Annotated in this window: 97 protein-coding genes, 3 pseudogenes and 1 riboswitch; of the genes and pseudogenes, 21 read left to right on the top strand and 79 right to left on the bottom strand. The window is 39.1% G+C overall.

Translation table 11 applies throughout. From position 1 onward, the window contains the following. Positions 1 to 76: 76 nt before the first annotated feature. Positions 77 to 1627 carry a cardiolipin synthase gene (gene cls, locus HMPREF3112_RS03905; protein ID WP_305366749.1) on the bottom strand — a complete coding sequence of 517 codons (1551 nt, stop codon included), beginning with the start codon at positions 1625 to 1627 and terminating at the stop codon, positions 77 to 79. Between the two features lie 592 nt (positions 1628 to 2219). Here cls and HMPREF3112_RS03900 point away from each other — a divergent pair. Then, on the top strand, positions 2220 to 3770 hold the full coding sequence (locus HMPREF3112_RS03900) for a BCCT family transporter (protein ID WP_002885312.1): 1551 nt from the start codon (positions 2220 to 2222) through the stop codon (positions 3768 to 3770). Positions 3771 to 3984: 214 nt separating this feature from the next. Continuing rightward, positions 3985 to 4341 (top strand): potassium channel family protein, encoded by a 357-nt coding sequence (locus tag HMPREF3112_RS03895; protein WP_261787309.1) that lies wholly within the window; start codon positions 3985 to 3987, stop codon positions 4339 to 4341. A 12-nt stretch (positions 4342 to 4353) separates the two neighbouring features. Here HMPREF3112_RS03895 and HMPREF3112_RS03890 read toward each other — a convergent pair whose 3' ends face one another. The 3 genes from HMPREF3112_RS03890 to HMPREF3112_RS03880 all read right to left on the bottom strand — a co-directional run bounded on the left by HMPREF3112_RS03890 (position 4354) and on the right by HMPREF3112_RS03880 (position 7457). Next, positions 4354 to 4593 (bottom strand): protein rep, encoded by a 240-nt coding sequence (locus tag HMPREF3112_RS03890; protein WP_002885362.1) that lies wholly within the window; start codon positions 4591 to 4593, stop codon positions 4354 to 4356. Positions 4594 to 4905: 312 nt separating this feature from the next. Beyond that, positions 4906 to 6690, bottom strand: a complete 1785-nt coding sequence (uvrC, locus tag HMPREF3112_RS03885) for an excinuclease ABC subunit UvrC (RefSeq protein WP_037600702.1) — start codon at positions 6688 to 6690, stop codon at positions 4906 to 4908. Between the two features lie 71 nt (positions 6691 to 6761). Then, positions 6762 to 7457, bottom strand: coding sequence for a pyrimidine 5'-nucleotidase PynA (locus tag HMPREF3112_RS03880; protein ID WP_060933716.1), 696 nt, complete (start codon positions 7455 to 7457; stop codon positions 6762 to 6764). Between the two features lie 275 nt (positions 7458 to 7732). Between HMPREF3112_RS03880 and sdaAB the strand changes: the two genes are divergently transcribed. Both sdaAB and sdaAA read left to right on the top strand, forming a co-directional pair. After that, complete coding sequence (gene sdaAB, locus HMPREF3112_RS03875; RefSeq protein WP_002885347.1) at positions 7733 to 8404, top strand: L-serine ammonia-lyase, iron-sulfur-dependent subunit beta; 672 nt, start codon at positions 7733 to 7735, stop codon at positions 8402 to 8404. 12 nt (positions 8405 to 8416) lie between these two features. Further along, positions 8417 to 9286: an L-serine ammonia-lyase, iron-sulfur-dependent, subunit alpha gene (gene sdaAA, locus HMPREF3112_RS03870; protein ID WP_021147208.1), complete on the top strand. Its 870-nt coding sequence runs from the start codon at positions 8417 to 8419 to the stop codon at positions 9284 to 9286. A gap of 83 nt (positions 9287 to 9369) precedes the next feature. Here sdaAA and HMPREF3112_RS03865 read toward each other — a convergent pair whose 3' ends face one another. The 3 genes from HMPREF3112_RS03865 to HMPREF3112_RS03855 form a co-directional block, all read right to left on the bottom strand. Further along, the gene (locus tag HMPREF3112_RS03865) at positions 9370 to 13281 is read right to left on the bottom strand and encodes a GH32 C-terminal domain-containing protein (protein ID WP_070438219.1); all 3912 of its coding nucleotides are present in this window, start codon (positions 13279 to 13281) and stop codon (positions 9370 to 9372) included. Between the two features lie 254 nt (positions 13282 to 13535). Continuing rightward, the gene (locus HMPREF3112_RS03860; RefSeq protein ID WP_070438216.1) at positions 13536 to 14456 is read right to left on the bottom strand and encodes a DMT family transporter; all 921 of its coding nucleotides are present in this window, start codon (positions 14454 to 14456) and stop codon (positions 13536 to 13538) included. A 124-nt stretch (positions 14457 to 14580) separates the two neighbouring features. Continuing rightward, entirely contained in the window at positions 14581 to 15102 is a 522-nt protein-coding gene (locus HMPREF3112_RS03855; protein WP_256262652.1) for an RDD family protein, read from the bottom strand. A gap of 217 nt (positions 15103 to 15319) precedes the next feature. On the opposite strand from HMPREF3112_RS03855, the gene HMPREF3112_RS03850 reads away from it, so the two are divergent. Next, positions 15320 to 16228 (top strand): helix-turn-helix domain-containing protein, encoded by a 909-nt coding sequence (locus HMPREF3112_RS03850; RefSeq protein ID WP_070438211.1) that lies wholly within the window; start codon positions 15320 to 15322, stop codon positions 16226 to 16228. Between the two features lie 87 nt (positions 16229 to 16315). Here the strand turns inward: HMPREF3112_RS03850 and HMPREF3112_RS10925 are convergent. Further along, positions 16316 to 16414: pseudogene (locus tag HMPREF3112_RS10925) on the bottom strand (XRE family transcriptional regulator); the annotation flags it as partial. A gap of 177 nt (positions 16415 to 16591) precedes the next feature. Beyond that, on the bottom strand, positions 16592 to 17104 hold the full coding sequence (locus tag HMPREF3112_RS03845; RefSeq protein WP_021143975.1) for an NAD(P)H-dependent oxidoreductase: 513 nt from the start codon (positions 17102 to 17104) through the stop codon (positions 16592 to 16594). Positions 17105 to 17136: 32 nt separating this feature from the next. Between HMPREF3112_RS03845 and HMPREF3112_RS10920 the strand changes: the two are divergent. After that, a pseudogene (locus HMPREF3112_RS10920) lies at positions 17137 to 17333 on the top strand (transposase); the annotation flags it as partial. 424 nt (positions 17334 to 17757) lie between these two features. On the opposite strand, the gene HMPREF3112_RS03835 reads toward HMPREF3112_RS10920, so the two are convergent. From HMPREF3112_RS03835 to HMPREF3112_RS03705, 27 genes are all read right to left on the bottom strand, one after another. Further along, the gene (locus HMPREF3112_RS03835; protein WP_070438208.1) at positions 17758 to 24327 is read right to left on the bottom strand and encodes a S8 family peptidase; all 6570 of its coding nucleotides are present in this window, start codon (positions 24325 to 24327) and stop codon (positions 17758 to 17760) included. A gap of 670 nt (positions 24328 to 24997) precedes the next feature. After that, a complete protein-coding gene (locus HMPREF3112_RS03830) occupies positions 24998 to 25459 on the bottom strand; it encodes a GNAT family N-acetyltransferase (protein WP_064520816.1) in 462 nt (153 codons plus the stop codon). Between the two features lie 38 nt (positions 25460 to 25497). Then, positions 25498 to 26283 carry an ABC transporter permease gene (locus tag HMPREF3112_RS03825; protein WP_070438205.1) on the bottom strand — a complete coding sequence of 262 codons (786 nt, stop codon included), beginning with the start codon at positions 26281 to 26283 and terminating at the stop codon, positions 25498 to 25500. 1 nt (position 26284) lies between these two features. Continuing rightward, positions 26285 to 27103: an ABC transporter permease gene (locus HMPREF3112_RS03820; RefSeq protein ID WP_070438203.1), complete on the bottom strand. Its 819-nt coding sequence runs from the start codon at positions 27101 to 27103 to the stop codon at positions 26285 to 26287. A gap of 1 nt (position 27104) precedes the next feature. Continuing rightward, the gene (locus HMPREF3112_RS03815; protein ID WP_070438198.1) at positions 27105 to 28097 is read right to left on the bottom strand and encodes an ABC transporter ATP-binding protein; all 993 of its coding nucleotides are present in this window, start codon (positions 28095 to 28097) and stop codon (positions 27105 to 27107) included. 418 nt (positions 28098 to 28515) lie between these two features. Further along, entirely contained in the window at positions 28516 to 28758 is a 243-nt protein-coding gene (locus tag HMPREF3112_RS03810) for a hypothetical protein (RefSeq protein WP_060971937.1), read from the bottom strand. Positions 28759 to 28875: 117 nt separating this feature from the next. Continuing rightward, positions 28876 to 29145 (bottom strand): hypothetical protein, encoded by a 270-nt coding sequence (locus HMPREF3112_RS03805; protein WP_060971938.1) that lies wholly within the window; start codon positions 29143 to 29145, stop codon positions 28876 to 28878. Between the two features lie 210 nt (positions 29146 to 29355). After that, the gene (locus HMPREF3112_RS03800) at positions 29356 to 30363 is read right to left on the bottom strand and encodes a helix-turn-helix transcriptional regulator (protein WP_070438196.1); all 1008 of its coding nucleotides are present in this window, start codon (positions 30361 to 30363) and stop codon (positions 29356 to 29358) included. A gap of 232 nt (positions 30364 to 30595) precedes the next feature. Beyond that, positions 30596 to 32680 carry a DUF262 domain-containing protein gene (locus HMPREF3112_RS03795; protein WP_064520812.1) on the bottom strand — a complete coding sequence of 695 codons (2085 nt, stop codon included), beginning with the start codon at positions 32678 to 32680 and terminating at the stop codon, positions 30596 to 30598. A 2-nt stretch (positions 32681 to 32682) separates the two neighbouring features. Further along, positions 32683 to 34221 carry a DUF262 domain-containing protein gene (locus HMPREF3112_RS03790; protein ID WP_070438193.1) on the bottom strand — a complete coding sequence of 513 codons (1539 nt, stop codon included), beginning with the start codon at positions 34219 to 34221 and terminating at the stop codon, positions 32683 to 32685. Positions 34222 to 34403: 182 nt separating this feature from the next. Further along, positions 34404 to 35006 (bottom strand): response regulator transcription factor, encoded by a 603-nt coding sequence (locus HMPREF3112_RS03785; protein WP_003094426.1) that lies wholly within the window; start codon positions 35004 to 35006, stop codon positions 34404 to 34406. Next, positions 35003 to 36097 (bottom strand): sensor histidine kinase, encoded by a 1095-nt coding sequence (locus tag HMPREF3112_RS03780; protein WP_060971943.1) that lies wholly within the window; start codon positions 36095 to 36097, stop codon positions 35003 to 35005. Before HMPREF3112_RS03780 ends, HMPREF3112_RS03785 begins: the two co-directional genes overlap by 4 nt. Further along, the gene (locus HMPREF3112_RS03775) at positions 36090 to 36827 is read right to left on the bottom strand and encodes an ABC transporter permease (protein WP_070438190.1); all 738 of its coding nucleotides are present in this window, start codon (positions 36825 to 36827) and stop codon (positions 36090 to 36092) included. The genes HMPREF3112_RS03780 and HMPREF3112_RS03775 overlap by 8 nt, the downstream gene beginning before the upstream one ends. Continuing rightward, positions 36824 to 37705 carry an ABC transporter ATP-binding protein gene (locus HMPREF3112_RS03770; protein WP_070438187.1) on the bottom strand — a complete coding sequence of 294 codons (882 nt, stop codon included), beginning with the start codon at positions 37703 to 37705 and terminating at the stop codon, positions 36824 to 36826. The genes HMPREF3112_RS03775 and HMPREF3112_RS03770 overlap by 4 nt, the downstream gene beginning before the upstream one ends. Next, the gene (locus HMPREF3112_RS03765) at positions 37698 to 37877 is read right to left on the bottom strand and encodes a hypothetical protein (RefSeq protein WP_049528118.1); all 180 of its coding nucleotides are present in this window, start codon (positions 37875 to 37877) and stop codon (positions 37698 to 37700) included. Before HMPREF3112_RS03765 ends, HMPREF3112_RS03770 begins: the two co-directional genes overlap by 8 nt. A 10-nt stretch (positions 37878 to 37887) precedes the next feature. Beyond that, the gene (locus tag HMPREF3112_RS03760) at positions 37888 to 38097 is read right to left on the bottom strand and encodes a hypothetical protein (RefSeq protein ID WP_014632978.1); all 210 of its coding nucleotides are present in this window, start codon (positions 38095 to 38097) and stop codon (positions 37888 to 37890) included. 428 nt (positions 38098 to 38525) lie between these two features. Beyond that, the gene (locus tag HMPREF3112_RS03755) at positions 38526 to 39464 is read right to left on the bottom strand and encodes a bile acid:sodium symporter family protein (protein WP_037602152.1); all 939 of its coding nucleotides are present in this window, start codon (positions 39462 to 39464) and stop codon (positions 38526 to 38528) included. 143 nt (positions 39465 to 39607) lie between these two features. Continuing rightward, positions 39608 to 40057: a cytidine deaminase family protein gene (locus HMPREF3112_RS03750; RefSeq protein ID WP_070438184.1), complete on the bottom strand. Its 450-nt coding sequence runs from the start codon at positions 40055 to 40057 to the stop codon at positions 39608 to 39610. 10 nt (positions 40058 to 40067) lie between these two features. Continuing rightward, complete coding sequence (locus tag HMPREF3112_RS03745; protein ID WP_070438181.1) at positions 40068 to 40805, bottom strand: ABC transporter permease; 738 nt, start codon at positions 40803 to 40805, stop codon at positions 40068 to 40070. Then, positions 40802 to 41683 (bottom strand): ABC transporter ATP-binding protein, encoded by an 882-nt coding sequence (locus tag HMPREF3112_RS03740; protein WP_070438178.1) that lies wholly within the window; start codon positions 41681 to 41683, stop codon positions 40802 to 40804. Before HMPREF3112_RS03740 ends, HMPREF3112_RS03745 begins: the two co-directional genes overlap by 4 nt. A 70-nt stretch (positions 41684 to 41753) precedes the next feature. Continuing rightward, entirely contained in the window at positions 41754 to 42431 is a 678-nt protein-coding gene (locus HMPREF3112_RS03735) for a hypothetical protein (RefSeq protein ID WP_070438175.1), read from the bottom strand. 136 nt (positions 42432 to 42567) lie between these two features. Continuing rightward, complete coding sequence (locus HMPREF3112_RS03730) at positions 42568 to 43233, bottom strand: hypothetical protein (protein WP_070438172.1); 666 nt, start codon at positions 43231 to 43233, stop codon at positions 42568 to 42570. A 12-nt stretch (positions 43234 to 43245) separates the two neighbouring features. Beyond that, complete coding sequence (locus HMPREF3112_RS03725; RefSeq protein ID WP_002885314.1) at positions 43246 to 43740, bottom strand: YkgJ family cysteine cluster protein; 495 nt, start codon at positions 43738 to 43740, stop codon at positions 43246 to 43248. An 84-nt stretch (positions 43741 to 43824) separates the two neighbouring features. Further along, complete coding sequence (locus tag HMPREF3112_RS03720) at positions 43825 to 45825, bottom strand: ABC transporter permease (protein ID WP_070438169.1); 2001 nt, start codon at positions 45823 to 45825, stop codon at positions 43825 to 43827. A gap of 1 nt (position 45826) precedes the next feature. Continuing rightward, positions 45827 to 46585 carry an ABC transporter ATP-binding protein gene (locus HMPREF3112_RS03715; protein ID WP_070438166.1) on the bottom strand — a complete coding sequence of 253 codons (759 nt, stop codon included), beginning with the start codon at positions 46583 to 46585 and terminating at the stop codon, positions 45827 to 45829. A 144-nt stretch (positions 46586 to 46729) separates the two neighbouring features. Further along, positions 46730 to 47704: a sensor histidine kinase gene (locus HMPREF3112_RS03710; RefSeq protein ID WP_141738649.1), complete on the bottom strand. Its 975-nt coding sequence runs from the start codon at positions 47702 to 47704 to the stop codon at positions 46730 to 46732. Then, on the bottom strand, positions 47694 to 48374 hold the full coding sequence (locus HMPREF3112_RS03705) for a response regulator transcription factor (RefSeq protein ID WP_048675379.1): 681 nt from the start codon (positions 48372 to 48374) through the stop codon (positions 47694 to 47696). Before HMPREF3112_RS03705 ends, HMPREF3112_RS03710 begins: the two co-directional genes overlap by 11 nt. A 206-nt stretch (positions 48375 to 48580) precedes the next feature. Beyond that, positions 48581 to 48676, top strand: a riboswitch (purine riboswitch). 148 nt (positions 48677 to 48824) lie between these two features. On the opposite strand from HMPREF3112_RS03705, the gene HMPREF3112_RS03700 reads away from it, so the two are divergent. Together HMPREF3112_RS03700 and HMPREF3112_RS10915 are read left to right on the top strand one after the other, a co-directional pair. Further along, a complete protein-coding gene (locus HMPREF3112_RS03700; RefSeq protein ID WP_004182304.1) occupies positions 48825 to 49406 on the top strand; it encodes a xanthine phosphoribosyltransferase in 582 nt (193 codons plus the stop codon). Next, positions 49406 to 50674 (top strand): annotated as a pseudogene (locus HMPREF3112_RS10915) (nucleobase:cation symporter-2 family protein). The gene HMPREF3112_RS03700 and the pseudogene HMPREF3112_RS10915 overlap by 1 nt, the downstream one beginning before the upstream one ends. Before the next feature lie 120 nt (positions 50675 to 50794). Here the strand turns inward: HMPREF3112_RS10915 and HMPREF3112_RS03685 are convergent. Then, a complete protein-coding gene (locus HMPREF3112_RS03685) occupies positions 50795 to 52363 on the bottom strand; it encodes an ATP-binding cassette domain-containing protein (RefSeq protein ID WP_070438161.1) in 1569 nt (522 codons plus the stop codon). Between the two features lie 128 nt (positions 52364 to 52491). On the opposite strand from HMPREF3112_RS03685, the gene HMPREF3112_RS03680 reads away from it, so the two are divergent. Together HMPREF3112_RS03680 and HMPREF3112_RS03675 are read left to right on the top strand one after the other, a co-directional pair. Next, positions 52492 to 53325: a helix-turn-helix domain-containing protein gene (locus HMPREF3112_RS03680; protein WP_070438158.1), complete on the top strand. Its 834-nt coding sequence runs from the start codon at positions 52492 to 52494 to the stop codon at positions 53323 to 53325. A gap of 63 nt (positions 53326 to 53388) precedes the next feature. Then, positions 53389 to 54738: an MATE family efflux transporter gene (locus HMPREF3112_RS03675; protein WP_070438155.1), complete on the top strand. Its 1350-nt coding sequence runs from the start codon at positions 53389 to 53391 to the stop codon at positions 54736 to 54738. Positions 54739 to 55625: 887 nt separating this feature from the next. On the opposite strand, the gene msrB is transcribed toward HMPREF3112_RS03675, so the two are convergent. From msrB to manA, 3 genes are all read right to left on the bottom strand, one after another. Next, positions 55626 to 56576, bottom strand: a complete 951-nt coding sequence (msrB, locus tag HMPREF3112_RS03665) for a peptide-methionine (R)-S-oxide reductase MsrB (protein ID WP_070438152.1) — start codon at positions 56574 to 56576, stop codon at positions 55626 to 55628. Positions 56577 to 56708: 132 nt separating this feature from the next. Then, complete coding sequence (gene brnQ / locus HMPREF3112_RS03660; RefSeq protein ID WP_070438149.1) at positions 56709 to 58037, bottom strand: branched-chain amino acid transport system II carrier protein; 1329 nt, start codon at positions 58035 to 58037, stop codon at positions 56709 to 56711. Positions 58038 to 58252: 215 nt separating this feature from the next. After that, entirely contained in the window at positions 58253 to 59194 is a 942-nt protein-coding gene (gene manA / locus HMPREF3112_RS03655; protein WP_021143948.1) for a mannose-6-phosphate isomerase, class I, read from the bottom strand. 377 nt (positions 59195 to 59571) lie between these two features. On the opposite strand from manA, the gene HMPREF3112_RS03650 reads away from it, so the two are divergent. The 3 genes from HMPREF3112_RS03650 (at position 59572) to HMPREF3112_RS03640 (ending at position 60917) form a co-directional block, all read left to right on the top strand. Next, positions 59572 to 60024 (top strand): DUF3290 family protein, encoded by a 453-nt coding sequence (locus HMPREF3112_RS03650; RefSeq protein ID WP_070438146.1) that lies wholly within the window; start codon positions 59572 to 59574, stop codon positions 60022 to 60024. Beyond that, positions 60021 to 60653: a DUF421 domain-containing protein gene (locus tag HMPREF3112_RS03645; RefSeq protein WP_070438143.1), complete on the top strand. Its 633-nt coding sequence runs from the start codon at positions 60021 to 60023 to the stop codon at positions 60651 to 60653. Before HMPREF3112_RS03650 ends, HMPREF3112_RS03645 begins: the two co-directional genes overlap by 4 nt. Before the next feature lie 66 nt (positions 60654 to 60719). Then, entirely contained in the window at positions 60720 to 60917 is a 198-nt protein-coding gene (locus HMPREF3112_RS03640; protein ID WP_008534959.1) for a CsbD family protein, read from the top strand. Positions 60918 to 60988: 71 nt separating this feature from the next. Here the strand turns inward: HMPREF3112_RS03640 and HMPREF3112_RS03635 are convergent, their stop codons facing one another. The 3 genes from HMPREF3112_RS03635 to HMPREF3112_RS03625 all read right to left on the bottom strand — a co-directional run bounded on the left by HMPREF3112_RS03635 (position 60989) and on the right by HMPREF3112_RS03625 (position 65451). Continuing rightward, complete coding sequence (locus HMPREF3112_RS03635; protein ID WP_070438140.1) at positions 60989 to 63427, bottom strand: carbohydrate-binding domain-containing protein; 2439 nt, start codon at positions 63425 to 63427, stop codon at positions 60989 to 60991. A gap of 121 nt (positions 63428 to 63548) precedes the next feature. Beyond that, entirely contained in the window at positions 63549 to 63992 is a 444-nt protein-coding gene (locus tag HMPREF3112_RS03630; RefSeq protein WP_070438137.1) for an ASCH domain-containing protein, read from the bottom strand. Positions 63993 to 64065: 73 nt separating this feature from the next. Beyond that, positions 64066 to 65451 carry an amino acid permease gene (locus HMPREF3112_RS03625; protein WP_002891257.1) on the bottom strand — a complete coding sequence of 462 codons (1386 nt, stop codon included), beginning with the start codon at positions 65449 to 65451 and terminating at the stop codon, positions 64066 to 64068. Positions 65452 to 65776: 325 nt separating this feature from the next. On the opposite strand from HMPREF3112_RS03625, the gene HMPREF3112_RS03620 reads away from it, so the two are divergent. From HMPREF3112_RS03620 to HMPREF3112_RS03610, 3 genes are all read left to right on the top strand, one after another. Further along, positions 65777 to 68926 (top strand): KxYKxGKxW signal peptide domain-containing protein, encoded by a 3150-nt coding sequence (locus HMPREF3112_RS03620; RefSeq protein ID WP_070438134.1) that lies wholly within the window; start codon positions 65777 to 65779, stop codon positions 68924 to 68926. Between the two features lie 267 nt (positions 68927 to 69193). After that, positions 69194 to 71650 carry a KxYKxGKxW signal peptide domain-containing protein gene (locus HMPREF3112_RS03615; RefSeq protein WP_004182290.1) on the top strand — a complete coding sequence of 819 codons (2457 nt, stop codon included), beginning with the start codon at positions 69194 to 69196 and terminating at the stop codon, positions 71648 to 71650. 596 nt (positions 71651 to 72246) lie between these two features. After that, the gene (locus HMPREF3112_RS03610; protein ID WP_004182289.1) at positions 72247 to 73392 is read left to right on the top strand and encodes a hypothetical protein; all 1146 of its coding nucleotides are present in this window, start codon (positions 72247 to 72249) and stop codon (positions 73390 to 73392) included. A 69-nt stretch (positions 73393 to 73461) separates the two neighbouring features. Here HMPREF3112_RS03610 and HMPREF3112_RS03605 read toward each other — a convergent pair whose 3' ends face one another. The 5 genes from HMPREF3112_RS03605 to HMPREF3112_RS03585 all read right to left on the bottom strand — a co-directional run bounded on the left by HMPREF3112_RS03605 (position 73462) and on the right by HMPREF3112_RS03585 (position 77573). Next, positions 73462 to 74226, bottom strand: a complete 765-nt coding sequence (locus HMPREF3112_RS03605; protein ID WP_013990376.1) for an amino acid ABC transporter ATP-binding protein — start codon at positions 74224 to 74226, stop codon at positions 73462 to 73464. Positions 74227 to 74237: 11 nt separating this feature from the next. Beyond that, positions 74238 to 74924 carry an amino acid ABC transporter permease gene (locus HMPREF3112_RS03600; protein WP_004182287.1) on the bottom strand — a complete coding sequence of 229 codons (687 nt, stop codon included), beginning with the start codon at positions 74922 to 74924 and terminating at the stop codon, positions 74238 to 74240. Positions 74925 to 74927: 3 nt separating this feature from the next. After that, positions 74928 to 75620 (bottom strand): amino acid ABC transporter permease, encoded by a 693-nt coding sequence (locus HMPREF3112_RS03595; protein WP_070438131.1) that lies wholly within the window; start codon positions 75618 to 75620, stop codon positions 74928 to 74930. Between the two features lie 69 nt (positions 75621 to 75689). Further along, positions 75690 to 76556, bottom strand: coding sequence for a transporter substrate-binding domain-containing protein (locus tag HMPREF3112_RS03590; protein WP_070438128.1), 867 nt, complete (start codon positions 76554 to 76556; stop codon positions 75690 to 75692). Between the two features lie 18 nt (positions 76557 to 76574). Beyond that, positions 76575 to 77573: a uroporphyrinogen decarboxylase family protein gene (locus HMPREF3112_RS03585; protein ID WP_049546144.1), complete on the bottom strand. Its 999-nt coding sequence runs from the start codon at positions 77571 to 77573 to the stop codon at positions 76575 to 76577. A gap of 381 nt (positions 77574 to 77954) precedes the next feature. On the opposite strand from HMPREF3112_RS03585, the gene HMPREF3112_RS03580 reads away from it, so the two are divergent. Continuing rightward, complete coding sequence (locus HMPREF3112_RS03580) at positions 77955 to 78437, top strand: glutathione peroxidase (RefSeq protein WP_049546145.1); 483 nt, start codon at positions 77955 to 77957, stop codon at positions 78435 to 78437. A gap of 107 nt (positions 78438 to 78544) precedes the next feature. Here the strand turns inward: HMPREF3112_RS03580 and HMPREF3112_RS03575 are convergent, their stop codons facing one another. From HMPREF3112_RS03575 to HMPREF3112_RS03470, 22 genes are all read right to left on the bottom strand, one after another. After that, positions 78545 to 78805, bottom strand: a complete 261-nt coding sequence (locus tag HMPREF3112_RS03575; RefSeq protein ID WP_002885327.1) for a SemiSWEET family transporter — start codon at positions 78803 to 78805, stop codon at positions 78545 to 78547. Between the two features lie 295 nt (positions 78806 to 79100). Then, complete coding sequence (locus HMPREF3112_RS03570; protein WP_070438125.1) at positions 79101 to 80246, bottom strand: FtsX-like permease family protein; 1146 nt, start codon at positions 80244 to 80246, stop codon at positions 79101 to 79103. Positions 80247 to 80249: 3 nt separating this feature from the next. Beyond that, positions 80250 to 80930 carry an ABC transporter ATP-binding protein gene (locus tag HMPREF3112_RS03565; protein ID WP_070438122.1) on the bottom strand — a complete coding sequence of 227 codons (681 nt, stop codon included), beginning with the start codon at positions 80928 to 80930 and terminating at the stop codon, positions 80250 to 80252. Further along, entirely contained in the window at positions 80927 to 81502 is a 576-nt protein-coding gene (locus HMPREF3112_RS03560) for a TetR/AcrR family transcriptional regulator (protein WP_070438119.1), read from the bottom strand. Before HMPREF3112_RS03560 ends, HMPREF3112_RS03565 begins: the two co-directional genes overlap by 4 nt. Before the next feature lie 151 nt (positions 81503 to 81653). After that, positions 81654 to 82577, bottom strand: coding sequence for an aldo/keto reductase (locus HMPREF3112_RS03555; protein ID WP_070438117.1), 924 nt, complete (start codon positions 82575 to 82577; stop codon positions 81654 to 81656). A 206-nt stretch (positions 82578 to 82783) separates the two neighbouring features. Further along, positions 82784 to 83386, bottom strand: coding sequence for a nitroreductase family protein (locus tag HMPREF3112_RS03550; RefSeq protein ID WP_070438114.1), 603 nt, complete (start codon positions 83384 to 83386; stop codon positions 82784 to 82786). Positions 83387 to 83515: 129 nt separating this feature from the next. After that, a complete protein-coding gene (locus HMPREF3112_RS03545; RefSeq protein WP_070438111.1) occupies positions 83516 to 84376 on the bottom strand; it encodes a VOC family protein in 861 nt (286 codons plus the stop codon). A gap of 135 nt (positions 84377 to 84511) precedes the next feature. After that, entirely contained in the window at positions 84512 to 84961 is a 450-nt protein-coding gene (locus HMPREF3112_RS03540; protein WP_070438381.1) for an Rrf2 family transcriptional regulator, read from the bottom strand. 180 nt (positions 84962 to 85141) lie between these two features. Then, entirely contained in the window at positions 85142 to 86005 is an 864-nt protein-coding gene (locus HMPREF3112_RS03535) for an alpha/beta hydrolase (RefSeq protein WP_070438109.1), read from the bottom strand. Continuing rightward, complete coding sequence (locus tag HMPREF3112_RS03530; protein ID WP_070438106.1) at positions 85992 to 87284, bottom strand: PTS sugar transporter subunit IIC; 1293 nt, start codon at positions 87282 to 87284, stop codon at positions 85992 to 85994. Before HMPREF3112_RS03530 ends, HMPREF3112_RS03535 begins: the two co-directional genes overlap by 14 nt. A gap of 187 nt (positions 87285 to 87471) precedes the next feature. Then, entirely contained in the window at positions 87472 to 88104 is a 633-nt protein-coding gene (locus tag HMPREF3112_RS03525; protein WP_048675313.1) for a nitroreductase family protein, read from the bottom strand. A 90-nt stretch (positions 88105 to 88194) separates the two neighbouring features. Continuing rightward, positions 88195 to 88881 (bottom strand): YoaK family protein, encoded by a 687-nt coding sequence (locus HMPREF3112_RS03520; protein WP_070438103.1) that lies wholly within the window; start codon positions 88879 to 88881, stop codon positions 88195 to 88197. A gap of 143 nt (positions 88882 to 89024) precedes the next feature. Continuing rightward, a complete protein-coding gene (locus HMPREF3112_RS03515) occupies positions 89025 to 89279 on the bottom strand; it encodes a type II toxin-antitoxin system RelE family toxin (RefSeq protein ID WP_049554070.1) in 255 nt (84 codons plus the stop codon). Further along, positions 89269 to 89484, bottom strand: a complete 216-nt coding sequence (gene relB, locus HMPREF3112_RS03510; RefSeq protein WP_070438100.1) for a type II toxin-antitoxin system RelB family antitoxin — start codon at positions 89482 to 89484, stop codon at positions 89269 to 89271. The genes HMPREF3112_RS03515 and relB overlap by 11 nt, the downstream gene beginning before the upstream one ends. 133 nt (positions 89485 to 89617) lie before the next feature. Next, positions 89618 to 90460 (bottom strand): aldo/keto reductase, encoded by an 843-nt coding sequence (locus HMPREF3112_RS03505; protein WP_070438097.1) that lies wholly within the window; start codon positions 90458 to 90460, stop codon positions 89618 to 89620. A 132-nt stretch (positions 90461 to 90592) separates the two neighbouring features. Then, positions 90593 to 91594, bottom strand: coding sequence for a UDP-glucose 4-epimerase GalE (gene galE / locus HMPREF3112_RS03500; protein WP_070438094.1), 1002 nt, complete (start codon positions 91592 to 91594; stop codon positions 90593 to 90595). Between the two features lie 129 nt (positions 91595 to 91723). Then, entirely contained in the window at positions 91724 to 93334 is a 1611-nt protein-coding gene (dexB, locus tag HMPREF3112_RS03495) for a glucan 1,6-alpha-glucosidase DexB (RefSeq protein WP_070438091.1), read from the bottom strand. Positions 93335 to 93566: 232 nt separating this feature from the next. Next, positions 93567 to 94871 (bottom strand): sensor histidine kinase, encoded by a 1305-nt coding sequence (locus tag HMPREF3112_RS03490; protein WP_070438088.1) that lies wholly within the window; start codon positions 94869 to 94871, stop codon positions 93567 to 93569. Continuing rightward, on the bottom strand, positions 94868 to 95521 hold the full coding sequence (locus HMPREF3112_RS03485; protein ID WP_048790036.1) for a response regulator transcription factor: 654 nt from the start codon (positions 95519 to 95521) through the stop codon (positions 94868 to 94870). Before HMPREF3112_RS03485 ends, HMPREF3112_RS03490 begins: the two co-directional genes overlap by 4 nt. A gap of 71 nt (positions 95522 to 95592) precedes the next feature. Continuing rightward, positions 95593 to 96969 carry an ABC transporter permease gene (locus tag HMPREF3112_RS03480; RefSeq protein ID WP_048790035.1) on the bottom strand — a complete coding sequence of 459 codons (1377 nt, stop codon included), beginning with the start codon at positions 96967 to 96969 and terminating at the stop codon, positions 95593 to 95595. Between the two features lie 13 nt (positions 96970 to 96982). Continuing rightward, entirely contained in the window at positions 96983 to 97615 is a 633-nt protein-coding gene (locus HMPREF3112_RS03475) for an ABC transporter ATP-binding protein (protein WP_048790034.1), read from the bottom strand. A 15-nt stretch (positions 97616 to 97630) separates the two neighbouring features. Next, entirely contained in the window at positions 97631 to 98890 is a 1260-nt protein-coding gene (locus tag HMPREF3112_RS03470; RefSeq protein WP_070438085.1) for an ABC transporter permease, read from the bottom strand. Positions 98891 to 99111: 221 nt separating this feature from the next. Here HMPREF3112_RS03470 and HMPREF3112_RS03465 point away from each other — a divergent pair, with 221 nt between their 5' ends. Continuing rightward, the gene (locus tag HMPREF3112_RS03465; protein ID WP_048675286.1) at positions 99112 to 100596 is read left to right on the top strand and encodes a DUF1846 domain-containing protein; all 1485 of its coding nucleotides are present in this window, start codon (positions 99112 to 99114) and stop codon (positions 100594 to 100596) included. A gap of 221 nt (positions 100597 to 100817) precedes the next feature. Here the strand turns inward: HMPREF3112_RS03465 and HMPREF3112_RS03460 are convergent, their stop codons facing one another. The 6 genes from HMPREF3112_RS03460 to dhaK all read right to left on the bottom strand — a co-directional run bounded on the left by HMPREF3112_RS03460 (position 100818) and on the right by dhaK (position 105680). Continuing rightward, on the bottom strand, positions 100818 to 101162 hold the full coding sequence (locus tag HMPREF3112_RS03460) for a hypothetical protein (RefSeq protein ID WP_002885337.1): 345 nt from the start codon (positions 101160 to 101162) through the stop codon (positions 100818 to 100820). Positions 101163 to 101464: 302 nt separating this feature from the next. Continuing rightward, positions 101465 to 102556: a glycerol dehydrogenase gene (locus HMPREF3112_RS03455; RefSeq protein ID WP_048675284.1), complete on the bottom strand. Its 1092-nt coding sequence runs from the start codon at positions 102554 to 102556 to the stop codon at positions 101465 to 101467. Positions 102557 to 102708: 152 nt separating this feature from the next. Then, the gene (locus HMPREF3112_RS03450; protein WP_048675281.1) at positions 102709 to 103692 is read right to left on the bottom strand and encodes a Gfo/Idh/MocA family protein; all 984 of its coding nucleotides are present in this window, start codon (positions 103690 to 103692) and stop codon (positions 102709 to 102711) included. A 13-nt stretch (positions 103693 to 103705) separates the two neighbouring features. Next, positions 103706 to 104080 carry a dihydroxyacetone kinase phosphoryl donor subunit DhaM gene (gene dhaM, locus HMPREF3112_RS03445; RefSeq protein ID WP_048675279.1) on the bottom strand — a complete coding sequence of 125 codons (375 nt, stop codon included), beginning with the start codon at positions 104078 to 104080 and terminating at the stop codon, positions 103706 to 103708. Positions 104081 to 104083: 3 nt separating this feature from the next. Beyond that, on the bottom strand, positions 104084 to 104659 hold the full coding sequence (gene dhaL, locus HMPREF3112_RS03440) for a dihydroxyacetone kinase subunit DhaL (RefSeq protein ID WP_048675277.1): 576 nt from the start codon (positions 104657 to 104659) through the stop codon (positions 104084 to 104086). A 31-nt stretch (positions 104660 to 104690) separates the two neighbouring features. Then, the gene (gene dhaK, locus HMPREF3112_RS03435; protein WP_048675273.1) at positions 104691 to 105680 is read right to left on the bottom strand and encodes a dihydroxyacetone kinase subunit DhaK; all 990 of its coding nucleotides are present in this window, start codon (positions 105678 to 105680) and stop codon (positions 104691 to 104693) included. A gap of 324 nt (positions 105681 to 106004) precedes the next feature. Between dhaK and HMPREF3112_RS03430 the strand changes: the two genes are divergently transcribed. Both HMPREF3112_RS03430 and HMPREF3112_RS03425 read left to right on the top strand, forming a co-directional pair. Continuing rightward, positions 106005 to 107270: a threonine/serine exporter family protein gene (locus HMPREF3112_RS03430; RefSeq protein ID WP_048675270.1), complete on the top strand. Its 1266-nt coding sequence runs from the start codon at positions 106005 to 106007 to the stop codon at positions 107268 to 107270. Positions 107271 to 107636: 366 nt separating this feature from the next. After that, the gene (locus HMPREF3112_RS03425) at positions 107637 to 111134 is read left to right on the top strand and encodes a KxYKxGKxW signal peptide domain-containing protein (RefSeq protein WP_070438082.1); all 3498 of its coding nucleotides are present in this window, start codon (positions 107637 to 107639) and stop codon (positions 111132 to 111134) included. A 234-nt stretch (positions 111135 to 111368) separates the two neighbouring features. Here HMPREF3112_RS03425 and HMPREF3112_RS03420 read toward each other — a convergent pair whose 3' ends face one another. From HMPREF3112_RS03420 to HMPREF3112_RS03410, 3 genes are all read right to left on the bottom strand, one after another. After that, positions 111369 to 111689, bottom strand: a complete 321-nt coding sequence (locus tag HMPREF3112_RS03420; RefSeq protein WP_013990329.1) for a hypothetical protein — start codon at positions 111687 to 111689, stop codon at positions 111369 to 111371. A gap of 133 nt (positions 111690 to 111822) precedes the next feature. Next, positions 111823 to 113838 (bottom strand): M13 family metallopeptidase, encoded by a 2016-nt coding sequence (locus HMPREF3112_RS03415; protein ID WP_070438079.1) that lies wholly within the window; start codon positions 113836 to 113838, stop codon positions 111823 to 111825. Between the two features lie 247 nt (positions 113839 to 114085). Beyond that, positions 114086 to 114415, bottom strand: a complete 330-nt coding sequence (locus tag HMPREF3112_RS03410) for a bacteriocin immunity family protein (RefSeq protein ID WP_038676384.1) — start codon at positions 114413 to 114415, stop codon at positions 114086 to 114088. 331 nt (positions 114416 to 114746) lie between these two features. On the opposite strand from HMPREF3112_RS03410, the gene HMPREF3112_RS11605 reads away from it, so the two are divergent. Next, positions 114747 to 115343: LD-carboxypeptidase (locus HMPREF3112_RS11605; RefSeq protein ID WP_256262650.1), on the top strand; the 597-nt coding region annotated here is incomplete at its 3' end.

Genomic DNA, 115343 nt, shown 5'->3' with positions numbered 1-115343 from the left:
TTCTCCTTCGACTTCATTATCTTTATTTTAAACTATAAAAAAAGAGGGCTCAACCCTCTTATAACAAGTCTTGTCACTACATCAATGGCGCAACTAATCTGGTCAATAAGCCCAAGCACTTCTGGTGAAATGGTCGATTTTTAACATCAGTCATGCTGACTCGATGACACTTGGCCATTGTCGCTTGGAAATCTTCCTCAATACCAACCACTGATGACGTCCTGTAAAGATAGGTCGCACACTCAAAGTGGTGATAAAGACTGCGGTAATCCAAATTAATCGTTCCGACAGCAGCCCTACTATTGTCACTCACAAATACCTTTGCATGAACAAATCCAGGAGTGTACTCATAGATTTTTACGCCGGATGCCAAAAGTGTTGGGTAGTAAGTCTTAGCGAGGTAGTAAGCTGACTTTTTATCAGGAATACCAGGCATGATGATACTGACGTCTACCCCACGCTCGGCCGCAAATTTCAAAGCATGTAGTAACTCACCATCTAAAATAAGATAAGGCGTCATGATGTGAACAAAATCACGCGCATGGTTAAGGATGTCAATATAGACATTCTCACCAACTTTATCCTTGTCCAATGGAATATCCCCATAAGGAACAACAAAGCCAGGGGTATCAAAGGCCTTATGTTCAACCATATACGGCGTAACATCTAAGGTTTCGTTAGAATAGGTCCACATCTGAAGAAAGAGGACTAAAAACGTATCAACCGCTGGCCCCTCCACCATGAGTGCAGTGTCTTTCCAATGACCGAAACGCTCAATCTTGTTGATATACTCGTCAGCGAGATTAACGCCACCTGTGAAAGCAACCTTACCATCAATCAGCAAGATTTTTCTATGGTCACGGTAATTGTAATAGGTTGACAAGAAGGGTGTTACCGAGGCAAAAACTCGAGACTGAATGCCTATATTTTGCAAGCGTTTCTTATAGTCGAAACTTAAGGTTGAAAATTCATTCATACCGTCATACAGGACTCTAACTTCCACCCCTTCTTGAACCTTTTGTTTCAAGATTGCTAGGATTTCACCCCACATTTCACCTTCACCAATGATGAAATATTCCAAGAAAATGTACTTCTCTGCTTTAAGGAGCTGTTTCTTCATTTCCTCAAACTTGGCTTCACCACTTGGGAAATAGGTCGTCTTCGTGTGACGATAAACTGGAAAAGAACCGTTCACATTTTCAAGATATTGGACCAAGTTATAGTTGCTGGTGTGACGTTGTTTAAGCTCTTCAAGAGCCTCCTCATCCTGTTTTAAAATACCAGAACTGCGGTCAATATTGCTCTGAATAGCACGCTTCATCCCTGTGTAACCTATATCAAGTTTCGTATAAGCCAAGAGCAAGGTTCCGATAATTGGAAAAGGCAATACAATCAGGAGCCAAGTATTGACGGCTGTTGATTCCATATCACTTTGAAAGAGATAAATAATGGCCAGAATACGAAGGACTACTTCTGTAACTTGCAGGTGTATCCTATATTGATGCAACCAGAGGTAAGACAGGGCCACAACAACAAGCTGCAGTAAGATGATTAAGAAGATAATCGTAGCACGACTAAAGATTCCACGAAGAAAGCCACGACGACTCTTATCATAAAGACGTTCAATTTTAGCTTCGTTTTTGATAGCATGACTCCTTTCCCTTTTTAATTAATCTTATTATAACCAAATTTGTAAAATTAAGCTAGACAGAAAAAGCCATCTAGGCTAGTCTCAGATAAACACCACATTTATCTGAAAGGAACTAACATATAGGACGAAATGGATTACCGAAACAAATGGATTTTACGAATGTTTCTCAAAATTATGAGGCTGGGACAAAAGTCCTAGCCTCTCAATTTGTCTTTGGATTGTCGAGAAAGACGCAGTGGTTGAGTGGGCTCTACTACGCTGATTTCATCAGCTTTTACTGCCCTACTCAACTGTGCGGAGGTGGGACGACGAAATCGAATTCTAACGAATTACCGATTTCTGTCCCACTCTCAAGAAATAGAATTCCTAGGAAATCATTGAATTATCAATCACCCTACCAAGTTTTTCTGAGTTACTTGAAAAGTCTAACTTAATTTGACAATTTAGGTTCTTAAACGTCTCTAGTTAATCAACTAAAAATTATAACTAGCTGGGTGTTATCTAATCTCCCCTCATTTTTAAGTTATTATCATTTTTGATATAATGGTAGAGAATGAAAGGAGATTTTATGTCAACTAAAAATTTAACGCCGGTCTTAAAAACCTCTTTTGTGCTACTGGCTATCCTGGTCCTTCTTGGTATTGTTATGCCTGACGGCTACCAAGTTTGGTCAGAACAACTAAGGGAAGTTATTTCAGATAAACTTGGCTGGTTTTACTTATTACTGGTCACGTCAATCGTTCTACTTTGTGGCTTTTTCCTGGTTAGTCCCGTTGGGCAAATCAAACTGGGGGAACCCAATTCGGTGCCTGAACACTCTACTATCTCTTGGATTGCCATGATATTTTCTGCTGGAATGGGAATCGGCCTTGTCTTCTACGGTGCCGCAGAGCCCTTATCCCATTATGCCATTTCAACGGTACGAGCTACCCCAGGGTCGCAGGAAGCCTTAGCCGATGCTTTCCGTTACACTTTCTTTCACTGGGGCATCCATGCCTGGGCAATATATGCTTTAATCGCCCTGGCCCTTGCCTACTTTGGTTTCCGAAAAAAAGAGAAATATCTTTTATCGGTTACCTTAAAGCCCTTGTTTGGTAAAAAAACAAACGGTAGCCTTGGTAAGATCGTAGATACGATTACAGTGGTCGCTACTGTTATCGGGGTGGCAACCACTCTTGGTTTTGGGGCAGCCCAAATCAATGGGGGACTCAACTACCTCTTTGGTATTCCAAACAATGCCCTTGTGCAAGTTATTATCATAATTATCACAACCATCCTCTTTACCATTTCAGCCCTTTCTGGTCTTGGAAAAGGGGTAAAAATCTTATCAAACACCAATCTTATTTTAGCGGTTGGACTACTCGCCATCACCATAATCATCGGTCCCACAGTCCAGATTTTTAATACCTTGACCGATAGTATCGGACTGTATATTTCCAATTTCTTCCGTATGAGTTTCAGTGCTGGTTCCTTTGGTCAATACAATCGTGACTGGATCAATACTTGGACGATTTTCTATTGGGCTTGGTGGATTTCTTGGTCACCATTCGTGGGAGTTTTTATTGCCAGAATTTCTAAAGGACGTAGTATCAGACAATTTCTATCCATCGTCTTATTAGCACCGACTGTATTAAGCTTTTTATGGTTTTCTACCTTTGGAACACTTTCAACGCATGTTCAATCACTTGGAAATGTAGATTTAACACAGTTTCCAAGTGAGCAGACCTTGTTTGCAACCTTCAGTCAACTGCCATTTGGTTTTATTGCCTCCGTTGTTGCCATCATCTTGATCATTACCTTCTTTATCACGTCAGCAGACTCTGCGACCTATGTGCTAGCTATGCTCTCTGATGATGGGAATCTCAAACCAAAGAATAACCTTAAAATCTTCTGGGGCGTACTCCTTGCGACTATTGCCATCGTCTTACTTCTTTCAGGGGGCTTAGTAGCCTTGCAAAATACGCTGATTATCGTAGCCTTTCCATTTTCACTCATCATGGTACTGATCATGGTTTCCCTAGTCATTGAATTGCTACACGAAAAAGACAAGATGGGACTGTCAATCACACCGACACGATACCCTAAAAAAGATCAACCCTTCAAATCTTATGAAGAATAAATAACCCAATTTGTAAAATTAAGCTAGACAGAAAAAGCCTATGTTAGGCTCAGATAAACACCACATTTGTCTGAAAGGAACTAACATAAATGACCTATACTCATCTTACCACAAACGAGCTTGTAACGATAGAGGCTTACTATCAAGAAAACATAATAAAAATTAATATAAAAAGTGTCTAAAATACATATTTAAACACTTTTTGTATGCTATAATTTTCATTAACACTATAACAAAGGAGAACCAAATGAAACGTTTAAATACTCTATTTCATATTATAAAAGTTACAGGATTTAATCAATTTTTGATAAGTTTTGTAAGTTTTATTTTTATTTCAGGAGGAATACTTTTATTAGTTGAACCTCAAATAAGTAATTACTGGGATGGACTATGGTATGCTTTTGTCACATCAACAACAGTAGGTTACGGAGATATACTAGCTACTACTCTAATCGGACGTATTACTAGCGTCTTTTTAACTGTATATGGACTTATTTTTTTTGGATGCTTATCAGCCGTAATTGTCAATTACTACAGCAAATTAAATACACCTAATAATAAAACTGACTAACATATTTCTTAGTTACTGTAAAAAATAATTCTTTCTCTGCCAATTCCAAACGGCTACAATTTCCTGACCTCGCGATACTTCTTGACTATCCTCTCCAGTCTGAACAAGATTACCATCTTCGACATCATCTAAGTCTAATTCTTTCTTGATAGTCTTGAAGAGTTTGCCAAATCCAATCTGTCGTTTCCGATAAAGTCCCTCAAACAAATCACCCGTTATCCGTTCTTTCGTCTCTTCAGACAAGACAATCACTTGTTTGTCATTCTCTTTCTCGACATCAAATGGATTTTACTAATATTTCTCAAAATTATGAGGCTGGGACAAAAGTCCTAGCCTCTTTATTGTTTTTGGATTGTCGAGCAAGACGCAGTGGTTGAGTGGGCTCTACTACGCTGATTTCATCAGCTTTTACTGCCCTACTCAACTGTGCGGAGGTGGGACGACGAAATCGAATTCTAACGAATTACCGATTTCTGTCCCACTCTCAAGAAATAGAATTCCTAGGAAATCATTGAATTATCAATCACCCTACCAAGTTTTTCTGAGTTACTTGAAAAGTCTAACTTAATTGTTATCATTTAATTTATCTAACAGAGCCTCTGCTACTTTTTCAGGGATTCCAAGAGCTTGAATGTCTTCGGCACTGGCTTTTTGGATAGCTGTCATAGACTTGAAGTGTTTGAGAAGTTTTTGTTTGCGCTTAGGTCCTAACCCCTCCACGCCATCAAGTTTAGAACTGAAACTATTCTTACTACGGACTTGACGATGGAAGGTGATGGCAAAGCGGTGTACTTCATCCTGAATACGGTGAAGGAGGAAAAATTCCTCGGATTGACGTGGCAAATCAATGACTCGCAAAGGATCTCCAAAAAGCAATTCATTGGTTTGGTGCTTGTCATTTTTCTGAAGACCTGCAACTGGGATAGATAGATTGAGTTCCTTGCGAAGCACATCCTTGGCTACATTGACCTGACCTTGACCACCATCCATGATAATGAGGTCTGGTGGCGTTAGACCATCACGTTTGACACGACTATAGCGACGACGAATGACCTCACGCATACTGGCATAATCGTCAGGGCCTTCAACAGTCTTAATCTTGTATTTGCGGTACTCTTTTTTATTAGGTTTACCATTTTCAAAGACAACCATGGCAGAGACAGGGCTAGTTCCCATGATATTAGAGTTATCGAAAGACTCGATACGGACCGGTGTCGGAATCCCCATGAGTTTGCCTAGATTTTCAATAGCTCCTTGGGTCTTAGCCAAGTCTTTTTCGAGGAGATCAAATTTTTGGGTCAAACTGACGCGGGCATTTTTCGTCGCCAGATTAACCAACTGCTTCTTCTCTCCACGTTGAGGTTTAAAGACCTTGACCTCATCTCCAACTAGAGCCTCAACAGACTCTTGATCAATGTCTCCTGGAATGAAAATCTCCTTAGGCTTGAGATGACGACTATCCAGATAAAACTGACCCATATAGGTTAGGAAATCTTCCTCAGCATCATTATAATAAGGGAACATATTGACATCACGCTGAATGAGTTTCCCTTGGCGAACAAAGAAAACCTGAACACACATCCACCCCTTATCCACGTAGTAACCGAAGATATCACGGTCCTGCATGTCTTGACGGATAACCCTTTGCTTGGTCCTAAGCGTCGAAACCGCCTCAATCAAATCGCGATACTCCGCAGCACGCTCAAACTCCATCTGGTCAGACATATCCTTCATCTTGGCCTTAAGCTGATTAACGATTTTATCATCATGACCGTTTAGGAAATTCTTGACATCTTCAACCAAACCTTGCCAATAGTCCTCAGTGGTGTGACAGATGGTGTGGGCATTACATTGGCCAATATGGTAATAGAAACAGACCTTATTGGCCGGATTTTTACATTTCTTAAAGGGGAAAATACGGTCCAAAAGCTTCTTGATTTCATTGGCCGCACCAGAGTCTGGGTAAGGACCAAAATAGAGACCGCCATCCTTCTTAACCTGGCGGGTAATCAAGAGCCTTGGATAGAGCTCCTTAGTAATCTTGATAAATGGATAAGACTTGTCATCCTTGAGGCGGATGTTGAATTTAGGCATATTCTCTTGGATAAGATTAATTTCCAAAAGCAGGGCCTCAATATTGGACTCGGTTACGATAAATTCAAAGTCTGCAATCTCAGATACCAAAAGCTCCGTCTTAGTATCATGACTTCCACGAAAATAGCTACGCACACGATTTTTTAGATTTTTAGCCTTACCGACATAGATAATATTGCCGAATTTGTCCTTGTGGAGATAGCACCCCGGGTTGTTTGGGAGCAATTCCAGCTTATGTTTAATCAGATTATTCATGCTTTCATTGTAGCAAAAAAAGAGCTGAAAAGCTCTTAATAGTCATGGGTAAATACAATTTGAAAAGAGGTCTATTTGCTCAAAATCGTCAAAATTTCTTGGTAGTTTTTGACTTGATAGGTTGGAACAGCTGGAGTCTCATTAACCAAACCTTTTGGATTAAACCAAATGCTGTCAATTCCTGCATTATTACCACCTTGAATATCAGCAGTTAGACTATCACCAATCATGAGGGCCGAATCGGGATGAAAGTCATTCACCTGATCCGCAATTTTTTCAAAAAAGTCCGTAGACGGTTTGTGGGCACCCACTTCATCTGAAATGAAAATATCGTCGAAGAAAGGCAAGATGCTTGAGGCTTGCAGACGACCACGTTGGATGTAGCTAACACCATTAGTTGCTGCATAAATCTTGTGACCGCGATTTTTAACGTTCGATAAGAAAGCATGGGCCTGAGGCAACTCCTGCCCCTGTTGGCTCAAGAAATGCTGGTAACGGCCAGCTAAGTGTCTGCCATCAACCTCCTGTCCAAAATGCTCAAAAAGACGAGAAAAGCGAGTGCGAAGCAATTCCGGCTTAGTGATTAAACCATGATTGAGATCTTCCCACATGGAACGATTCATGGGGATATAGTGATCCTTGTAAACTTTAAGATCTCGTGAAGCCACCCCAGCTTCTTCAAGAAGGTAGGTCAAAGCCAAATCTTCAGCACGGTCAAAATCTAGGAGGGTGTGGTCAAGGTCGAAAAGTAAATGCGTGTAGGTCATGGTATATCCTTTCTAACTGGAAATCTTTAGGCTCTATTTTACCACAATCCAGCTATATATAAACAAAGAAACACAAAAGGGCGACCCGCAGGCCACCCTCTCAGATTTATGAAAAATAAGTATTGCTTACTTAATAGACTGCTATTATATCCATTGAACCTTAAAGAAAGCTTAAAGTAGCTTATTTTTTTGATTCTATAGATTTTTACTTAAACAGCGAATCTCTTTAATTCGTGGTATACTGAAAATACAAGATTAATCAAACGAGGCGTGTTATGAAAAATTTAAAATTTCAATCCGTTTTTGACATCATCGGACCTGTCATGGTCGGGCCTTCCTCTAGTCATACTGCAGGAGCTGTTCGTATTGGCAAGATTGTTTCTGCCATCTTTGGTGAGACACCGACTGAGGTAGAATTTCAACTTTTTAATTCCTTTGCCAAAACCTATCGAGGTCACGGGACTGATGTGGCTCTAGTAGCTGGTATTTTAGGTATGGAAACGGACGACCCTGACATCCCACGCGCTCTGGATATCGCATACGAAAAAGGCATTAAGGTCTACTGGAAAATTAACAAGGATAGTAATGCGCCACACCCCAATACGACTCGTATCACCTTAAAAAATGCTACAAAAACCATTTCTGCCACAGGCGTTTCTATCGGTGGAGGAAATATCCAAGTAACTGAACTCAATGGTTTTGCGGTCAATCTCAAGATGAATACACCGACTCTCATCATTGTCCACCAAGACGTTCCAGGAATGATTGCCCTTGTCACAGATATTTTGTCGCGTTATGGCATCAATATCGCCCAAATGACTGTTACTCGGGAAAACGCCGGTGAAAAGGCCATTATGATTATCGAAATTGACTCGCACCAGTGTGATGAGGCCGTCACTGAAATCGCTAGAATTCCTCATCTACATAATGTCAACTTTTTCAGCTAAGAGGGGGATTGCATGTTTTACACTATTGAAGAATTAGTTCAACAAGCTGACCGAGATTACCAAGGTAATATCGCCAAACTCATGATTGCTACAGAGACAGAGCTAACTGGACGGGAACGTCCTGAAATCCTAGCTCTGATGGCTCGAAATCTTGAAGTGATGAAGGAGTCTGTTCAGGCTGGTTTGTCTCCTGAGAAATCACCAACTGGCTTAACCGGGGGAGACGCTGCCAAACTGGATGCCTATATCAAAAATGGAAAGACCTTGGCTGATTCTGCCGTCTTAGGTGCTGCTAGAAATGCCATGGCAGTCAATGAATCTAACGCCAAGATGGGCTTGGTTTGTGCCACACCAACTGCTGGATCAGCTGGTTGTCTACCTGCTGTTCTTACAACTGCTATCGAAAAACTGGGCTTAACCGAATCACAACAATTGGATTTTCTCTTTACTGCTGGTGCATTTGGCTTAGTCATCGCAAATAATGCCTCGATATCTGGTGCCGAGGGAGGCTGCCAAGCTGAAGTCGGTTCCGCCTCTGCTATGGCTGCTGCCGCTATTACAATGGCTGCTGGTGGAACACCTTTCCAAGCCAGCCAGGCCATCTGCTTTGTGCTTAAGAATATGTTGGGACTCATTTGCGACCCTGTAGCCGGATTGGTTGAGGTCCCATGTGTCAAACGTAATGCTATGGGGGCAAGCTTTGCCCTAGTAGCTGCTGACATGGCCTTGGCAGGCATCACATCAGCCATTCCAGTCGACCAGGTCGTTGATGCTATGTATCAGGTTGGTTCAGCTATGCCAACTGCCTTCCGTGAAACTGCTGAAGGTGGCTTAGCAGCAACTCCAAAAGGAAAGGCACTAGCAAAAGAAATTTTTGGGTAATTTTTAGTAAAAAACAAAAAAACTTAGAAGCTTTCATACTTCTAAGTTTTTTCTTCTTACATAGCCTTTTCAACGTTTTGATTTTAGCTGAATAGCCATTTTGTCAAAAAGTGCCATGTTTCTTTGGCAATACTTGCAAGGAAGGTTGAGAGACTAAATGCGTTGAATTTTTTGAGGAGGTTCTCAACTAGTGGTGTGACAGTCTTAGGTGTTTCCACTGGAGCCTTACTTTCTTCTTGCTTACCAGTATTATCCTGAGATGAAGCTGGCACTGTGTTTGTACTGTCGTGACTATTATTTTGCCCAGTTGGTTCAGGCTCTGGAGCAATCTCAGGCTGATGCTCAGGTTCATCTGTTTTATTTTCCGAATTTGGCTCTGGACTAGGTTCTGGCTGAGGATCAGGTTTGATTGGTTCGTCAGTGGTGTCACTACTTGTGTTTGTCAGTTTTTCAGTAACGAAGAAGTTTTGGAATTCTACTGAACCATCCCAAAGACCGACACCTACATGGGCTTGATTGAAGTAATTATCCACAGCATCAAATTGATGATGGAGCACTTCCTTGCCATCGACATAGACTGTCATGGTGTCCTTGCCCTTTTCAACCTTGACGTGGTGGTATTGACCGTCATTGATAGCCTTATCCAAATGAGCTTCAGCGATGGTTTCACCACCAAAACGGAAGAGACGAACAGTATCATTGTCAGCAAATTGGACAGAGTAGGCACGACCTGGTTCTTCACGTTCCGCAGCTACAAAGAGGTTGACCAAACCATGTTGGTATTTGACATCGATATCATAGTCAAATTGCTTGAAGCCATTACTTTCATAGGCCATGAAGAAGTCATTGGCACTGACATTGCTATCGTAAAGGGTATCGTCATCAATATACCAATCACCAGTGACAGCCTTCAAACCTTTAAGGTTGGTTGCAAAATTGTTGAGCGTAATGTCAATATTAAAGGTCTTAGTCAATGATGGGTTTTCAACTGAAGTTGCTGTGACAGTGAGATGACCTTTGTGAAGGGCTTTGAGAGAAAGTTTATTGTCATGCTCAGTATAGGACACCAAACTTGGATCACTAACTGTCCATGTCACATCTTGCTCTTCAGAAGCCGGTGCCAGGTAAACTTGCAAGTCCTTACTTTGACCAACTTCAAGAGCCAAATGACCCGCAGCCGTGGTGTTCATAGCAACAGCCTTAGTAACTTCCTTCTTGTCAGTCCAAGTACTCTTAATTGGGTAGATAGCAATATTTGCTTTGGCTGGACCACCTTCAACCAAGACACTAGCGCCAACAGCTCTTGGGCTTGGGAAAATCTGATTAGCACCGGCTACCGTATTTCCCTTAGCAAAGACTTCTACACTAGCACGGTCCACATAAAGATGCAAGTCAATAGAACCATCTTCATTGCGAGTCACTTGTTGGCTATTAACCTTAGCAAAGGCATCTGAAAGGATAGTACCAGATTGGCTACGGTCAATTGATAAAGTTTCCTTAGTTAAATCGTAAATGACCTTAGTAGCTTGACCATCACCAACGCGAAGATTAAATCCAACTGCTGTCGTGTCCTTACTTGGTACAAAGTGGGAAACCACTTCATAAGTGTCACCTTTAAAATCTTTAAGCAACTCGTTATCAGAAGCTACTATGACATTTTCAAAATACTGGGCATTTTCTGTGTCACGAAGGCTTTCGTAGGCCTTAACTGGAGTTTGGGTTAAGATGTAACGGTCGCCCGATTTGATCAATCCAAGGTCAAGGTTAAGGTTAAAAGTACCATTAAATTTTTGACCAACAGTATCTGCAACCAGATTGCAATAATCTTCCCAAGTGTTCATCCAGTTAATTTCAGTCAATTGTGGGATGTTTGGATGGTCAGCTGTTCCAAAATCATGAACATAATAAGTCATGGCAGCATAGGAATCCTTACCAAAATTCAGGATTTCGTCATGGTCTTGGTAAACCTCATCAGCTACAAAGGCCCATTTGCCATCCACTTGTTTAAAATCACCAACCTTGTAAGAACGACCACCACGTGAGAGGACCCACTTGAGAGCCCCATCATTGGCCACAATCGGATAGAGGTCAGGACATTCCGTATGCAAATCCTTATAGGTCGTTTCCACTTGCCAGTTCTTTAAGTCTTGTGAAGAATAAATGCGGAGTGGACCACCTGCAAGGACCATAAACCATTGGTTATCCCAGCGGAAGACCTTAGGGTCACGGAAATCTTGGTTTTGAAGGGGATCCTGAGACCAGTCGGCAACTACCTTGTCATATTTTTGCCAAGTTCTCCCCTCGTCCTCACTGTAGGCAATTTCAATCCGTTGCCCATTACCATTTGAAGTGATAATAGCTACCAGACCACCTTCCGGAGATTTGAAGAGGCCTGAACTATTGGTACTATCAACCACGACAGAGCCTGAGAACATGTGACCTGTTGCATCTGGATAGAAGGCTATAGGCTCTTCATCCCAATGAAGCAAGTCTCGGCTGGTCGCATGGGCCCAGTGCATTGGCCCCCATTTGGTATCATCGTAAAATTGATAGAAGAGATGGTAACGTCCCTTGTAGAAGACCAAGCCATTAGGGTCATTAGCCCAGCCATCCTTGACAGAATAATGATACTGATCACGATAAAGCTCGTTGTAATACACATCATCACTCTGTCTGCGGTGGATATTAACACGATAAGTCAAGGTCACAGGACGGCCTAGTGAATCAGTCATACTACTTTCAATAATAAAGTAATTGGCACCTACAGCCACTGGCAATTGTGAAATATCTGTGTAAACATTTCCCTTGGCATCTTCTACCTTGATAACAGCATTTGGATTATGCTTAGTGATGTCAAAGCCTACTGTCTCTGCATTGTGTCCCACATATTGGATATGGAGTGGTTCTTCAGAGAAGAATTGGGCTTGTTTTTCAACAGATCCTGTTTTTGAGGTCACAACAAGATTGTCAATCAAAGGAAGACTGGCATCATCAAGATTAACATAGCGGGTGTTTTTGAAAATGACATTGGCATTCCAATTAAGAAGTCCAAAGTAACCTTCTGGAAGGACTTGAGGTTGACCCTTATCACTTTTTTGAAGAACAGCGTCGCCTGTACTTGCGACAAGCACATCATTGACATAGTAAGAAAGCCACTGATTAGCCGCAACTACTCTAAGATTGTAGGTTTCATCGGCAGTTGGTGTTACATCTTTTTCATCTACAAGTTGAATATCATGATTATTGACCCAACGCCAAAACTTAACCTTATGGTTACCAGAGTCTACGTTGACCCCGTACATATTTTTATCGCTACTATCATTGTTACCACGGAAAATGAGGGCAGCAGCACCACCAGCTTCCTTGAAGGTCACATCTGTTGAATAGATAAAATTCTTGCCCTCGGATTGAGAATAAAGGAAAGAGTCTCCCTTGTCTTTAGCTTCTGAATGAATACCGTCAGCCTGCATTTCCCAGTGACCATTTTGGTCTGCGGTCATCCCTTCTAGATTGGTAACCGCTTCATTATTAGGCAAATCCGTTTTTTCCGCTGTCACATGAACAGGACTGGTGCTATTCGTTACAACTGGAGATTGTTCTTGATTGGTCTGATTCAAATCGGCTTCTTGCGTTTGGTTAGTCACTTTCTCAGCCTCGCTAGCCTGTGTTTGTACTTCTTTTGACTGGTCAGGGCTAGGCTGAGTGGGATTCTCTTGAGCTGTTTGAGCAGATTCGGAAACAAGAGACGGGCTCGGCTCTACCACTTGGGGGACTTCCTTGGTCGTGCTAGGAGCAAGCTCCGCTTGAGGGGCAACTTGATGGTCAGTTTGAGCTACCACTTCTTGAGGTGTTGGGCTCACAGTTGCCTGTTCCACTTGGTCCGCATAGACAGGACCAGCCAGGGCCAAACCTGCAAAGCTTACCAAGGCACAGCCGTAGACCCAAGTCTTCCCACTTTTACGCATAAACCAATTTTTACAAACAGTATCATTCATGATTCTTCTCCTTCTTTAGAGTAACATTAAATGTTATCTCAGTTTTCATGAAAATTCAAAGTCAATACATTCGCCTTTATTAATAAGCCTATCAAAGTTTCCGGAAATATCTCTAGGATTTACATTAAAACGGTAAACGCTTACTTTTAATATCATTATATCACTATAATCTGAAAATACCATCTTTTTCTGTAATATTTTTCATATAAATGAAAAACTTCCGAATTTGCCATTCGAAAGTCCGTTCCTTATGCTTAATCTGAGCCTGTTAGCAGGCTATTTCCAATAATACCAATGGTTACAATAGCAATCCCAATGAATCCCAAAAGGCTAGGTAGACTATCTCCGAGGAAGAGGCAACCACCCAAGAGGGTAAAGAGAACTTCACCAGCCTGAGTGGCTTCAACCACTGCCAGTTGCTTATGGTTATGCTTAACTAGATTAGTCGCCTCGAAGAAAAGCAAGGTTGCGACAACCCCAGAAAAGACAGCCACAATTAAAGACTGTAAAATCTGTCCCCCTGATGGAAGCCCAGCATCTGCTACAGCAAAAACTGACAAAAGTAACCAAAAAAGCGTACTCATCAAGGTCATCCCAAACACACGCTGCGTCGTTGAAAGCTGATCCTGCTTACAGTGGACCATCATCTTACGATTGCCCAAAGGATAGGCAAAAGCGGCCAGTAAAATCAAGAGACTAGCACGGACCACACCGCTACCAAGACCACTACCAAAGTAAGGAATCTGGATGAGAATAATACCTAAAAGGATGACCAATGTCATAAGCAGTTGCTTACCAGGTACCTTCTGCCCAAAGAGAGGGGTCAAGAGCAGACTAGCTAGAATGGTAATCTGCCAAGTAGCCGCCACAAACCAGGACTCGCCATAAATGGAGGCTAGAGACAGGGGCCCATAAAAAAGCCCAAAACCAACCGTACTCCAGACCAACCAGGTCAAGGGTGCTTTCTTAATGGCAGCGAGTACACCTGCCAGCTCACCCTTACGCCAGGCCAAAACAGCCAGCATAGGCAAACTAAACAAGTAACGTAGACTAGCACTCCACATCCAAGACCCACCCGAAAGATTCATACTTCGATTAAATATAAAGGTAAAAGCAAAAAAGAGAGCACCCAGAATACCATACCAAAGCGCCCTCGCAAATTGAGATTGTTTCATAACTGTAAACTCCTATAATTATTCTATTGTACATTATTTGCAGCAATAAAAAAAGGAGGTCATCATAATGACTTCCTTTAATCGTATACAGTTTTCCTTAAGAATCAAGTAAGCAACCTGTATCTTAGTCACCTCTTAGCTGTACTTGTGTACGGGCTAGTAGGTCTCCCAGATGTCTCTTATCTTTCCGAAACATCGTCATTACCAGTAGCAAAACTGCGAGTAGAGTCGCTGAAAACGAGAGGATAATGGATAACACATCAAAATCACTATATAAGCCATGAATCGTGCCCATATGACCGAGTTGCCAAGGTAAAAATTTGATGACATTTCTAATCAAGCTAGCCTGCACTGTTTTTTTCTGGTAGACCAGTTCAAGTCCAGCTTTTACCTTCCCAAAACTGCCATCATTTTTATAATCCAAGAATGTGAAAAGGAGCGTGATTGGCAAAACAGAGGTGAAAAATACAAGCCACTGCGACTGAATTTCTGTAAACTCTGGGACACCATTAAAAAAGATGATGTAAATAAGCATCGAACTTAAAAACAGAAGAACTAAATAAGCTAGAATGAAAAGATAATCAAAGAGAAATTCAATCATTCTTTTTTTAAACGGAATAGGGTTTATTGCTATAATTTTCATCATCGTCTCCCCCTTTCTCATCTCCTATTATAACATTTTTAATATTCTAAATAATATTTGAGAAGAAAATCTGCTGGCTAGCACCCTCGCAAATTGAGATTGTTTCATAATTGTAAACACCTGTAGATTCTATTATACACTACTTCTATTATGGCTTTTGGACTTTATTTCAATTTTACGTTATATTATTATTTAAAATCTAAATCATAAGGAATTATGTATGTCAGAAGATATTAAAATCAAGATTGGAAAAAGAATTCGTGAAGAACGTGAACGTCAAGGGTTAACACGTGAGCAAGTTTGTGATACCGAAGAAGAATTAACCGTCAAACAACTGATGAGAATCGAGCTCGGTCGCTCATTACCAACCATTGTCAAACTGCAATACATCAGTGATAAATTGGGTGTTTCCCTCAACTTTTTGTTAGGTGAAACAAAACTAGACATTCCTGAAGACTATTATCATGCTAAATATAAACTCATGAAGTCTCCTGTCTATGGCGATTCTGAACGTATCAAGAAAAAACTACAAGATATTGAAGAACTTTATGAAAAATATATTGATATTCTACCAGAGGACGAACTTCTAACCATTGATATCATTGAAAGAACCCTGAATTTTATGACTGAAGGTGAAGAGGATGCTATCGAAACTATCTTTGAAGACTATCTGACTCAAGTTTTGAAGAAAGAAGCATATTCCTTAAATGACCTCTTACTAATTAAATACTATACCTTTCAATGTCAAGTTGGTGACTATGATAAAGAGATTGTTGAAAGTTTTCGATGTAAATTAATTAATCAAGAATTACAAGGGGAAGAGTTAGTTAATGTTGAACTACTTGGAGCATTGTCAACTATAGGTGGAATCTATGTTATGCATCATGATTATAGAAATATGAAAACTATTGTCGATAAAATGCATACTGTTATCGATAAGACTCTACAACATGCTTACAAACCCGCTGTACTTATTTTTGAAGCGAAATATTATCTGTTCTATGAGAACAACAGAGATAAAGCGGCTGAGCTCTATAATACGGCTACCGTACTAGCTGAAGCTTTTGGTGACCAAGTCTTCATCAAAAATCTTAAAATGGAAATGGAAAAAGATTTAAACATAAAATAGAAAATATATCATCAACATTTTAAACATGATTCATTCCAAATGTAATAACTACCAAAGAAGCATCTGAAGTTAAACTCAGATGCTTCTTATCTTTCCTGAATATCGTTGAGTAAACGAAAGTTTTTCGGCAACGAATTTTTGAGTGAAATCATTGTCTTCTCTCAAATCCCTTAAACGTCGGTACATCAATCTTTCTCCTAAGGAAAAGTATAGAGGAAAAATTTTATGTATTGTCCTAATTGGACAATATGAAATATACTCAATAATATCCACTAGTATTCAAGTATATTGATTGATGCTTTATTGTTTGAAACAGAAAAATAATAAAGTATATTCCATTTATAGAGGGTTGATATGTCTTATTTATATTATTTGTAGGTATTTATTTACTTTATTTGATAATAACTCTTGATCCATGTTTAAAGTACCAGTTATGATAAGAGGTTCCAGAAATGTTAGACCTGTCAAATACTGAATCGTAGTGATAGGCTTTAAAATCTCTTCAATTGTTACATGGAAGCGGCCGTTTCTCGTGTAGTCATCTTGCCCAGCTCCAAAACTAGCTACCAACATGACTTCCTTGCCTTGTAAGGCAGTACCAGTCGAACCATAGGCCCAACCGTATTCAAAAACAACGTCAAACCACTGTTTCATGAGGGCTGGCGTTTGGTACCAATAAATTGGGAACTGGAGTACAATGCGATCACTTACCTCTAGAATCTTTTGCTCCGTTTTGACATCAATGTCAAAATTGGGATACAGTTGGTACATATCTCGCACATCATAACCAGCTCCAGCAGCAGCTGTTGCCAGTTCTTTATTAATGCGTGAGCCCGTTTTTAATTGAGGGTGAAATGTAAAAATTGTGGTTTTCATATCGTTTCTCTTTCTTATCTTAATTATGCTTGACCTTCCTTAGACACAAACCATACATCAAAAACGCACTAGAAACACATTACTCAAATGCAAAATTGGAGGGGACCAATAAGCTTATCAAAGACATCAAACGTCTGGGCTTCGGTTTTAGAAACTTTATTAACTTTAGGAAGTGTGTTTTCATCACTCTGAACATAAAAAAAGAGAAGACCTATCAGGTCCTCTCTAGATGTTAGCTTTTCGTCACCCACTACAGTTGACAAAGAGCCATATTTAACCTGTCTACTTGACAGGGGGCATATCAATAGCGGGTGGTTTATTTGTTTCGCACCTTCGGAGCGAAACGGACTAATAGTCACATAATAAAAAGGAATTAAGCAACCAAACGCTACTTAATTCCTTGAAATTATCTCATCACCTCTATTAGCCTTTAAATTTTGATAGACTCTATTTTCTAATTAATATGACCAATATTGTCAATACTAACCCTTTCAATCAATTCATTAGTTGTCGAAACTAAGTACATTAATAAATCCAAAAAGAGTATCAATAGTAAAGTAAACTAAATAATTGAGTTATAAATGGCTATTTTCACAAAACTGTTTCATCATCACACTATCTCAGTACACAAACCATTTTTCTATAGCTTTGTCTTAATCTTGATCTTTTTTCTTTAATCCAAGAAACGCACCTAAGGTAAACATTATTCCGGCAACTAATGACATGAAGACTTCGCTAACTGTTCCGGTTTTTGGCAACCTATCATTGTTAGTAGTTGATTTACTATCAATATTGGTATGTTTATTATCTATGTTCTCTGGTTCATTAAGATAAACTTCCTTCTTATTTTCAAAGTTTTTATCATTTTCATCAGGAACTTTAGCTGTGACATCCTTAGTTGAATCAGATTTGTGTGAATGATTTTCTCTTTGTAAATCCTCCTTTTTGTAATTTTCATCTAAGTGACTATGATTTTCTTGCACGTTATCTTTCTTTTTCGATACATCAAAAGTAGGTTTATTTTCCTCCTCCTTTTTCTCCTCTATTTTCTTGAATACAGGTTTTATAAGAGTATCTTTTGATACATTAATAACATAGCCAGCATCTTTTTTCCCTTCGACACCAGAAATTTCCCAGCCATCAAATTGATATCCTTTTTCTAATTCACCCTTATAGACAGGTAAAATGAAATCTTCTTCCGACACTATCGTTGAACTCATTTCTTTTCCATTTTGAATGGTCACAGTTACCGTATGAGGTTTTAGTTCGCTTACCTCTCCCGTATCTTTGTTTAAAATGAATTCTTTTACGGTTGTATTTCTTGCAAAATCTTTTACAACAATCTTAATGTTTAGTGTCTTATCTGTTAGTTGTTTAATATCATCAAATGATTTATATTCTTTTCCATTTACATAAATATGTTTGTCTTGAATCTCACCATCGAATCCATTATTTCTTTTATCATTGATATTAAAGACTACAGATTTTCCGTCAGCATATTCAATACTAGTATTTCCCTTAGGATCAATGTTTACTTCTGGTTTAACATTATCATATAAAAATTGATAGTGTACTCCAACCGCTTTCGCATTCAAATCGCTATAGCCAGTTTGAAGATAAACATTTCCATCCATATCTGTTACCTTATCTGGGAATCCGTTTGCTTTATAGTCTTTCATTCCCCAGTCCATGATGTCACCGTCTTTAACATTAAGCTTAATATTAAAATCTCTAGTGTTATCAATGTGTAAATCTCCGTAGATTAAATAATTATCTACAACCGATTCATTAACTCTCAACTCCCAGTTAAAACCACCCTTATCAGAAATCTTACCTCTTAAATAAAATTCTGGATTTCGTACATAAATTTTATTAGATTTAGATGGATTAAAGTAGTTCTTGTCCATTGAAAGATTTACTGGTTTTGCATCAATAAATAACATAGAGCCATCTTCTTTTATAGCTTCTACGTTGGACTCATCCTCCCCATGATACTCTTTATCATCTTTACCAAATAATACCAGTTTAGAAGAATCTGTTACAAGATTTCCATCTTTATCGATTGCCTCCCCTTTATCATTCATTTTAAAGGTAAACACTTGATATTTTACAATGTTAAAGCCATCCAAAGCCGACATTAATACTGATTGAGTACTTCTTCCATCTTCAACATTTCTACTATCAGCATAAATTATTTTTTCTGATAGGACTCTTAGATTAGGATTGGCCTTTTGTATTTTTGCTATATCTTCCTGGCTATAAACTCCATTTCCTTCTAACATATCCGTTTTTCCAGGATTATAGGTAGTCACTTTTAGTGCATAGCCTTTTCTTAGAATGATGTTATCCTTTAACAGATATTGTTGTTTTTCTGAATCAGAATAGATTTTACCAGATTCCATTTCCGTTAAATTGTTTGGTTTGTTCTTTGAAAGATCACCTTCTCCTAATTCTATTACATTCCCATAACTTGATGTATAGGGATATTCTGTTTTAGTTTCCTTATTTTTTTCAGGCATTCTAATTTTAGTTTCAGCTTTTATCTGATCATCATCTTTAACAAAGAATCTCATATCTCCTGCAAAAGCTAATCCATCCACAATATCATTAATATTAGCGTATAAATCAAATGTCATCGTTTTTGAGTGGGAATCATACTTAGTCGTTTTGATTTCTACAGAACTATAGTTATTGCCGTAATATACCTTGGCATTTTTAGAAACATTACTTATCTTTCCAAGAATTTCAAAGTGTCCATCTTTAGACGGGCTTAGAACACCATAAATTTTTGATTTGATTTCGTCAAGTTTTTCAGTTTCATATTGTAAGGCACTACCATCGTCATAAGCAATGATATTTCCCTTATCATCGTATTTATAATCGTATTCCTCTGTTCTCTTACCAGTTTCACTTGTAAAGTCATCAACTTCTCTAAATTTCTTTTTAATGAGTTTCTTTAAGTCTTTACTTTCAAAATCTCTAATTGTTGAAATAGTTTTATGAATAGTCAAGCTTGATTTTTCTTCGATAGACTCTTCATTTTCTTGATGATTTTCTTCCTCAGTTGTATCCTTTTTAAGACTATCCTCTTTTCTATTTTCTAAATTTTTAAATTTAGATTCGGAAATCTCGCCAAGCTTTTGGTATTTAGATGAATCTTGATCAGGATCTACTAGATAATAGGAAATCATCCCCTTTTCATCAGCATGATCAGCAAATTTAATTCTATGAATCTTTGTGAAATTGCTAGATCCATCTAATGCAATGACTTCAATGATTTTTCCTCTTAAATCTCCTGCACCATTAATTTCATAAATAGTATTTCCGTCTTTGTCTAGTTTCCTATTTCTTCCTTGACCCTCACCTGCATAAGTTACTTCAAGATTTTTCTCAACCTCTCCATCTTCATTAACCAGAGCGGCGCCTGCATACCAAACTTCGTTTGCAATCTCGTCAAATTTTTCAGGATGTTCTTTTTGATCTCTCGCAAATAAGGTTTCATTCTTGTATTGATCTTTTACCTTGTGATAAGTATCCTTTGTAATCAACTTAATTTTTTCAGGATTTGAAAAATCAACCGAAACAATCTTAGGGGCTGTATTATCAATTTTTACAGGAATATAGGAAACCTGCCATGGGTAATCTTTAGTTAATCTATATTTAAATTTATAGAAATATTGACCTTCTGCAATCGGTTCAAATTGTCCTCTTATCTTAGTAGCAGGATCTTTGGTATCCTTGCTTTCTGGTGCATTTTCTTCTCTACCTCTAGGGTTATAGATGAGTCCATCCCATTTCAAGTCGCTCCAAACTTTTAGCTTAGAAGATTTGATTCCCTTTGCATCATTTCTCTTAGAGTTTAAAATTCCTCTAATAAAGTGTTCTCTCGAAATGACTTTTAAGTCTCTTTGATTTTCTCCCTCTTTATTTGTATTTACTATTGAAATCAATCCTTCTTCTGCACTTCTTAATACAAGTGGAGAAGGTGTTAATCCTCTCCCAAGTTGAGCATCTTGAGGATTTCCATTTGAATCTAAAGGATAAATTTTAGCAATATTAGAACCACTTGATGATGGTGCGTTGATCCCTTCGTTATTGAAAGCAAACAATTCTGGATTTTGATCTAGGGATGTTGTATTTTTATCTTTTCTATTTTGTATAACTCCTGCTGGATTAAATTTATCTATACCTTCTCCACCAATCCCCTTATTTAAGGTTCCTGGAATTTTCGGTTTGCCATCATCATCATAACCTTCCATTGTTTTTGATTTTGAACCTTCTTCCCAGGCCCATTTATCAAGGATTGGTTCGTGGTTCCAATTCCCAGCAAATCCCATTAGAGGCATCGATAAAGAAGGTTGGAAGTTTATTTTCTTCCCGTTGGAGTTCAGAGCTTCCATTTCTTCCACTGACTCAAAATGAATAAATGATTCTACAAATTTATTTTTGTTTTTAGCCTCCCCAACATTTATAACCGCATTTAAATCAAAGCTAGAATTTGGACCTATAGTGAAAGTGTCATGCTCAAATGTAATATTTGCTCCTTTGATTTTTTCTGGGTGGATTTCTGGAACAATTTGCTTACCATCTGGAGATTTTTCATCTTTGTATGTTTCATCCAGTTTGAGTCTGTCAGTTAGAGCATCTGTAGTTATAGCAGATGCTGAAACTTTAAAGGTTAAAGGTCTGTTTGATGTATTGTGAAGCTTAATTGTAAAATATTTTTTATCTCCTTTTATTTCTTTAAGAGAAATAGAACCATAAGAGTTTACCAAACCTTTAGAATCCGTGTTTTTAAAAGTAGCTACGACTTCATTTCTCAAAGCATTGGCAACATTAATTAGCCCTGCTCCCTGTTGTCTAGGTGATGCAAAGTATTGACTTTTTTCTTTCCAAGAAGTTGCATCCATCATAGGGCGTGCAGTATTTTGTAGGGCTATTTTTGTAAGACTTGTAAGATCTATTTTGTCATCTCCCTTAAGATTTTTCAACACAGGTCTTTCAAGCATTTCCTTTAATTTTGGTCTAATCAAAACAGTAGAAGCTGCCACGATTGGAGTTGCCATACTAGTCCCTGACATATAACCATAAGTTGATTTCCCATTAATGACATTGAGAGTGGATTTAATATTTTTACCGGGTGCTGAAACATCTGGTTTTAAAAGTAAATCTATTCTTGGTCCCCAAGATGTGGACCCTGCTGGAACGATGATCTCTTCTTTATACAGTTCTTTGTCTGTGTCAGGTGAAAACTTAAAGTCAATCTCTTTTTCGTCACCTACATTCGGTTTATTAGAATTATAGCTTGCCATATCAATTGGGTAGTATTGCTCCAATTTATCTTTAAAATCTTCTTTATTATTCCTTTTAACCTCAGTTTTTTTATCAGGGTTAATCATGTTCCATAACTTTACACCATCATCTCCTGAAATTGAAAAAACTTGACTAGTAGTTCCTTCATCCTCCTCATATCCCATAGCTGGAAGCTCTGTCCAATTATCTCTATTGTAGTAATTTACAGTATTTACAACCATAATGCCACGTGCACCCTTATCCGTTGCACGTTTAAAAGCATTTTTTAACTCCTTTGTATAAATTCTATCCATTACTGCAATTTTGCCTCTAAGATCCAATCCTATCAAATCTTTGTCTCGCCCCTTGCCTATATATACAAATTTTAATTTACTAGAAGCTTTTGATCCATCTTCATTTGTTATGATTTTATTCTTATCGAAAAAGGCACCTATATTTCTGTATTTAAAACTTTCTCCACCTATGTTAACTTTATCAAACTCAACTGTTTGATTTTTAGCAGATGCGACTGCTATCGCATCTTCATGTGCTGCAGTTCGTGTTACATTTCCAGTGTCGGTCATTTTCAGATTATTATTTGCCACTAAATCCCATGAAGAACTTGAAGCAGAAGTCGCATAGTTACCCGTAGCTACAACCATTGGAATGCCTGCTTTTCTTAATGCTCTAATAGCTTGCCAATATTTCTCACCTACAAGACCTGTTCCTGTAAAGCCAGATGATATCGAAACAACATCGACATTGTGTTTGATCGAATCTTCAATAGCATGAAACATTGTTTCATCTCCTGCGAAGCCAGATCCTGCGTCAGAGTACATTTTATAAGAGAAAATCTGTGCATTAGGAGCAATTCCATCTATTCCGTTAAAGTTTTTAATATCTTTTTCAGTATCATTTCCCGCAAGAATCCCTGCAATATGCATCCCATGTGGATCAAAATAATCGCTTCCATCATCAGCTTTTTCTACAGTAATTTTACCACCATTATAATAATTGAAAGCATGAGGGATTTTATCACTCAACCAGAAATTTTTATCAGTACCTTTTAAGTCTTCTTTTTTAAATCTCATTGAGTCTTTAGCATCATCATCAATCCTCATGGCCTTATGCCTATAATCCGTTCCCGTATCGATATTTGAAATGACCATACCTCTACCATCAAAGTTTTTCCCAAATGGTGCATTGATAGATTTTAGGTAATCGATTGCCTCTTCAACTCCAATTTCTTTTCTAGCATGATTCATCATAGGTTGGACTTTTTGTGACCTTTCAACCGATGAAATACCTTCTATTAGTTTAATTATGTCCAGAGTATCTTTGGTTGTTTCAATAGCGCTACCGTTAAAAATTCTATCATAAGTATATAAAACTTTTGTATTCTTAAGATTTGATAGTTCCTTGATTGCTTTTTCTCCAGATTCTTTATCTTTAAATTCAGCAATATAGACAAGTTTATCCTCTTTTTTGGGACTTTCTGGGTCTTTACTTGCAGACGAGTCCGCTTTATCTCCTTGGGATTGATTGGAATTTTCTTCTTTGATTTTTGCTTCTTCATTGCTAGTGTTATTGTCTATCACAGGATTTTTACTAACAACTTCTTTTTCCTCAATATTGGAATTTTCTTCTTCATTGCTAGTGTTATTATCTATCACAGGATTTTTACTAACAACTTCTTTTTCCTCAATAATTGTTGTTTTCTTTTCTTCAGTATCCTTTGAAGTTTCTATAACATTATGAATATCTTCAAGTTTTTCTTTGTTTTCGTTTTGTTTACCTATTACTGTTTCTTTATCAGATATTTTTAAAGAATCTTCAGAACTAGGTGTATCTGCTAGGATTACCTCATTAGGGACATATGCTGCTAAAATAACTGCAGCTGTGGTTAATGACAATACTGTACTTTTTTTCATTTTAATTCCTTACATATTTATTTAACTTCCAATAGATAGTAAACTTTAACTTTGCTAGCATTTGTTATAAAAAGTTTTACTAATACTCTTCGAAGATCGCTTCAAACCGCGTCAACGTCGTCTTAGCGTATGTATGGTTACTGACTTCGTCAGTTCTATCTACAACCTCAAAGCAGTGCTTTGAGCAACCTGCGGATAGTTTTCTAGTTTGCTCTTTGATTTTCATCGAGTATAAGTATTATCTAGGAAATAGAGTAGTACATTTATATATAATTGTTAGCTCTCCAGAAAAATAGTATATCATTTAAAAAATTTAAGTCAAGAAAAATTAACTTACATTAATTTATTTTTTAATTAGCGTTAAAAGCTTTCGTAGTTAGCTGGGGTACATTATCAGAACATTCACACCATCAAAAATAGTAGCAATCAACTTAAAGCACTAGCAACATCACAAAGTCAAACATCATTAATGAAATATCAGCGCTATTAAACAATATAAAAAACCGCTAAGAATAAGACTTAACGGTTATCTTCTACATATCTATTTTTTCAAATCCTCAGTCGTTTATCTACCTATAACCTAGACTTTACGAGTGCCTTGCTCTACCAACTGAACTAAATTGGCTAACACTTTTATAGTATGGCACTCTCAATTTTTTGTCAGGAAGTTTTAAACGATTTTCTTTATCAAAATCTGGCAAGGATTCTGGGGATCCCATAGTTGAGGAAAAATCTCTAATTTTTTAAAACCAACACTTCGATAAAAGACATTTGTTCGATCATAATCTTTATTAGAGCCTTCTGCTACTGTTTTCACTTGTAAATAATCAACGTTTTTGCGTGCTTCACTTTCTAAAGTAGCAAGCAATTGACTCCCAATTCCTCTACCTTGATGAGCTTTTTTTACACCGAGACAATCAATCTCTGCACAATCTTCACTAGAATAGGACAAGCTCACAAAGCCAAGCAAATTACTCTCCTGAAAGGCGGCCCACACTTGCAAGTCCTTGGCTCCTTCGATGTAGGCTTGCGTGCTTTCAGGTATTCCAAACCATTCTGGCAAATCCTTTAAAACCTCATCAACAACTGCCATTTTTTGATCTTCATCCTTGACTTCTTCAATTGTAATCATCATAAGTTCCTTTCTTGATTTTAGTCTTACTTTCCCCCTTACGAGCCAGCACTTTCGTAGGCATCCAAGCCCCTATCCCAGAGTTTGAGGGAAATGAAAAAGAAGACAAGGGAAATCAGAATCAAACCACCGATATTAAAGAGCCCATTCTTACCCTGCAAGAAATAACTGGCAGGATAGTAAGCCGTAAAGGCAAATGGCACGATAAAACTGATCAACCAACGAAGGAGCGAATTGTAAATGGAAATCGGGTACTTGGCAAAATCATTGAACATATAAAAAATATAAATCATGGCACCTGACTGCTTGGTCCAAAAAGCGATGCTGGCTGTCGCGATTTTTAAAGAAGTGTAAATCAAGGTCGCAAAAGGAATACAAACTAGGAAAAGCAAGAATTTTGGAAGCGTCCAAGCAATGCTTGATACTGTTGTTCCCAATAGAATGCAACCGACCAAAAGTTCCCCCAAGGCATCAATCTGAAAGGTCTCAACCAGAATATGAAAGAGAGGGTTGATAGGACGAGTCAAATACTTGTCAAACTCCCCTTTTCGAACTAGTCGTTGACCTAAGGCCCAGAGATTGTCAAAAAAGAGATGATCTAATCCCTTGGGAATTAAGGAAAATCCATAGATAAAGGCAATCTCTTGAAAAGTCCAACCTTCTAGGGATGGGATATGTTGAAAGATAACATTGAGAAACAAGAGGTTCAGACCTTGAGTCAGAAAGACTCCCAAGACACCTACTACAAAATCAAACTTGTATTCCATGATTTGCTTGATGTATTGTCTGATAAAAATCAGATGCATGCGTTGATATTTTTTCATACTAACCTCCTTGAATAGTGATAAATGACTGGACTCGTTTCCAAATCAACTGAGACAAGCCCACCATCACTATAAGCCAGAAGAACTGGAGCAAAAGCGCTTGAAGAATCTGACTGGCATCGTATTTCCCAACAATGATCATAACCGGAGTGTAAATCAAGGATGAAAAAGGCAAGAAGGAGAGAATAGCTGAAACCACCTTTGGAAAGAAAGCCAAGGGAATCAAACTTCCAGACATAAAGGCCACTATGGAAGTCTTGAGTAGATTGGAACCCCAAAGATTTTTAAAGACAAATGCTGAAAATCCAAAGCAGATGTTAAAGAAAAAGTTAATCAGATAAGCCAGAGTTAAGCTAAAGAGATAAAGGACAGTTAATCCCAGCACTTCTACAATACCTTGCCCAGATAAGATTTTCATCAAAACAATGACACTTAAAAATGGCAGTCCAACAGAGATAAAAATCAACCACTTGGAGCCAAGTTCGGTGAAAAGGTAGGAGGCCGCAAAATGCACTGGTCGCAACAAACGCATGATAATGGAGCCATCCTTGACCTCCTCCCCAATCATAAAGGAGCTATCAGACCTGGTCAAAAGATTAGTCACAAAACTCATGATGATGTAGAGGGTGATATCCGCCATACTAAAGCCCTGAATCAAAGGCTCCTGGGAGGAGTAAAAGACAGCCTTCCAGAGATAGAAAGCCACAAAAGCCCCCATGACATCACCAATCCGATAAAGAATAAAGTTGACTCGATAGGTAATCAACTCCTGAATCCCTGCATTGATAAAGGGTTTATAACGTCTCCACAATTTGACCATCCTAGAGCTCCTTTCGATAGAAGCGACGGATAATATCTTCAATATCCGTATCTACCATCTTCAAATCACGGACTTCAAAATCAGATAAGGTTTGCTTGATAATATCGGCCGACTGGTAGCGGGAACTATCGAATTCAATATTGAGAGTATTTCCTTGTCTATCAATGGACATATCAGGCAAGCCCTCATAATGAGAGACTAGATGATTTTGACCTGGCGTCAGGTCAAAGGAGAGAGTCTTCATCTTTCCAAAGGTCTCCTTGAGCTGGCTAACCGTTCCATCAAAAATCTCTTGCCCCTTGTCTATCATAAAAATCCGGTCACAGAGTTGCTCAATATCACTCAGGTCGTGAGTGGTCAAGAGAATAGTTGTCTCTTCCTCCTGATTAATCTGAGTAATGGCCCGACGAATGTTATCCTTAACCGACACATCCAAACCAATGGTCGGCTCATCTAAAAAGAGAACCTTAGGATTGTGAAGCAAGGAAGCCGCAATATCCGCCCGCATCCGTTGGCCTAGTGAAAGAGTCCTCACAGGATCCTTGATAAATTCCTTCAAATCCAAAACTTCATTCAAAAAGTCCATGCGCTTATGGAAAAGCGAGTCCGGTACATCATAGATTTCTTTCAAAACCGCGTAGGTCTCTTGCAGTGCCAAGTCCCACCATAGCTGAGTTCGTTGTCCAAAAACAACCCCAATATCCTTGACATAATCCTGGCGATTATCCTGTGGAATCTTGCCATTAATCCGACAAAAACCAGATGTCGGTTTCAAAATTCCTGTCAGCATTTTAATGGTTGTCGACTTCCCAGCACCATTTGCCCCGATAAAACCTAGAATCTGCCCCTTGGGCACCTCAAAGGTCAAATCCTTGACCGCTTCAAAGGTCTGCTTTTCAGGATGAATAAAGGAACGCAAAGCCCCCTTCAACCCCGGTTCCTTGACTGTCTTCACAAAATTTTTCTGAAGATGTTTCACTTCTATCATTGCCATATCTATCTCCTACAGTAAAAAATCAACAAACCGTGTCCTCTAAACACAAAAAGCCAATTTCTCATCTCCTAAAATCTGCCTTCTTTATCACAGCAGAAGACCTTAGTATTACTCTATTATAAAGCAGTTAAAAAAGGAAACCAAGTGTTATTCTCGAAAAAGAGAAAATAGTTTTGATACTTGAAAAAATCAAAACCACCCGTCTAATTCACTAAACAAAATGACACAATTCAATAATTCATCAAAGCCTCTACATATTCCTGTAGAGGCTCATTTCAACTTCTCTCATTCTTGCTTGTGAATGTTTAGATAGATTATAAGGTACAAAAAAGCCACCATATGGTGACTTAATGATAGACAATCTAAAAAGAATTGGAAATAATTCCTTTTTTGAGTGCTGTAAGTATAAATCCCTACTTTACACACTAAGTTCATTTATCACATCTAACAATAACTCTTTGTCATTCTTCATAATGGCTAACAATGCATCCTCGTCATCTTCCAAAATGGCTAAATATATCTTTCTTCGAGCTTCAAACTTTTCGATTTCTTTTTCAATCTCTTTAATCCGTCGAGTTTCTCTTAATTTCATAGAAAAAAGAATTCCCAAAGCCATAAAAGTTAATACATCAATTGTAGCGAAAAATATGATAAGATTCATGATAATTACTCTCCCTCTAAAATAAATTTTCTTAGTTCTCAACTAATGAATGGATTTCAACACTTCACTCTGAAAAGATGAGTTTTCCTTGTTTATGTTCATTATTAGTGTTAACCATTAACAAACATATGCTCTCGCAAACATATACAAATCATCTAATTCATCATGTTCAGGTCTTGAGGTTGTATGAAATCCTGCACAATAATGACAATAATAAGTACGAATGGTTTGATCCTCACACAACATGACTGCACGAAGTGCTTTGGCATTAGTCTCATAAACTATTTTATTTTTTTTAGCTCCATGACAGTAAACACCTTTTGTTGAGTGTCTGTTCTTCATAAGTTTCATTTTGTTTTTATAGATTATCTTTCTAATTTTAGACATTTTGCTTTCCTCCTTTTGGTAATAAATGCTGTACTTTTGTTTTGCATTATTTCTTTATAACTATATTTTATCACCAGAAACACACAATACAAGTACCTTAAACACATCATTGTCCATCTGTTTTATACTTTCAAACAATACAACAAAAAAAGTACGTATAAAACGTACTTCTGTTTTTTTGTGAAATGCTATTAAAAAAAAGTGTCAATTTTACTTATTTATTTTTTCTAGTTCAAGTATAGTAAATACCCCATTAAATCGATCAATATAACGTTGAAAACTATCTCTGCCATAGGTTTCAATTTCATATATTACCCTAGGAACTGTACTCCTTGTATCTTTCTCGATAACTTTAAGTGCAGGGATATCATCTTCAAGTACTTCCCAAAACTGACCAACATATCTGAATCTAATCCGAAATTTTTCCGTATCTGAAAACATCAAGAAAGTATGATAACGAACATCACTATCTGACAAAATTTGAGTTAATTCCTCAGAACTTAATATTAGTTCTGTATTATACTTCGAACGATGAACAGTTTTAAAACGATCCAGTCTGAAATTACGAAGACTCCTTGTATCTATTCTTAATCTTCCATCCTTTTCTTCATCTTTATATGCCATACAATAAAAATAATGATCATTAAACATAATCGAGACCGGTAACACATCATAATCGGCATCCTTTCCTTGGTATTTCGTATACTTAAAAGAAAGAGGCTTCTGATTTTCAATTGCGTCAAAAATAGCGGATAGATGAGGTAAGATAGATTTACTCTTATTGTCCCTGTAAATCGATAATTCCTTATACTCCTCTAGTTCCCGTTCCGTAAAGTTTCTAATACGCTGACGTTCCCTATCATCAACAGCTCTCTCTACAAAAGTATCAATGATTTCTCTAACTTCCTCAACACGTAGTGCTCTACTTTCTAAAAGAATCTTAGACAAGATGACGGCCTGGTTGTACTTTAAGTTACCATAACCATGGTTATATTCTGCCTCATAGGTTCCTGCAAGTCGAGAATACTTTATTTTCATATCATCTCTAAGTACTTTTAGATTTTCCTTTAATTCCCTTAAATCATCTTTAAAGGTTCGCTCGGCGATATTAAAACGTTTAAGGTAATCAGTTTTATTAACCTTATGCCCCTTTTCCAATTCAGACATAAAATATAAAAGACGACTGGTTTTCCCTTGCAAATTATTTTCTTCTTTCATTATTCGACCTCATGCTTGATTATAACTTATAGAATATAATATCATTATCCTCTACGTTAGTATGCTTTTACTTTCAATACTTATCTAAAAAACTCAAAGTCCCTTTGAAAATTGAAAAATTATCCTAATTCTGTTCGTAATAATATCTAGTCTTTTTTGTACTAGCTTACAATAAAAATAGAGATTTAATACACAAAGGCCAGTGTGAATTTCACTAGCCTTTGTGATAATATTAGTGCAATTTATTATTCAAGTATTCTGCTATATCCAAAAATGATAGCGTAGAATCAAAATGTTCTTCCTCTGCTTCTTCGCCACCTATTAAATTAAGGCTAAAATGATTTCCTCGAAATCTGACTTCATATACTTCATTTATATAGAGTATCCTATTGGTACTTTCAATCCCTTTCTCACTTTCATAACAAGATTGTATTCCTAATTCCTTTAGTTTTTCTTCTAGTGCTATCAAATGAATATCATAATTTCTAGCACTAGAGCTCTTATTGGGAATTAACAACATCTCCTCTGAACGATTAAGCCAGAACGGAGATTTCATTCTATATTGTGAAGGAGTCATTTTACTAAACATGGTTTCATAGTAAGCAATGAAGGCATAACGCCATTCTTGAGGAGCTATATTACTAATATTTTCTTGGATAATACGACGATACTCAACATCTAGCGGCTTGTTCATATCGAGTTCATCAAGTAGTTTTTTGACATACTCATTTCGAGATGAAAATAAACTTTTGAGGCTTGGTGCAGACCCAGAAGACTCATTTGAATTATCCTGATACAGCGTTTTATAATTATTAGCTGTAGTCATTGTATAGTCTCCTAGAGCTAGCAAAGCTGCCCGCATTAATAGACCTTCTTCATGCTTTGTTTCAGTAAACATTTTTGATATTTTATTCCAATAGATTGAAATAACATCAATCTTTCTGCTTGGCAAATCATCCGCTTCGAAGTAAAAGCAACTTCGAATCTGACCATCAAAATAGGGATGATTTTCAGCAACTTCTATAATCTCTCTATAGGAATCATCTGCAGTTATCAATTTAGCTTTTTCAATCTCTTCGTCAACTTGGTCAATACTGAAACCATTAATTCTATTTCCCTCGGCTAGATATTCTAGCAGGTCTGAAGTATGTTCGATTTGTTCATTAATCCCCTTGATTGCCCGTTCATATGACTCTTGAGAATCTATAACTGAGTTATTAATCAAGTTCCTAAAGATACGATACCAATTTTTATAGCTAGTATCTAATGAATCACCGTGATGTTCTAAGAATGTTGAAATAACGTGAAAATAAACCCTATCCTTCAGTTTTTTGTCGACTATTGAACCTTCTAAGATAGATGAAACCTCAGGCACTTTATTCTGAGAGAGAAAGTCAAGAACAGATACAATTATTTTTATATGACTTATTTCTACAGTTTCAAAGTCGATTTCAAGAGTCCAATTGTCGCGTTTAGAATAATCAAGGCTATCTAAATTATTGATAAGCACAATTTCAAATAAATTTAAAAAGTTGGTGTCAAAGGCATTTTTATCAATATTCCAAATAACATCAGTCCATTTTGTATCAATATTTTGGGAAAATTCCCTTTCTAAATGACTATCTATTTTCTTTATTCTATCAATTAATCTTGCTTTAAAATTTTCAAAGTCAGTTAATGGGCGCCCTCTAGAATTCAGTTTGATATAGAGCTCATCTTCTGAACCAAGTTTATCAATATCTAGAAAATTGAAGACAAGTTTTTGGTTATTAGAATCTGATAAAACTGAAACATAATCAAACCCATAATCAAAAGAATCAGAAATGTCATCTAGTGTTTTCAAGGCACCTTGTACAGTTGGATCTAACTGCCATGAATCTGCAAACCATGGCTGATCTGTTATGATTTCTGAAGAACTTTCTGTTTCTGTAAAGATATTCTTTCTGTTCTCAAATAGACTCTTGAAAAATTGTGTAGAAGACTTTCTAGTTTTATAAGAAAAATTACCTAGAAAGTCACACTCGTCATTATCTCTATAGGCAAAAAGATAAACCAGAAATAAGGTTGTCAGACGTTGTTGCCCATCTAATGGAATAAACTTCCCATTAATTGATTTTCCATAAATAAAATTCAAATCGAGTGGTCCAACGTTTGTGTCAAGTAAGGCAGTATTTATATCCTGGAGTAATTTTTTTCGAACTTCTGTGGTTCTTTTATCCTTTCTTCCTTGTGCATAGTCTCGCTGAATCAATGGAATTACGACTCGATAATTTTCTAACAATGATTTTAAGTTATATTTTGCGTTGATCTCTTGCATGACTACTCCTCATAATCTCCAAAAAATTGGTTAAATTCCTGTTTTATCGCTTGAATATAACTGTCTTTATCCTTTTCAGTCCAGTCATCAAGTCCATCTACCTCATTGCTATAGACTTTCAAAAACACATTACGCGTACAAACAGGTACAAATTTCCCTTCTGCATCAACCTCAATAATAATTCTTCGTTTTTGATCAAACGGACTATTTCCATAAGATCGATTCGTATTAGCGTCTAGCAAAGTTAAATTAGCTAGACTATCATCAGCTTCAGCAGTCTCATCAGCCGTAGCATGAATATGCTCGATATCCCATTTCTCTTTCTTATAAATATCAAAAGGAAATCGATATTGTTTTTCACTCTTATTAATCAAAGTAACGAGATTAAACAGTAAAAGAGTAGATTTGATAGTTTTATTTTTAGTACCATAGGAAAGTTCTTCTATAGAATCTATATCACCCGCAAGAGTTTTATAAGCAAGGTCTTTTAATTTAGAAAAAGCTTCCGACTTTTTCATCCCTCTAGTAGCTTCAAAGACCTCTTCAATTTTCTTAGCGTCAACCGATAATAGATAGCCGATTAAATGGTATCTATTTAGGTCCCTGTACCAGTTAGTTAATTCATCAAATAATAAGTCGATTTCATTCCAGTAGTTACTTATAAAAGTCGGTTTATTTTCGGCATTTTGATATTTTGCGTAGATTGTGTAGAAAGTTGAGTAAATATCATTTTGAGGTATTTCTAAAGTACGATGTTCAAGCAGGTTAAACAAAAGATCTATTCTAGTGACATATTTCTCACTATTTGTAAGGAACTTCCAAAATGATTCCTCTTGAAGTTTATGTTCAATTTTATCCCAAGCTATCCCCCTATGTATCCTTTCACTATCATTTTCAGAATCATAATTAGTTTTATCTAACAATAAAGCTTTAATGAGCTCAGCATTAGTCAAAGGAATCTTACCTAAGTTAACTTTGGTAAATAGTTTTATAGGGTCTTCTGTCTCATCAATTTCATACCAAATAAAGAACACAGCCTCTGTTAAGACTTGATAAATATCGTGTAAAGCATTATCCGAATTAATATCTTCTCGTTCCACCCATTTATCAATAGCAGCAAAAGCTTTACTGATATGATGTGCATCAATATCATAATCCTCGATTTGTTGATAAGTATCAAAATTTAATTCTTTTAAATATTTAGCACTCTGTTCTCTTGTTTCATAAACCAACTCAAAGTAATCATATTGATTACTTCTTCTACGGCCACTACTAAATTCAGCAGACATAAATTTCAAAAAAATAAAGATCGTTGTTAGCCTCTGTTGACCATCAACGACATCATAAGTATTATCTGAAACTTTCTTAACAATCAAGGGCTGCAAACAGTACTTATAATCTCTGTTTTGTTTACTATGTGTATAGAGGTCTTCTAAAAGAGTTGTAACCTCATGTTCAGTCCAGCGATATCCCCTTTGATATGAAGGAACATTAAATTTTAACCCTTTTAGGTCTTCAATTCGTTTTTCAGAAACTACCATTTGTTGTCTCCTTATCTTCCAAACGTTGTTATTAGAATTGACAAAATTATCATCTACAATTATAGCACTATTATAAAGCAAAATATTGGAAAAAATGAAAATACTTTCTATATCGTGACGGCATGAAAAAAGCCACCATATGGTGACCTTTAATTAATAAAATTTCTTTTATAAACTTCTCCTCACCCCAACCAGTCTTTTTCTTTGGCAATGCGGACGGCTTCTGTTCGGTTGCCTGCATCGAGTTTAGTCAGGATGGCTGTCATGTAATTTCGGACAGTTCCATTTGAGAGAAAGAGGCTTTCAGCGATTTCTTGGTTGGTTGAACCTTGGGCAACCATAGCCAAGACTTCTTGTTCACGTTGGCTGAGTGGATTATTGTCAAAGGCGACACCTTCGACAAGCTCTGGTGAGTACTCCTTTTGACCTGCTAGGACGGTATGGATGGTCGCCATGAGGTCACTGATGGAACGCTCTTTGAGCACATAGGCATCCACCTGGGCTGCAAGGGCTCGTTTAAAATAGCCTTTACGTTTGAAGGTGGTCACAATAACGACCTTCGTTTCTCTTTGGTTGGCACGGATCCACTCAAGGACATCAAGGCCTGTTTTAACTGGCATTTCAATGTCTAAAATGGCTACGTCGACTTCTTCTTTTTCCAAGAGAGCAATGGCCTCTTGACCATCACTGGCCGCATGGACCTCTTCGACATCGTCTTCCAACATGAGGAGCTGGCAGAGGGCATCCCTCAACATTGACTGGTCTTCGGCAACTAATAATTTCATGCTTTTCCTCCCTCTTTCAAATGCACACGAATGATTGTTGGATGCGATTGAGACAGGATTTCCAAGTCTCCATCTACCAAACTGAGGCGCTCTCTGATACTGTGTAGTTCTTGTCCTGTGACTTCCTCAAAGCCACAACCATCATCCTCAAACTCAAGGACAATACCATGATCACGTCTTAGACGAATCTGACAGCTATCGGCCTGGCTATGTTTGATGACATTATTGGCCAGTTCACGAAGCACCATGGACAAGGTAGACTGACTAACTGGTGACAGGCTGTCTAAGTCAAGGCTACTATCCACGGTCAGGACGATATCAGATAGGTCAAAGAGTCGCTCAAGTTCCAGTAACTCCTCTGCCACCGTTCGGTACTTGAGCTTATTAACAATCTCACGCACCTCGTACATGGAGTCACGGCTAATCTGGTTCAATTCTTCCAGATTCTTTCTAGCAGCTTCATACTGCTCCTTGTCCATCTGTTTTAGAGCCAACTCGGTTTTAAGACTCATCATGGCAAAGGTATGTCCTAAGGTATCGTGCAAATCACGACCGATACGATTGCGTTCATTTTCAGCTGACAGGATATTAATGGTCCGGTTCTGCTCTGCAAGGGCTTCTTCCATCTTTCTCTCCTGACGTATACGGTTTTGAAAATAGTACATTCCCAAAGAAAAAAGAGTAATAGCCAGAGACATGAGGTGGGTGCTCAAATCGTCTGTCAGTTGGAAGGATGATGACGTCAAAATCAAGAGTGTCGCTAGAAAGGATAAGAATCGATAAGAAGATATGCTATCCTCAAAGTGCCAAACGAGAAGATTAACGTTGAAAAAGATAAACCACATCATGCCACCCTGGAAGGTCACTGACATAAAGATAATGTAAGCTAGAGTGTAAAACCACAGAAAGGGAATCCACTTGCTATAGGCTTTTTTCAAATACACTATAAGGAGATAAGCCAGAGTAAAGGCCAGCGTCAGACCTAAAGTCCAAACTGGGAAATCCCCACCAAACACTCCTAAGATCGGGAAGACTAGGAAAATCAGACTAACAAAATAAGCAAAATCATTTTTCTGGTATGTTCTAAACATGGTCACTTTCTCTGTACGATTTGATAAAAAGGGCTAAGCCTGTAGCTATTGTAGCATAGACCAAGATAAAAATGAGTGATTTCCATGAAAATTCTCCTTTTTTCGCAAAATTGACTACCAACTGATTGATATGGTAGATAGGTGTCCACTCCGAAATGTGCTGAACCCATTTTGGAAACAAGGTTACTGGCATCCAAGAACCTCCAATAATAGCTAGACCAAGAAAGACGATATTTCCGACAATAGCCATGATTTGTTGAGACTTAATTTGGGCTAGGAGCAAGCCAAAGGATAGGAAGACTAGACTTGACAAGAGTAAAAGAGCACCTGAACCGAGCCAATGTGAGAATGGCATCTTAACATCACGCACAAAAGCTCCTACACAGAAAGTTACGATGATAGCAACCATAAAGTTCATAAGAACTCGGAAGATTTTTGATAGGTAGTAGGCTTGAACACTGATTTTTGAATGTTCGATGTAGGTTAACCAATGCTCCGTTTGATCCTCTCTAAGCATGTAGGGAAAGGTAAAGAAACCAAAGCTGGACATAGAGAATCCTGTCATCGTCAACATATAAGACAAGATAAAGGCTTTTTGTGACTCTGGGTCAGGACTCATTTCCATACCTGAATACAAGAGGAAAAATCCTACGGGCATTCCGATAGACATGATAAAGACGGGCCAACTGCGCCATGTTTTTATCCATTCGATTTTAAGTAGTGCTTTCATGACTTGTCCTCCCTTGTGCTATCAAATAGGCTATCTAAAAGTGTCTTGTTTTGAATTTCAATGTCAGAAATGCGACAGCCTTGAGCTAGTAAACTACTCCATACACTTTCAATATCTTTAGTCATAAAGGTTATAACATCACGTTTTTCAGTCACATCATAAATGTCTGCCAGTTTGTCAAGACTTGGCGCAAAGCGACTTGGTAAGGTGACTTGTTTTTCCTTTTCTTCGCTACGCATAGCGTGTGGCGTAGTATCCCTGATGAGTTTCCCTTGATGAAGGACCAAGATACGGTCAGCTGTGTGCTCGACTTCTTCGATATAGTGGGACGAATAGAGGATGGTCACACCTGACTTTTTCAGATCATTGATGATTTCCCAGAAACGTTGGCGTGTCGTAGTGTCCATCCCTGCTGTCGGCTCATCTAAAAAGAGAATATCAGGCTTGCCAATTAGACAGAGGACAAAGGCAAGAAGACGTTTTTGTCCCCCTGAGAGTTTGTTCGCAAACTGCTGATACTGATCGTCTTTGAATTGTAAGAGTGCTTGAATCTCTACTTTAGATAATCCATTCTCAGAAATATCTTGGAAAAAAGTAATCAGTTCCCTAACTCTTAATTGTGAAGGAATGGTATTTTCTTGGAGGAGAACCGCAATTTGATCTTGTGCTTTACCCGTTTTGCCCTTGATAAAGACTTTTCCACTACTAGCTTTCTTGTCACCGAGAATGCAGGACATCAAGGTCGTTTTACCAGCACCATTGGGACCAATTAAAGCAAGACAATCGCCTTGTCCCACCTCAAAGCTAACATGGTCTAAAATCGTTTTCCCTTTGATTTTTTTAACAAGATTTGTGACTTGAAGGATTGTTTCACTCATGTTTGTGATTTCCTTTCTTTTGATAAAAAGCTAAAAAAACATAACAAGCTGCAACAGACACACCCATAACACTATAGAGAATATCACTGCTGCCATGAAGTAGAACATAAGCAAAGAGGATGGTCCAAGTTGTTGCTAGGAGCATAATGCTTAGTATTTTCAATAATTTCATACTGGGCCTCCTAGTTTTTCAATTCTTTAATGACAAGGTCGATAAAACTTTTAGCCATAGTGATGAGAATGTAGGCTGAGATAGACAAGCCAATAATCATGCCCAGATTTGAGAAGATAGCTTCAAAATTGCCTTTTTCAAAGATGTCAGTAAACATGCTAAGTCCAGCAAAGACAGTTCCGATGACAGCGTAGATAAGGTAAGATGTTTTGATTTTCATGAGATGACCTCTTTCGTTTTTTATTATTTCTAAGTTATGACTAAAGTATATCTTTTTGGTCACTCTCTTTTTAGCACCAGATGTCATGACATGACATGACATTTGTCATGTGACGTAAAAAAGCCAACCTAAGGTCAGCTTCAAGTGGTAAATAAACGTTTTTAAATATGCCATGAATTAAGAAGGCCTGCATATAATGACATCACATTCTTTTTGAGAACAAAGTGAGTTTAACTGAGACTTTCCGCTATGATACCCCCCTAAGAACTTAAACTTCAGAGGTTCAGAAATATCGAGACCTTATACTCTAAGCTTGGGTATGGAACTTCCTTGACGTTCGCTGACGTCCATCATCACCTAAGGACAGTCTCAGAAAAGATTATTTATTAAAAAATAAAAGCCAACCCAAGGTCAGCTTTTCATTTATCTTAATGACTATTTTTTGAATGGTTCTTCCACCATGATGAGAGGATAGAACCTGAGATATTGTGCCAAATACTAAAGATAGTTGATGGGATGGCAGCTTGTGGCACGAAATATTTCATGGCAAGGGTTGCTCCAAGACTTGAGTCTTGCATCCCCACTTCGAAAGTAATGGCTTTTTGTTGTGGTTCTTCCAAACCAAGGATTTTTGAAAATCCAAAACCAAGGGCATAACCACAAAGGTTATGAAGCATAACGACTGGGATGACAAGGGCTGTCGCTGCTGTGAAAATATTAGCATGGTTGGCAGAAACAACTGCTCCAACGATCAAGAGGATGGCAGCTTGTGAAATCAAAGGCATAATCTTGATGATGGCATCAATTTTCTTACCAAAGATTGAGTGAACGAGTACACCCAAGATAATAGGGACAACCACGATACGCAAGGTACTAAGGAAGAGGCTTTGAGCAGGGACACTCACGTACTGACCAGCCAAGAATGACAAGAGGGTTGGAATCATGAGTGGTGCCAAGAGAGTTGAGAGGGTTTCAATAGAGACATCCAAGGCAACATCCCCACCTGAAAGGAAGGCCATAACACTAGATGAAGTCCCACTTGGACAAGACCCAACAAGGATAACCCCTGCTGCTGTCGCACCCTTAAGATGGAAAATCATACAAAGTAACCAAGCCAAACCAGGCATGATGACATAGTGGGCAACAGTCCCAAGCACAACTGGAATTGGACGCTTAGCAATACGTTTAAAATCTTCAGTGGTCAAGGTAAGTCCCATACCGAAGAGAATCAATCCAAGTAGGTAAGCCGTATTGGGAATGACCCAACTACTAGTTGCAGGAAGGGCGTAGTTAAAGGCCGCCCAGAGGATAACAGCTACAGTAAACCATTTGCTGAGCCATTTACTAAAAGATACAAGTGACTCCATAATGAAACCTTCTTTCTATTTTCACAAAATAGTATAGCACTTTCATTTTGAATTTCAAGGCGTATTTGGAATTTTCTGAAATTTACTTCAAAAAAATAAACCCTCGCACTTAAATTTCGAGAGTTTAGAGATTTCTATCACACTTAATCCTTGCCTTCCGACTCCTCTTCAAATTGCTGAGCCCGTTCTTCTCCCCACCATAAAGGCAATAATTCACCCAGAGTGATGGTTTGACGTGTCTCGTAATCAACCATAAACTCCAAGTTACGATTATCGGGATGGAGCTCCATTAGGAATTCCCGACAGGCTCCACAAGGCATACCAGACGGTCCACCATGAGGTGGCTGGTCACGAAAGGCGATAATACGCTTTACCTTGGTCTGACCAGTCTCTTGATACATATTGAAAAGGGCCGCCCTTTCGGCACAAAGATGGAAAACACCACAAGTTCCTTCCATACAAAAGCCAGTGAAGATTTGTCCATCTTCAGCCTCCACCGCAGCCACGACATGCTTAGCATAGACAAAGTCTGAGACTTCCTGTGGCTGATACAAGGACTGAGCCTTTTCATACATTTTCTGCCAAATATCCATTATTTCTCCCTTAACCTCGATCACTTTCTCTATGAGACTTGATAAAGAGTGCAAGCACTATTGATACTGCCGTATAAGCCAAAATAAACAAAAGTGATTTCCATGAAAATTTCCCATTGATAGCAAAATTAACGACCAATTCATTGACATGATAGACAGGTGTCCACTCAGAGATACTCTGAACCCACTTAGGGAACATGGAAATAGGAACCCATGAACCACTCACTATAGGCAAGACAAGGTAAATAATATTAGCTACAAGAGACATGATTTGTTGAGATTTAATCTGAGCGATAAGTAAACCAAAAGCTAGAAAGAGTAGACTGGACAAGAGTAAAAGAGCACCTGATCCTAGCCATCTAAAGAATGGCATCTCTACATCTCGGAAAAAGGCACCTACACAAAAGGTCACAATGATAGCAACCATAAAGTTTAGAAGCACACGAAAAATTTTAGAAAGATAATAAGCTGCGATACTAACCTTTGAGTGCTCGATATAGGTCAACCAGTGTTCAATTCGATCCTCTTGTAACATATAGGGAAAGGTGAACAAACCAAAACTAGACATAGAAAAGCCAGTCATGGTTAACATATAAGACAGCAAAAACTGTTTTTGGGCTTCTGGAGTAGGCGCTGAGAAAATACTTGAAAAAAGGAGGAAAAATCCGACGGGTATCCCGATTCCCATGATAAAGACTGGCCAGCTTCGCCACGTTTTTATCCATTCAATTTTTAGTAATGCTTTCATGCCTTGTCCTCCCTTGTTGAATCAAATAGGCTATCCAAGAGTGTTTTATTTTGGATTTCAATATCAGAAATTCCACAGCCCTCTTCTTCAAGACTTTGCCATACCTTTTCGATATCTTTGGTCATGAAGCTAATGACATCCCGCTTTTCAGTAACCTCATATATATCTTCCAACCCATGAACAATGCTTACAAAGCTACTTGGAAGAGTGACCTGCTTCTCTTTCTCCTCGTGTCGCATAGCGTATGGCGTAGTATCTCTGATAAGTTTCCCTTGATGGAGGACTAAGATACGGTCAGCTGTGTGTTCCACTTCTTCGATATAGTGAGAGGAATAGAGAATGGTCACACCTGATTTTTTCAAATCATTAACAATCTCCCAGAAACGCTGACGAGTCGAGGTATCCATACCCGCTGTCGGTTCGTCCAAAAAGAGGATTTTAGGTTTATCAATCAAACAAAGGACAAAAGCCAGAAGACGTCTTTGCCCACCTGAGAGTTTGTCCGCAAACTGCTGGTACTGGTCTTCCTTAAATTGCAGGTGTTCCTGAACCTCTTGATTGGTCAAGGGATTATCAGAAATAGATTGGAAGAAGGCAATCAGCTCTTCCACTTTCAAACTATTTGGAATGGTATTTTCCTGAAGGAGAACCGTAATTTTATTTTTGGCCTTACCTGGCTTACCATCAATGAGGACCTGACCACTGCTGGGCTTTTTATCACCAAGAATACAGGACATCAAGACAGTCTTACCCGCCCCATTAGGTCCAATCAAGGCAACACAATCTCCCTGATTTATCTCAAAACTAATATCCTCTAAAATGGTCTTTCCCTTGATTCTTTTTCCAAGGGATGTGACTTGAATAACCGTTTCACTCATACGTTTGATTTCCTTTCTTTTGTATAGGAACCATGCTAATTGACAATAGAGCTGATATCATTGGACTCCCTTAATACTCCACTTCCAACTCCGTACAGAAGAGACTTCCGCTCAGATGAAGCCTTGTTTCAACTTGTTCTAAATCAGATTCAAAACGACCCACCTTTACAGATGATAGGGGATGTGAGATTCCAGTGGTGTCCATGACACAAGCATGAGGAAGTCGAATATGAACTTCACCAAACTTAGCATCAAGATGAACTGCTACCTGACTTGATGCAAAGCTAGCTTGACTCAAATCCAGCCACAGCTCACCGAAAGCCATATTCATATCAACCGTTTCGACTTCTTGAGAATAGATGCGATACCTATCCTCAGCCATATATGTCTTAACAGAAATATGTGGTCCTTCTTGGTCGTTCTTATTGACCTTATAGTCTTTAGTGAGACCTTTCTTTTGACTACGGCCATATAGCAACTCTAAAGCTAAACCTATTAGAAAGATACCGCTAAAGAGATTCCACTGTGCAAAATCGAGGTCTAACAAGTCATGAACATAGGGTGATAAGAAGGCCAAACCAAGAAAAATAAGGAGAGGTCGTCTATTCAAGATACCAAAACAAAAGAAAGCCACGAAGAAGACCAGATTATAATTCACCATGATCCAAAAATCTGGAATAAAGGCACTAGCGATAAAACAAGCTGCTAGTAAAAGCAACAAGAAGGACCGAAGATTAAATCGTTCCATAAGAAAACTCCTTTCTAGTAAATGATTGCAATTTTCTAATTATTTCCACTACCAGTATAGCACTATTTGTAAACGCATTCAATGTTATACAAGAAGGATTTGCAAGAAAAAAAGAGCTTTCGCTCTTTCATTATTTTCAATGTTTGACAGTTACTTGTCCAAAGGATACTGAGCCTGTTAGAGAAACTGTAGTGCTTGATAACTCTCGATTCCCTAGACTATCGTAGCTTTTCACTCCTGCTAGGCTTGTATGAAGCCCGTATGTATCCACTTGCCAATCCTTGGGCACTCGAATGATGACCTGAGAAAAATTGGCCTGAACCACAATCTGAGGTCGGTCCGTCATAAACTGAGCCTGACACAAATCCAAGGTCAAACGCCCAAAATCGGCATTGGCATAGACAGTTTCGAGGTTTTGAGAAGTCACCACTTGCACAGACTCTGAAAAAAGAGTCTTAGCAAAAATCTCTCGCTCATGTTCTTTAGACACCTTGTAAGAGAATTTTTTCTTATAACTTGGCTTGCTCAAACGGTCCACTGCAATCCCCAAGATAAGAATTCCTACAAAGAGTGTCCATTCTGAATAGTCCAATCTAAAGAGGTCATGGATATAGGTCGATAGAAAAGCCATCCCCAAGAAAAAGAGAAATTTCCCCTTAGATTGCCAGCTCAAAAGCACAAAAAGCAAGGCTAAAATCAATTTATAATTAAAAGCCAAATACAAATCCGGAATAAATGCTGTCGCGATAAAATAGACAGCAATGATAAGTAGGGTGAAAACACCTGCATTAAATCGTTTCATAACAGTTCCTTTCTAAATCCTATCCTTGAGTTTTTCCACAAAAAGGTAGGCTGCTGGACAGAAAAGCGTATTTTTGATAGTCAGATGATTGATCTGATAGATTTTCTTACGATCCGTGTGAGGAAAGGCTGCACAGGCCTTAGGACGGACATCATAAATATCACAGAGATTATCAGGCCCTAAGAAGGGACAAGGCATAGACTTGAAGACCTTGTCGCCATCCTCATCTACCTGAAGGTACATCTCCTCGAAGGCAGGTAATTTCATTCGAAAATGCTTGGCAATGCGAGTAATGTCCTGCTCTGTGAAGTCGGGACCAAGCGTCTTACAACAATTAGCGCACTGGGTACAATCAATTTCTTGAAAGACTTCATTGTGTACCTGCTGAACAATCTTATCTAAATTTTTAGGAGCCTTCTTCTTGAGTTGTGCTAGAAACTTTCGGTGCTCCCCCTGCTTTTGACGTGCCAATTCCTCGTAACGTTTGACATCAATAGTCTGTGACATGTGTTTTCTCCGATGATTTATAATTCTTTCATCTATTATAGCATAAAAGAAATAGAGCCTAGCATGAACTAGACTCTATGTCAATTACATCGATACGATTCGACGATAGGAACGAGACGTTAGGGCAAAAACCAAGATATAGGCTAGGAAGAATACGCCACAAACAATGATAGTAACCACTAACATAAGACTTGGATTAAGAACTCCAATGATACGCACAATCAAACTGATCATATGATAGGCAAAGGCCAAGTGAATAAAGGCAAAAATCAAGGGGAGGAAGAAGACAGTAAGGACTTGCTTTCCAATGGTTTGCTTGACTTGGAGGTCGTCCAAGCCAATCTTTTGAAGAATAACAAAGCGCTCACGATCCTCATAACCCTCGGAAATCTGTTTATAGTAAATCACGAGAACTGTGCCAAGCATGAAGATGATGGATAGGAAGATGCCGATAAAGAAGGTTCCACCAACAAAGCCATTTACCATGCCTTCTGCATCATATCGACTATTTGCAGTGAAGTAAGACTTAGGGAGGCCAGTAGTTTGTCCAGCTAACTGTTGTGTTTCTTTATCCGTGATTTTGTCTAGCAAATCTGAATTTTTCTTGGCATCATGTGAAGGGTCTTTGACATTAACACCAACATAGGTAGCTTGGGTGGTTGCTGTTCCTTTGATACTTTCTTGAAAATCATCCATATCAGGAACAACAAGGTAGCTATAATCAGAAACTATGATTGTGAAGAGGTTGGGTATTTTACCTTTAAGAAAGTCATTAAGGCTATCATGGATCTGGTAGGTTTGACTATTGACAGACAAACTCTTTTGATCTTTTAATGTTTTATTTTTAGTAAATAAGCCAACTTGATTTGAAGTCAGATTGAGGTCTTTACCTGTTAATTGTTTATAAGTAGATTGTGAGAAGACAAGAAAAATTGACTTTGGTAGAACTTTTCTTTCATTCTCAGAAAAGATGGTTAGCTTGTTTTTTTCTTGTGCTTTGATACCAAAGTAGAGGTAACTTGCTTCCACTTTTCTATTTACCTGATTTCCCGTCTGTACTAAGAAATCATCTATAGCTCTCCGTGTACTTGTTAAATCTACATTCGTCCCTGTAACTGAGTAATCATGCGGAGCAGAACTCGCCAGATAGTCTTTTTTTCCAGCATAAATACTTGCAGCACCTACAAGTGTCACCAAAACCATACTTGAGAGAATAGCAATGGTCGCCAGCCCAACTGCATTTTTTTTCATCCGAAAGACAAGGTTGGAAATGGAAATCATATTATTGGGCTTGTAATAGTAGCTCTTCTTCTTTTTCAAGAGTTGCAGAACAACTGTTGTCCCGGCATTAAAGAGAAGGTAAGTCCCTAGAATGACCAGTAGAACAGCTAGGAAAAAACTCATAATAGCCGTTACTGGATTCTGAACAGAGAGAGCAAGATAGTAACCATCCCCCATAGCACCAAGTCCCAAAAGGGTTTGAATAACTAGGAAACGTCCTTTTTTTTCACCCTTAAGGCCATCTTTAGTTAATTGTAAAGGATTAAGCCGTAGCAATCGGAAACCATTTACCAAAACCAACAAACCAAAAATACAAGCAAAGATGACAAGAACAATAGGAATTGTCATTACTTGGAAGGTCGAAACCAAACCAGTACCTTCACCGATAAGCCTTTGAAGAAAAGCATAAATGAGTTTATCGAAAAGTGCCCCCACACCTATACCTAGAAGCAAAGTCACAAAACTCATAATCACTGTTTCTTTTAGAATCATACTAAAGAGGTGACGCTTCTCTAAGCCTAGCACACTATAGAGACCAAGCTCCCTTGAACGATTTTTCATAACAAAGCTATTGGCATAAAGAACAATAATTCCAGAGGATAGGGCAACAATTCCAAGTCCCATCCCCAAAACCATCTTGATAGCATCTGCCCCAGTCAAGTCATCCAGATGAGGATTAAGCGTTAAAGATGTAAAGATATAGGTAATGGCAATAGCCAGAATAGTTGCTAAAGCAAAAGGATAATAAAGCTTACGATTTTTTATGAGATTGGACAAAGCCAGTCTATTGGTTAGACGAAACATATTAGTTCACCTCACTTGCCATTGCAGTTAGTGTATCGGAAATTTCCTGGAACATTTGATGTTCAGACTTATCCCCTTTGAAGATTTGATTATAAAGAATACCATCCTTGATAAACAAAACACGCTGCGCTCGACTGGCGGCCGCTGTCGAGTGAGTTACCATGAGAATGGTCTGACCGCTGGCATTAATAGCATCAAAGACATCTAATAGCGCCGCTGAAGATTTGGAATCCAAGGCACCTGTTGGCTCATCTGCTAAGAGTATTTCTGGTTTTGTGATGATTGCACGCGCAACCGCAACCCTTTGCTTTTGGCCACCTGAAATTTCATAAGGGTACTTCTCCAGTAAGGAATGAATTCCCAGTTGACGACTGATTGCCTCTACTTGTGTCATCATTTGCTTAAGTGGGCGACGAGAAAGAACCAAAGGTAGCAGGATATTATCTTTAACGGATAGGGTATCCAAGAGATTGAAATCCTGGAAAACAAACCCTAATCTTTCACGACGGAAGCTAGAAGCATCCTTGTTTTTGATGGTTGCTGTGTCCATACCATTCAGATAGACACGCCCTGCTGTTGGTTTATCAAGCATGGCAAGGATATTAAGCAAGGTTGATTTTCCTGACCCGGACTCACCCATGATTGCAACATAGTCACCTTTATCAACCGTAAAATGGATATCTTTAAGGGCTTCAACCTGATTTCCTTTGAAACGTGTTTTATAGATTTTTTTAACATGTTGAACATCTAGTAATGTCATAATAAGCTCCTTTATTTAATAGATATGGAAGAGATTTTAGGAACCTCTTACTTAACTTCTGATACCATTTTATAGAAAAAGCAAGGTCTTAACCATAACCCTTGCTTTCATTTCTAGCCTTATTTCTTACACTTTTGTAAGTTATTAATCAATAGCCAACTTCTGCTTTTGAAAATGAATGGAAACTGTGGTTCCTTGACCTACTTGGGAACTAATACTAATATCATGTCCAAGCTGATCAGCAATTTTCTTAGAAAGATAGAGTCCCAGTCCAGACGACTGCTGAGTTAAGCGGCCATTGTAACCTGAAAAACCACGCTCAAAGACACGTAAAATATCACTATCCTTGATACCAATCCCAGAATCTTTAAGATAAAGCCTATTATCTTTGAAGTAAATATCAATACCACCACTCTTTGTGTACTTCAAACTATTTGATAAGACCTGCTCTACGATAACCAAGAGCCATTTTTCATCTGTAACGACCTCAACATCCAAGTCATGTAGATTAATAGTTAATCCTTTTTGAATAAAGAAAATGCTATGCTTTTTAACAACTTCTTTAACTAAGGGGGCTAATGCAACCTGCCTCAACTGCAAATCATCATGAAAGTTTTCCAAACGTAAATACTGCAAGACCAGATTGGTGTAGGCATCAATCTTGAAGACCTCTTGCTCCAAGAGAGCCCTCGTTTTACTATCTGTAACATCCCCTAACAATAATTGACTGGCTGCTATTGGCGTCTTGATTTGATGCACCCAAAGAGTATAGTAGTCCATCAAATCTGTATAGCGCTTGCGCTCCTCCTCAGTCTGAACCATTTGACTCTCCTTAGCATTTTCCAAGGCCTGAGCTAGATAAAACTCTAAAGGACTTGATGGTGTCATTTTCTCATAGAGATAGGCTAAGTTATAAGACTGATAAGAGCTAACCAAGTCCCAAATAACTATGATGATAGCCACAAATGTCAGTATGGTCAAGGCATAATGAAGAATATCTGCTGCCTCTTCAAATAAAAAGGCAAACAAAACCAAGATGATTCCATTAAAAATAAACAAAAGATAGAAAGGTAGACGAGACCTAATCTGATATTTGATAAATTGACGCTTATCCATCATGACGCAACCCGTAACCGACACCTTTCTTGGTTTCAATAAAATCCTTCAAACCAACTGCCTCTAACTTCTTACGTAAACGTGCCACATTGACAGACAGGGTATTATCATCAATAAAGAAGTCACTGTTCCAAAGCTCCTTCATAAGGTCTTCCCGACTAACGATATTTCCAGCATGGTCGAAGAGAACTTGTAAAATCTGAAACTCGTTCTTGGTCAAAGAAACGACTTCTCCCTGATAAACCAGATCCATGGCCTTAAGGTTCATAATCACACCCATATATTCCAAAAGACTCTGATCCTTTCCAAACTCATAAGATCGGCGCAAAAGCCCTTGAATTTTTGCCAAGAGAACATTTTGGTCAAAGGGTTTAGTCACAAAATCGTCCCCACCCATATTGATTGCCATAACGATATCCATGGCCTGATCCCTGGAAGACAAGAACATAATAGGCACCTTGGAGACCTTACGAATTTCCTGACACCAATGATAACCATTAAATAGAGGTAAACCAATGTCCATAAGAACCAAGTGGGGCTCTACTTTTACAAAAATAGATAATACTTCCATGAAATCTTCAACAAGAACAACTTCGTAACCCCACTGTTCTAGCATTTTTTTGACTTGTTGACGGATAACCTCGTCGTCCTCCACTAATAAAATCTTATGCATAACTCAACCTCTTTCATTTCCCACTATTATAACAATAAATACCCCAAGAAACGACCATTCTCAGCAAATCTTACAATAATGTTAGATTAAATTTTCCAACTTTTAAAATAGTGCGTTTTCATAGGAAAAATCCTTTGAGTCTTCAAAGAAAATATAGTATTATAATAGAGTTGATGTTGGTTTATCATCAACCAACGACAGCTTCATCGAACAATGAGAAGATTACTTATTTATGTCACGAATTGGCGTGACGTTTCTACAAGGTGCCGTAACACCTAACAATAAGTAAGTCATAAAGTCATCAAAAGATTTTACCGTCTTTTTATGATTTTAAAGGCTTGCTTTGCAGGCCTTTTTCTGTTATTCGATTGTTTTGATCTTTGTCAGAGTCTCAATGGAATCTGAGAAAATCAAAATACACTTTAGTTTTATTTTTTTATAGGAGGTAATATGAAATTACTGGAAGACCGCATTCTCAAAGATGGGAATGTCCTTGGGGAGAACATCCTCAAAGTTGACTCTTTCCTTACTCACCAAGTGGACTTTGATCTCATGCGTGAGATTGGAAAGGTCTTTGCTGAAAAGTTCAAGGATGCAGGCATCACCAAGGTGGTGACTATCGAGGCATCTGGTATTGCTCCAGCCCTCTATGCTGCTGAGGCTTTGGATGTCCCTATGATCTTTGCTAAGAAGGCTAAAAATATCACCATGAATGAAGGGATCCTCACTGCTGAGGTTTACTCCTTCACTAAGCAGGTGACTAGCACTGTCTCTATCGCAAGCAAGTTCCTCACTCCTGAAGATAAGGTTCTCATCGTTGATGACTTCCTAGCTAACGGCCAAGCTGCCAAAGGCTTGATTCAAATCATCGAAGAAGCTGGCGCACACGTCGAAGCGGTCGGTATCGTTATTGAGAAATCTTTCCAAGATGGTCGTGCCCTTCTGGAAGAAGCTGGCTACCCAGTTGTTTCACTTGCTCGTTTGGATCGTTTTGAAAATGGTCAGGTCGTATTTAAGGAGGCAGACATCTAATGCAAAACAAAGAGAAACATTCGCAGGCGGCGGTCCTAGGACTGCAACACCTACTTGCCATGTACTCGGGATCAATCCTGGTTCCAATCATGATTGCTGGAGCCTTAGGGTATTCAGCTCATGAATTAACCTACTTGATTTCAACCGACATTTTCATGTGTGGTGTAGCAACCTTCCTCCAACTTCAACTTAATAAATACTTCGGTATCGGTCTTCCAGTTGTTCTTGGGGTTGCCTTCCAGTCAGTAGCACCACTTATTATGATTGGTGAGAAACACGGTAGCGGTGCTATGTTTGGTGCCCTTATCGTTTCAGGGATTTATGTTATCCTCGTTTCTGGCGTCTTTTCAAAAGTGGCCAATCTCTTCCCTTCTATCGTTACGGGATCTGTCATCACTACTATTGGTTTGACCCTCATCCCTGTGGCTATCGGAAATATGGGGAACAACGTTGATAAACCAACTGGTTAAAGCCTCTTCCTTGCAGCTATCACCGTTCTCATCATCCTTTTGATTAATATTTTCACTAAAGGATTTATCAAATCCATCTCAATCTTGATTGGTTTGATTGTCGGTACTGCTATCGCAGCAAGCATGGGCTTGGTTGACTTCTCACCAGTGGCTGCGGCACCTATTGTCCACGTGCCAACACCATTCTACTTCGGAATGCCTAAGTTTGAGTTGTCATCAATCATCATGATGTGTATTATCGCTACAGTGTCTATGGTTGAATCAACTGGGGTTTACTTGGCCCTCTCTGATATTACCAAAGAACCACTCGATAGCACTCGCCTTCGTAACGGTTACCGCGCTGAAGGTTTGGCTGTTCTCCTTGGTGGACTCTTCAACACCTTCCCATACACTGGTTTTTCACAAAACGTTGGTCTTGTGAAATTGTCAGGTATCAAGACTCGCTTGCCAATCTACTATGCAGCTGGTTTCCTTGTTCTTCTTGGACTCCTTCCTAAGTTTGGTGCCTTAGCGCAAATCATCCCAAGCCCAGTCCTTGGTGGCGCTATGCTTGTCATGTTCGGTTTTGTTTCTATCCAAGGTATGCAAATCTTGGCACGTGTTGATTTCGCCAACAACGAACACAACTTCTTGATTGCTGCGGTATCAATCGCTGCAGGGGTTGGTCTTAACGGCAGCAACCTCTTCAACAGCCTACCAAATGCTTTCCAAATGTTCTTCTCAAACGGTATCGTCGTTGCAAGCTTGCTTGCCATCGTCCTCAATGCCATTTTGAACCATAAGAAAAAAGAAAAATAACATAAGAACACCTGAGTCACTTGACTTAGGTGTTTTCTTTGAAATTAAAATATTCAAGTTGTAAAGCAAAAGAAAAGACTAAGCAACTACTCTGTCTTGCTTTACTGAATGTAGCTCTTGCTATTTAATTCTTACGATTGACTTATTTTCAATTCTATAGACAGCATCATAATCTTCCAGTTTGTAATGATGGGCAATTTCTATAATACTATTAGGTAACTGTTTCAAGACATTACTTATTTCTTTTGAACTTGCTGCATCTAAAGAAGCCATCATCTCATCCGCAAGTAAAACCTGCTTTTCCCTCAAAATAGCACGTGCAATCTCAAGTTTTATGATTTGACCACCTGAAAAGTTATCTCCAGTTAATTCATAGTCCAATTGATGACAACAAGCCTCCCATAGTCCAACTTTTTTTAGTGTTGAAATGAGCAATGAGTCAGAATAATCTTGATAAAGAGTTAGATTATGTCGCACACTTGTATGAAAGACATAGGGATTTTGATGAATAATTGCAATATTATCTAAATTTGGAGTCAGCTCCCTTCCATCAATGCTTTTAAAAATGATTTTCCCACTATATGCCTTATCTTGCCCTGATATTAACCTAAAAAGTGTTGTTTTTCCAATACCACTATCACCAACTATAAGATTATGCTGAGACAATGAAAAAGTAACCGTAACATCTCGAAAAATCTCTTGATTATCATAAGATTTAGTGACGTTTTTTAACTGAATTTCTTCTAAAGTATGTATGTGAAGCCCTTTTGAAGGAATTTCTGACTCACTTCCAAATGTCAATAATTTATCTTTTATCACTTGACTTGATTGAATACTTGCAATAGCCTCCAGAATCTGTTGTAAGGGGTTAATAAGATATGTTGAAGCAGACATCATAGCAATAAGTGTAGTAATTGAATTTTGTTTCATGACAAGACCAATCACAAATGGTCCAATCAAGCCGACAGCTTTCAGAGGTCCTGTCCAAAACATAACTAAATTCTGAAGTGTATAATACTTAAATTGTGTCGTCTCCATCTCACTAAGGGTTATGAGAGTTTGCTTTACATTCTCTTTTTCTGCTTGGTTGCAAATAATCGTTTCAATCCCTTTACCAAAGTCTGTAATAGCTCTTAAATTTTTCTCTTTTGAGCTACTTAGTAATTCTCCTGACTCTTTTAACTTTCTCTTAAATATAAACTGAGGCAAAATCATCAGAAAGGCACCTACAGTAAAAAGACTACCCACAATAAGATTTTGTTTGAGCAGATAAATTACAGATACTAGGACAGAGGCACCCCACACTGGCGAGATAAGAAAAGATTGGAGGAACTCCTGGTCTACAATTCCAAGATCTTGTGTCAAGAGTGAGCAAAGCTCAGAATCGGAGATGTTTTTAGGAAAGACAGCATGATTCTTTAAAATATTTTCTGATAGGCTCACATTAAACGCTCTAATAATAGAACGAAGCAGAATATTCTCTATATACATAAAAGCGTACACAACCACCCAAAGAGAGATACTCGAAAATGTAAAAACTATTAAATCCCGACTATCACTACTATCTATATGACCTGCCATCTGGATAATTACAGGAATAACAATTCCTTGACAGGAATAAAGAAGTGCAAAAATGATATAAAGTATAATGTCCTTTTTAGGAAGTAGCTTAAAAAAATTAACCACCATTATGAAATAGCAACTGATTTATTTTTTCAATAATCATTGCTTTTACCTCCTTCCATTTGATACTATTATTTTAGTTTACTAATAGTATCAACTATTGAAATTTCGGAAATCCGATAAGGTAATTTTATATGGAACAAGGTCAAAAATTTAAACAGATTCGAAAACAGAGAAAATACACTATTCAGAGACTCGCTCAAGTAGCTGGATCTGTAGCGAGTCTTTCAGACTTTGAAAATAACAAAACATCACTCTCAAATGATACTCTTTTCAAACTTTTAAAACATCTAAAAGTCGAATATAATGAATTTTTCGAACAAGAATATCTTGTGGACGAAACCTACATAAAACTTGCTAATCAATTCAATCAAGCCTCAAATCATCTAGACTTTGAAGCACTGGAGCAAGTCGCAGAAAAGTTTCGCATTTTAGGAGAAACCAATTATAGTGATTATCTGATTAGTCTTTGTATTGACTGTCAGGTTTCAAAACTTCCAAACCGGTCAGTTAACCAAGATATTGCTACAGAACTTCAAAACTACTTCTTTTCTATTGATATTTGGACACTTCTCGATATTAATTTACTGAATATGGTAAAGGATATCTTCACAGAAGATGCGCTAAAAATCTACATTAAGGAATTCCTATCAATACTCAATAAAAATCCTAGAAATAATTTAGATCGAATCACTTTAGAAGTTATCAGTCGTTGTATTTTCCAAATCATTCTTTACGGAAATCAAGAAGATAGTGACTACTATATAAACGAACTAAAAACTATTCAATTACCAGACTATTTCATGTTACAAAAACTCTATCTTAAAGAACTAAAAGCCGCATACCTTTATAAATTTATCGATAAGAATATGGGAAAGACTATACATAAAGAAATTCTCCACTACTTGGCTTTTATGGGAGATGACGATAATTTGAGAGAATGGGACCGAACTTTCCGTCAATTATAGACTTTATTGGATAACAGTTGTACAATGATTATATAATTTGAAAAATTTAGAAAGGAAAACAGAATGCACGAAACACATTCTCTCCGTGAGCGATTTCTTGTTTTCTTCAAGATTTTTGTGCCCATACTGATCTATCAGTTTGCCAACTTTTCGGCAGCCTTTGTGGACACTACCATGACTGGTCAATACGATACCCTACACTTGGCGGGGGTAGCCATGGCAACGAGTTTATGGAGTCCTTTTTTCACCTTCTTAACAGGTATTGTCTCTGCCTTGGTTCCGATTATCGGTCACCATCTAGGGGCAGGTCGCAAGGACCGAGTGGCACCTGATTTCTACCAATTTCTCTATATGGCTTTAGGGCTATCACTGATTCTCTTTGCCCTTGTTTTTCTGGGGGCCCCCTTAGTTCTGGGCCACTTAGGTTTGGAACCTGTGGTCAGAAAGGTGGCTCTTGGTTACCTACGCTTTTTGAGCCTTGGGATTATTCCCCTTCTGCTCTTTAGCGTGGTGCGCTCCTTTCTTGATGCGCTTGGCCTCACGCGCCTGTCCATGTACCTCATGCTTTTGCTTCTACCACTAAATGGTTTCTTCAATTTCCTCCTCATCTATGGCATCGCTAATCTGCCAGAGTTGGGGGGAGCCGGAGCAGGTCTGGGAACTTCATTGGCTTACTGGGCCCTTCTCCTTATTTCCATCGCAGTTATCAGAAAGCATAAGAAGGTTAAACCCTACCACATCGAAAGGATTCAACCTCTTGATAAAGAGGCTCTGCTTGACGCACTGAAACTAGGGCTTCCAATTGGGGGGACCGTCTTTGCGGAAGTCGCCATCTTCTCAGGCGTTGGTCTAGTTATGGCCAAGTATCCATCCCTAGTCATTGCCAGTCATCAGGCGGCCATGAATTTCTCAAACCTCATGTATGCCTTTCCTCTCAGTGTTTCCAGTGCAATGGCTATCATTATTTCTTACGAATTTGGAGCTAAACGCATGGATGCGGTCAAGAGCTATAGCAAGCTAGGACGTCTAACTGCCTTAGGTTTTGCTGGTTTTACCTTGTTCTTCCTCTATTTCTTGCGCTATGATTTAGCAGAACTCTACGGCCATGAACCTGAGTTTTTGAGAATGACGGCCGTTTTCATGACCTATAGCCTCTTCTTTCAAGTGGCGGATGTCTTTGCGGCTCCACTTCAAGGAATTCTGCGTGGCTATAAGGACACCAAAGTCCCTTTCTATCTCGGTGTCTTGTCATACTGGGGCATGACTTTCCCTGTTGGCTACCTTCTTGAAAAAGTCGCTGGACTGGGTCCATATAGTTACTGGATTGGCCTGATTGCCAGTCTTATCGTCAGTGGACTTTGTTACCAATGGCGCTTAAATAGAATCGTCAAACGATACGAATCACAACAGTAACACACCTGAAGCAGTTTTTTCCGACTGCTTTTTCTATGTCCAAATCTCGATAATACAGAAAAAAAAAACTCCTGCATATTGAAAACAGATAAACTGTTATCAATACACAGAAAGCTTCTTTTGATGAGTGATTAATTAGATTCAGATTTTCCTGACCTATTACCAAACTGGATTCATTAATGAAAACATAGATGTTTAATATTGAAAAAAGTATCACAGAGACCAGCTGGATCAACTAGGGCAAAATAAATCATGACTAAACCACACAGAGCTAGGAAATGATAAAGATAAACTACTTTCTCCCCTGTTTTAGGAAGTAAAAGAAAAGACCAGAACCACAAGACACAAATGGCTATTAATATGATTAGTTTATTCATCCATTCCATAATAATCTCCGTCAAAAAGGTTTAGCACAATAACATAGTCCTTAGGACTATCTGAATGTTATCACAAAATCTAACAAGCGCTGTCATTACTTCTTAAGGAAATATCTTAGTATTCTCTTGCTAGTCTTGTTTTGGTAAGTTAAGACATATAAAATCATATTGGGAGGTTGGGAAGACTCATTATTACACAAAGTACAATAATGTTTACAGACGCCAAAACCAGCAAAAGCCAAGGAGAAGGACACATTTACACTTGTCAGATTTCTCACTATTATAGTGTACTATTTTTTTATTTGAAACGTAAAACAATTTTGCCTAAATTGTTAAAAAATGTAATGAAAGGTCACTTTTTTGTCCTGAACGGTTAGGTCACATGTTATGTTAGCTTTAAAGGGCTTTCAATAATTTCTTTTACAGGCAAAAGAGGCTGGTAGCAAGCAGTACCAACCTCTTATTTTATGATAAGCTTCTGCTAGAAAATCTCTTAATACTAGTGAATAATCAGTCTACTTGGTCAAGTAAGTAGGCGTAACCTTCTTTTTCCATATCGGCTTTAGGCACAAATCGTGTCGCTACGCCATTGATACAATAGCGTAAACCACCCTTGTCACTTGGACCATCTGGAAAGACATGGCCAAGATGAGAATCACCCACACGACTACGGACCTCAATGCGTTCCATATTGTGAGAATGGTCTTCTTTGTAATTGGCTACCTCAGGACTAATGGGGCGAGAGAAACTCGGCCAGCCACAGGCTGAATCAAACTTATCCTTGGATGAAAAGAGTGGCTCGCCAGTCACCACGTCAACGTAAATTCCAGGCTCAAATTGATTCCAAAGAGGACTTGTAAAGGCCCGTTCCGTTCCATTCTCCTGAGTTACAGTATAGGCTTCTGGACTCAAGCTTTCCTTAAGCTCCTCCTGATTTGGCTTGTGATAAGCACTGGCATCAATGACCGGACTAGCTGCCTGATGGACATTGATATGACAGTAGCCATTAGGATTCTTCTTGAGATAATCTTGATGGTAATCCTCTGCAGGAATAAAGTGCTTCAGAGGCAACAATTCAACTGCCAAAGGCTGACCGTATTGCTCAGTCATTTCTTGGAAAACTTGCTCGATAATTGGCAAGTCATTTTCATCGGTATAGTAAACACCCGTACGGTACTGACTACCCACATCATTGCCCTGTTTATTTTTGCTTAGAGGGTTGATGATACGGAAGTAATGTAGCAAAATCTCTCGCAATGACACCTTGTTCGTATCGTAGGTCACTTGAACAGTTTCAGCGTGGCCCGTCTGACCAATAAGTTCATAGCGAGTCGTCTCATTACGCCCATTAGCATAACCCGAAACCGCATCAAGCACACCTGACACACGAGAGAAATACTCCTCAACACCCCAGAAACAGCCACCAGCAAGATAAATAGTATGATTATTAGGATTTGACATTTTTAACACTCCCTTCAATAGATACTTGCATCTCCACGCCTTAAGTGTAACGCTTTTGAGAAGATTGCGCACTTATGGCGACTTGGAGAGACAAAAAAATCCCACCACATATTATGTGATAGGATATTATTTTTATTCCATTTCGAAGCTTTCGCTCTTAATCTTATCAGGTAAGATGAGAGACAAAAGAATACACAAGATGGCTGGTATCAACCATGGCAGTGATACTCCTGATAATGGGAGGAAGTTAATAAGGGCATTGAGTCCCGCAAGTTTAAACTGGCTTCCAATTACACTAAGCAAGGCAATCAGCGTGACTACTGCAACTGTCACTTGCATACCAGGTTTAGACAAGGCCACGAACTTGTTGGCAATCACAATCATGACAATCGTGATAGTAATTGGGTAGAGAATCAAAAGCACTGGTACTGAGAAAGCAATGATATTGTTAAGTCCCAAGTTGGCAATCGCAAACCCAATCAAGGTAAAGATAATGGCGTAAGCCTTGTAAGATACTTTCGGAAATGCCTTGTGGAAGAATTCCCCAGTCGCAACAATAAGCCCTGCGGTTGTTGTGAAGCAAGTCACTGTCACCATGATAGCTAAGAAAATCTGAGCCGCTGGTCCAAAGATGGCTTGTGTGGCTTGTGACAAGACACTTGCACCAATATTGGCATCTTTTGGTAATCCCGCCACTTGGAGTGGGAAATGATTCCCCAAAAAGGCTAATCCCAAATACAGAGCACCAAAGAGGATAGTAACTACGAAACCAACGACCCAAATCGTTGAGATATACTCTTTTTTAGACTTGAAGCCTAATTGGTTGAGTGTGACTACTGCTACTACACTGAAGGCCACAGAAGCCAAGGCATCCAAGGTGTTGTATCCTTCCAAGAAGCCTTTACCAAAAGCAGAAGCCTGATAGGCTTGACTTGCATCCTGAGGATTGTGACCACCATATTTAAATGCTCCTGCCACGATAACGACAACAATCATGATGGCAAAGATAGGCGTTAATATACGTCCAATACTATCTAGAATTTTAGATGGATTCATGGCAATCCAAAGTGCTAGAGCAAAGTAGATTACGGTAAAGACAAAGAGCCAAAGGCTAGTATGTCCACTTCCAATCAAAGGAGAGAAGCCAATTGAAAAGGCGGTGGCGGCCGTTCTAGGAATGGCAAAGAAAGGACCAATGGACAGATAAAGTACTGCCAAATAGACTAGGGCAAACTTAGGCGAGATTTTTTGAGAAATCTCATGAATGTAACCCTTAGGATTTAAAGTCCCGATAACCAGTGTTAGGATGGCAATACCAACACCTGATAGGAGAAAGCCGGCAATGGCTGGCCAAAAATGACCTCCAGATTCAAAGCCTAACTGAGGGGGAAAGGTCAGATTTCCCGCTCCAAAGAACATACCAAACAACAATAAAGCTGTAAGGCTTCCCTTTTTTAACATAAGTTTCTCCAATCTAAAACAAACAAGATCTTATGCCCCAAATAGACACAACTTGTTTATTATAATTTTAGTCAACTTATTTAGTATGACATGATTAGTTTGGAACTTCAAGCTATTGAAACGTATTTACAAAGGTTTTTAAAATTGCAAATTTTCTGTATCCTTGTACGAAAAAACTAGACAAGATTCTCATCTCGTCTAGTTTGATATTTTGATTATGGGTGACTGACAATCAATTCAAGCTCTCCCTCAATTTGCCATGCTTCAACATCGCTAGGAAGAATAAAGTGGCTGCCTTTTGCAATTGGGTATTCTTGATCATCGACTAAGAGGCTTCCTTGACCGTCAAGTACACTAAACAAACTGTAATCAGCAGTCTTTTCAAAATCAGCCTTACCTGAGATTTCCCATTTATAAACGGCGAAGAAATCACTTGCTACTAAGAGCGTTGATTTGAGGTCATCTACTTTTGTTGTGACTGGACGACTGTTGGCAGGTTCACCGATACTAAGCACATCGATAGATTTTTCAAGATGGAGTTCACGCAGGTTACCTTGATCATCTTTACGATCAAAATCATAAACACGGTAGGTCGTATCACTAGATTGTTGCGTTTCAAGAACCATGATACCTGCACCAATAGCATGCATGGTACCACTTGGCACATAGAAGAAATCACCTGCTTTAACTGGAACCTTAGTCATAAGATTTTCCCAATCCTTACTTTCAATTTGCTGACGCAGTTCTTCTTTTGATTTGGCATTGTGGCCATAAATAATTTCAGCACCTGGTTCAGCAGCAATGATATACCAACACTCTGTTTTACCAAGTTCACCTTCATGTTCAAGTCCATAAGCATCATCTGGATGAACCTGCACACTAAGCCAATCATTAGCATCCAAAATCTTAGTCAAAAGTGGGAAGACAGGTTCTTGACGATTGCCAAACAACTCACGGTGCTCTGCATAAAGAACATCTAAAGTTTGACCGGCATAACGACCATTCTTAATAGTAGAAACACCATTTGGGTGAGCAGAAATAGCCCAGTACTCTCCGACATGGTCGCTTGGAATGTCGTAGCCAAAGACATCACGCAAATGCGTACCGCCCCAGATTTTTTCTTGCATAACAGATTGTAAAAATAATGGTTCAGACATAATTACTCCTTTTTCGAGGAACGAGAGGCCTTAACATTTTTTGGAATTCAAGAAAAGGTGTTGACTCTCTTAGAGATTAACAGTGAAGTCTTACATAAAATAACCAATCTCTTTAAGTTACCAGACTTCTGATTCTCGAAAAATTTAGGCAAGTTCTGATTGTTGATTACCTCAATTATAAGCATAATTTGTGAAAATATCAACAAAGTCCTTAAAGAAATCACAAGATTTTGGCTTAATGGCTGCAAGTCATTTCAATAGCAAATTTCCTTTAAGAATCCTACTCATTCCTTCATTTTTCGGATAGACTGATTGAATTTAAAGACTTTTTAACCTATAATAATAATACTAGAGATATTATGAAAGGAAATCTCTCAATGAAATTCTATTCCTACGACTATGTGCTAAGTCAGATTAGCCAACAAAACTGGGTTATGGTTGCCATTACTGCAGGACTTATTTTAGTGACCGGCGTATTTGCTTTTAAGGCCTTCAAAGAACGCCATGATACTAAGTTTCGTGAACTCTCTATTATTTCTATTTTAACCTTAGTTGCCGTGGTTCTAATTGCTATCAGTAATTTCCAAAGCAATCAATCAAACAATGACCAATTTAGAGCATCTCTTCACTTTATCGAGATTGTGTCTAAAAATCTCGACGTTGATAAGAGTAAAGTTTATGTCAATACTTCTACTACTACAGATGATGCTATCCTCAAAGTTGGAAACAAATACTATCGTGCCATCTCAGGTTCAGAACCTGACAGCTACTTGATAGAACAAATAAAACTTTACAAGTCTGATGTTGAACTCGTGGAGGTTAAAAAATGACATCTTTTTATCTTGCTGTTGCAATTAAACTAGCTTTGGGGCTTATTTCACTCGTCTTTGTTATCAATTTAACAGGTAAAGGAAACCTAGCACCTAGCTCAGCTGCTGACCAAGTACAGAACTTTGTTCTTGGTGGAATCATCGGTGGTACAATTTATAATAGTACCGTTTCCATCCTTCAGTACTTTGTTATCCTGATTATTTGGACTATTTTGATCTTACTTCTTAAATGGCTCATCACCAATATTCGCTTCATCAAACATTTGATTGACGGTAAACCAACTCTCATCATCAAACAGGGTCAACTAGATCCTGAAGCTTGTCGCTCTATAGGACTTTCAGCTTCTGATGTCGCTTTAAAATTACGTTCTCAAGGAATTTTTCAACTCAAAGAGGTTAAACGTGCAGTTATTGAACAGAACGGCCAATTGATTGTGGTCCGTTCTGGCGATGAAAATCCAAAATATCCAATCATTACTGATGGGGTCATTCAAACAGAAATTCTTGATACTATTGGTAAAACGGAAGATTGGTTAAATGAAGAGCTTCAAAAATTAGGATATGAAAACGTTTCGGATATCTTTATTGCTGAATACGATAAAGGAAACATTAATGTCGTTACTTATTAAACAAATCACTTGCATTACCGTTTAATATTGTCTACAATGGTCTCATCATAAAAAGGAGGTTCTACTATGGGAATCGAAGATAAATTGAATCAAGCTAAAGGCGCTCTTAAAGAGGGTGCTGGTAAACTGACTGGCGACAAAAAGACTGAAGTCGAAGGTGCTGTTGAAAAAGTGGTAGCAAAAGCAAAAGACGGTATCGAAGATGTTAAAGAAGGCGTTGAAGGTGCTGTTGAAGGCCTTAAAAATGCTTTTTCTAAAAAATAATAATAAATAAACAGAAGCTCTTTTCCTTTTTTGAAGAGGGCTTCTGTTTTTCTTTATGTTCTTAACTAGAATTACTTACGAGAATGCTTGCTTCCTTTAATTGCAAATGATGTTGTCATAAGTACAGCCCCTAATGCACCTAGTCCCAAACTGCTCACATCACCAGTATTTGGTAGACTTGATTTACTTGTTTGATTGCTTTGTGAACTTTTAGATGACTGATTAGCCTTAGAGCTTGTTTGGGTATTTTGTTTCTGAGCAAGATTAGTTTGTACGACTGAGCTTACATTTTCCTTTTGACTTGAAACTTCTCTTGTCTGACCTTTTGCTGCTTCAGAAGTTTGATTTTGAGTAAGAATCTTATTCAATTTCTCAGCAGTCTCTTGAGCTTGTTGTTGGGCACTGCTTGTCGCATTAGTCATTGTTTGTGTCGATTGCTCTTTTGTAGGCTGGTTAGCAAGAGAGGTATTTGATTTAAGCGATGCTCCTTCAGAGCTTGAAGGATTTGATGTTGGCGTATTTTGATTTGATAAAGCTGTGTTTGTCGCTGTCATTGCTGGATCATTGGTAGCTGGTTGATTACCACTGTTACTTGTCGTAGGGCTCATATTTATAGAGTTTGAGCTACTTGTTTGACTAGCAAAGTTTGGTGGGGTTGGACGTCCAGTATTAGCCGTCTGGCTTGTTGAACTTGTACTACTTGTGCTAGTTGTATTCTCAGAACTTGTCGAAGCAGATTGGCCCCATGCTGTGTTAACGCTTCCGGTATTGATAGAGCTTCCGCCATAGCTAGTCGGTCCACCGTAGCCTCCAAAGTTATCAGGCACTGAGCCATTTCCAAAGCCACCGCCTGGGAACCCACTCATGCCACCAGCACCAGGACCATTGTTTGTGCCTTCTTCAGTAGCTGTTGCAGTCACACTAGCACCACTTGATGTCGTAATGGTATAGGTTTCACCCGAAGTTAGACTCTCGGTACTAAAGACCACATTTCCAAATGAAGTTGTTGCTGTCGTGGTCGCTACAACATTTCCAGAACTATCTGTAACTGTGATGGTATCTCCAGCACTACCAGAGATGTTGGCCATGATATAAGACTGGCTTGAACCCGTTGTAAAGGCCTGAGCCATTCCTTGGTTACCTATGGCCCAAACGGTACCGCCAGAAATAATACCTGTTCCATCGTAGTCGATAGCAGCATTATCTGCACTTGTCTGAGCGACGTAGAGAGAACCACTTTTCACTGTCACATTGCCGTTACTGTCGATACCATCACCATCTGCCAAGATAGTTACCGTTGCACCGTCAATATTGATGCCCACTTCATTTTCCAAGTCAGAAGTCGAATTGGTTAAGCTTGAAGTATCAGCGCTGTCCTTGGTCGTCCACTCAGTGGCATTAATACCGTCATCAGTTGCTGTGATGTTGACTGTGGCATTTTTAATAGTTACAGCTGTCGTCGCATTGATACCATCCTTTGCCTCAGAAGTCAAATCAAGTGTTACAGAGTCAACCGTTACACTGTCAGCCTTAATCGCATGCTTTTCAGTGCATGAAAGGGTAAGGGTGCTTCCAGTACCACTCGTGATTGTTAAGGCACCAGCGGCTTCAATCGCATTAGCAGACGTCGAAGAAATAGAACTGTCTGAAAGGACATTAACAGTCAATTCTGCTGAAGAATTGGAAGTGATTGATGAATCTGTCAAGGTCACACCATCCAAGTAGATTGTAACTGGATCTGTCACGCTACCTGACACAATAATGGTATAGCTTGAACCATTTCCGGTCAAAGTGTATGATCCGGATTGATTAATGGTAACGGTAGTGCCATCAACTGTTACTGTGCTACTATCACTCGTTACAACAGTTGTCCCATTAAAGGTAATCGTGGTCGTCGTGCTTTCTGAATCAGTGCCGTTAGACTCAGTTGTTGTTGCCTCAGAAGCAGTATCAGAAGAATTGTTAGTTAGAACAGAAGCCGTTTCTGATGCAGTGGCTTCAGTGGTGCTTGAGCTTGTATTAGAGCTAGTGTTTTCGTCTGCATTGTTCGTTTCAGATGCTGAGGTTTCACTAGTTGTGCTTTCAGCAGTTTCAGAAGAACTTGCTTCTGGAGTTGCGGAAGTACTTGAATGATCAGATGTTTCACTGCTTGTTGATGTAGCAGTCGTGTCCTCTATCGTACTTGTTGTACTTATTGTTGACGAATCAGTGTCTGAAGTTGAAGCCGCAGTTGAAGTACTTGTAGCCGATTCTGTGCTTGTTTCAGTAGTTTCTGATGTATTGTCGGTCTGAGTACTTTCTTCAATTAAATCAGCAGTGGTTTCACCTGTTGAAACCGTTGAGAGTGTTGATTCAGTGTTTGTCTCGTCTGCTGAAACCTTGCTGTCATTTAAGACAACTGAGCTACCAAAGATTAAGCTTGCTACCAGGACTGAACCTGCTGTTTTCCATTTTGATGATTTCTTAATGGCATAACGTTCTTGTGTTTGTTTGCTATGTTTGTATGTCATATGTTCTACCTCTTACTTACTTTTGAGATGCCTCTATTAAACACAAGAAACCTAAGACAAGACTTAAAGAAAGGTTAATCTTTCCTTAAAGTAAAAAAAGTCCCCAAGATATTGGGAACTTTCAATCTCTAGGATAGACTACTCTAAATTCTTCTAAAACAACTAGACTGTCCTGACTAAAATGTAATCCAACCTCTTCCAACCAATTGCTAAAGAGATTCTCATGAATCTCTTGCCAATAGGTTAGCCCACGGTCTCCTTCACCTTCCTTGTAAGCATGGTCTTTAGAAACCTCTTTAAATGGGACGACCTCAACTTTCGTCGTTTCAATAATACAAATAGCATTCTCCTTACTATCAAGAATGACGCTCAGTTCATTTTCCTTGGGCAATGGTTCATTCCCCACTGCATACAAGTCAAAAGCTGAACTGGTTGCTGTCTTTTGCCCCATCAATACGAGTTCTGCCAAATAATCTGCTTCCACGCCAAAGGCCCAGGCATCAATCTTATCTCCGATTGTCTGATTTAAAATCTTATAGGCTTGCCACATCTGGTCTGATTTCATCAATCTACTCCTGCTTTTACTCTCCTTCCATTATATCAAAAAACGCTAGATCATCAGACCTAACGTTTTCATCTTAATACTTAGAATGTTTGTAACCGTAAAAGGCATAGATCGCTGACCCAATTAGCACTGCCAAACCAAAGGTTAACCATGTCTGCCAACTGTACTGACTCATAAAGGAGAGGCAGACGATAATTGAAATAATGGGCAAGACAGGAACAAATGGAACCTTAAACTCATCCTTCTGTGGCAAGCCCTTGTCCTTACGAAGAATAATGAGGGCAATAGCCAAGAGGACCAAGTAAGCCAAGGTCGCAATGTTAACCAAGGATGCCATATTGGCCAAAGAGAAGATACCTGCTGAGATAGCTGACAAAACGCCTGTCAAAAGCGTCGCATGATGTGGAACCTTATTAGTCTTTGAAACCTTTTGGAAGGTTTGAGGAAGGAAACCATCACGCGCCAGGCTATAAACCATACGGCTAAGGGCATAGGCCATTGAGATACATACCGTAATCAAGGTCATAATAGCAACCACTGATACGTAGTTGGCTGCCCAAGAAATACCGATATAGCGAAGGGCATAAGCCACAGCATCATCAACATTCAACTTGGTATAGTGAACAACTCCTGTCAAGACCAGCGAAACCACTGCATAAAGTGAAGCTACGATAATCAAGGCAAGAACGATACCTCGAGGAACGTTCTTTTGCGGCTCTTTAATCTCGTCTACTGTCATAGAGATAGACTCGAAACCAAGGAAACCAAAGAACATGAGGGAAGCACCCGCCATAATTCCTGTCTTTCCTCCATAAATTTGTCCAAAGCCAAATGGTGCAAAATCTGCCCAGTTGCTAGGATTCAAATGGAAGAGACCCACTAAGACAAAGACCGCTAAGGCTGAAAATTTGAGCACTACCAAGAGGGAATTCAAACGAAGGGCCTGCTTGGAATTCATGAGAAGAAGAGCCGTCACCAAGACCAAGACCAAGACTGGCAGGAGGTCTATGTAAGTGCCTTGACTGGGATTGAAAGGTCCACTGATGGCTTGAGGCAACTTAAGACCAAAGCTAGCTAGTAGCCCCTTGAGGTAGGCACCCCAACCAGAGGCAACACTGGATACGGCATTCATAAAGACAATCATGGTCAACCAGCCACCCATCCAGGCAGGATACTCCCCCCAGACAGCATAGAGATAACCATAAACACCACCGGCTGATGGATAACGTGAGGCAAACTCAGCAAAGAAAATTGCTGACATACCAACACACACGGCTGAAATCAAGACCGAAATAATCAGGGCAGGACCAGCCAGAGTCGATGCCGCGGTACCAGTAATCGTAAAGATTCCTGTACCAACCATGGCACCGATTCCCAGAAGGACCACATCCCTAAGGGTCAGATGTCGTTTCATCTCAGTCTGAGCGAGACCGACATCCTTTTTACGAAAAATACTCATTTTTATACTCCATTTTTTGCGAAATACCGAACTATTATACCATATTTCTTGGTCTAAATGGGCCTTTTTCTGTATTTTTATACTTTTATTAGTGAATGCTATGTTGAAGATGGGGACTTCCAGTGCTTACTTTTTAATTTTCCATACATCTCGATTAAAAGGAGCTTGCTAAAGTGGTTCTTTAGCATTCATTTTTGTAACTAAAATCCTGATCTCGAAAGAATTTTCAATTTTTAGAAAAAATATGAAAATCTTATGAATGCGTTTGATTCTTCTAATGAAAGATGTTAGAATGGGGTCATTAAAAAGGAAAAGGGGAACTTTTATGGAAAATAAAGTTCATTTTAAACTTCATAAAGTGAAAAAACAATGGGTTACCATTGCCGTATCTGGTTTAGCACTTGGTGCCTCATTGATTGGAGTTGGTGTCTCTGCCGACGAACAAGCTGCGAATCAAGTCACCTCAGCAAGCACACCTGAGAGCGTCAGCCAAGATCCTGATCTTTTCGTCACAGAAACAACTGTAGCTACGACAAAAGCTGATCAAGTCGCAACCAATAAGGCAACTGATACAACTGCTACTGTCACAACTGATAAGCAGCCAGTCCTTAAGGAAGACCAAGCAAGTAGCACTTACAATTTGTCTAGTGGCGAAACGAGAACCGCTACCTCAACTTCAGAAACAGCTAGCACAGTCACCGAAGTAAACAGTCAAGCACCGGAGTCTGTTGAAACTACTGTCGTTTCTGGCGGTCAATTCAAGAGCGATGCTGAGGGCAACTGGTACTATCTCAAAGATGGGAAAAATCTGACAGGTGCCCAAAACGTTGACCATTTCGACCTTTATTTTCACGAGGATGGCAAGCAAGCCAAGGGTGAGATTATCACAGAAAATGGACAATCTTTCTACTATGACAAAGCCAATGGACGTAAGGTAACCAATACCTCTATCAACATCGATGGTCAAGCCTACAATGCTGATGCCCAAGGTCGTTTGACAGCAGTTCTACCTGAAACGAACAAACGCAACCAGTTTATTGAAGACAACAACCACAACTGGTATTACCTCGGCAAAGATGGGAAACCCGTCACTGGTGCTCAGAATATCGATGGCTTTAACCTCTACTTCCACGAAGATGGTCGACAAGCTAAAAACGAAATCGTCACTATTAATGGTGATAGCTACTATTTCGATAAAGACAATGGACGTCGCGTAACAGGTTTCCAAGCTCTTAACAACGTCAACCATAAATACTTTGGCTTTTACTACTTCGACAAAGATGGCAAGATGGTCAAAGATGACTTCATCACTGAAAATGGAAATCTTTACTACTTTGATGCTACTGGTAATCAACCTAATTTTGTCTTTGTTTCGGATAATGCTGGAAACTGGTATTACATCAATGACTTCAAGGCAACTAAAGGCTTCTCAGCCCCATTTGGTTTCCAAACCGAATTTCTAGACCGTAGCCAAGCTCACTACAAGACAAGTGTTCAAAACCTGAACGGACAACAGTATTACTTTGACCCTAAGACTGGTATTATGGTAACCAACCGTTATGTTTCTGACGATAAAGGGAATTGGTATTACTTTGGTAAAGATGGTAAAGCGCTTCATGGCTTTCAAACAGTAGACGGTAGCCTTCACTACTTCAATGACAATGGTCAACAAGTCAAAGGGGACTTCCTTTACTACGGTAACGATATCTACTATTTCGATAAAGATAATGGAAATCCAGTAACTAACCAATTTATCAATAAAGACAACTCTTGGTACTACTTCGGAGCTGATGGTAAAGCCGTGTCTGGTTTCCAAACCATTAACGGACAGAACCTTTATTTCCACGAATATGGTGTCCAAGCCAAGGGACAACTGGTTACTATCGGCGGCAAAACCTACTACTTCGATCCAAATACAGGTGACAAGTGGGTCAATCGTTCACTTACCTTAAACGGTACGGTCTATAATTTTGATAGCAATGGTGTGGCGACTACTAAAGCTGACCAAACCACAAATCGAAATCAATTTGTTAAAGGTACTGATCAAGAATGGTACTACTACGATGCTAATGGTAAAAAGGTCACTGGTTTCCAAACCATTAACAAGGACCTCTACTACTTCAACGATAAGGGCCAACAAGTCCGAGGAAGTATTTTCAACCTAGGTGATAACTACTACTTTGCCAACAAAGACACTGGTGCTGTCCTTCGTAATGCCTTCTACCATGATAAATCTACTGGGCGTTACGGTAACTTCTCTGAAAACATCTACTACGCTGGCAATGATGGTGCCTTCAAGACAGGCTGGTTTGAAGTTGATGGCAACCGTTATTATGGTAGCGACTATTCTGATGACGACACACCTAAAGGAAACCTCTACACAGGAGTTATCAACTCTCAACTCTTTAGCCCAGATGGAAAACTCTTGACAAACGGTCTCTATCCTGAGTTCAAGCGTACTGGTGAGAATTCGTATGAACTTGAAGGTGTCTATGTTACAGATGCCGACGGTAATATCAAAGAAGGTCCTTATCAATATGATGGTAAGATTCTTGGATCTAAATATAGTAACGTCCGCCAATCACAATGGTCAACTTTTGACGAATGGGATATTCTTAATGGACACCTCTACCATTTCGACTCAACACCTATGACCTTCACAGCACCAAATGGCCAAAAAGTGACCACAAACGTTGCCATTGCAACAACTAACAAGGCCCTTACTTATCACGGCGTAATCTTTAATTTTGATGCCAAGGGTATTGATGCGACAAAAGAAAAAGCCATCCACTTTGACCAATTGCAGACGGATCGTAGCGGCACAAGTTATCTCTATGAAAATGGTCAAAAAGTCACTGGCTTGAAGACCTTTGATGGCGTCAGTTACTATTTCTATGAAGATGGCCGTCAAGCCAAAGGCACAGAGGTCACAATCAATGGTAAGACTTACCAATTTGACCAATTGACTGGTATCATGACACGCAACGCCTTTTCAAAATCATACAACTACGAAGGCTCTCCACGCTTCCCATACTACCCAACACGCTACTATGGCAACGACGGAGCTGCTCTTACCGGTTGGCAAACCATCAATGGCAAGGACTACTACTTCCGAGCTAGTGGAAACCTTGAAACAGGACGTTTTGTCATCGGAGATAGAGCCTATAACGCTGATGACAATGGTGTAGTTGCTGACCGCAAAGGCGAACCAGCCTATCGCAATCGCATTGTCTACGATAAAGGCGACAACTATTACTACAATGATAAAGGTGAGAAAGTGACCGGCTTCCAAAAAGTTGATGGCAAGGTCCTCTACTTCGACGCTGAAGGCAAACAAGTCCTAGGACGCTTCGTCACAGTCGATAACTATACCTACTATTTCGACCCTAAAACAGGTGAAAAATACACAAACCGCTCTGTCCTCATCGATGGTAAACTCTATACCTTCGACAAAGACGGACATGTCGTGTCATAAGATGAGATGAAACCGAGACGAAAGTCTTGGTTTTTTTGTGGGTTCTTTTAAAATTAAATTTTTCGAACTTTCTTCCATAAAAACTGAAAAATTGTAATTTATACTTGAGTTTTTCAAGAATTAATTGATAAAATTTGCAATACTTTTACTATTTTTTTCACAATATAACAGCTTCCGAATAATTAAAAAATTATTATAGAAATATTTGAATATATATAAATCAAATGTTAAAATTAAGGTGAAAAGTGAGAAACGGAGGATAGAATTATGGAACACAAAACTCATTTCAAGCTTCACAAAGTGAAGAAACATTGGATTACCATTGCTATTTCAAGCTTAACACTTGGAATCATCGCTTCTACCGGAAATATCGCTTATGCTGAGCAATCGGAATTACCTCTTACTAATCAAACAATAGAAAATTCCATAGTTTTTGAAGAATCAGCTATCAACACATCGAATACTTTCATTGATGAAAAGACTACTAGCCAGTCCGAATCGTCTCTTGAAACATCAACAAATCATTCTACGACAACCGATACTTATACAGTCGACAACAACTCGAAAGTATCGCTTCCTGAAGATAGTACCGTACCATCTTCAAGTGAAGCATCTTTGGAAGGAGCTACTAATGTTTCTGAAGCTTCAAGTATTGAAACACAAGAAGATAACTCAATTACAGGAGGCAACTTCATAACTGATGAATATGGTAATTGGTACTATATTAAAGATAATCAAAAGTTAACTGGCTTTCAAACAGTGGATGGTGTTCCTCTTTACTTTGACCAGGATGGTATCCAAGCAAAGGGTAACTTTGTAACTGTGGATAATGAAACATACTACTTTGACAAAGATTCTGGTAGAAAGTTAACGAACCAATTTGTTACTGATGGTGGCTATGGATGGTACTATCTCGGAGCTGATGGTAAGGCTGTAAAAGGAGCGCAAACTATTGATAACTTTGATCTCTATTTTGATGATAGAGGATATCAAATTAAAGGTTCGCTAGTTAATATCGGAGAACAGACTTACTATTTTGATCCATACAACGGAAGAAAGGTTAAGGACAAAAAGATTTATGTCCATGGAGGTACATTCTATTTTGATGAATCTGGCGCTGCAGTAAAAAATCGTTTTATTTCTGATAATGAAGGTTTTTGGTATTACTTTGATAAAGATGGACATATGGTTACCTTCAGTCAAATCATCGATGGCTACTCTCTTTATTTTCATTCTGATGGAAAACAAGCTAAAGGTCAACTAATATCAATTTGGGGGAACCATACAGGAACACATTATTTCGATAAGGATAATGGTAGAGAGGTTAAGAATGCCATCTTCGAGCTTGATGGTAAGTCTTATGAAGCTGATGAAAACGGTATTGTTAAAGAACTCCCTCCATATCGTAACCAATACATTTCTGAAAATGGAAATGATTGGTCCTATTACGATGGTTTTGGACACAAACTTATTGGACTTCATAATATAGATGGTGTAAATGTTTATTTTGATGATAACGGAATCCAAGCGAAAGGAAAAATAACAACTATAGGTACAGACACTTATTTCTTCGAAAAGGATAATGGAGCAATGCGTACAAATCAGCTTTCTGTCATTCCTACCAGAGTGAAGAAAACCGTAAATGTTTATGGTACTGATATTGACATAGATGAGTACGTCAATATCACTTACTATTTTGGCCCAGATGGAAAGGCTATAAAAGGATTCCACACGATAGATGGACAAACCTACTACTTCAACGAGAAGGGTTGGGCACTCGATGGCATTATCCATGAAAAAGATGGCGACTACTTCCTCCAAAACTATCATTTAATTTACAATCAGTTTGTAAACACATACTCTGATAATCAAGATGATAAAACAATTACTGGTACCTACTATGTAAACGGTGAAGGAAAGGTTCAAGTAGGATGGCTTAACAAAGACAATAATCGTTATTATCTAGATCCTGAAGCAGGTGGAAAAGTCACTTACGGTTGGAAAGAAATTGATAATAAATTCTATCATTTCACTGAGAAAGATAATCAAGATTCTGCTGGTCAACTTATTCGCAATCAAACTTATCAAGATGGCGACATCTTAGTAACTATTGACCAAGAAGGAATCGTAACTCGTAGCACTGAGAAGCGTCAAACATTTGTTAAAGATGCTCTAGGAAATAGTTATTATGTCACTAATGATGGGACATTTTTAACAGGTCCTCAAGTGGTTGATGGTATCTCTCTTTATTTTGATAAAGATGGCAAACAAGTAAAAGGTCAATTACGTAAGATTGATGGACACATCCATTATTACGATAAACTCACAGGAGAAATGATGACAAATCGTTTCGTCACATTATTACTCGGAGAATATGTTCCAGAAGAAGATTATGAAAAAGTTATCCATTTTGGAATGCCCGCAGCTCCTGGAAGCGGTAGTGGCGACGGAGGGGCTTCTAGAGTCGCTAGATACTACTTTGACAAAGATGGCAAAGCAATAACTGGGCGTCAAACTATTAATGGTAAAGATTACAATTTCCAACAAGATGGGCGTGCCATCCTGAATAAAATGGTTGATTTTGGCGGTCAAAGCTACTTCTATGGCGATGATGGAGCCATGGTTAAAAATCAAACTGTTATGTTTAAATTTTTAGCTATAATGAGACAATTTACGGTTAGCTATCACTTTGATGAAAATGGTGTTGGCCACTACGTCCACTAGCATTAGTTGTATTTCTTTACCTCAATAACGTCTAATTTAGGAATACTACATCTAAGAGAGTCAAAACCACCTGTGAGAATGATAGTGTCTGTTTTTTAAAGTCAGTCGTACAAAATAAATGTACGGCTGTTTTTTATGCATACCGCTTAGACTTGTACTTCTCTATTTTCTTCTTAGCGATTGGGTATAACAAAGGATATCTGAAATTAAGGTAGCGTTTCTCACTTCCAAAGCCAGTTTCATGATCAATATTCAACATGGTATAGTGGATAAGGTTCGTCAAGACCAGAGTAACTAGAGAATAGAGAACTGCTACAATTATCAGGGATATGACAATAAATGTTCATATATTATTGATTAAAGTTTTTGAAATATAAGTTTTTTATTAAACATAAATCACTTTTATGAATCCTCTAGAAAATCATAAAAAGCCCTAATTTTTGAATGAAATTTTACATTAACACTCGTAATGTACTATTACTATCATGTTTTAAATCATTTTAAGTATCAAACAAATTTTTTCAATTTACATATTTTTAATTTTTTGACTTTTATAATCACCTCTGTTATAATCATCATATATCAAGGAGGAATTAATGAACATGAATAAGAAATTACATGCTACTATTGGTCTTAGTGCTGCAATTTTAGCACTTGGTCTATCATCTTCTGCACTTGCAGATGAACAAGAATTGCCAGTAAGTCTTCCCGCTACAGAGGCTCTTGATAACACTTCTTTTGAAAACCTAGTTGTTGAAAACATCCCTGCTTCAGCCGTTGATGTTAATCTAGCTAACGAATCAGTAAGCACAACAACTACTACTAATCCTGCAACTGAGGTTAGCTCAGCGAGCACTGCTATCCTTAGTGAGGAAGTAACTGCACCTGCACCAACAATTGAAAATACAAGCCCTGTAAATCTTGAAGAACCAAGTCCAGTTGTAAACACACCAACAGTTGATGAGCGTGTGTCAGAAGTTCGTATCCATCACATCCGTCGAACAACCGAAGCAAGTTACTCACAATTTAGCTCTCAAAAGGATGTGCTTTACGCAACGATTAAAACTCCTGCTTTCACTGAATACGACACTGCTGCTTTTGCGCCAGCAACGGTTACCGATGAAAATGGAAAAACATGGTATTTTGCTAAATACGACGATATAGTACTTAACAATAAGAGTAATTACGGCGCACCTAAAAAAGGAATTGCTTCAAGTCCTATTATTGATGTCACCTACTTCTATGATGATGTTGACCTTGCTCCAACTGTCGCGCAACAGGCCCGTTTTGTCGATGAGAAGGGACAGGAAATTGCTCCAATCAAAGTCAACATGGTTAGACGCGATATTGATTTAGCTTACTATGCCTATTTCCCGACTGCGCCTGAAACGATCCAAGCAAATGGTAAAACATATAAGCTACAATCAACTGATGATCAAGAAATTAAGTCACACAAAATTCGTATTTCAAATACTGTGACAATCACTTATATTTACAAGGAAGTTACTGAAGGAACAGCTGAAAAACCTGTAACACCAGCTACATCAACAAGTGCTAAAAAACTTCGTCTTCCTAAAGGCAATAACGGTGTGAAAACGCGTATTCCTGTCAACTACAAACACCAAACAAATTCTTCAAACCAAGGAACTACAAAATTACGTCTCCCTAAAGGGAATAATGGCGTAAAAACACGTGTATCGGCTAAAAAGAACACTCCTATTCTTGCAGTAGACTACTTATAAGCAATAAAAAACAAAGACCATCTAAACTCGTCTTTGTTTTTTTCATTCCTAATTAAAACAGCAGATTTTTTAAATCATATATTCCAAATCATAACTAGCATCAGAAAGAATACGTGCCAAAAATTGTTGTGTACGTTTTTCTTTTGGTCTGTAAAAAATGTCTTTTGGACTCCCCTCTTCGATGACATGACCACCATCCATGAAAACGACATGATTAGCTACATCTCGTGCAAACCCCATCTCATGAGTCACAACTACCATTGTTGTTCCTTCATGAGCAAGTTGTTTCATGACGTCCAGAACATCCCCAACTAGTTCTGGATCAAGGGCCGATGTTGGTTCATCTAACAAGATAACTTCTGGTTTGACTGCTATTGCTCTAGCTAAACCAATACGTTGTTGTTGTCCTCCTGAAAGTTGTGATGGGTAGTAATCTTTAAAATCCAGAAGACCAACTTTTTTAAGTGCTTCTTCAGCAATCTCTTGCGCTTCACTTTTGGGAACTTTCCTAGCAATCACTAAACCTTCCAAGATATTCTCAATGGCAGTCTTGTTTGCAAATAAATTGTAATGTTGAAATACAAAAGCTGTTTTCTTTCGGATATCTAAAATATCTTTCTTTGATAACTTATCCAAAGAGTAGTCCTTACCTGAAATTCTTAATTGACCTCCATCAGCTTTCTCCAAATGATTAAGGCAACGTAAGAAAGTTGTTTTTCCTGAACCTGATGGTCCCAAGATGACAACCACATCTCCCTGTTTCACTTGTAGATTGACATCAACAAGAACCTGACGATCTCCAAATGTTTTTGATATATGTTTAGCTTCTAGCATAGTGACTCCCTCTATGTAAATTGCAATTTTCTTTCTCCAAAGTTAAAGAGAACTTGAATGATACCACAAATGATTAAATATAAAATGAAGATGACAAAATAAGATTCAAAATATTGATATCCATATGCTGCTTCGACTCGTGCAATTGCGGTAATATCTTTTATCGTCATAACAAAGACAAGTGACGTTCCTTTTACAATATTGATAACTAAGTTACACAAATTTGGAAGCGCAGCCTTAAGTGCCTGTGGAAAAACGATTCTCAGATAGGCTTGTCTTGTTGTTAAACCTATGGCTTGAGCAGCTTCTAGTTGACCTTTATCAACAGTTAGTAATGCTGATCGAATGATTTCCGACAAGCTTCCTGTCGTCATCAAGCTATAGATAATAAAAGCATAGTAAAGCGGATTAACTTTGAAGACATCTATGTGACTCCCAATACCTTTAAAAAACTGATTTAACAAACTAGGGAACAAACTATAAAAGAATAAAATTAAAAGAATTGGAGGTGTTGCACGAATAAACGCAAGATACACAATTGAAAAAGTCTTAACACCTCGTACCTTATAAATTTGACCCAAAGCGAGAAATAAAGCAGGTAGAAAACTCAATAGAATAGCCACAACCATGATTCCCAGTGTTACCGGAACACCATATAAAGCCTTGATAAAGGTATCTATAATAAAAGTAATATTCATTTTTTACCTCTCTTTTACACTCAATTGTTGCTCTGCTATCCTAGAAATCAACGATAGAATTAATGCTATTCCCCAATAAACAAAGGCAACAGCTGTATAAATCTCCAAAGAATAATTTCCTAAATGGCGACTAATCAAAAGGTTCCCTTTGCCCATGACATCAATAAAACCAATCGTATAAGCCAAAGCTGCATCACGCATAAGGTTAAGTATAGCTGTTGTAATATTTGGTAAAGCAACCTTAAATGCTTGAGGGGCAATAATTCTTACAAAGGTTTGTTCAGAAGTAAGCCCAATACTAAGCCCGGCTTCTAATTGTCCTTTAGGAATTGCTTGATAAGCCGCTTTAAACACTTCTGATATCATTGCTGAAAATAGGAGAACCATAGTCACAAGAACAAATATCAATTTAGACCAATCATTTATATCTAATCCTAACCACCAATTAAGAAATTCTGGAACTCCGTAAAATACCAAGAATAATAGCACAATAGGTGGGGTACAGCGTAAGATAAAAACATATCCCTTAGCTAAATTCTCTAAAGCTTTATCCTTAGAAAGGCTTGCCCAAGCAATTAATCCTCCTAATAACGACCCAAGTAAAGTCGTTAATAAGATAACCAATAATGTCATCGGTAAGCCCTTTATGATTTCAGGTAATGCTCCAAAAACTTTTGAAATGTCATAATTGACCATAATTTCTCCTAACTAAACTCACTTCAGAAGCTTATCAAAACATCCTACTTTTACGACGTTACAATTTACTTATTTGTCTACGTATGAGAAGACATCCTCACCAAAGTATTTTTTAGATAACTTTTCAAGTGTACCGTCTTCTTTTAGTTCCTTAATTGCCTTAGTATATTCTTTTGAAAACTCTTCATTCTTACTATCACGATGCAAAAGTGGATATGTTGGAATTCCTTTATAAGGGAACCAAGTCAATTTATCCGCATATTGATGATACGCACCATCTTTATCAGTTACAGCCTTTTCAAAAGATAATTTAATATCAAAGTAAGCATCATAACGATTTTCCAAAACCCATGCATAGGCATCTGAAACTTGGAAAGATTCCGCAGATGTCAACTCGATTGGTTGATTTTTATGCTCATCGTTGTAGTCTTTGATAACATTCCACTGAGCATTTTGTGGTGAAATTGGCACCAATCGACCATTTTGTTTTGCAAAATCAGAGATATTTTTATATTTATCTTTATCATCCTTACGAATGGTAAATCCAATAATACTTGCTCCAATTGGATCTTTCGGAATAATAAACTTTTTAGCACGTTCATCTGTGTACCACGCGCCCTTAGTACCAATGTCATATTTACCTGACTCTAAACCAATCAAAAGGTCATCATCACTTGTTCCAGTATATTCAAATTTGTACTGTGGAAGCTTTTTATCAATTTCCTTTAATACAGCTACCTCATAGCCATCAGAATTACCATCCTTATCAACGAAATCATAAGGAACATAGTTTTGAGTATGAGCAACCTTTAATGTTGTTACCTTTCCAGAGTCTGATTTTGCTTTTTTATCTCCTGTTAAGCTACGTCCAATAACTGTAGCCCCAATAAGTGCTACAACAACAGCTCCACCAATAATCCATGTCTTTTTACTCATATTAATCTCTCCTTTTTCTTACAAAATTGCTGCTTCACGTACCCATTCAATACGCTCATGGTTAATATCACTTGGAATCGTGCAATCAGCACCAATGATTAACCCATGAGTTCCAGTATCAGTAATAATCTCCCTAACCTTTTCTTGAATAGCTTTTTTAGTTCCAGTATATAGAAGACCATCTTTTCCATTTTCAAACCCACCAAGAACTGTACGACCTCCAAAAATGTTACGGCCTTTTGCCAAACTAATTCCCTCAGGACCAACCGCCCAATTAACTACCTGAGCAGGATAATCTTTAAAGAGTTCGATGTTATTGCGGGCCCCTTCGTAACCACAAATATGTAGGATATTGTGACCCTTGGCCTCATTGGCTGCATCTAAAACCTTTAATTCACTTGGAGCAATGATTTCCTTATAAATCTCAGCGCTAACACGATTATCTTGAATACTTTGAACACTTAGGTAAATACCATCAGCACCAGCTTCTTTAATCACTCTCTGACTAAGACTTGCAATGTCTTCTCCAATAACATCTAAAACATGCTTCAAAGCTTCACGGTTTTCCTCAATGTAATCTGCTATGGCATCATCACCACCCGAAACCTTTCCAACTAACCATTTAAAATAAGTAACCGGAGCGAAGATATTGTAAATTGCAACAATATCTTCGGGAAAATCAGCAATCAAACTTTTTACAAGTTCAACTTGAGCAGAAATCCAAGGATGATTTGCACCTAAAGGTTCAATTGTTTGCAAATCACTGATTGACTTAAAGTCTTTAAAAGCAGGCTGTGGATATGCAAAGAAACCATCACTCATCAATTTAACAAAATCAGGTTTGACTTCTTCTATAAATTTTTTATGACCAGCCTTATTTTTATCAATAATTTCTGGATTTTCAAAACCATGTAACCACTCTGCTTCAGTAGTAAAATGATGCCAAAATCCCACCGGGACACGATCAACACTTTCTCCACGAAATGCTTTCAAAACTAACTCTCTTTTTTCTGACATAAGAATCTCCTTTTCTCTTATCCTAATATCAACAGCTAATGAACATACCTAAAATACTTTCAACTCCTATTATCACTAGCTGCTTCAAAACTGAATGACATTATCTTATCAGAGATTATCACATCCGAAAAATAAAGAAATTTTATCCTGGGTTATAAATTTAATTTATGAGTGTAACATTCAAATCCCCTTTAAACCTTGTGTTATATACTCTAGAGCAATATATCTCCATTTAGTATCATCACAATTAGTAATAAGTAAACCTAAATCAAAGATAAAGAATTACTATCACCAACTTAATTTAGTCTCTATTCTTCCCGAATAACCCTTCTCTGACTAACTTTGATATAATAGTCTCAACTAAACCAAAGGAGGTTTCCTATGACAACCTTATACGATTTTACAGTTTCAGATCAAGCTGACCAGCCCGTATCCCTAAATGATTATAAGGGCAAGGTCGTCTTAATCGTCAATACAGCAACAGGTTGTGGTTTGACGCCACAGTATCAGGGCTTGCAGGAACTCTATGATAAATACAAAGAACAAGGATTCGATATTCTTGATTTTCCTTGTAATCAGTTTATGGGGCAGGCACCTGGTAGTGCTGAAGAAATCAATACCTTCTGCACCCTCAATTACCATACAACCTTCCCTCGGTTTGCCAAAATCAAGGTCAATGGTAAGGAAGCAGAACCACTTTTTGATTGGCTAAAACAAGAAAAATCTGGACCGCTTGGGGCTAGAATTGAATGGAACTTTGCTAAATTTTTGATTAACCGTGAAGGTCAAGTCGTCGAACGCTTTTCTTCCAAAACTGATCCACTAAAAATGGAAGATGCTATCAAGGCTCTTCTTAGTAACTAAAAACAAAAAACGAGAGTGAAACTAGAACGACAATCTTTGACTGTCGCTAGTTTTGCTCTCGTTTTCTGCGTTAAGAAAAATAGTATAGAAAGAAATTTTGCTTTATTTTAGAACAAAGCTGTCAATGCTGTAATTAAACCAAAGATAATACCTGGTGCATTGGCCGCAGCAAGGGGAAGGTCACGTTCTTTTTTAAAGAGACCATAGTAAACCCAAAGGCTACAGTTGACTGCAGCTACCAATGGTTGGATAAAGTTTCCTTTATGACCAGACAAATTGTCCATGATTTGTGGTACGTATGATACATACATCATAACTGACATGAAGGTTGCCACCCAACCAAGGGTTTTCATTTGTTTATCTGACATTCGAGACTCCTCTTTCATAAAATTCTTTTTGCCTTGTACATCTAGAAATATTTCAAGACATGTTTTAAAGCACTAAAATTAAAACAGTGTCTATCATACGCTTTAACAATAGAGAATGCAAGAATTTCGGGACAATGTTAAGAAGATGTAAACTATCACAAGATTGTGATAGTGCATTTAGTCTCTTATGTAGCGTTTTCATAGTAGAAAAAGACCTCGTGAAGAGGTCTAAAGTCAATGAATCTACTATTTTTTCTCATCAAAAAGCACTGATATTAAGGATTACTGTCATAAATTATTCTGCTAGAAGCACTTCTTTAATGGTTTGTTTTTGGAGTTTTCTGTTGGATAGATAAAAGAGGCTTTCGTAAACCACAGCAAAACCAAGCAAGGTCCAGAAGCACACATTCCCATCAAAGTGATGCTCAATCTTTTCAGGAACCGTATCTTTGATCACACCGATCAAAATTTCCATGATGCCATATTGGTAAACCGTCCCAAGAACAAATCCTAGATAAGCCCAAAAACGATAGGGAGCGAGAATATGACTTTGGCATTCACGATTGGTGTAGCCAAAAGCCTTCATCAAGGCCAAGGTTTCACGACTTTCTGAGACGACAATCCCCAATGACAAAAAGAGAATCGAGAAAGAAAGGATCAAGCCAATCATAATCATCATGGTTTGGATGATGTCATCTGTGTAATCCCTGAGGCCAAAGGACAATTGAACCATAGCCGCGAAACACATGGATCCAAAGACCACAAAGAACAAGATAGATTTTCTCCCCCAAATCAGTGACGAAGACAGCTCTTTTAAGAAAGATTTGTCTTTCTTGGAAGCCTTCTTTCTCCTTTGGACCTTGATCGGACTTGGGGACTTTTTCAATAAGCGAAGAGCCGGCGTTTGTAGTTGTCTTCTAGCATAGCCAATCGCAAGAACCATAAAGAAGCTCGTTGGCAGGATTACCAAAGCAAGCAAGAGCTGCCAATGAAAATGAATGGTAATTTCTGGCAAAATCCCCTTCTCATTACGGAAGTCGTAAAAATGTCCCATCATGAGAAATGAAGTGAAATAGCCAAGAAGCGCTCCAGCTCCAAAACTGAGTCCAAAGGCCCAAAATCGTTTCGCCAACTGGCCATTGCTGTAGCCCAAGGCCTTTAAAATCCCTAATTGTTCCTTGTGGTCATCAACAAATTGTTTGATATAAAAACACATGAGAAGGACCGACGTCAAGGACAAGACAACCCCACTGACCATGGCCACCATCCAGGAAAGCGAGACCTGGGCATCATAGTAGGTCTGCATCATGGGATTGGTTTTAGAAATCTCCAACTGCTCGATATCCAGGTAAAAATTCAAGAAGAGATTGGCCACAAAGACCGCACAAGCCCCAATGATACTAACGACAACTAATTTTCGAATATCTTTTACTGAAAACATGACTTACCATCCAATCTCAAAGGCAGTCTGAGGCTGATCATTGGTCACAACTTCGGTAATCTTGCCACTATTGACACGAATGATGGTTCTAGCCATATCCGCTATATTTTGGTTGTGCGTCACCATGATGAGGGTAAAGCCAAGCTTCTCCTTTAATTTCCAAATATAGTCGAGAATTTTTCGCCCTGTTTCTTCATCCAGGGCTCCCGTCGGCTCATCTAAGAAAAGAATCTCTGGCTTTTTGGCCAAGGCTCGGGCAATGGAGACTCTCTGCTGTTCCCCACCCGACAATTCACTCGGATATTTGTCCAGCTTATCGCCAAGCCCCAAATCCTCGATGATCTGCAAAAAATCATGATTGTCTGCCAGGTCAGCTCCCATCTTTACATTTTGTCTGACCGTTAGATTCGGCAATAGATAATACTGCTGGAAAATAAAGGCAATCTTCTCACGTCTAAAGGCTGTCAATTGAGCATCCGTGAGTTGTGATAAATCTTGTCCTTGAATGAGGATATGCCCCTCGTCTACCTTTTCTAATCCTGATAACACATTTAAGAGAGTTGATTTCCCCGATCCAGAAGGGCCAAGGATAACCACATCATCCTGGTCTTGAATCTGCAAATCAATCCCTTTTAAAACCTTAGTTTGGCCGTAACTTTTGTGCACATTTTCTAGTTGAATCATTTCTTTCCTACCATTTCTTTGATGAGAGATTGACAAACCTCTGTCAGTAATCCAATCACTTCTTCCATGCTGAACTGATAAATGCCAGAAGCAACCATAGAGGCCATCCCGTGTGAGTAGATAAATAAATGCTGGTACAAGCGACTAGCCTCCTCTAACGTCAATGGATAGTCTGCGACAATCGATTCCAGAACCAATTGGTAGCTATGATCCTTCATGGGAAGAAAATCTTGAAAGCGACGAATCGGATCTTTGCTAGGATTTTGGAAAAGCAACTGAAAGAGTTGGGGATCTTTTGAGGCGAACAGGATATAAGCAACCCCGACAGATCGAAAAGGCTTCTCATCTTCTAAAGCCTTTCGTATATATTCCACCACTACCATTTCCGCAGCAACAATAACCTCTGCTTGTAACTCAGCCATATTTGCAAATTGCCCAAAAATGACCCTTGGCGTGGCTCCCAGTTTCTCCGCTAATGCTCGAGCCGTCAAACTAGCCATGCCCTCTTCTCTCACCAATTGTAAAGCTGTCCCAATCATAGCTTCTTTACTAAATTTAACCTTTGGTGGCATAAGACTCCTTTCGCGCAACGATTGTTGCGCAACACTTGTTTCCTAAAATAGTACCATAATAAAGAAAGACTTGTCAAGAAAAATCTATAAAGCATAAAACAAAAAAAACAGCCCACTAATACAAGTGAGAGCTGGTCTACTAACAACTATTCTAAGGCAAATCATTACCTGCAGCCAAGTAGATTTGGTACCATTCCTTGCGCGTTAGGGTAACGGTTACTGCTTTCCCCGCTTCAAGGACATGCTGGGGTTTGGTCGTTCCGATGACGGCCTGCATCTTACCTGGATAACGGAGGACCCAAGCTAGGGCAATGGCTGTCGGAGTGACTTGGTATTTCTTCGCCAAGTCATTGAGGACCTGATTGAGGGCTACAAACTCTTCCTTGCCGACAAAGTTCCCTTTGAAATAGCCATGCTGAAGGACAGACCAGGCTTGAATCACCGTATCGGTTAAGCGGCAATACTCAAAGACACTGCCATCTCGCACGGCTGCTTTTGGCCCTTCCATGTTGACATGAAAACCAGCTTCAAAGCTCGGTGTAAAGGCGGCACTCAACTGCAACTGGTTGACCTTGAGGGGTTGTTTGACAGCTGTTTTGAGCAATTCCATCATCATAGGATTTTGATTGGACACCCCAAAATGACGGACCTTGCCAGCTTGCTCCAAGTAATCAAAAGCTGCTGCCACTTCTTCAGGCTCCATGAGGGCATCCGGTCGGTGAAGGAGGAGACTATCTAAGCGCTCGATCTGGAGGCGCTCGAGGATGCCATCGACAGAGTCCAAAATATAGTCCTTAGAAAAATCAAAATAAGTAAAACCATCTTTGCGAATCCCACACTTAGACTGGATCCACATCTGATTCCGAAGATCCGGACGGCGCTTGAGAACCTTTCCAAGCAAGACCTCACACTGGCCATCACCATAGATATCTGCCAGATCAAAGGTGTTGATCCCAATCGACAAGGCTGCCTCCACCAAGGCCTCCACCTCATCTTCACTCATCTGACTAATCCGCATCATCCCAAGGACAATGGTTGATAAACGCTCATTTTCAGCAAAATCAATATACTTCATCTCTGTCTCCTTTTCTGTATCTCTATTGTAGTGAAAAGGGTTTCAAATCTCAAGTTTTAGCTTTCATTTACAATTTATCTACGAACTGGTCTTAAAATCGAAAAATAACAGGATTTCTCAACCCTGCTAATTTTTTGTCTTATCATTATGATTTTGTTCAGTCAGTATGTAGCCTACTGGCAAGCTGACTGACTAAATTAAAGTGATTATTTGTCGCCAAAAACTTTGAAGCGACCTTCTGTTTGGATGTCTTTATCTCCTGCTGGTGCAACGATTTGACCAAATGGCGCTTGAGCACGGAGTTTCCAGTTAGCTGGAATGTCGTATTTTTCAGCCAATTGGGCATCAACAAGTGGATTGTAGTGTTGTACGTTCATGCCGATATTCTTCTCAGCCAAAGCCAACCACGTTGCATAAAGAGCGATTCCGTGACCTTGCTCTGACCAAATTGGGAAGTTTTCAACGTAAAGTGGGAATTGCTCTTGAAGGCCTTTCACTACATCTTGATCTTCGTAGAAGAGGATTGTTCCCTTAGCTTGGGCAAAACCTGCCAAACGTTCTTTTGTTGCCTCAAAAGCTTCTGCTGGCGTTACTTTTTCAAGCTCTGAATAAGCGATTTCATTCCAGAAAGCATCTGATTCTTCATCCAGCAAAATCACCACACGTGATGTTTGTGAGTTGAAGGCTGTCGGTGTGTTAAGAACAGCCCCTTGAATGGTTTCAATCAATTCTTGGTTAGAGAGCTCAAGGTCTTTTCCCAAAGCATAAATTGAACGGCGTTTTTTTTGTAAGTCTGTAAAGTAGGTCATAGTTATTCCCTCTTTCTTTGTGATGAATGTTAATTGTTAAAATTGTTAAGCTTACTTGTAATAACTTTGATTACAATAACCATTATAGACCTTTCAAATGTAATGTCAATAGTTACGACTCGAAAATCACTAATTATTTATATTTTTTCTTACCCGTGTCAAAATACCATCATTATCCTCGAAGATTAACGCATTAGAAGATAACCATTTGACCTCTGCTCCACGATTCTTAGCACGTTCTGCTATGGTAATCAAATCTTCTTTGTCTTCTACTTCAAGGACGTAGTAGGCAAGACCAATCATCCCTTTGTCACGTTTGGCTAAGTTTTTGCCACCCCATTCATTGACAGCCAAGTGGTGATGGTAATCACCTGAAGCAATCCAACTAGCACTTGAAATGGTAAACTTATCTGCCAGCTCCAAAACATCCTGATAGAAAGCCGTTGCTAGCTGACTATCTTTGACCGATAAATGAATATGCCCCATACGAGTATCCTTAGCTATTACAAAAGACTCAACCTTGCGTCCCATCTCGTAAATTTCTTGAGCTGATAGTTCTTCTGTTACACCAACGATGCGACCATCCTCACGAATATCCCATTCAGCAACAGGCTTGTCTCTATAGAGCTCAATACCATTGCCTTCAAGGTCTTCCAAATAAAGGGCTTCACTATAACCGTGGTCAGCTGCACCGACAAATGGATAATCTAGCTCAGCAATATGTTTGAAAACATCTGCCAAATCCTCGCGAGATGGCAACAAAATTGCCATATGGTAGAGACCATAACTGGACTTGACCGCTTCCTCACGATTGGTTTCAATCAAGTGAACTAGCGGCTTGTTTCCAGCACCCAAAACAATTTCTGTTGCAGTTTGAGATAGGATTTCAAGTCCTATAACCTGTGTATAAAAGGCTGTCTGACGTGCCAAGTCCTTCACATTGAGTACCGCTTCTGCGAGGTAAATCTTACTATTGTAGTCGTATGTCATATGTTTTTCTCCTTTGTTGTAATCTTTTGTATGACAATATTATACTTGGTTAGATTGTAATGTCAATTATTACAACCTATAAATAAAAAAGAAACCGAAAAACTTTCGATTTCTTAGCGTTTACTGACTAAACTATCAAGCTCCGGCTTCTTTCCAGTTTGCCTTGGCATCTTTTAAAATACTAGCCAGGGTTTTCTTTTCAAGCTCTTTTTCCATTGCCATTTGAACGTCTTCTAGGCTTTGGTCCAAGATCCCATGAATATTTCGTCCTACTGGACAGGCTGGGTTAGGATTGTCATGGAAACTAAAGAGTTGACCACTTGGGCCGATACTATCCACAGCACGATAAACCTGAAGAAGGTTAATTTCTTCTGGGGCCTTGAGCAAGCTAGCTCCACCTGTTCCCCTTTGAACTGAAATTAAGTCTGCTTTCTTTAGTTGCGACAAGGTTTTACGGATAATAACTGGATTAACCCCCACACTACCTGCCATTAAATCACTGGTTAGCTTAGTTTCATTTCCCTTATTTTGTGCTATAAGGGTCAAAATATGGACAGCAATGGTAAAGCGACTTGGAATTTGCATATCAGAACCTCTCATTCATCTTTTTCTTTTCAATCAATTATAACAAAACCAACGTTGTAAAACAAGGAGTTACAACAACTTAAAGAGTTAGTCTTACACTAAAAAAATAGAGCCATCGTAGACTCTATTCTTTTGTATTTGATAATAACTAACTAGACTAATAATACATAGTATTATAGCCTATTGAGGTTCTAGATTGGTCTTTTGCTTCTTACGAACACCTTGTCCTTCGATATGTTGTTTGATTAGTTCCACTACTTCATCATTGGTTGGTAAATCCGAGTGTTGGGCATCTTCACCTGTAACAGTGATTTCAGTATAACTTTTTGCCTGATTCTGATAGATATATTTCCCAGCGGACACACTAGCATCGGGAACCAATTCGTCCGAATCATAGGTGATGGTTCCCGCTACCGAATAGACATGTAGGGTAGCCGGAATATTCTCCTTAGCAGCTATAAAGTCTGCTAGCATGACCGATTTATTTTTAATATTGGTTTCAGTGAAATTATAGGGCGTTCCGATAGTCATCAAAGAATTTATCTTGACATCGTAGTCGCTAAGATAATTTTCAATAAAAGCTGTATAAATCAAGCCACCATTTGAATGCCCCAACCCTTTAAAATTATTGAAATTATATTTATTCTGCAAGGCTTCAAATGCCTGATTCATCATCTTGGTTTGTTTCTTGATATTGTTATAGCCATCTTTGTTATTCTCAAATCCAATAACAATGACTGGCTCGTTATCCTTATCCTTGATTTTACCCTCAAAGGTGATACGCCCATTGTTCCAGACCTTGACTTTGAGAAGGCTATGCTTGACGCCAGGACGATCCTGATTGAGCTTACGCACCAGGCCGTCGAATCTATTTTCCGTAGCGGAGCTCCCTGGAATCATGATAATGGGAGACAATTTTGAATTATAGAAAGTCTCGATTTCCTTGACATTTTTTCTAGTCCAACTATAGGATGGGACAGCTAGCCCAATGAGAAAGACAGCGACAAGGATAAAGACCAACTTCGTTTTTTTACTGAACTTCATTGCTTTCTCCTTCCTCTTTCAAACCGTGTTGCACCTTATTAGACAGATGAACAAAGGGAATAAAGATAGCAACATCAACCGTAAAACAGAGCAGGCTAACAGCAAGTGCCCGCAGACTACCACCAGTTCCAATAAAGGCGTAAAGAAGACTTGGTGTACCATCTGGAACTGGATAAACCGCAGCTGGCATAAGATGGATAGACAAGGCCACCGCAGCAATGCCCATATTGATTATAGGTGCCAGTAGGAAAGGAACCAAATAAACTAAATTAAGCAAGACTGGTATCCCCACCATAAATGGAGCACCATTGTTAAAGAGACTAGGAAAGACACTTAGAAGACTCACCTTCTTATCCTTATAACTGGTTGATGCTAAAAGCAGAGCCACCAAGAGGGCTAGCCCTGAGCCAATGCCAGCAACCAAGCCATAACTATGATAAAGATTTGTTAGTGTGTAAAGGTGGGGAAGCCCAGTCGTCGTATGATGGGAAACAGCATAGGTCAAATTTTCCAAGGCAAAACTATCCTCGGCAATTGAATTTAGGGCAAAAGCCTGACTATTTCCAATCCAAGCAGAAAAAGTGTTCAAAAGTCCCATCATAAAGGTTGAGAACAGGTGATTATCAGTTACAGTAAAGGTAGAGGTAACCTGCCTAATCGTCAGAAAAACATTATCTTGCTCTCCAATCACAAAGAGAATGTTAAGTCCAATAGCTAAAATGAGTGACAAAAAAATGGGACGGACGGTCTTTGGTTGATAAATATAGTCCTTGTCCACAATCTGATCATCACTAGCTCTTGAAAAGCGAAAAATCTGGCCAACCAGATAGCCCACAAAGATAGCCAACATAATGTTGATTGAAGCCGGTAAATTGATGCGAGTCAAAACACCATCGTTTAGCGGTGACAGCAACAGCTCCTGCGATCCTATAATTAAGCTAACCAAAAGGGATGTCACACCAGCTGTACCAGTACTTCTACCATAGTGACCAGCTGTGTATTTTCCTGCAAAGTAGGTTGATAAGGGCCCAGCTAAGCCACCAAGAAAGTTGGAAAGATTAATGAGCACCTGCCCAGTTATCTTAAAGGCCGGTAACCAGTCAGAAACTGAAAACAATTGATTAATATAACCAAGCTCCGAAAAGACAGATAGTGAAATCACCCGAATAATTCCTGAAAATAGGAAAAAGGGAAAGAGCGAAACCAAAGTTTTCTGCGTAATTTGGACGAAGCCTCGCTCACGAAACCAGAGAAACCTCTGGACCAAATAGTTTGTCATAAAAGACTCCTAGTAAAAGGCAAAATAAACTTTACATTCAACGTTTTTCTTCATTATAACACAAAGGAAAAGGACTTACCTTAATCATGGGTTAAAGCAACTACCTAATCTTACTAAAAACACTTAGCTATCTTTTAATACAAAAAACCGTAAGCCTCCACTTCCGAGACTTACGGTCAATTATTTATTAAGCAAAAGTCGTCACATCAGAAGCATCCAGACGAACAGACTCAAAGCCTTCTTCATTGGCTTTCCCAAGAGCAATGAGCAAAACTGGTACATGACGGTCTTCATCAAGTCCAAAGGCTTTGGCAAGCCCATCTTTTTTATAACCACCGATAGCGTTGGTATCATAACCATAAGAACGAGCGACCAACATCAACTGCATGGCAGCAAGGCTAGCATCGATGTGGACAATTTCATTCATCATTTCGCGAGGAGCATTTTCATACATTGGCACAATGCTTGACAGTTGTTTTTCTTTGACTTCTTCAGGCATTTTTCCTTGAGCAACAGCCTTACCGTAGATATCTTCAGCTCTTTCTTGGCTCTTCAAATCGGCAAAAATAAGAACCATGGCTGATGATGTTTTATTTTGCAAACCATTGTAGCTGACGAAAGGTGTCAATTTTTCCTTGCCCTCTTCGCTATCAACGACGACAAAACGCCAAGGTTGCATGTTAACTGATGATGGTGCTGTGACAGTTTTATCTAGGATTTCCAACAGTTCTTCTCGCGGAATCTTAACAGATGGATCAAAATTACGAATGGAACGACGGTTATAAACGATATCTGAAAAATCATTGCTTACTACAGGCATCTTATGTCTCCTTTTTTTGATTAAATGAAAATAATATAATCAAAATTATAACACAAGACAATTGTTATCAAAAATATTTGCTACAGACGACTAAAGATTAGTTTCCTTGAGCCCTAGCCGTTTCACTTCAGATGAATAGTAAACCATGATGGTAATAAGACTGAGTGTGATTACCCAAATTGACTTAAGGTGCACAAAATGCATCAGAACGGCTGAGACGATAGCACCAACGACAAAGCTCCCTACGATAAAGCTATAATTGACAGCCTGACGACGATATTCTCTCTGATCACCACTTCCCTGAATGGCATAATAGAGGGCCGTTAACATCCTTCGATAATTTCCTGAGGTCATAAATATCACGAAGGGATGATTCTCAATCTGACTGCCAGTAAAAGTCTTCATCATGATACCTGCAGAAAAAGCGATAATCGGGAGCTCAATCAAGGCATTTGAAGGTAGAAAAGGCAGGATAGCTGTCATCACACAAAGTGGAAGAAGACCATAAACACGCCAATAGGCACTCTTACGATGGTCTTTAAACCATATGCCAAAAAGAAAGCCTAAAGAAAAGAATAAGATTGAAAAGCAACGCAACAAGTTATAGTACATACTACTGTTTCGCCAGTCAGCGACCAACAAAAGGATATTCCCAGTCTGCGTAGCAACCAAGCTATGGTAGTACATATGACAAAAGACATCCAAGGCCCCTCCTGAAAAACTCAACAAATTAGCCATCAGACGCGTATTTTGAGGAAGAAGGTTCCGCGATTCCATAGCATAACTTCCCTTCTAATAGTAATTGATATGATAGCCTTATTATAGCAAATTCGGGCACACACAGTATAAAAAACAACCCTCACAAGTTGCTTCTATCCTATTAAAAATTAACGGAACCTAGGATATTCTATGTGTTGATGCTAATAGATATCACGTCTATGACCGACTTCGAGGGCAAGTATGATTAGTTCATTGTCCTGAATATTGACAATAACACGATAGGCACCAATACGATAGCGCCATTGTCCAGTGCGATTGGCAACTAAGGCCTTACCCTTGGCTCTTGGATTCTCTGTCACGCGATTGAGATAAGCCTTAATTTGTTTCCTAACAAAAGGATCCAACTTTTTAAAACTTTTGGCAAATTTAGGGGTGGGTACTATCTTATAGGTCATCCCAATTTAGCACCTCCCCACCATTTTCAAGATAGTCTTCATATTCTACCAATGCCAAATCGGCTACTCTAGCGTCATATTCATCCTCAATGGCTTCTAAAGTTTTGGTACGAATTAATTCTGACAAGGATACCCCTTCAAATTTCGCAATGGCCTGCATGAACTTCTTATCTGCCTCTGAAACCTTCAATGTAATTGTTGTCATATCCTTAACCTCGTTCTCTTTTGTAACACCATTGTATTACCACTCCTCCTTTTTGTCAATTTTGATAATAGGTTCATACTTTTATTCGTAAAACAATAGAAAAAGCAACCCTTACGAGTTGCTTGCAATTCTATTAAAAATTAACTGTATCAGGATCATCCTGAGTTTTAATGCCTTGAATCTTATCCAATACTGCCATATCTTCCTCTGACAAATCAAAGTCAAAGATATCCAAGTTGGCTTCGATATTTTTTGCTGTCACTGACTTAGGTAGTGGCAAGAAACCTTTTTGAAGGCTCCAACGTAAGGCAACTTGAGCAACAGATTTTCCGTTACGTTCAGCCACTGCTTCTACGTCTTCATTTCCAAAAATGCTACCAGTACCTAGTGGACTGTAGGCTTCAAGAAGAATATCACGCTCTTGGCAATAGGCAACCAAATCTTCTTGGGCACAACCTGGAGCCAGAAGAATTTGATTGACATGTGGCACAATTTCAGCCGTTTCAAGGAGAGCATCAAGGTGATGCTGCATAAAGTTAGACACACCGATAGCACGCACCTTACCATCTTTGTAGGCTTCTTCCATTGCCTTCCAAGCACCTGCATTGCCAACCTTCCAAGCATCATTCTCACGAAGAGCCTTTGGATTAGGCCAGTGGATGAGCAAAAGATCCAAATAATCCACACCTAGTCTTTCAAGAGACTCGTCGATAGAGGCCTTAGCCAAATCGTAATCGTGCTTGTCATTCCAGAGTTTAGTCGTTAGGAAAATATCCTCACGCGCCACATCACTATCTGCAATCGCCTTACCTACAGAAACCTCGTTACCGTAGATTTGAGCCGTATCAATATGTGTGTAACCCGCCTTAAGTGCGAAACTAACGCTGTTATAAGCTTCTTCCCCTTCTGGAATCTGCCAAGTCCCAAAACCAATTTTAGGAATCGTAACGCCATTTGAAAGTGTATATGTTTCCATCCTGTTCTCCTTTTCAAGTTGTAACAGAATTATCTTAAAGGATATAAGATAAAATTGCAAAGATTTGCTATGGTGTCTAGAAAAAACTCCAAATGGTAGTTTATGACCAGATGGAGCTCCTATTGCTTATGATTAATCTCTATCATCATAGCCTTTTGGATGGCTTGAATGCCATGCCCAGGCACTTTGGATGATTTTTTCGATATTGTCAAATTGTGGTTTCCAGCCTAGCACTGTACGAGCCTTTTCAGAGGATGCAATCAATGTATCCGGATCACCAGGACGACGATCAGCCTTCTCAGCTGGGATTTCCTTACCTGTTACCTTACGAGCTGCTTCAAGGATTTGAAGGTTTGAAAAACCTGTTGAAGAGCCTAGGTTGAAGGCTGTTGACTCATTTCCTTTGCGGAGATATTCCACTGCCAAAAGGTGGGCATCCGCCAAGTCGAATGGATGCACATAGTCACGAACGTTAGTCCCGTCTGGAGTATTGTAGTCGTCACCAAAAATCATGATTTTCTCACGAACCCCTTGAGCCACTTGGAGAATAATTGGCAAGAGGTGGGTTTCAGGACCGTGATCCTCTCCGATAGAACCATCAGGTTTGGCACCAGCGACGTTGAAGTAACGAAGTGGCACATATTTAATACCATAAGCTTTATCAGACCACTTCATGATAGTTTCCATCATCAACTTACTTTCACCATATGGGTTGATAGGATTTTGTGGTGTTGTTTCAAGAATTGGAATTTCTTCTGGGATACCGTAAGTTGCTGCTGTTGATGAGAAGACAATGTATTTAACACCGCATTCGTTCATGACTTCAAGCAACTTCACCATACCAGCAGTGTTATTGTCGAAATACTTAAGTGGCTTTTCCATAGACTCAGCCACAAGTGAGTAAGCCGCAAAGTGAATAACGGCATCGACATCAGGATTTTCCTTAAAGACCTTACGCATAAAGTCCTGATCTGCCAAATCTCCCTCGTAGAATACCGCGTCTGGATGGACTGCCGCACGGTGACCCGTCACCAAGTTATCCACGACAACGACTTTTTCTTGGCCCGCTTCAACCAAACGGTCCACCATGTGAGAACCGATGTAACCAGCCCCACCTAAAACTAAGATTGCCATAAAATTTACCTTTTTCTTATTTTTCTATTATTATAACATAATTCTAGTCTACAGGACTAACCTGAGTTAAGTAAGGGGAAAGAAGATAAAAAATGGTCATCAACAGTTAGTTGACAACCATTTTTCTTTCTATTTCACCTTGACACAAAGGGCATCCCAGGCTTGGAGTTTGCCTTGGTCAGCGATTGGTTTCAGTTCGGTATTTGCGATGACGACTTCTGCGACATCAAAATCATAATCAAAGTCTTGTTCTTGGTCTGATAGATTAACCACAACCAGATAGCTACTATCTTGAGTCTTACGGATATAGGCAAAAACCTTATCAGCAGTCTCTAAAAGTTCAAAGTCAGCATCAATTAGCCAATCCTGTGTTTTACGAAGCTCTACGAGCTTCTGATATGTATAGAAAATTGATTCTGGATTGGCAAGGGCTGATTCAACATTTATGTCCTTATAGTTTGGATTAACAGGTAACCAAGTCTTATCCGATATGGTAAATCCAGCATTTTTAGACGTATCCCATTGCATTGGTGTTCGAGCATTGTCACGACCCACCTGACGGATTTGGTCCATGATAACTTCTATCGATGCCCCTTTTTCGAGAGCTTCTTTGGCATAGTTGAGAGATTCAATGTCATTCAATTCTTCCAAAGTTCTAAATGGATAATTGGTCATGCCGATTTCTTCACCTTGATAAATGTAAGGTGTTCCTCTCATCAGATGAAGGAGGATAGCCAAGGCCTTGGCTGACTTCTCACGATAGACACCAGTATCTCCCCACATTGAGAGAATACGAGGCAGATCATGATTATTCCAAAAAAGTGAGTTCCACCCTTGTCCCAATTCTAACTCGGTTTGCCATTTATTAAAAATAATCTTAAGTGCTGAAACATCCAACTCCTTCTCATATTCCCATTTAGGGCTATATGGCTTATGCTGAAGTCCAATATGTTCAAACTGGAAAACCATGGAAAGTTCTTGATTATCTGGATTTGAATACTGTTTAGCAATTTCAGGTGTTGCTCCCCAGGTTTCACCAACGGTTAGAAGGTCGTGCTTTCCAAAGCTTGCCTGGTTCATCTCCTTGATGTAATCGTGAAGTTTTGGACCGTTTGTATCAATCAGTTGATCTGGGATCTTACCAATCATATCAATCACATCCATGCGGAAACCACCGATTCCCTTATCAATCCAGAAATTCATCATGTCATAAACTTTCTGGCGCAACTGTGGATTTTCCCAATTGAGGTCTGGCTGTTTCTTACTAAAGAAATGCAGATAATATTGGCCTGAGGTCTCATCATATTCCCAAGCGGAGCCACTAAAGATAGATACTAACTCATTAGGTTTGTCTCGCCAGATGTAGAAATCTCGTTCAAGACTTTCTGGATTTTCACGCGCTTCGATGAACCATGCATGCTCATCAGACGTATGGTTAACCACCAAGTCCATAACAATTTGAATATCACGCTTCTTGGCTTCCGCCAAAAGCTCATCCATGTCACTCATATCTCCAAAAATATCTGCAATAGCCTCATAGTTAGCGATATCATAGCCATTGTCATCCATTGGACTGTCATAGACAGGCGAAAGCCATAGGGCTGTTATTCCAAGTTTTTGCAAGTAGTCTAACTTACTGGTAATCCCCTTCAAATCACCAATGCCATCACCGTTGGAATCCATGAACGACTTGGGGTAAATTTGATAAATTGTAGCTTTATGCCACCAGTATTTTTGCATAATTCTACTCCTCGTAGTTATTATTATCGTGAGTCTGATAGTTCTATTTTACGTTTTTCTAGAAGTTATGCAAGCGTTTTTTTTTTGTTGTTTAAAACATTTCAATGATCTATACTCCAGACTCCTTAAACTTTTGGTAATATTAAAAAATAATAGAGTTGAAATGTAAGGTCAGCCTTTGCTTATTTAACAATACAAAAAAAACGATGGTTAATACCTTAACCATCGCTTTTTACTTTTTGGGCAAGACCATAACAAAGCGCCTCCCCGTAGAACTTTCTTCAAATCTATAGCTAAGTTCCTCATGCTCTAAAAGGTATTTGACCACAAAAAGGCCTAATCCTCCTTCTTTCTTAGACTGAGCTTTAGTTGAAATATTTTCTTTAGATACACTCGTATTTTCAATGACAAAATCAGTTCCTTCATTTTCTAAACCTATTCGAATCACTCCACCCTTATCAGAATGCTTGACTGCATTACTGATGATATTTGAGAGAACCAATTTCAAAATAGGTAAATTCATGAAAATACTAGTTGCCGGAAGATAATTGTCAATTGATAGGGAGCGATTCTCAACCAACACTTGATTTTGAGTGAGTATGCGATTTACCACATCATCTAACTGAATCCACTCCTTATCACCACCTAATTCTTGAACAGAAGATAAAGACAGGATCTCTAGGACAATCTGGTTCATCTCATCGACGATGTCAAGAGAAACTAATAGGTAGCGGTCCCGATCCTTGTAGCGACCAATTTTATCTCGCATATTTTCTAGGATAATCTTCAAGCTGGCCAGAGGCGTCTTGAGCTCATGCGAGGCTCCCCGTAGGAATTCCACCTTCATCTGCTCCAACTTCAGATTTTCCTGTTTCTGCTGCTCTAGATTGTCGATCACCTCTAAAAGATGATGATAGAGGTCGTTGATCTGTTGCTTGAGGACGCCGATCTCATCCTGCGAATGAATGGGGAGACTGGCTGTCCGATCCAAGCGTTTCATCCGCTTGGTCATCTGCTTGATCTCAAGGATCGGAGCAGAAATCAGGCGGGCATAGAGATAAGAGGCAATCAGCGATAGAACAAAGGAAGCAAGGAGACTATAGGGAAGAAAGCCCAGACTGATGTCCTGCGCTTCCTTTTGCGAATCGACGGTCGCTAAGAATTGCAAGGTTAAGTCTTTCCCTTCCTTGGTATGAATCTTTCGCTCTTCAATGACCAGGGAATTATTCTGGCTGTCAGGGTTCACGAGCAGGTCATCCTTGACCTCTATGGCATTTTGTTTTTCCTTGCCCTTGATAGACACCTTGATATCATTGGTCTTGGAATAAAGGTCGATGACCGACTCAATGGTCCCTTCTTCCTGCCCCTGGAAACTCTTGGCCAGGGCCTGGGATTTCTTCAAAATCGTCTGTCGCTGAGACTCGATATAGGACGAGGGGAAAATAAAGTAAACCGAAGCATGTAGAAGGATGACTAAGCTACTAAATAGGGCAAAGGTGATCAGAAAGATTTTTGCAAAGATACTCCGTTTGGTCATGGTCTCTCCAATTTATAGCCGACATTGCGTACCGTAACGATACAGTCCAGCTCCAGTTTTTTTCGTAGCTCCTTGATATAGACATCAATCACCCGGTCAAAAGGAATCTCCTCCGTCTCCTTCCAGACGGCATCGAGGATCTGAGAGCGGGTCCGGGCCTTGCCCTCATGCTGGAGCAAGTATTCCAAGATTTCCAACTCCTTGGCATTCATGGAAATGGCTTGGCCTGCTAGGCTGGCTGTGTAACTCTCAAAATCCACCCGTGCCTCTCCATAGGTGAAGACCCGGGAAGGTTGAAGCTTTTTAAAAATAGCTTCGATACGGACCTTCAAGAGGGACAAGGAGAAGGGTTTTTCCAGATAGCCATCTGCCAACTCTCCAAAGGCCGTCAACTTATAGTCCTCGTCATGGAAGGCCGTCAGCATGAGGACAGGGACTGAGCTAGTCTTCCGAATAGTCTTGAGGACTTCCAAGCCATTGAGGATAGGAAGCTGGATATCCAGTAAGACTAGATCTGGCGTCTCTCTGTGAAAGAGATCCAGGGCCTCCTGCCCATCGCCTGCTTCAAAGACCTCATAGCCACATTCCATGAGATAGTCGCTCATCCCTTCTCGAATCAGGACCTCATCTTCTACGATTAGTATCTTCATACATTATCCTTTTCATCTATATATAGTCGCTTTCTTTCATTATACCGCTTTTTATAGGTGCAGCAAACTTATCATTCAACATCAACTAAGAGGTCTTTGGGTTTCTTGTGAAGAAGCCAGCGAGAAGAAATCAAGGATACCAAGCTTAAGATAAAGCCACCGACTAGAATGACTACCAAAAGTTGCTTAGGTTGGACTGTCATATGAATCTGAGTCAGAGTCTTACTGAAGCTCTCTGCCTCAGCCCCTCCACCGAGATTTGCAGCTAGAGATTCTTTGGTCATTTGCTTATTGATACCTTCCGTAACATTGGAAAGGACTGTTTTACCAACTTTTTCGGCAAAGAAACTCGCTAAACCATATGATAAAAGAAAGGCTGGTAAGGCAATCATCAGTAATTCCATTAAAAATTGACCCGCAACCTGTGTCTTTTTAAGTCCCAAGGCCAAAAAGATACCAACTTCTCTACGACGAGCATTTAACCATAAAATCAACAGAAGGGTTAGCAATAAACTTGTAAAAATGAGACTTCCAATAAACATACGATTTGCTACACGATACATCCCAAGAATAGATTCCTGTAAAGCAGGGTAGTTTGATGAACTCTTAACAAGATCGTAGAGGGTCCAGTTAATGTCCAACTTTTGAATCTTTGCTATCAAGGAATCAATATTTTGATCACCTTTAGCAAAGAAAGTGGCATCCTCATAAGTGGCAGTTTCTACGGTATTACCATAGAGTTTTGCAGCTGTGTCTAGATCAGTGATGAGGGTGTTTTCATACAACTCCTGAGCATAGGTAACGGCAGCTTGATTTTGACCAGAAAATAAACCTTTGATAGTCACTTCTACTGTTTCATCAGCCCTTTTTTCGTTATCAGCATCATAAAGATTAGATTTAAGCTTGACTTTATCTCCTACATTAAGACCATTCTTTTTAGCTAAACCTTCGTGCATCAAGATTTGATTATGGTCCTTATCGGTTAGATGTTCTCCTTCAACTAGTTTATAAGCACCTGAAACAAATTTATCTTCTTTTGATGAGTCATTGACTCCTGTCAACATCAAGGTAGACTTAAAATTTTTAGCACGTTCTGGCGATTGATTTTGTAGCGTTTGCTCTGTTTCAATAATCTCATAATCTAGTAAATCACCAATACCATTTATCCGTTTAATAGTCGAAACAATTCCTTTAGTCTCACTAATCTTTTTAATATCTTCTCCCTTAAGATTTCCAGCCCCTCGAGGAGTTCCAGGATTCGTGTTACGATTAATCTGCATTGAAAAACTATTGGTAATTGCCCCTAGACTCTTGGATGCAGCTTCTTGGGTTGCACTTCGCATAGCAAGTCCTAACAAACTAAGAGTACTCATCAAAAGAATAATAGTTAACAGTAATAGTGACTTTGACCATTTTCGTGTAATATATGCAAAAGCGTTTCGAAACATAAGAGCCCTTTCTTTATTTTTTCTTTTCTATGAGTTGTTTCTTATTCAACTCTAAAACCACATCAGATGCCTGAGCAACTTCCTTACTGTGCGTGACAACTATAACACATTTTTGGCGATCTAAGGCCATTCTTTTAAGGATAGCAATAATATCCTTGGCAGTTTCGTCGTCTAGATTTCCTGTCGGTTCATCTGCTAAGATAATCGGAGCCTCTGAAACCAAAGCCCGTGCAATAGCTACGCGTTGTTGTTGCCCACCTGAAAGTTGCAGGACATTTCGATTAATTTGTTTTTCATCTAATCCCAATTCAGAAAGTATCTTCTTATCAGCATTTTTATTAACAAGTCGTACATTTTCTAAAGGTGTAAGATAATCAATGAGATTGTAATTTTGAAAAACAAGCGCAACATGGTGTCTACGATGATAACTAGAGCTTTTTTTCTTGATATTTTCTCCGTTAAACAAGACCTGCCCCTTCTTGGGATAATCAAGACCTGCCAAAAGGGAAAGTAAGGTCGTTTTTCCCGCTCCAGATTGCCCAATAATACTATAAAATTTACCTTTCTCGAAACGATAATTCACCTTCGAGAAGATAGCTTCACTTTTATTTTGATAACTATACGTAACATCTTTGAGTTCTAACATAGTGTTCCTTTCTCCTTAACTCATATTAGATAAGATTTCTTTTGGAGTTTTGCGCCAAATGAGACCTGTTGTCACACCGAGCGATAATATTACCAAGACTAGAAGACATAGATAAGATAGCCCTAAAGGTAGTCCCTGAGGAATTTGATCTAATAACTGAAGAGCCTGTTGCTGCCCTTGCTGTCCTATAAATTCTTGCAAAAACAGTCGACTTAGTAGCCGTCCAATAGCAAGGGCTGGTAGCAAAGACATAAGGGACACCAACAATATCTCCATAAGAAATTGAGCAAAAATGCGTCCCTTGCTCTTCCCAATTGCTAAAAGAATACCTATCTCATGATTTCTCTCACGCGTCCATAGTGCCATTAAAAACGAGAGGATACCTGCTCCTGTAACAATTAAACTAATCATCATCGTTCTGACGATTCCTTGTAGCGCTTGAGACGATTCCTTCAAGGAGTCAAAAGCCTTTCGGTCCTCGTCCAAACGTAGACGATACCAATCGATATCTAATTGTTTCACTTGTTTAATGACTTGGTCGATTCTATCTGGATTCTTAATACCAAAGGATAATTTTGTCACTAACTTATCAGTCAAATTAAGCAGTTGGCTAGCGTCCTCATAATGGAGGAAGACTTGATTTTCACTTAAATCTGAGGACATTCCAGTAAATGTCTCCTCCTTCTTGCCAGAAAAAATACCAACGATATCAAAGGTCATTTCCTTAGCACCACTTTCAGTCATCTGAAAATTTGACAAGGTCAGCTTGTCTCCGACGCTTAGCTTATTTTTCCTAGCAAGCGATTCATGAATCATAATTTGCCCTTTAGCAGATAAGTGCTTCCCTTTAAGGAGTTGAAAAGCACCACTCCTAAAATCAACACTTTGCCCTGTTCCCTTAGTGAAAGTGGCCCCCAAGGCTTGATTAGCCTCATTATCAAGGTCATCACGTTCCACCGTTTGTTTTCCTGTAACGACCTTCTTATCGATTAGTCGTACTGGGCTTATATATTCAGGTATCGTTGTCATCACATCAGATAGATGACTAATCTTTTCCCCCTCTTTCCAGGAAAATGCACTGCCTCTTTCTTTACTTACCAGAGCAAAACTTGCCCCACTTGACTTCCTGATTTGTGCTTTCATTCCTCCACCAACTTGCATAAGAGAGAAACAAAAATACAAGCAAGATAATATCAAAAATAAAATGAGAAAAAGGATAAAATTCCGCGTTTTTTTGCGAAAAATATAAGCAGTTGCCTGTTGTAAGAGAACCATCTTCCACCTCCATTTAAGACATTAGCCCTCAGCTATACCAAAGATAAGTGAGGATGCTTTAATTTCTTATTCTAATTATAGACGACAAATGTGAAACCTTTATGAAATTAAATATTCTAATCATGATTGACTTTAAACTCTTTTTCTCCAACAAATCGACTTTCGCTAATAGCATTTACCTTCGGCATTTGATATAATTTTTCTCAGAGGTATTTTTATTTATGAAGAAACAAGCTTTTAGTTCTGAACAGTATTTGAATCTGCAACGCGACCATATTTTGGAGCGTATTAACCAGTTTGACGGGAAACTCTACTTGGAGTTTGGTGGTAAAATGTTGGAAGATTTCCACGCTGCTCGTGTCCTTCCTGGTTATGAGCCTGACAATAAAATCAAGCTCCTTCAAGAGCTTAAAGATCAGGTTGAAGTGGTTATCGCCATCAATGCTAACAATATCGAGCACTCTAAGGCTCGTGGTGACCTTGGCATTTCCTACGACCAAGAAGTCCTTCGTTTGATTGATAAATTCAACGAGCTCAATATCTATGTGGGTTCTGTTGTTATTACGCAGTATTCAGGTCAACCTGCAGCCGATGCTTTCCGTAACCAATTGGAAAAAAATGGCATCACGTCTTACATCCACTACCCAATCAAGGGCTATCCGACGGATATGAACCATATCATTTCTCCTGAAGGTATGGGGAAAAACGACTATATCAAGACCAGCCGTAACCTTATCGTCGTTACAGCTCCTGGTCCTGGTTCTGGTAAATTGGCAACATGTATGTCTAACATGTACCACGACCAAATCAATGGCATCAAATCAGGTTATGCAAAATTTGAAACCTTCCCAGTTTGGAATTTGCCACTTCATCACCCAGTCAACTTGGCCTATGAAGCTGCCACTGCCGACCTTGATGATGTCAATATGATTGACCCATTCCACTTGGAAACTTATGGCAAAACTACGGTAAACTACAACCGTGACATCGAGATTTTCCCAGTCCTCAAACGTATGCTTGAGCGCATCCTTGGTGAGTCACCTTACGCTTCACCTACAGATATGGGTGTTAACATGGTTGGTTTTGCCATTACGGATGATGAGGCTGCCAAAGAAGCTTCCAAACAAGAGATTATCCGTCGCTACTATCAAACCGTCCTTGATTTCAAAAATGAACGTGTTCCTGAGACCGCTGTCAAAAAGATTGAGTTGCTCATGAACGATCTTGGCATTACTCCTGAAGATCGCCAAGTGGTCGTTGCAGCACGCGCTAAGGCTGAAGAAACAGGTGGTTCTGCCCTTGCGCTTGAATTGCCAAATGGCCAAATTGTCACTGGTAAAAATTCAGAACTCTTTGGTCCAACTGCGGCTGCTTTAATCAACGCTATCAAGACTTCTGCAGGTATTGATAAGGATACTAAACTTATCGAGCCTGAGGTGGTTAAACCTATCCAAGGTCTGAAAATTGACCATTTAGGTAGCCGTAACCCTCGCCTCCACTCAAACGAAATCCTCATTGCCTTGGCCATCACAGCTGCTAACAATGCGGATGCGGCGCGTGCCATGGAGGAACTAGGTAACCTCAAGGGGTCTGAAGCCCACTCAACCATCATCCTTACTGATGAAGATAAAAATGTTCTCCGTAAGCTTGGTATCAATGTGACCTTCGACCCTTACTATCAATACGACAAATTGTATCGTAAATAATGCATGACTAGAAACAACAAAGACCTCAGTTAGTAAAACTGAGGTCTTTTAGAATTGCATTTAGTTGGAGAAAGAAAAAAGGGAAACTCTATCGAGTTCCCTTTTTGATAACCCACTCTTTCGTCTCGACCCGTTCCCAATGAAAAGGGAGTGGCCTAGCATTATTATGAAAAAGTGAGTTAAAGGTATCAAACAGAGGGCTAAGCCACTCCCGATTCTAATCAGCCTACGATTTCTAACTTGAGAAAAGGTAAGCTAAAAAGCAAAATTATAGTAGATAGGACTGCCACAAGTGGGAGGTAACGGCCTCCAACAAGATAGAGTAACAATGGCGCTATCGCTATGAAACGATTTAGAAAATTGCTAGTAACACGAACGGTTTGTCCGTCCTCAACGGTAATGGTGTTAGACTTGTAACCCAACTTTCCGACACTCAAACGAGCTTTCGACGATGGTAGGGAAACGCTCACGTCTTCCACTCCAGAAACTGTCCCCACAAGACTACTGTCTACGCGAATAGGACTCTTTCTAGCTACCTTGCTCGCTTCAATTGTTATACTAGCCACTAGCCATCTCCTTTTCCTATCTTTCCACCTATATTATACACTTTTTAAAACGCTTACACAAGTGAAATGACTGTTAAATCAGGATTTCTTGAAAATGGTTTATGTTTTCAAAAGTTCTTAAAACGCTTTGAGGGACTTTGGAAATATTGGATTTTAAATAGTAAAAAGGGCACAGTCCTATCTAATATAGAACTGAACCCTTTCCTATAACAATTTGTCTATCCTGTTGGGATAAGTGCCTGAGGGGGATAATATTCCTATACGGGAATGGTGGCACTTTCCCTACAAAAGAGCAAATTTACTTAGGCTAATCCATGAACATAAGCATCTACAGCAACGATGGCTTGCGCAATATCAGAAGCTTTCACCTCAAATGGCATTTGATGAATAGTTTCTCCTTCGATTGTTGCTTGTTGACCAACCTTGAGAAGATCTTCGTAACTTGCATTTTCAAGATGCATTTCTTTAAGAGTGGTTGGCATGCCAATTTGTTGATAGAAACGAATGTATTTATCCAAAACTTCTTTTGGACGATTTTCTAGGAACAATTGTACAAGAGTTCCGTAAGCTACTTTTTCACCATGAGTCAAATGGTGAATATCGCCAGTGAGGGCTGTGAAACCATTATGGATAGCATGAGCCGCAGCCAAGCCACCACTTTCAAATCCGATACCACTGAGAAGGGTATTGGCTTCAATGATGTTTTCAAGGGCTGGCGTTACCACTTTTGCTTCACAGGCAGCCATGGCTTGTAAACCATCTGCAAAAAGGATTTCTTCACAGCGTTCAGCAATGGCAACACCAGCAAGTGTTTGGTGTTTGCCTAGCATGGTTTTACCATTTGCTTGCATAACTGCCCTAGCTTCTACCCAAGTTGCTAAGCCATCTGCAATACCAGAAGCGAGCAAGCGTTTTGGCGCTTGAGAGATAACCTTACTATCAACCAAAACTAATTCTGGGTTCTTAGAATAGAAGATGTAGCGTTCAAAGGCACCTTCGTCCGTATAGATAACAGACAAGGCTGAAACCGGAGCATCTGTAGATGCAATGGTAGGAGCAATCACTACTGGTGATTTAAGAAGATCTGCGATGGCTTTAGCACTATCAATAGTCTTACCACCACCTAAACCAATGACTAAATTACAGCCCTTTTCTTTGGCCAAACTTACCACACGATTAATTTCATTATCTGAAGCTTCACCATTAAAGAAGACTGGAACAACTTTAAGTCCATTTTGAACGAGGTATTCTTCGAAACGTTGACCCACAATGTCATAAACTACTGAATCACACAATAGTACAGGATGACTTCCTAGTTCCAAAATGGTTTTTGCATTTTCAAATAAGGCATTTTCACCTTGAATGTAACGTGACGGACTTGCAAAATTTCTCATAGTCTTTCTCCTTTGACATAAATGTATTTATATAGAATCAATTAAACGACCTTACTTCTATGGAATATAGAGCTAAAAACTCACTTTAATTGACAGCATATCTATTTGGAGTCAGTACATAAGTCTAATTTTTTACTCTGTTTTCAAAACTCCTACTCTTCTTCTGGGTAGGTCAAACCCCAGTCTTTACGGAGTTGAGTCATGAGGTCCATGACATCTCGGCTGTAATTGAGGTAGGTACGATCATCCTCGCCTGCAACGGCTGCTTCCATATCGAGGACCTCATACTGGAGGGCTTTAGCGGTTTCTCCTGCTTCGATGACTTCTTGTGAGCCATCTTCCGTATAGGTGATGACCGCCTTTTGCCCACGTGGGTATTCATAAAGTTCGATATAGCCCTTGTCATAGGCGATAGTACCACGTTTAGGCTGTTTGGCGTGAAGACTTAGCGTCACCGTTGCCATTTCCCCTTCTGCATTGGTAAGAAGAATACCCGCTTGTTCATCAACACCAGTTGGAGCTAATTTAACCTGTGAAACCATCTCTGTCGGTTGCGACGTCATGAACCAACGTACAAAGGAAAGGGCATAAACACCGATATCAAGCAAAGCACCACCTGCCAGATTACGATTGAAAAAGCGGTTGGTCATGTCATATTCTTTATAAGAACCGAAGTTCATCTGGATGACCTTGAGAGGTCCTAGCTTACCACTTTCCACGATTTCAGAGAGTTTTCGATAGATAGGCATATGGAAAATGGTCATGGCTTCTGCCAGTTTGACATGATTTTCTTCGGCCAGTTGAATAGCTTCTGCCAATTCCTCACTATTTAGGGTGATGGATTTTTCACAGAGGACGTGCTTGCCAGCTGCTAAGGCCTTGCGAAGGTAATTAATATGCGTATTATGAGGCGTTGAGATATAGATAATATCCACTTCAGGGTCTTCAAAGACTTGGTCAATCTCTTCATAAACCTTTTCAATGCCATATTTTTCAGCGAAGGCCACTCCCTTGTCGTAGGTACGATTGGCTACGGAATAGAGTTTCCCGCCAAGAGCTTCCAAGGCTTGTGCCAATTCGTTGGCAATAACGCCAGTTCCAAGACTAGCCCAGTTGTACTTAATTTGATTTGTCATAGTTTTCCTTTTTCTATTTTTGAATGGTCAATTCATTAATCTGAGATAAGATTTCAACCTCACTCGCTCCTGCCTGAAGCAAGGCTGAAGCCGCATAGGCCCCCTCAATGAGAGGTACCTGTTGAATAAGGATTTCCTTGTCTGAAAATTCCTCAAGCATTTCCAAATTCATACGGGAACTACCTAGGTCGTAAAAGGCCAAGAGTCGGTTGGCTGGCTGACTTTCCACAGCCACTTGGACATGGTCAAAACTAGATCCCAAGCCACCATCTTCCAGACCACCTGTAGCCGTCAAAGGGATATCTGGAGCGACTTCACGAATCAGGCTCACCAAACCTTTAGCAATATCCGCAGAGTGGGACACAATCACAATTCCAAGTTCTGGCATATCCTAGCCCTCCGCTTCTAGCAAGGCTTTGAAGAGTAGACCAGACGAATAAGAGCCTGGATCAATGTGACCAATAGAACGCTCACCTACATAAGAGGCACGCCCCTTGGTAGCCACAACTTCCTTGGTTGAAAGAACAGCTTGATCAATAAGGTCATTGGTTAATTGACCTTGTTTGACAGCTTCAACAACTGGGTGCCAAACATCCACCATGGTCTTTTCACCAACTTGTGCATGGCCACGTTTTTTAATCATCTCGAGACCTGCCTCAAGCACTCCTGCCAAATCTTGACCAGCTTGTTCAGCCTTCATCATGCCCATAAATGCAGACCCATAAAGCGGACCTGAAGCACCACCAACCTTACTAATCAAGGCCATAGACACTGCCTTAAAAACTTCTGCCGTACTTTGTGGTTCAGTACTGTTAATAGCCTCAATGGCTGCCGCCATACCACGCGCCAAGTTAGCACCATGATCACCATCTCCAATAGGACCGTCTAATTCAGACAAGTGGTCTTTTTCTGCTTCAACCTTTTGATCAAAGCCTTGCATCCATTTTTCTGCAACTGTTTTATCCATAATATACCTAATTTCTAGTTTTCATGTCAGACTACCAAGCGATGGTCTTAACAGGACTCTCCAGAACCTCAAGCCAAGCGTCATTTTCAATCTTCATGAGCGTCAATGAAAGACCTGCCATATCAATCGATGTCATGTAGTTACCTAATTTTTTATAGGCCACTTCTAGTCCAACTTCTCCAAGAATGCTTGCTACATCGTTAGCAAAGACATACTGCTCCATGAGAGGTGTCGCACCCATACCATTGATGAGAAGGGCATAGCGTTCACCTGCCTTAGCCTCAAAGGCTTCAAGGAGTTTCCCTGTCAATTCTTCAGCTAACTGGCGAGATGGCTGCATAGACTCCTTACGATAACCTGGTTCACCATGGATACCAATACCGTACTCAATTTCATCCTCAGCTAGGACAAAACCAGGCTTACCAACCTCAGGAACCGTCGCACCACTAAGGGCCAAACCAATGGTGTGGATGTTAGGAACAATCTTATCAGCCAAGTCCTTGATTTCAGCCAGAGACTTACCTTCACGAGCCGCATGACCTAGGATTTTGTGAACGAAAATAGTACCTGCAACCCCACGACGACCTTGTGTATAGAGGCTATTTTCCACAGCAATATCATCGTCTACAACAACACTAGCAACCTCGATGCCTTCCATTTCAGCCAATTCTTGAGCCATCTCAAAATTCATGATGTCGCCAGAATAATTTTTAACAACCATGAAGACACCAGCTCCTTGGTCCGCTTCCTTGATAGCTTCCAAAATCTGATCTGGCGTTGGTGACGTGAAGACAGCACCTGCAATGGCTGCAGAAAGCATACCATCACCTACAAAACCTGCGTGAGCTGGCTCGTGACCACTTCCACCACCAGAAATGAGACCAACCTGACCAGCAGCCTGCTCATTTCTTGCGATGATGTCAAACCCCTCAACACGATGTACCAAATCACTGTGAACATAAGCCAAGCCATCTAGCATCTCTGTCACTACATTTTCAGGTTTATTGATAATTTTTTTCATGGGATTGCCTCCTTTTCAAAGGTATCAACTATTGCACTTACATTGGCTTCCTTCTGTGATTGTTAATTCCCTTTAAATAAAGGACTTCAAGGCTTTTTGAGAAAGACAGCGTAAAAATATGTAAACGCATACATTTTATAATTCAATTGTAGCATTTGCCTCTATCAATAGCAAGGCAAAAGGCAAGACCTCCATTTTCCTGACCTCTATCATTAAGTAGAAGAAAAATTTCATAGAAAGTCCTATTTTAGTCGCCAAAGCTATTGAAAAACCACCATTCAAACCTTATAATGGAATGACGAATTAAGCGATAAGGAGATTCAAATGACCATCGATTTCCAAAGAGAGACAGAAACAGAAACTAAAAACGAAATGGATGCCGTCCTTCAGGCAGGCCGTGTCCTTATGGAGAGCGGTGCTGAGATTTACCGTATCGAGGACACCATGGGACACATGGCCAAGTCTCTTGGTATCAGAGACTTCTCCACTTATGTGGTCAATCGAGGAGTCATGATTTCTGGACTCAACCGCTCAGGTCTTAAGGAGTCTCGTGTCCTAGCTACCTCAGTCCCGTCTATCCATCTAGGTAAACTAGAGGAAGTAAACCGCCTGTCTCGAGAACTGGCAGAACAACCAAATCAGCCTGTATCTAGCATTTTCCAAAAGCTGAAAATCATTGAGCAGAAGACTTTCTATCGTCCCTTAGAGGATATTATAGCCTGTGTCATTGGTGCAGGGAGCTTCTCGCTAGCTCTTGGAAGTAGCTGGATTGATGGGACTGCTGCGGCTATATCGGGGCTTTTTGTGGGGATTGGTATGCAACTCTTTTCCCGTTTTATTCATACCAGTTTCTTGCAGATTATCCTCTCTAGTGCCATTGCCGCTTTATCAGCTAATATTCTCTATTATTTGGGTATCGGGCAACATCGTAGCGTGATTATTCTGGGCACCTTGATGATTTTGATTCCTGGGGCCTACTTTGTAAATGCCATTCGAGAATTCACCCAGAACAACTACTATAGCGGTCTAGCCCTGATGTTGTCAGGGGTCTCCACTTGTCTATCTATCTCTGTCGGTGTTCTTGCCATGATTTCCATTCTTCCCTTTGCGGAACAGTTATCAGGCATGTTCTCAACACCGTCAACCTCATGGCTGGGGGTCTCAATTCAGACCTTCATGGCAGGACTAGGGACAGCAGCCTTCTCCGTGCTTTACCGAGTGCCTAAGAAATACTTCCTAGACCTTGGGACCCTAGGAGCAGGCTCATGGCTCCTCTACCTCTTGATTTGGAATAATACCCATCACGAGGTCCTCGCCATCCTCTTCCCAGCCCTATTAGTCACTATCACCTCACGCTTTTTGGCCCACTACCGTAGATGTCCAGCTACAGTCTTCCTAGCCTCAAGCATGTTCCCACTCATCCCAGGGATGAGCTTCTACCGTGCGGTCTACTTCCTCTTGATTGGAAATGCAGACCTCGGCCTCAGCTTCCTACGAGCTTGTTTCCTGGCCTCCTTTACCATCGCCATCGCAGTCAGTTTGACACAACAAATCCCTAGCCGTTATTTTGTACTAGGGAAGAAGAAATAAATTGTTAAAAGCCATTGGTATTGTATGCCAGTGGCTTTTTTTGGTGGCGTTCTAAAATCAGTGAATAGCATATTATGAATATCAAAAATACCCTACTCAAGGATCTATCCGCTGCTAACTTAAAGCAAATACATCATTAACACTCTTTAATGAAAGTTCATCATTCATATACTATCAGTTTTGTTTAGAGTAGAGTTGGAAAGAGTTTATACAAAAATAAAAACGCTTACACAATTCTTTGATTTTATTAAAATGTGATGATAAACTTGATGTGTAAGTAAGAGAACCATAATGCTAACTTAATTTTACTCATGAGTTAACCATATCCTTGCTACTATTATTTAGTTTTATGAAAGGAGCATTATCATGGAAAAGAAAGTATACTTTAAACTTCACAAAGTAAAAAAGCAATGGGTAACCATTGCAGTAACTGGTCTAGCTCTAGGACTTAGTTTTGCAAGCTTGGGCTATGTGTCCGCAGCTGAACAGACTTACCCCACCTCAGAACCAACGGTTGAAAACAGCATAGAAGAAAATGCAATCGATGTCATAAGCCCGTCAACTAATGAAGTCACTACTAAACCAGAGGAAAACAAATCTTTAGTCACAACAAATTCAAGTGAAATCATCACTGAAACTACTTCTACTGAATCTAAACAAAGTGTCACTGATGCAGCTATTTCAGACATAGGTACTTCTGAAATTAACTCTCAACAAGCTCTTCGTTCGGAAGTCTCTACTGTTACTAGCAGTGAAGTCGTAAGCTCTGAAACATCACATTCTGAAACAAATGCAGCCCATGAATTAGAAGAAAGTCCCGTAATATCCGGCGGTCATTACACTAGCGATGATCAGGGCAACTGGTACTATTTTAAGGATGGGAAAGCACTTACTGGTATGCAAAATATTGATAATGTGAATGTCTACTTCGATGCCGATGGTAAGCAAGTCAAAGGAGACACCCGTCACGTTAATGGAGCAACATATCACTTTGAGAAAGATAGCGGACAACTTACTCGCAATGCTTTTGCATCTGATAAGAATGGAAATTGGTACTACTTAGGCCAAGATGGGAAAGCACTTATCGGTAAACAAGTTATTGACAATATTACACTCTACTTTTACCCTAATGGTGTTCAAGCTAAAGATGCCTTTGTCATCCTAGATGGAAATTCCTATTATTTTCAAAAAAATACTGGCCAATTGGTTCGTGACCGTTTTTGGTCGGATGACGACGGCAACTGGTACTATAGTGATAAAGAAGGGAAACTTCTAACAGGCGAACAGACTATAGATGGCTTCGACATGTATTTCTACCCAGACGGTGTTCAGGCCAAGGGTGAAATCGTTACAATAGGTATCGAACCCTATTACTTTGATAAGGATAGTGGTCATAAGGTTATAAATACCGACATCACTATTAATGGAAAAACTTACCACGCAGAAGCTAATGGACTTTTGATTGAAACTGAGCAGAAACTTCCACAACTTCCACTTGTTTCTGGTGGCCATTTCCAAGAGGATTCCTCAGGGAACTGGTATTATTACACCGCAACAGGAGAGAAACTAAGAGGATGGCAAAATGTAGATGGAGTAACTCTTTACTTTGATGAAGAAGGTCGTCAAGCGAAAGATGGCGAAAGAATCATAGACGGCTTCCATTACTATTTTAGTCACTATTCAGGTGCTGTAAAAACCAACTATTGGCATACTTGGTCTATTGAAATCAGAAGATGGGAACCATTTGCAAAAACGTATAACATCTATTATGGTTCTGATGGTCGACGTTACTATGGATGGCATCGAGTTGGCGATCAACTTTATTATTTTGATCATACTGGTCGAGTTGAAAATGCTCTTACTACCTTCAAAGGACAAGACTACCTCTTTGATAATCATGGAAAATTGGTAAAAGATGCCTTTTATATTCAGTCATTACGTGTCTTTGCTGGAACTTTAAATACTAGTTATCGCTCCAATAAATTTGGCCAAGTACTAACCGGAGAACATCATATTAATGGTGATGACTACTATTTTTCAAATTCTGGTTCACCAGTCACTGGTATAGTCAATAAAGGAGGCAAGGACTATTACTATTTTGAAGGCAAACTTCTAAAAAACTATCTCGGACCTTTACTCGGACGTCAGGAACTGGATTATGATGCATACTACTCTGGCATCGTAGGTACAGATAAGGATGGAGTTCTACTTACTGGTGTTAGCACTGCAAATAATGGTAAACTCTATTATTTTGAAAATATCTATTTTGATAATAGCAATATCCCCAAAATGTTTACAGTTACAACACCTACTTGGAAAACGATTGATGATAAGCTATACCACTTAGAGCCTAGCATAAACAGAACTTACAAGAATGGTGGAAGAAGTTATACCCATACCGTCAGGGAAGAAGTAGACATTATTGACCACGGAGTACGAACAAAGACCGATAAGATTAAACGTATTATTCGTGATAATTATAGTAATCTATACTATCTTGATGAAAACAATGATTTTTACATCGGACATCTACTTCCAGAAAACACAGATTTAACCAAGATTGAAGAAACTGTAATTCAAAGTGACAATAAATTCTATGCTTTCAATAGAACAAGTTCGCTTTCCGAAACTTCCCCTCTTACAGTTTCCAAGACCTTAGTTTACAATAAAAAAGCCTACCTCATTGATGATAAAGGAGTAGCGACCGAAACTAAACTAACAAATCGTTTCGAACACGATGATGCATGGAATTGGTACTACTTTGATAACGAGGGAAAAGCTGTCACCGGACTCCATTCAATAGATAATGTCACTCTATACTTTGATAAAGAGGGCAAACAAGCTAAGGGACGACTTGTCGAAATTGACGGTCAAACACATTATTTCGATAGAGACAGCGGAGCTATGTGGACTAACCGAACACTTGAACTTAATGGTATTCGTTATGTCATTGACCAAAATGGTTATGTAACGATGAACAAACCTGGACAATTTATTCAAGATAAAGATGGTGATTGGGCTTATATTAAAGAAAATGGACAGTTAGCCACTGGACTTCAAATTATTAATCATCAAAAATACTACTTTGATCCAACTGGAAAACAAGCCAAAGGAAAACGACTTCTGCTTGATGGAAAGTACTATTTCTTCGATAACGATACTGGTGCTATGTTCGTAAATAAATTCCATAAAACAGGCGATTACTTTTCTAAAAAATATACTTATTTTGGCGAGGATGGAAGCCAGATATTTGGTTGGGCAACTATTGAAGGTAAACGTGTTTATTTTAAAGAAGATGGCTACCAAGTTCGAAATGATAGACACAAGATAGGTGATTTCGATTATTTCTTCAAAAAAGACGGTAGTATGCTTTCTGATGATATTGACGGCGACTACAAATACTATTATGCTGATAAGGACGGTCATCTACAGTTCGGATGGGTTACTCATAATAATGAAACCTACTATATCAGCCCACCATGGGGAGCTGAAAACCGAACATATCTACAAAATATCAATGAAAAGACCTATCTTTTGGGCCCTAAAGGACGACTTCTACGGAATACAGCTACAGACATCTCTTGGGATAATTTCTGTGTTTCTGATGAAAATGGAGTTGTAAAAACAGGTGTCATTCGGTTAGAAGATAATAGGCTTTATTATTTCAACCCTGAAATTTATATGACTACTCCTTTTAGTGGCGAATGGGCAGAGTTTGATGGTAAACTTTATCATTTTGAAATGCCGATATCAGTTAGTCCATACTCAAAAGGTTCTCCAATTACCACTAACACTACGCTTGAAAAAGATGGAAAAACCTATATTATTGACGAAAATGGCGTAGCTACAGAGAAAAAGGATTAATATCAAACTAACAACTGTAAGCATTTAAAAATACCTCATTTTTGCCAAAATGTATTCAAAAACACCAGAAATCATTTTTTCTGGTGTTTTCTTTTTGTCTAAAACCTAGTAAGGCTACCGGCAAAATCTCTATCATCAATCTACTTCAAGTCAAAATATTTCTTGACATCTTTAGCATAGCCATACTGTTGATTTAAACGCTCGATTAAGTCTTTGTTATGCCCTGGATAATTGTCATTCCTCACCATCACCCTCATACAAACATGCCACCAAGCGTTCAAAGGGCTCTATATACTCCCAATACTCAAAAGGGAGATTGGAAATCTTACTTAGATCATTATCATCAAAATGATACACGAGATGACGTAGTATTTGATTTTCAATATAATGGATATCTCTCAACTGCTCTAGGCTGATTGTATCCAGTTCTATGATGTAGTGACACAAATCATCAAGTGCTTTTACGTCAAATTTTTTCTCCTCGTGTAGGAAGTAGAGAAAGCTCTGATTCTCACCTCTTTTATTATCTTCTATCAGATTACTTTTATGCATCATTCTTGAATCCTTTCCTTAATAGCACCATTATAACACTAGAAAATGATTCCCCAAAGCTACAACATAAAAAGAGAATCTGGGATGTTTACATTCCAAATTCTCTTATTCTTGATTAGCAAAGCAGCAAGACTTTTTACCACAAACTAATGCGTTTGCTTGGTGCTAGATACATGGCGTCGCCTTCCTTGATTTGAGGGTAAGCTTCATAAAACTCAGGAAGATTCTTAAGTTGTTGGTTAACACGCAGTTCGTTAGGTGCGTGGACGTCTTGTACCATGGTATATTTATTGTACTGTAGGCTGGCCTTTTGTTTCCAGATATCTGCGTAGTTCTCAAAGTAATCCTTGAGGTTAGGTTTTGTCATATCTGTTTTGAGAACTTGTAGTGTGGATGAGAGACCGCCAGCATCTGCGACATTCTCAGTGACTGTGAGTTTTCCATTTACCTTAGTCCCGTAAATTTCCAAACCATTCCACTGGTCTTCAAAGGCTTTGATTCTCTTGTCAAAAGCTTTGCTATCAGCTTTTGTCCACCAATTGTGCATGTCGCCGTTCTCATCATAATCGGCACCATTCGAGTCAAAGGCATGGGTAATTTCATGTCCAATCACGACACCGATACCACCATAGTTCTTTTCAGTACTTTGGTTCTTGTCATAAAATGGAGACTGCAAAATACCAGCTGGGAAGTTGATGCTGTTGCTTTCTGGGTTGTAATAGGCATTGATATCAAAAGCAGAACCAGACCATTTAATCTTATCAATAGGATCATCAAAATGATCAATGGTATAACGTTTTCCGAACTGGGCAATGTCTTCTGACAGTTCAAAGAAGGACTTGTTCGGGTCAAGATGTAGTTCCTTAGTACCAGGATCCACATCTTCCTGATAACCTACAAAAACCTTCATTTTATCCAACTTTTCGATGGCCTTGTTGCGTGTATCTTCCGCCAACCAATCATTCTGTTGGAGACGGCCACGATAGACATTTTTGATTTTATCAATCATACCTGTCACATCAGTCTTGGCTTCTTCACCAAAGTATTTACGTCCATAATAGACACTCATGACATCGCTAAACAGATTGACACTCATCTCATAGACCGTATCTTCTTTAGAAATTGGCTTTTGTGTGCCCATAATAGCCATGCTAATCGATGCAAAATTCAAACGGTAATCTTCTGTCAAAGAATTTGACGCTGCCATAGCTTCTTGCACTAATATCCATGATTTTATTTTAGAAAAATTATCCTGATTAACGATTTTACTATAGTTCTCAAAATACTTGGTATTAGGGACATTGATGGTTTCTAAATCACGTCCCATAATGCCTTTAATGACATCATATAATTTGAAGGAACCAGAGTAGGCATTAATCTCTTCTGCTGTTTTAGGGTGAACTAAATTCTTACTCTCGGACATCTCTTCGTTACTGAGACTGTACTTAGCAATGATTTCGTCGAACTCCAGTGCTTCTTTGACAATGCGTTTACTATTTTTTTCGCTATATCCAAGCATTTCCAAGGCTTTTTGCGTGGCTGTTTCAATTGGAGTCAAATATTGTTTCTTGCTGGCCTCGTCTTTATAAATAGACACATCTGGCAATAAGATACTTGGGGGACTCAGTTGAATTTGTTTTTGACTGGTATTCTCTGCGTTAGTTCCAACGTTGTAACCAAATGGAAGAGGGATCCCCTTATCAGTCAAGCTAGCAGATTTACTGGCCAAATCATTCAGATCCTTGATTTCCTCAATTTCTTTTAGATAAGGTTTGAGAGGTTCAAGACCATCTTTCTCACGTTGCTTGTAATTACTAGCAGCCTTGTAGAAGGTGATAAACTCAGGCATCCCCGTAATATCTGACGTTTCCTTACCCTCCCCTAAATTTATGATATCCTTCTTAAGCTTTCCTTTGATATCTTCCCCTAAAGTATAAAAATTATCAATGCTTGGAGAATCAGCGGGAATTTTGGCTTTTAGGAGCCAGTCCTTGTTAACAGCTTGATAAAAATTAGAAGCTACCGTAGCATTCTTATCAATTGGCGTTTCTTGCGGAACAAAGGTTTTATAAGCCCAAAAACCGCCTCCAGCAAGAGCTAAGGCCAAAGCTCCTGTTATGGAGCTAAGAATAATTTTCTTACGCTTTTTCATAAATACTCCTCATAAAATTAAATTAATGTATTTGTATTATATCATTGGAACAGTGATTTTAGCAAGCTGTTTTTGGGAGACAAAAAGAAGTAATCAGACGATTACTTCTCTTTATTTTCTTAAATAGCGAAAATTAGGTATTATGACACTCAAGATAAGAACAATAAAAGCTCAACTAAACCCAACTTAGCAGGTTGAATTCAGTTGAGCTTTTTGGTCATTTTACTAATCATCACAAGCAGATAAATCATTTAAAAGACAAACTGCCGAGTGATGTTAATCCTCTTGCTAGATTAATGTTACGCTCTGATTTTTCTTGGAATTCTGTGAGAGTCTTACTCAAGTCACTCACTCCAGAACTCAGTGATTTCCCTTTAGAAAGATTGCTGACTGCTAGAACTTGAATAGCTCTCCTTAATTCTGCAAGAAGTTCGTCATTATCCTTCTTCCCAACTTCTATTTCATTTTTAAACGTTACGAGCAACTCTCTCTCATTTTCAGTTGTTTCTGGATTTATAATAAGATTATAGATATTGTTTAAGATATCCGTAATTTGGTTGTTGTTACTTTTTGTCATCTAGATTTCCTCCTATAACCTGTAGCAAGATTAGGTCGAGCAAGTGAATTAAATTGGTTAATTGTTTGTGTTGTAATGAGCAACGACCTCTTTCAATAGTTCGCTGTGACATCATTATACACATCTAACATAGCAAATTCAAGAATAATAATATCCTTCTGCCACAAATGGTCCAAATTTAGCACAAACAGATAAAAAGAAGTAAGCACTTCGAGCGGTTATTTTTCTATTGCTTTATTGACACAAAATCGTATGTCTAACGCTATTCCTTATATTTTTCTATCATTCTTTATGATACAATAGCATCAATTTATTTCTAGGAGGATAATATATGGCTTCTACTATTGGTATTGTAAGTTTATCTAGTGGGGTTATCGGAGAGGACTTTGTCAAGCACGAAGTGGACTTGGGGGTCCAACGACTCAAAGACCTGGGACTCAATCCTATTTTTTTACCTCATTCACTAAAAGGCTTAGACTTTATCAAAGAACATCCCGAAGCTCGTGCGGAGGATTTGATTCAGTCATTTTCTGATGATAGTATCGATATGATCCTATGCGCCATCGGTGGAAACGATACCTATCGCTTGCTACCTTATCTTTTTGAAAATGACCAACTACAAAAGGTTATCAAACAAAAGATTTTTCTTGGCTTCTCGGATACGACCATGAACCATCTCATGTTGCAAAAACTAGGAATCAAGACTTTTTACGGCCAATCATTTCTAGCAGACATTTGTGAGTTAGACAAAGAAATGTTGCCATATAGCCGCCACTACTTTAAAGAATTAATTGAGACTGGTAGAATCTCAGAAATCCACCCTAGTAACGTTTGGTATGAGGAACGGACTGATTATAGTCCCAAAGCCTTGGGAACACCTCGTGTCAGCCATGCAAATACAGGTTTTGACTTGTTACAAGGCAATGCT

This window comes from Streptococcus sp. HMSC10E12, from assembly GCF_001807855.1.
Lineage (GTDB): Bacteria > Bacillota > Bacilli > Lactobacillales > Streptococcaceae > Streptococcus > Streptococcus salivarius.
Note: the sequence above shows the minus strand (reverse complement) of the source record. Positions and strands in the feature narration are given on the sequence as shown.

What these genes read in the sequence shown, in the direction of transcription:
- HMPREF3112_RS03900 (WP_002885312.1), top strand. Translation starts at nt 2,220, where the DNA reads ATGTCAACTAAAAATTTAACGCCGGTCTTAAAAACCTCTTTTGTGCTA.
- uvrC (WP_037600702.1), bottom strand. Translation starts at nt 6,690, where the DNA reads ATGAATAATCTGATTAAACATAAGCTGGAATTGCTCCCAAACAACCCG.
- HMPREF3112_RS03880 (WP_060933716.1), bottom strand. Translation starts at nt 7,457, where the DNA reads ATGACCTACACGCATTTACTTTTCGACCTTGACCACACCCTCCTAGAT.
- sdaAB (WP_002885347.1), top strand. Translation starts at nt 7,733, where the DNA reads ATGAAAAATTTAAAATTTCAATCCGTTTTTGACATCATCGGACCTGTC.
- sdaAA (WP_021147208.1), top strand. Translation starts at nt 8,417, where the DNA reads ATGTTTTACACTATTGAAGAATTAGTTCAACAAGCTGACCGAGATTAC.
- HMPREF3112_RS03865 (WP_070438219.1), bottom strand. Translation starts at nt 13,281, where the DNA reads ATGAATGATACTGTTTGTAAAAATTGGTTTATGCGTAAAAGTGGGAAG.
- HMPREF3112_RS03860 (WP_070438216.1), bottom strand. Translation starts at nt 14,456, where the DNA reads ATGAAACAATCTCAATTTGCGAGGGCGCTTTGGTATGGTATTCTGGGT.
- HMPREF3112_RS03855 (WP_256262652.1), bottom strand. Translation starts at nt 15,102, where the DNA reads ATGATGAAAATTATAGCAATAAACCCTATTCCGTTTAAAAAAAGAATG.
- HMPREF3112_RS03850 (WP_070438211.1), top strand. Translation starts at nt 15,320, where the DNA reads ATGTCAGAAGATATTAAAATCAAGATTGGAAAAAGAATTCGTGAAGAA.
- HMPREF3112_RS03845 (WP_021143975.1), bottom strand. Translation starts at nt 17,104, where the DNA reads ATGAAAACCACAATTTTTACATTTCACCCTCAATTAAAAACGGGCTCA.
- HMPREF3112_RS03835 (WP_070438208.1), bottom strand. Translation starts at nt 24,327, where the DNA reads ATGAAAAAAAGTACAGTATTGTCATTAACCACAGCTGCAGTTATTTTA.
- HMPREF3112_RS03830 (WP_064520816.1), bottom strand. Translation starts at nt 25,459, where the DNA reads ATGATTACAATTGAAGAAGTCAAGGATGAAGATCAAAAAATGGCAGTT.
- HMPREF3112_RS03825 (WP_070438205.1), bottom strand. Translation starts at nt 26,283, where the DNA reads ATGAAAAAATATCAACGCATGCATCTGATTTTTATCAGACAATACATC.
- HMPREF3112_RS03820 (WP_070438203.1), bottom strand. Translation starts at nt 27,103, where the DNA reads ATGGTCAAATTGTGGAGACGTTATAAACCCTTTATCAATGCAGGGATT.
- HMPREF3112_RS03815 (WP_070438198.1), bottom strand. Translation starts at nt 28,097, where the DNA reads ATGGCAATGATAGAAGTGAAACATCTTCAGAAAAATTTTGTGAAGACA.
- HMPREF3112_RS03810 (WP_060971937.1), bottom strand. Translation starts at nt 28,758, where the DNA reads ATGAATCTTATCATATTTTTCGCTACAATTGATGTATTAACTTTTATG.
- HMPREF3112_RS03805 (WP_060971938.1), bottom strand. Translation starts at nt 29,145, where the DNA reads ATGTCTAAAATTAGAAAGATAATCTATAAAAACAAAATGAAACTTATG.
- HMPREF3112_RS03800 (WP_070438196.1), bottom strand. Translation starts at nt 30,363, where the DNA reads ATGAAAGAAGAAAATAATTTGCAAGGGAAAACCAGTCGTCTTTTATAT.
- HMPREF3112_RS03795 (WP_064520812.1), bottom strand. Translation starts at nt 32,680, where the DNA reads ATGCAAGAGATCAACGCAAAATATAACTTAAAATCATTGTTAGAAAAT.
- HMPREF3112_RS03790 (WP_070438193.1), bottom strand. Translation starts at nt 34,221, where the DNA reads ATGGTAGTTTCTGAAAAACGAATTGAAGACCTAAAAGGGTTAAAATTT.
- HMPREF3112_RS03785 (WP_003094426.1), bottom strand. Translation starts at nt 35,006, where the DNA reads ATGAAATTATTAGTTGCCGAAGACCAGTCAATGTTGAGGGATGCCCTC.
- HMPREF3112_RS03780 (WP_060971943.1), bottom strand. Translation starts at nt 36,097, where the DNA reads ATGTTTAGAACATACCAGAAAAATGATTTTGCTTATTTTGTTAGTCTG.
- HMPREF3112_RS03775 (WP_070438190.1), bottom strand. Translation starts at nt 36,827, where the DNA reads ATGAAAGCACTACTTAAAATCGAATGGATAAAAACATGGCGCAGTTGG.
- HMPREF3112_RS03770 (WP_070438187.1), bottom strand. Translation starts at nt 37,705, where the DNA reads ATGAGTGAAACAATCCTTCAAGTCACAAATCTTGTTAAAAAAATCAAA.
- HMPREF3112_RS03765 (WP_049528118.1), bottom strand. Translation starts at nt 37,877, where the DNA reads ATGAAATTATTGAAAATACTAAGCATTATGCTCCTAGCAACAACTTGG.
- HMPREF3112_RS03760 (WP_014632978.1), bottom strand. Translation starts at nt 38,097, where the DNA reads ATGAAAATCAAAACATCTTACCTTATCTACGCTGTCATCGGAACTGTC.
- HMPREF3112_RS03755 (WP_037602152.1), bottom strand. Translation starts at nt 39,464, where the DNA reads ATGGAGTCACTTGTATCTTTTAGTAAATGGCTCAGCAAATGGTTTACT.
- HMPREF3112_RS03750 (WP_070438184.1), bottom strand. Translation starts at nt 40,057, where the DNA reads ATGGATATTTGGCAGAAAATGTATGAAAAGGCTCAGTCCTTGTATCAG.
- HMPREF3112_RS03745 (WP_070438181.1), bottom strand. Translation starts at nt 40,805, where the DNA reads ATGAAAGCATTACTAAAAATTGAATGGATAAAAACGTGGCGAAGCTGG.
- HMPREF3112_RS03740 (WP_070438178.1), bottom strand. Translation starts at nt 41,683, where the DNA reads ATGAGTGAAACGGTTATTCAAGTCACATCCCTTGGAAAAAGAATCAAG.
- HMPREF3112_RS03735 (WP_070438175.1), bottom strand. Translation starts at nt 42,431, where the DNA reads ATGGAACGATTTAATCTTCGGTCCTTCTTGTTGCTTTTACTAGCAGCT.
- HMPREF3112_RS03730 (WP_070438172.1), bottom strand. Translation starts at nt 43,233, where the DNA reads ATGAAACGATTTAATGCAGGTGTTTTCACCCTACTTATCATTGCTGTC.
- HMPREF3112_RS03725 (WP_002885314.1), bottom strand. Translation starts at nt 43,740, where the DNA reads ATGTCACAGACTATTGATGTCAAACGTTACGAGGAATTGGCACGTCAA.
- HMPREF3112_RS03720 (WP_070438169.1), bottom strand. Translation starts at nt 45,825, where the DNA reads ATGTTTCGTCTAACCAATAGACTGGCTTTGTCCAATCTCATAAAAAAT.
- HMPREF3112_RS03715 (WP_070438166.1), bottom strand. Translation starts at nt 46,585, where the DNA reads ATGACATTACTAGATGTTCAACATGTTAAAAAAATCTATAAAACACGT.
- HMPREF3112_RS03710 (WP_141738649.1), bottom strand. Translation starts at nt 47,704, where the DNA reads ATGATGGATAAGCGTCAATTTATCAAATATCAGATTAGGTCTCGTCTA.
- HMPREF3112_RS03705 (WP_048675379.1), bottom strand. Translation starts at nt 48,374, where the DNA reads ATGCATAAGATTTTATTAGTGGAGGACGACGAGGTTATCCGTCAACAA.
- HMPREF3112_RS03700 (WP_004182304.1), top strand. Translation starts at nt 48,825, where the DNA reads ATGAAATTACTGGAAGACCGCATTCTCAAAGATGGGAATGTCCTTGGG.
- HMPREF3112_RS03685 (WP_070438161.1), bottom strand. Translation starts at nt 52,363, where the DNA reads ATGGTGGTTAATTTTTTTAAGCTACTTCCTAAAAAGGACATTATACTT.
- HMPREF3112_RS03680 (WP_070438158.1), top strand. Translation starts at nt 52,492, where the DNA reads ATGGAACAAGGTCAAAAATTTAAACAGATTCGAAAACAGAGAAAATAC.
- HMPREF3112_RS03675 (WP_070438155.1), top strand. Translation starts at nt 53,389, where the DNA reads ATGCACGAAACACATTCTCTCCGTGAGCGATTTCTTGTTTTCTTCAAG.
- msrB (WP_070438152.1), bottom strand. Translation starts at nt 56,576, where the DNA reads ATGTCAAATCCTAATAATCATACTATTTATCTTGCTGGTGGCTGTTTC.
- brnQ (WP_070438149.1), bottom strand. Translation starts at nt 58,037, where the DNA reads ATGTTAAAAAAGGGAAGCCTTACAGCTTTATTGTTGTTTGGTATGTTC.
- manA (WP_021143948.1), bottom strand. Translation starts at nt 59,194, where the DNA reads ATGTCTGAACCATTATTTTTACAATCTGTTATGCAAGAAAAAATCTGG.
- HMPREF3112_RS03650 (WP_070438146.1), top strand. Translation starts at nt 59,572, where the DNA reads ATGAAATTCTATTCCTACGACTATGTGCTAAGTCAGATTAGCCAACAA.
- HMPREF3112_RS03645 (WP_070438143.1), top strand. Translation starts at nt 60,021, where the DNA reads ATGACATCTTTTTATCTTGCTGTTGCAATTAAACTAGCTTTGGGGCTT.
- HMPREF3112_RS03640 (WP_008534959.1), top strand. Translation starts at nt 60,720, where the DNA reads ATGGGAATCGAAGATAAATTGAATCAAGCTAAAGGCGCTCTTAAAGAG.
- HMPREF3112_RS03635 (WP_070438140.1), bottom strand. Translation starts at nt 63,427, where the DNA reads ATGACATACAAACATAGCAAACAAACACAAGAACGTTATGCCATTAAG.
- HMPREF3112_RS03630 (WP_070438137.1), bottom strand. Translation starts at nt 63,992, where the DNA reads ATGAAATCAGACCAGATGTGGCAAGCCTATAAGATTTTAAATCAGACA.
- HMPREF3112_RS03625 (WP_002891257.1), bottom strand. Translation starts at nt 65,451, where the DNA reads ATGAGTATTTTTCGTAAAAAGGATGTCGGTCTCGCTCAGACTGAGATG.
- HMPREF3112_RS03620 (WP_070438134.1), top strand. Translation starts at nt 65,777, where the DNA reads ATGGAAAATAAAGTTCATTTTAAACTTCATAAAGTGAAAAAACAATGG.
- HMPREF3112_RS03615 (WP_004182290.1), top strand. Translation starts at nt 69,194, where the DNA reads ATGGAACACAAAACTCATTTCAAGCTTCACAAAGTGAAGAAACATTGG.
- HMPREF3112_RS03610 (WP_004182289.1), top strand. Translation starts at nt 72,247, where the DNA reads ATGAACATGAATAAGAAATTACATGCTACTATTGGTCTTAGTGCTGCA.
- HMPREF3112_RS03605 (WP_013990376.1), bottom strand. Translation starts at nt 74,226, where the DNA reads ATGCTAGAAGCTAAACATATATCAAAAACATTTGGAGATCGTCAGGTT.
- HMPREF3112_RS03600 (WP_004182287.1), bottom strand. Translation starts at nt 74,924, where the DNA reads ATGAATATTACTTTTATTATAGATACCTTTATCAAGGCTTTATATGGT.
- HMPREF3112_RS03595 (WP_070438131.1), bottom strand. Translation starts at nt 75,620, where the DNA reads ATGGTCAATTATGACATTTCAAAAGTTTTTGGAGCATTACCTGAAATC.
- HMPREF3112_RS03590 (WP_070438128.1), bottom strand. Translation starts at nt 76,556, where the DNA reads ATGAGTAAAAAGACATGGATTATTGGTGGAGCTGTTGTTGTAGCACTT.
- HMPREF3112_RS03585 (WP_049546144.1), bottom strand. Translation starts at nt 77,573, where the DNA reads ATGTCAGAAAAAAGAGAGTTAGTTTTGAAAGCATTTCGTGGAGAAAGT.
- HMPREF3112_RS03580 (WP_049546145.1), top strand. Translation starts at nt 77,955, where the DNA reads ATGACAACCTTATACGATTTTACAGTTTCAGATCAAGCTGACCAGCCC.
- HMPREF3112_RS03575 (WP_002885327.1), bottom strand. Translation starts at nt 78,805, where the DNA reads ATGTCAGATAAACAAATGAAAACCCTTGGTTGGGTGGCAACCTTCATG.
- HMPREF3112_RS03570 (WP_070438125.1), bottom strand. Translation starts at nt 80,246, where the DNA reads ATGTTTTCAGTAAAAGATATTCGAAAATTAGTTGTCGTTAGTATCATT.
- HMPREF3112_RS03565 (WP_070438122.1), bottom strand. Translation starts at nt 80,930, where the DNA reads ATGATTCAACTAGAAAATGTGCACAAAAGTTACGGCCAAACTAAGGTT.
- HMPREF3112_RS03560 (WP_070438119.1), bottom strand. Translation starts at nt 81,502, where the DNA reads ATGCCACCAAAGGTTAAATTTAGTAAAGAAGCTATGATTGGGACAGCT.
- HMPREF3112_RS03555 (WP_070438117.1), bottom strand. Translation starts at nt 82,577, where the DNA reads ATGAAGTATATTGATTTTGCTGAAAATGAGCGTTTATCAACCATTGTC.
- HMPREF3112_RS03550 (WP_070438114.1), bottom strand. Translation starts at nt 83,386, where the DNA reads ATGACCTACTTTACAGACTTACAAAAAAAACGCCGTTCAATTTATGCT.
- HMPREF3112_RS03545 (WP_070438111.1), bottom strand. Translation starts at nt 84,376, where the DNA reads ATGACATACGACTACAATAGTAAGATTTACCTCGCAGAAGCGGTACTC.
- HMPREF3112_RS03540 (WP_070438381.1), bottom strand. Translation starts at nt 84,961, where the DNA reads ATGCAAATTCCAAGTCGCTTTACCATTGCTGTCCATATTTTGACCCTT.
- HMPREF3112_RS03535 (WP_070438109.1), bottom strand. Translation starts at nt 86,005, where the DNA reads ATGAAGTTCAGTAAAAAAACGAAGTTGGTCTTTATCCTTGTCGCTGTC.
- HMPREF3112_RS03530 (WP_070438106.1), bottom strand. Translation starts at nt 87,284, where the DNA reads ATGACAAACTATTTGGTCCAGAGGTTTCTCTGGTTTCGTGAGCGAGGC.
- HMPREF3112_RS03525 (WP_048675313.1), bottom strand. Translation starts at nt 88,104, where the DNA reads ATGCCTGTAGTAAGCAATGATTTTTCAGATATCGTTTATAACCGTCGT.
- HMPREF3112_RS03520 (WP_070438103.1), bottom strand. Translation starts at nt 88,881, where the DNA reads ATGGAATCGCGGAACCTTCTTCCTCAAAATACGCGTCTGATGGCTAAT.
- HMPREF3112_RS03515 (WP_049554070.1), bottom strand. Translation starts at nt 89,279, where the DNA reads ATGACCTATAAGATAGTACCCACCCCTAAATTTGCCAAAAGTTTTAAA.
- relB (WP_070438100.1), bottom strand. Translation starts at nt 89,484, where the DNA reads ATGACAACAATTACATTGAAGGTTTCAGAGGCAGATAAGAAGTTCATG.
- HMPREF3112_RS03505 (WP_070438097.1), bottom strand. Translation starts at nt 90,460, where the DNA reads ATGGAAACATATACACTTTCAAATGGCGTTACGATTCCTAAAATTGGT.
- galE (WP_070438094.1), bottom strand. Translation starts at nt 91,594, where the DNA reads ATGGCAATCTTAGTTTTAGGTGGGGCTGGTTACATCGGTTCTCACATG.
- dexB (WP_070438091.1), bottom strand. Translation starts at nt 93,334, where the DNA reads ATGCAAAAATACTGGTGGCATAAAGCTACAATTTATCAAATTTACCCC.
- HMPREF3112_RS03490 (WP_070438088.1), bottom strand. Translation starts at nt 94,871, where the DNA reads ATGACCAAACGGAGTATCTTTGCAAAAATCTTTCTGATCACCTTTGCC.
- HMPREF3112_RS03485 (WP_048790036.1), bottom strand. Translation starts at nt 95,521, where the DNA reads ATGAAGATACTAATCGTAGAAGATGAGGTCCTGATTCGAGAAGGGATG.
- HMPREF3112_RS03480 (WP_048790035.1), bottom strand. Translation starts at nt 96,969, where the DNA reads ATGTTTCGAAACGCTTTTGCATATATTACACGAAAATGGTCAAAGTCA.
- HMPREF3112_RS03475 (WP_048790034.1), bottom strand. Translation starts at nt 97,615, where the DNA reads ATGTTAGAACTCAAAGATGTTACGTATAGTTATCAAAATAAAAGTGAA.
- HMPREF3112_RS03470 (WP_070438085.1), bottom strand. Translation starts at nt 98,890, where the DNA reads ATGGTTCTCTTACAACAGGCAACTGCTTATATTTTTCGCAAAAAAACG.
- HMPREF3112_RS03465 (WP_048675286.1), top strand. Translation starts at nt 99,112, where the DNA reads ATGAAGAAACAAGCTTTTAGTTCTGAACAGTATTTGAATCTGCAACGC.
- HMPREF3112_RS03455 (WP_048675284.1), bottom strand. Translation starts at nt 102,556, where the DNA reads ATGAGAAATTTTGCAAGTCCGTCACGTTACATTCAAGGTGAAAATGCC.
- HMPREF3112_RS03450 (WP_048675281.1), bottom strand. Translation starts at nt 103,692, where the DNA reads ATGACAAATCAAATTAAGTACAACTGGGCTAGTCTTGGAACTGGCGTT.
- dhaM (WP_048675279.1), bottom strand. Translation starts at nt 104,080, where the DNA reads ATGCCAGAACTTGGAATTGTGATTGTGTCCCACTCTGCGGATATTGCT.
- dhaL (WP_048675277.1), bottom strand. Translation starts at nt 104,659, where the DNA reads ATGGATAAAACAGTTGCAGAAAAATGGATGCAAGGCTTTGATCAAAAG.
- dhaK (WP_048675273.1), bottom strand. Translation starts at nt 105,680, where the DNA reads ATGAAAAAAATTATCAATAAACCTGAAAATGTAGTGACAGAGATGCTA.
- HMPREF3112_RS03430 (WP_048675270.1), top strand. Translation starts at nt 106,005, where the DNA reads ATGACCATCGATTTCCAAAGAGAGACAGAAACAGAAACTAAAAACGAA.
- HMPREF3112_RS03425 (WP_070438082.1), top strand. Translation starts at nt 107,637, where the DNA reads ATGGAAAAGAAAGTATACTTTAAACTTCACAAAGTAAAAAAGCAATGG.
- HMPREF3112_RS03420 (WP_013990329.1), bottom strand. Translation starts at nt 111,689, where the DNA reads ATGATGCATAAAAGTAATCTGATAGAAGATAATAAAAGAGGTGAGAAT.
- HMPREF3112_RS03415 (WP_070438079.1), bottom strand. Translation starts at nt 113,838, where the DNA reads ATGAAAAAGCGTAAGAAAATTATTCTTAGCTCCATAACAGGAGCTTTG.
- HMPREF3112_RS03410 (WP_038676384.1), bottom strand. Translation starts at nt 114,415, where the DNA reads ATGACAAAAAGTAACAACAACCAAATTACGGATATCTTAAACAATATC.